Annotated in this window: 98 protein-coding genes and 3 pseudogenes (2 of these 101 only partly in view); 58 read left to right on the forward strand and 43 right to left on the reverse strand. The window is 62.2% G+C overall.

From position 1 onward, the window contains the following. On the forward strand, positions 1-223 hold the final stretch of the coding sequence (gene gmhB, locus BMY30_RS08170; protein WP_089712421.1) for a D-glycero-beta-D-manno-heptose 1,7-bisphosphate 7-phosphatase. 341 nt of this gene lie to the left of the window's left edge; 223 of the gene's 564 nt are visible here — the last part of the coding sequence; its start codon lies off the left edge, out of view; its stop codon occupies positions 221-223. Between the two features lie 127 nt (positions 224-350). Here gmhB and gyrB read toward each other — a convergent pair whose 3' ends face one another. The 4 genes from gyrB to dnaA form a co-directional block, all read right to left on the reverse strand. Then, positions 351-2,771 (reverse strand): DNA topoisomerase (ATP-hydrolyzing) subunit B, encoded by a 2,421-nt coding sequence (gene gyrB, locus BMY30_RS08175; RefSeq protein WP_089712423.1) that lies wholly within the window; start codon positions 2,769-2,771, stop codon positions 351-353. An 11-nt stretch (positions 2,772-2,782) separates the two neighbouring features. Beyond that, the gene (gene recF, locus BMY30_RS08180) at positions 2,783-3,898 is read right to left on the reverse strand and encodes a DNA replication/repair protein RecF (protein WP_089712426.1); all 1,116 of its coding nucleotides are present in this window, start codon (positions 3,896-3,898) and stop codon (positions 2,783-2,785) included. 58 nt (positions 3,899-3,956) lie between these two features. Further along, the gene (gene dnaN, locus BMY30_RS08185) at positions 3,957-5,060 is read right to left on the reverse strand and encodes a DNA polymerase III subunit beta (RefSeq protein WP_089712428.1); all 1,104 of its coding nucleotides are present in this window, start codon (positions 5,058-5,060) and stop codon (positions 3,957-3,959) included. 61 nt (positions 5,061-5,121) lie between these two features. Continuing rightward, entirely contained in the window at positions 5,122-6,588 is a 1,467-nt protein-coding gene (dnaA, locus tag BMY30_RS08190; RefSeq protein ID WP_089712429.1) for a chromosomal replication initiator protein DnaA, read from the reverse strand. 507 nt (positions 6,589-7,095) lie between these two features. Between dnaA and rpmH the strand changes: the two genes are divergently transcribed. The 4 genes from rpmH (at position 7,096) to mnmE (ending at position 11,030) form a co-directional block, all read left to right on the forward strand. Further along, on the forward strand, positions 7,096-7,230 hold the full coding sequence (gene rpmH / locus BMY30_RS08195) for a 50S ribosomal protein L34 (protein ID WP_027960517.1): 135 nt from the start codon (positions 7,096-7,098) through the stop codon (positions 7,228-7,230). Between the two features lie 13 nt (positions 7,231-7,243). After that, complete coding sequence (gene rnpA / locus BMY30_RS08200; protein WP_089712431.1) at positions 7,244-7,660, forward strand: ribonuclease P protein component; 417 nt, start codon at positions 7,244-7,246, stop codon at positions 7,658-7,660. A gap of 201 nt (positions 7,661-7,861) precedes the next feature. Next, complete coding sequence (yidC, locus tag BMY30_RS08205) at positions 7,862-9,559, forward strand: membrane protein insertase YidC (RefSeq protein ID WP_089712434.1); 1,698 nt, start codon at positions 7,862-7,864, stop codon at positions 9,557-9,559. Between the two features lie 100 nt (positions 9,560-9,659). After that, positions 9,660-11,030, forward strand: a complete 1,371-nt coding sequence (gene mnmE, locus BMY30_RS08210; protein ID WP_089712436.1) for a tRNA uridine-5-carboxymethylaminomethyl(34) synthesis GTPase MnmE — start codon at positions 9,660-9,662, stop codon at positions 11,028-11,030. A 25-nt stretch (positions 11,031-11,055) separates the two neighbouring features. Here mnmE and BMY30_RS08215 read toward each other — a convergent pair whose 3' ends face one another. The 4 genes from BMY30_RS08215 to rdgB form a co-directional block, all read right to left on the reverse strand. Continuing rightward, a complete protein-coding gene (locus BMY30_RS08215) occupies positions 11,056-11,904 on the reverse strand; it encodes a 23S rRNA (adenine(2030)-N(6))-methyltransferase RlmJ (protein ID WP_089712437.1) in 849 nt (282 codons plus the stop codon). Positions 11,905-11,992: 88 nt separating this feature from the next. After that, complete coding sequence (locus BMY30_RS08220; protein ID WP_425283429.1) at positions 11,993-12,676, reverse strand: YiaD family glycine zipper/OmpA-like lipoprotein; 684 nt, start codon at positions 12,674-12,676, stop codon at positions 11,993-11,995. Next, positions 12,673-13,905 (reverse strand): radical SAM family heme chaperone HemW, encoded by a 1,233-nt coding sequence (gene hemW, locus BMY30_RS08225; RefSeq protein WP_089712439.1) that lies wholly within the window; start codon positions 13,903-13,905, stop codon positions 12,673-12,675. The genes BMY30_RS08220 and hemW overlap by 4 nt, the downstream gene beginning before the upstream one ends. Continuing rightward, positions 13,902-14,513 (reverse strand): RdgB/HAM1 family non-canonical purine NTP pyrophosphatase, encoded by a 612-nt coding sequence (rdgB, locus tag BMY30_RS08230; protein ID WP_170840098.1) that lies wholly within the window; start codon positions 14,511-14,513, stop codon positions 13,902-13,904. Before rdgB ends, hemW begins: the two co-directional genes overlap by 4 nt. A gap of 403 nt (positions 14,514-14,916) precedes the next feature. Between rdgB and BMY30_RS08235 the strand changes: the two genes are divergently transcribed. Beyond that, entirely contained in the window at positions 14,917-15,618 is a 702-nt protein-coding gene (locus BMY30_RS08235; protein WP_089712441.1) for a LuxR C-terminal-related transcriptional regulator, read from the forward strand. Between the two features lie 6 nt (positions 15,619-15,624). Here BMY30_RS08235 and BMY30_RS08240 read toward each other — a convergent pair whose 3' ends face one another. The 5 genes from BMY30_RS08240 to BMY30_RS08260 form a co-directional block, all read right to left on the reverse strand. Further along, a complete protein-coding gene (locus tag BMY30_RS08240) occupies positions 15,625-16,872 on the reverse strand; it encodes a P-loop nucleotide/nucleoside kinase family protein (protein WP_089712444.1) in 1,248 nt (415 codons plus the stop codon). A gap of 29 nt (positions 16,873-16,901) precedes the next feature. Further along, a complete protein-coding gene (gene hemL, locus BMY30_RS08245; RefSeq protein ID WP_089712446.1) occupies positions 16,902-18,191 on the reverse strand; it encodes a glutamate-1-semialdehyde 2,1-aminomutase in 1,290 nt (429 codons plus the stop codon). A gap of 179 nt (positions 18,192-18,370) precedes the next feature. Continuing rightward, complete coding sequence (gene thiD, locus BMY30_RS08250; RefSeq protein WP_089712448.1) at positions 18,371-19,231, reverse strand: bifunctional hydroxymethylpyrimidine kinase/phosphomethylpyrimidine kinase; 861 nt, start codon at positions 19,229-19,231, stop codon at positions 18,371-18,373. After that, on the reverse strand, positions 19,231-19,662 hold the full coding sequence (gene hemJ, locus BMY30_RS08255; RefSeq protein ID WP_089712450.1) for a protoporphyrinogen oxidase HemJ: 432 nt from the start codon (positions 19,660-19,662) through the stop codon (positions 19,231-19,233). The genes thiD and hemJ overlap by 1 nt, the downstream gene beginning before the upstream one ends. A gap of 9 nt (positions 19,663-19,671) precedes the next feature. Beyond that, entirely contained in the window at positions 19,672-21,444 is a 1,773-nt protein-coding gene (locus BMY30_RS08260; RefSeq protein WP_089712453.1) for a chloride channel protein, read from the reverse strand. Between the two features lie 129 nt (positions 21,445-21,573). Here BMY30_RS08260 and argC point away from each other — a divergent pair, with 129 nt between their 5' ends. The 25 genes and pseudogenes from argC to BMY30_RS08385 all read left to right on the forward strand — a co-directional run bounded on the left by argC (position 21,574) and on the right by BMY30_RS08385 (position 46,918). Next, complete coding sequence (gene argC, locus BMY30_RS08265) at positions 21,574-22,608, forward strand: N-acetyl-gamma-glutamyl-phosphate reductase (RefSeq protein WP_089712455.1); 1,035 nt, start codon at positions 21,574-21,576, stop codon at positions 22,606-22,608. Positions 22,609-22,726: 118 nt separating this feature from the next. Next, complete coding sequence (gene erpA, locus BMY30_RS08270) at positions 22,727-23,080, forward strand: iron-sulfur cluster insertion protein ErpA (protein WP_089712457.1); 354 nt, start codon at positions 22,727-22,729, stop codon at positions 23,078-23,080. 114 nt (positions 23,081-23,194) lie between these two features. Continuing rightward, positions 23,195-23,965 carry a transporter substrate-binding domain-containing protein gene (locus tag BMY30_RS08275; RefSeq protein WP_089712460.1) on the forward strand — a complete coding sequence of 257 codons (771 nt, stop codon included), beginning with the start codon at positions 23,195-23,197 and terminating at the stop codon, positions 23,963-23,965. Between the two features lie 110 nt (positions 23,966-24,075). Then, positions 24,076-24,747: an amino acid ABC transporter permease gene (locus tag BMY30_RS08280; RefSeq protein ID WP_089712461.1), complete on the forward strand. Its 672-nt coding sequence runs from the start codon at positions 24,076-24,078 to the stop codon at positions 24,745-24,747. 12 nt (positions 24,748-24,759) lie between these two features. Then, positions 24,760-25,533 (forward strand): amino acid ABC transporter ATP-binding protein, encoded by a 774-nt coding sequence (locus BMY30_RS08285; RefSeq protein ID WP_089712463.1) that lies wholly within the window; start codon positions 24,760-24,762, stop codon positions 25,531-25,533. Between the two features lie 533 nt (positions 25,534-26,066). Further along, complete coding sequence (gene mnmG, locus BMY30_RS08290) at positions 26,067-27,971, forward strand: tRNA uridine-5-carboxymethylaminomethyl(34) synthesis enzyme MnmG (RefSeq protein WP_089712465.1); 1,905 nt, start codon at positions 26,067-26,069, stop codon at positions 27,969-27,971. Beyond that, positions 27,968-28,624, forward strand: coding sequence for a 16S rRNA (guanine(527)-N(7))-methyltransferase RsmG (gene rsmG / locus BMY30_RS08295; protein WP_089712467.1), 657 nt, complete (start codon positions 27,968-27,970; stop codon positions 28,622-28,624). The genes mnmG and rsmG overlap by 4 nt, the downstream gene beginning before the upstream one ends. 37 nt (positions 28,625-28,661) lie before the next feature. Continuing rightward, positions 28,662-29,432: a ParA family protein gene (locus BMY30_RS08300; RefSeq protein ID WP_089712469.1), complete on the forward strand. Its 771-nt coding sequence runs from the start codon at positions 28,662-28,664 to the stop codon at positions 29,430-29,432. Positions 29,433-29,473: 41 nt separating this feature from the next. Continuing rightward, entirely contained in the window at positions 29,474-30,388 is a 915-nt protein-coding gene (locus tag BMY30_RS08305; protein WP_089712471.1) for a ParB/RepB/Spo0J family partition protein, read from the forward strand. A gap of 180 nt (positions 30,389-30,568) precedes the next feature. Next, positions 30,569-30,952 (forward strand): ATP synthase subunit I, encoded by a 384-nt coding sequence (locus BMY30_RS08310; protein ID WP_089712473.1) that lies wholly within the window; start codon positions 30,569-30,571, stop codon positions 30,950-30,952. 24 nt (positions 30,953-30,976) lie between these two features. Beyond that, a complete protein-coding gene (gene atpB / locus BMY30_RS08315; RefSeq protein ID WP_089712476.1) occupies positions 30,977-31,801 on the forward strand; it encodes a F0F1 ATP synthase subunit A in 825 nt (274 codons plus the stop codon). Between the two features lie 62 nt (positions 31,802-31,863). Beyond that, entirely contained in the window at positions 31,864-32,091 is a 228-nt protein-coding gene (atpE, locus tag BMY30_RS08320; protein WP_089712478.1) for a F0F1 ATP synthase subunit C, read from the forward strand. 75 nt (positions 32,092-32,166) lie between these two features. Then, positions 32,167-32,637: a F0F1 ATP synthase subunit B gene (locus tag BMY30_RS08325; RefSeq protein ID WP_089712481.1), complete on the forward strand. Its 471-nt coding sequence runs from the start codon at positions 32,167-32,169 to the stop codon at positions 32,635-32,637. An 11-nt stretch (positions 32,638-32,648) separates the two neighbouring features. Continuing rightward, positions 32,649-33,185: a F0F1 ATP synthase subunit delta gene (locus BMY30_RS08330; RefSeq protein WP_089712483.1), complete on the forward strand. Its 537-nt coding sequence runs from the start codon at positions 32,649-32,651 to the stop codon at positions 33,183-33,185. A gap of 16 nt (positions 33,186-33,201) precedes the next feature. Further along, entirely contained in the window at positions 33,202-34,746 is a 1,545-nt protein-coding gene (gene atpA, locus BMY30_RS08335; protein ID WP_089712484.1) for a F0F1 ATP synthase subunit alpha, read from the forward strand. Between the two features lie 71 nt (positions 34,747-34,817). Further along, on the forward strand, positions 34,818-35,699 hold the full coding sequence (gene atpG / locus BMY30_RS08340; protein ID WP_089712486.1) for a F0F1 ATP synthase subunit gamma: 882 nt from the start codon (positions 34,818-34,820) through the stop codon (positions 35,697-35,699). Positions 35,700-35,765: 66 nt separating this feature from the next. Continuing rightward, positions 35,766-37,142 carry a F0F1 ATP synthase subunit beta gene (gene atpD, locus BMY30_RS08345; RefSeq protein ID WP_089712488.1) on the forward strand — a complete coding sequence of 459 codons (1,377 nt, stop codon included), beginning with the start codon at positions 35,766-35,768 and terminating at the stop codon, positions 37,140-37,142. A gap of 25 nt (positions 37,143-37,167) precedes the next feature. Continuing rightward, positions 37,168-37,596, forward strand: a complete 429-nt coding sequence (locus BMY30_RS08350) for a F0F1 ATP synthase subunit epsilon (protein ID WP_089712490.1) — start codon at positions 37,168-37,170, stop codon at positions 37,594-37,596. A 123-nt stretch (positions 37,597-37,719) separates the two neighbouring features. After that, complete coding sequence (gene mgtE / locus BMY30_RS08355) at positions 37,720-39,096, forward strand: magnesium transporter (protein ID WP_089712492.1); 1,377 nt, start codon at positions 37,720-37,722, stop codon at positions 39,094-39,096. An 87-nt stretch (positions 39,097-39,183) separates the two neighbouring features. Continuing rightward, the gene (locus BMY30_RS08360; RefSeq protein ID WP_089712494.1) at positions 39,184-39,993 is read left to right on the forward strand and encodes an undecaprenyl-diphosphate phosphatase; all 810 of its coding nucleotides are present in this window, start codon (positions 39,184-39,186) and stop codon (positions 39,991-39,993) included. Then, positions 39,990-41,099, forward strand: coding sequence for an FAD:protein FMN transferase (locus tag BMY30_RS08365; protein WP_089712496.1), 1,110 nt, complete (start codon positions 39,990-39,992; stop codon positions 41,097-41,099). Before BMY30_RS08360 ends, BMY30_RS08365 begins: the two co-directional genes overlap by 4 nt. A 30-nt stretch (positions 41,100-41,129) precedes the next feature. Beyond that, positions 41,130-42,500: a bifunctional UDP-N-acetylglucosamine diphosphorylase/glucosamine-1-phosphate N-acetyltransferase GlmU gene (gene glmU, locus BMY30_RS08370; protein WP_170840100.1), complete on the forward strand. Its 1,371-nt coding sequence runs from the start codon at positions 41,130-41,132 to the stop codon at positions 42,498-42,500. An 11-nt stretch (positions 42,501-42,511) separates the two neighbouring features. Then, a complete protein-coding gene (glmS, locus tag BMY30_RS08375) occupies positions 42,512-44,347 on the forward strand; it encodes a glutamine--fructose-6-phosphate transaminase (isomerizing) (protein ID WP_089712500.1) in 1,836 nt (611 codons plus the stop codon). A 41-nt stretch (positions 44,348-44,388) separates the two neighbouring features. Next, a pseudogene (locus BMY30_RS08380) lies at positions 44,389-45,219 on the forward strand (DUF72 domain-containing protein). Positions 45,220-45,577: 358 nt separating this feature from the next. Continuing rightward, positions 45,578-46,918, forward strand: coding sequence for a sodium-dependent transporter (locus BMY30_RS08385; RefSeq protein WP_089712502.1), 1,341 nt, complete (start codon positions 45,578-45,580; stop codon positions 46,916-46,918). A 78-nt stretch (positions 46,919-46,996) separates the two neighbouring features. On the opposite strand, the gene BMY30_RS08390 is transcribed toward BMY30_RS08385, so the two are convergent. Further along, a complete protein-coding gene (locus tag BMY30_RS08390) occupies positions 46,997-47,212 on the reverse strand; it encodes a PA3496 family putative envelope integrity protein (protein WP_089712504.1) in 216 nt (71 codons plus the stop codon). A gap of 243 nt (positions 47,213-47,455) precedes the next feature. Here BMY30_RS08390 and hexR point away from each other — a divergent pair, with 243 nt between their 5' ends. From hexR to BMY30_RS08410, 4 genes are all read left to right on the forward strand, one after another. Then, positions 47,456-48,319 (forward strand): transcriptional regulator HexR, encoded by an 864-nt coding sequence (gene hexR, locus BMY30_RS08395; RefSeq protein ID WP_089712506.1) that lies wholly within the window; start codon positions 47,456-47,458, stop codon positions 48,317-48,319. A 200-nt stretch (positions 48,320-48,519) separates the two neighbouring features. Beyond that, positions 48,520-50,724 (forward strand): DNA helicase II, encoded by a 2,205-nt coding sequence (gene uvrD, locus BMY30_RS08400; RefSeq protein ID WP_089712508.1) that lies wholly within the window; start codon positions 48,520-48,522, stop codon positions 50,722-50,724. A 142-nt stretch (positions 50,725-50,866) separates the two neighbouring features. Continuing rightward, positions 50,867-51,331 carry a phosphate-starvation-inducible PsiE family protein gene (locus tag BMY30_RS08405; RefSeq protein WP_244516160.1) on the forward strand — a complete coding sequence of 155 codons (465 nt, stop codon included), beginning with the start codon at positions 50,867-50,869 and terminating at the stop codon, positions 51,329-51,331. A gap of 121 nt (positions 51,332-51,452) precedes the next feature. Next, complete coding sequence (locus tag BMY30_RS08410) at positions 51,453-52,553, forward strand: TRAP transporter substrate-binding protein (RefSeq protein WP_089712510.1); 1,101 nt, start codon at positions 51,453-51,455, stop codon at positions 52,551-52,553. Between the two features lie 87 nt (positions 52,554-52,640). On the opposite strand, the gene BMY30_RS08415 is transcribed toward BMY30_RS08410, so the two are convergent. Then, complete coding sequence (locus BMY30_RS08415) at positions 52,641-53,048, reverse strand: acyl-CoA thioesterase (protein WP_089712514.1); 408 nt, start codon at positions 53,046-53,048, stop codon at positions 52,641-52,643. Between the two features lie 139 nt (positions 53,049-53,187). Here BMY30_RS08415 and BMY30_RS08420 point away from each other — a divergent pair, with 139 nt between their 5' ends. From BMY30_RS08420 to cysZ, 6 genes are all read left to right on the forward strand, one after another. Continuing rightward, a complete protein-coding gene (locus tag BMY30_RS08420; RefSeq protein ID WP_089712516.1) occupies positions 53,188-54,132 on the forward strand; it encodes a phosphate ABC transporter substrate-binding protein in 945 nt (314 codons plus the stop codon). Between the two features lie 69 nt (positions 54,133-54,201). Beyond that, on the forward strand, positions 54,202-55,425 hold the full coding sequence (locus BMY30_RS08425) for an ABC transporter permease subunit (RefSeq protein ID WP_089712518.1): 1,224 nt from the start codon (positions 54,202-54,204) through the stop codon (positions 55,423-55,425). Further along, positions 55,422-56,969, forward strand: a complete 1,548-nt coding sequence (gene pstA / locus BMY30_RS08430; protein WP_089712520.1) for a phosphate ABC transporter permease PstA — start codon at positions 55,422-55,424, stop codon at positions 56,967-56,969. Before BMY30_RS08425 ends, pstA begins: the two co-directional genes overlap by 4 nt. A 32-nt stretch (positions 56,970-57,001) precedes the next feature. Beyond that, positions 57,002-57,820, forward strand: a complete 819-nt coding sequence (gene pstB, locus BMY30_RS08435) for a phosphate ABC transporter ATP-binding protein PstB (protein WP_089712522.1) — start codon at positions 57,002-57,004, stop codon at positions 57,818-57,820. Between the two features lie 24 nt (positions 57,821-57,844). Then, complete coding sequence (phoU, locus tag BMY30_RS08440) at positions 57,845-58,573, forward strand: phosphate signaling complex protein PhoU (RefSeq protein ID WP_089712524.1); 729 nt, start codon at positions 57,845-57,847, stop codon at positions 58,571-58,573. Positions 58,574-58,656: 83 nt separating this feature from the next. Continuing rightward, positions 58,657-59,409, forward strand: a complete 753-nt coding sequence (gene cysZ / locus BMY30_RS08445; RefSeq protein ID WP_089712526.1) for a sulfate transporter CysZ — start codon at positions 58,657-58,659, stop codon at positions 59,407-59,409. On the opposite strand, the gene phoR is transcribed toward cysZ, so the two are convergent. From phoR to BMY30_RS08465, 4 genes are all read right to left on the reverse strand, one after another. Beyond that, a complete protein-coding gene (phoR, locus tag BMY30_RS08450) occupies positions 59,397-60,710 on the reverse strand; it encodes a phosphate regulon sensor histidine kinase PhoR (RefSeq protein ID WP_089712529.1) in 1,314 nt (437 codons plus the stop codon). The two genes, cysZ and phoR, sit on opposite strands and share 13 nt — an antisense overlap. A 1-nt stretch (position 60,711) precedes the next feature. Next, positions 60,712-61,401 carry a phosphate regulon transcriptional regulator PhoB gene (phoB, locus tag BMY30_RS08455; RefSeq protein WP_089712531.1) on the reverse strand — a complete coding sequence of 230 codons (690 nt, stop codon included), beginning with the start codon at positions 61,399-61,401 and terminating at the stop codon, positions 60,712-60,714. Positions 61,402-61,488: 87 nt separating this feature from the next. Next, positions 61,489-62,385 (reverse strand): 4-hydroxybenzoate octaprenyltransferase, encoded by an 897-nt coding sequence (ubiA, locus tag BMY30_RS08460; protein ID WP_089712533.1) that lies wholly within the window; start codon positions 62,383-62,385, stop codon positions 61,489-61,491. A 37-nt stretch (positions 62,386-62,422) separates the two neighbouring features. Continuing rightward, positions 62,423-62,899 carry a chorismate--pyruvate lyase family protein gene (locus BMY30_RS08465; protein WP_089712535.1) on the reverse strand — a complete coding sequence of 159 codons (477 nt, stop codon included), beginning with the start codon at positions 62,897-62,899 and terminating at the stop codon, positions 62,423-62,425. A 138-nt stretch (positions 62,900-63,037) separates the two neighbouring features. Here BMY30_RS08465 and BMY30_RS08470 point away from each other — a divergent pair, with 138 nt between their 5' ends. From BMY30_RS08470 to BMY30_RS08480, 3 genes are all read left to right on the forward strand, one after another. Continuing rightward, positions 63,038-64,198, forward strand: a complete 1,161-nt coding sequence (locus BMY30_RS08470; protein ID WP_089712537.1) for an NAD(P)/FAD-dependent oxidoreductase — start codon at positions 63,038-63,040, stop codon at positions 64,196-64,198. 144 nt (positions 64,199-64,342) lie between these two features. Beyond that, the gene (locus tag BMY30_RS08475) at positions 64,343-64,618 is read left to right on the forward strand and encodes an HU family DNA-binding protein (protein WP_089712539.1); all 276 of its coding nucleotides are present in this window, start codon (positions 64,343-64,345) and stop codon (positions 64,616-64,618) included. Positions 64,619-64,651: 33 nt separating this feature from the next. After that, a complete protein-coding gene (locus BMY30_RS08480) occupies positions 64,652-65,008 on the forward strand; it encodes a hypothetical protein (protein WP_089712540.1) in 357 nt (118 codons plus the stop codon). A 110-nt stretch (positions 65,009-65,118) separates the two neighbouring features. On the opposite strand, the gene recG is transcribed toward BMY30_RS08480, so the two are convergent. Further along, positions 65,119-67,200 carry an ATP-dependent DNA helicase RecG gene (gene recG / locus BMY30_RS08485; RefSeq protein WP_089712542.1) on the reverse strand — a complete coding sequence of 694 codons (2,082 nt, stop codon included), beginning with the start codon at positions 67,198-67,200 and terminating at the stop codon, positions 65,119-65,121. Beyond that, positions 67,197-68,117, reverse strand: coding sequence for a hydrogen peroxide-inducible genes activator (locus BMY30_RS08490; RefSeq protein WP_089712543.1), 921 nt, complete (start codon positions 68,115-68,117; stop codon positions 67,197-67,199). Before BMY30_RS08490 ends, recG begins: the two co-directional genes overlap by 4 nt. A gap of 113 nt (positions 68,118-68,230) precedes the next feature. Between BMY30_RS08490 and BMY30_RS08495 the strand changes: the two genes are divergently transcribed. Next, positions 68,231-69,103: an SDR family oxidoreductase gene (locus BMY30_RS08495; RefSeq protein ID WP_089712545.1), complete on the forward strand. Its 873-nt coding sequence runs from the start codon at positions 68,231-68,233 to the stop codon at positions 69,101-69,103. Between the two features lie 17 nt (positions 69,104-69,120). Here the strand turns inward: BMY30_RS08495 and thpR are convergent, their stop codons facing one another. From thpR to gmk, 5 genes are all read right to left on the reverse strand, one after another. Then, positions 69,121-69,630 (reverse strand): RNA 2',3'-cyclic phosphodiesterase, encoded by a 510-nt coding sequence (gene thpR, locus BMY30_RS08500; protein WP_089712546.1) that lies wholly within the window; start codon positions 69,628-69,630, stop codon positions 69,121-69,123. A gap of 177 nt (positions 69,631-69,807) precedes the next feature. Further along, positions 69,808-70,197, reverse strand: a complete 390-nt coding sequence (locus BMY30_RS08505; RefSeq protein WP_089712548.1) for a RidA family protein — start codon at positions 70,195-70,197, stop codon at positions 69,808-69,810. 82 nt (positions 70,198-70,279) lie between these two features. Beyond that, positions 70,280-72,415 (reverse strand): RelA/SpoT family protein, encoded by a 2,136-nt coding sequence (locus BMY30_RS08510; RefSeq protein WP_089712550.1) that lies wholly within the window; start codon positions 72,413-72,415, stop codon positions 70,280-70,282. Between the two features lie 66 nt (positions 72,416-72,481). Beyond that, the gene (gene rpoZ / locus BMY30_RS08515; protein WP_089712552.1) at positions 72,482-72,745 is read right to left on the reverse strand and encodes a DNA-directed RNA polymerase subunit omega; all 264 of its coding nucleotides are present in this window, start codon (positions 72,743-72,745) and stop codon (positions 72,482-72,484) included. Between the two features lie 153 nt (positions 72,746-72,898). Then, on the reverse strand, positions 72,899-73,519 hold the full coding sequence (gene gmk, locus BMY30_RS08520; protein ID WP_089712553.1) for a guanylate kinase: 621 nt from the start codon (positions 73,517-73,519) through the stop codon (positions 72,899-72,901). A 355-nt stretch (positions 73,520-73,874) separates the two neighbouring features. On the opposite strand from gmk, the gene BMY30_RS08525 reads away from it, so the two are divergent. After that, entirely contained in the window at positions 73,875-74,690 is an 816-nt protein-coding gene (locus BMY30_RS08525; protein WP_089712556.1) for an alpha/beta fold hydrolase, read from the forward strand. A gap of 194 nt (positions 74,691-74,884) precedes the next feature. Then, positions 74,885-75,625: a GGDEF domain-containing protein gene (locus BMY30_RS08530; RefSeq protein ID WP_211607285.1), complete on the forward strand. Its 741-nt coding sequence runs from the start codon at positions 74,885-74,887 to the stop codon at positions 75,623-75,625. Between the two features lie 184 nt (positions 75,626-75,809). Here BMY30_RS08530 and BMY30_RS08535 read toward each other — a convergent pair whose 3' ends face one another. From BMY30_RS08535 to BMY30_RS08550, 5 genes are all read right to left on the reverse strand, one after another. Further along, a complete protein-coding gene (locus BMY30_RS08535; protein WP_089712560.1) occupies positions 75,810-77,672 on the reverse strand; it encodes a sensor domain-containing diguanylate cyclase in 1,863 nt (620 codons plus the stop codon). Between the two features lie 317 nt (positions 77,673-77,989). Then, positions 77,990-78,403 carry a phasin family protein gene (locus tag BMY30_RS08540; protein ID WP_089712562.1) on the reverse strand — a complete coding sequence of 138 codons (414 nt, stop codon included), beginning with the start codon at positions 78,401-78,403 and terminating at the stop codon, positions 77,990-77,992. A gap of 360 nt (positions 78,404-78,763) precedes the next feature. Beyond that, on the reverse strand, positions 78,764-79,132 hold the full coding sequence (locus BMY30_RS08545) for a flagellar protein FlaG (protein WP_089712564.1): 369 nt from the start codon (positions 79,130-79,132) through the stop codon (positions 78,764-78,766). 210 nt (positions 79,133-79,342) lie between these two features. Continuing rightward, positions 79,343-79,516, reverse strand: a complete 174-nt coding sequence (locus tag BMY30_RS17840; protein ID WP_170840101.1) for a hypothetical protein — start codon at positions 79,514-79,516, stop codon at positions 79,343-79,345. A gap of 498 nt (positions 79,517-80,014) precedes the next feature. Then, entirely contained in the window at positions 80,015-80,728 is a 714-nt protein-coding gene (locus BMY30_RS08550; RefSeq protein ID WP_089712567.1) for a RepB family protein, read from the reverse strand. 516 nt (positions 80,729-81,244) lie between these two features. Between BMY30_RS08550 and BMY30_RS08555 the strand changes: the two genes are divergently transcribed. The 4 genes and pseudogenes from BMY30_RS08555 to BMY30_RS08575 form a co-directional block, all read left to right on the forward strand. Further along, positions 81,245-81,442: a helix-turn-helix transcriptional regulator gene (locus BMY30_RS08555; protein ID WP_211607287.1), complete on the forward strand. Its 198-nt coding sequence runs from the start codon at positions 81,245-81,247 to the stop codon at positions 81,440-81,442. Between the two features lie 406 nt (positions 81,443-81,848). After that, on the forward strand, positions 81,849-82,418 hold the full coding sequence (locus tag BMY30_RS08560) for an inovirus Gp2 family protein (RefSeq protein ID WP_170840102.1): 570 nt from the start codon (positions 81,849-81,851) through the stop codon (positions 82,416-82,418). Between the two features lie 589 nt (positions 82,419-83,007). Next, on the forward strand, positions 83,008-83,937 hold the full coding sequence (locus BMY30_RS08570; RefSeq protein WP_089712572.1) for a GIY-YIG nuclease family protein: 930 nt from the start codon (positions 83,008-83,010) through the stop codon (positions 83,935-83,937). A gap of 153 nt (positions 83,938-84,090) precedes the next feature. After that, positions 84,091-84,327, forward strand: a pseudogene (locus BMY30_RS08575) (transposase); the annotation flags it as partial. Between the two features lie 60 nt (positions 84,328-84,387). Here BMY30_RS08575 and BMY30_RS08580 read toward each other — a convergent pair. Together BMY30_RS08580 and BMY30_RS18360 are read right to left on the reverse strand one after the other, a co-directional pair. Continuing rightward, the gene (locus tag BMY30_RS08580) at positions 84,388-84,939 is read right to left on the reverse strand and encodes a hypothetical protein (protein ID WP_089712574.1); all 552 of its coding nucleotides are present in this window, start codon (positions 84,937-84,939) and stop codon (positions 84,388-84,390) included. A 61-nt stretch (positions 84,940-85,000) separates the two neighbouring features. Then, positions 85,001-85,422, reverse strand: a pseudogene (locus BMY30_RS18360) (heavy metal-binding domain-containing protein). A gap of 644 nt (positions 85,423-86,066) precedes the next feature. Here BMY30_RS18360 and BMY30_RS17595 point away from each other — a divergent pair. The 4 genes from BMY30_RS17595 (at position 86,067) to BMY30_RS08610 (ending at position 92,771) form a co-directional block, all read left to right on the forward strand. Next, positions 86,067-86,534 (forward strand): hypothetical protein, encoded by a 468-nt coding sequence (locus BMY30_RS17595; RefSeq protein ID WP_139195494.1) that lies wholly within the window; start codon positions 86,067-86,069, stop codon positions 86,532-86,534. 85 nt (positions 86,535-86,619) lie between these two features. After that, positions 86,620-87,798 carry a DUF6361 family protein gene (locus tag BMY30_RS08600; protein ID WP_089712583.1) on the forward strand — a complete coding sequence of 393 codons (1,179 nt, stop codon included), beginning with the start codon at positions 86,620-86,622 and terminating at the stop codon, positions 87,796-87,798. After that, positions 87,788-89,644, forward strand: a complete 1,857-nt coding sequence (locus tag BMY30_RS08605; protein WP_089712585.1) for a phospholipase D family protein — start codon at positions 87,788-87,790, stop codon at positions 89,642-89,644. The genes BMY30_RS08600 and BMY30_RS08605 overlap by 11 nt, the downstream gene beginning before the upstream one ends. Continuing rightward, entirely contained in the window at positions 89,634-92,771 is a 3,138-nt protein-coding gene (locus tag BMY30_RS08610; protein WP_089712586.1) for a helicase-related protein, read from the forward strand. The genes BMY30_RS08605 and BMY30_RS08610 overlap by 11 nt, the downstream gene beginning before the upstream one ends. 384 nt (positions 92,772-93,155) lie before the next feature. Here the strand turns inward: BMY30_RS08610 and BMY30_RS08615 are convergent, their stop codons facing one another. The 10 genes from BMY30_RS08615 to BMY30_RS08660 all read right to left on the reverse strand — a co-directional run bounded on the left by BMY30_RS08615 (position 93,156) and on the right by BMY30_RS08660 (position 105,048). Then, positions 93,156-94,628, reverse strand: a complete 1,473-nt coding sequence (locus BMY30_RS08615) for a class I SAM-dependent DNA methyltransferase (RefSeq protein WP_089712588.1) — start codon at positions 94,626-94,628, stop codon at positions 93,156-93,158. Positions 94,629-94,638: 10 nt separating this feature from the next. After that, positions 94,639-95,418 carry an HNH endonuclease family protein gene (locus BMY30_RS17600; RefSeq protein ID WP_139195495.1) on the reverse strand — a complete coding sequence of 260 codons (780 nt, stop codon included), beginning with the start codon at positions 95,416-95,418 and terminating at the stop codon, positions 94,639-94,641. Next, positions 95,415-97,064 (reverse strand): AAA family ATPase, encoded by a 1,650-nt coding sequence (locus BMY30_RS08625; RefSeq protein ID WP_089712592.1) that lies wholly within the window; start codon positions 97,062-97,064, stop codon positions 95,415-95,417. The genes BMY30_RS17600 and BMY30_RS08625 overlap by 4 nt, the downstream gene beginning before the upstream one ends. After that, positions 97,064-98,845: a restriction endonuclease subunit S gene (locus BMY30_RS08630; RefSeq protein WP_089712594.1), complete on the reverse strand. Its 1,782-nt coding sequence runs from the start codon at positions 98,843-98,845 to the stop codon at positions 97,064-97,066. Before BMY30_RS08630 ends, BMY30_RS08625 begins: the two co-directional genes overlap by 1 nt. After that, a complete protein-coding gene (locus BMY30_RS08635; protein ID WP_089712596.1) occupies positions 98,845-101,595 on the reverse strand; it encodes a type I restriction endonuclease subunit R in 2,751 nt (916 codons plus the stop codon). Before BMY30_RS08635 ends, BMY30_RS08630 begins: the two co-directional genes overlap by 1 nt. 357 nt (positions 101,596-101,952) lie before the next feature. After that, entirely contained in the window at positions 101,953-102,564 is a 612-nt protein-coding gene (locus BMY30_RS08640; RefSeq protein ID WP_089712598.1) for a lambda exonuclease family protein, read from the reverse strand. Positions 102,565-102,641: 77 nt separating this feature from the next. Then, a complete protein-coding gene (locus tag BMY30_RS08645; RefSeq protein WP_089712600.1) occupies positions 102,642-103,379 on the reverse strand; it encodes an ERF family protein in 738 nt (245 codons plus the stop codon). Between the two features lie 10 nt (positions 103,380-103,389). Then, positions 103,390-103,575 carry a hypothetical protein gene (locus BMY30_RS08650; protein ID WP_089712602.1) on the reverse strand — a complete coding sequence of 62 codons (186 nt, stop codon included), beginning with the start codon at positions 103,573-103,575 and terminating at the stop codon, positions 103,390-103,392. A 119-nt stretch (positions 103,576-103,694) separates the two neighbouring features. Further along, positions 103,695-104,663: a DUF932 domain-containing protein gene (locus BMY30_RS08655; RefSeq protein ID WP_089712604.1), complete on the reverse strand. Its 969-nt coding sequence runs from the start codon at positions 104,661-104,663 to the stop codon at positions 103,695-103,697. A gap of 67 nt (positions 104,664-104,730) precedes the next feature. Further along, complete coding sequence (locus tag BMY30_RS08660) at positions 104,731-105,048, reverse strand: hypothetical protein (protein ID WP_089712606.1); 318 nt, start codon at positions 105,046-105,048, stop codon at positions 104,731-104,733. Positions 105,049-105,459: 411 nt separating this feature from the next. Here BMY30_RS08660 and BMY30_RS08665 point away from each other — a divergent pair, with 411 nt between their 5' ends. The 3 genes in view from BMY30_RS08665 to BMY30_RS08675 are tightly spaced (at most 31 nt apart) and all read left to right on the forward strand, a layout consistent with a single transcriptional unit that may run on beyond the window. Then, positions 105,460-106,764, forward strand: a complete 1,305-nt coding sequence (locus tag BMY30_RS08665) for a hypothetical protein (RefSeq protein ID WP_089712608.1) — start codon at positions 105,460-105,462, stop codon at positions 106,762-106,764. 31 nt (positions 106,765-106,795) lie between these two features. After that, positions 106,796-111,529, forward strand: coding sequence for a hypothetical protein (locus BMY30_RS08670; protein WP_089712611.1), 4,734 nt, complete (start codon positions 106,796-106,798; stop codon positions 111,527-111,529). Next, positions 111,522-115,343, forward strand: partial view of a hypothetical protein gene (locus BMY30_RS08675; RefSeq protein ID WP_089712613.1) — the 5' portion only. The gene runs 963 nt beyond the window's last position; 3,822 of the gene's 4,785 nt are visible here — the first part of the coding sequence; its start codon is at positions 111,522-111,524; its stop codon lies beyond the right edge, outside the window. The genes BMY30_RS08670 and BMY30_RS08675 overlap by 8 nt, the downstream gene beginning before the upstream one ends.

The raw sequence follows: 115,343 nt of genomic DNA on the forward strand, positions 1-115,343 counted from the left end.
TCGACAGGGATTGTCCTTGAATAGTCTCGAAGGGAGCTGGCTGGTCGGCGATAGTCTGCGCGACCTGCAGGCAGCCGAGGCCATGCGCTGCCGACCAGTTCTTGTCCGCACCGGCAAGGGTCGTCGGACGGAGCAAAAGGGCGAAGGGCTGGACAGCGCGATGATCTTCGATGACCTGTCAAGCTTCGTGGACTGGCTGCTGGCACAGGAATCCAGCTACTAGCAAGGCACACACCGGCCAGGAAATTATTATACGTAATGCGACAAGGCCAGCCTTCGCGGCTGGCCTTGTCGTCGTTGCCACTCTTCAGGCAGCGTGATGTTTCACGTGGAACATGCGACCGAGCGCATTAGATATCGAGATTTGCCACCAAGGCATAGCGTTCGATGAAATCGCGCCTTGGTTCAACCTCGTCGCCCATCAGGGTATTGAACATCATGTCGGCGGCGACAGCGTCCTCGATGGAGACACGCAGCATACGCCGGGTATCCGGATTCATGGTCGTCTCCCAGAGCTGATCAGGATTCATCTCGCCCAGCCCCTTGTAACGCTGGATGGAAAGGCCACGCTGAGCCTCCGCCATCAGCCACTCCAGGGCATCATAGAAGGTCGAAACGGGCTTGTGTCGCTCGCCACGGGCCACGTAGCTGCCCTCTTCCATCAAGCCATCCAGCGTCTCGCCGAGCTCTGCCATGGCGCGATAGTCGACACTGGTGAAGAACTCGATACCCCACACATAGTCGGTGGTAACACCATGCGCCGTCAGCGACACCGCCGGCAGGTAGACGCCGCGCTCATTCTCCTCCTCGAGACGGAAGGTATAACGCGGCCCACCTTCATAGGAGACCAGCGCGTCCATCTCGGCCTGCAGGTACTCAATCCAGTTCTGCATGGTGACGTGATCGCGCAGGCTCTCCTCGCCGTCGAGCTGCGCTGCATGGACGATCTTGCGCAGCACCACATTGGGATAGACACGCGACAGGCGATCGATACGCTTCATCACGTCACGGTACTGGTTAACAAGGGCTTCTAGTTGGGCACCGGCGATGCCGGGCGCATCTGCGTTGACATGCAGCCGGGCGCCGTCCAGTGCCGTCGTCGTCAGGTAATCGATCATCGCCTGCTCATCCTTGAGGTAGAGCTCCTGCTTGCCGCGCTTGATCTTGTAGAGCGGCGGCTGGGCGATGAAGACATGGCCTCGTTCGATCAGCTGCGACATCTGGCGAAAGAAGAACGTCAGCAACAGGGTGCGGATGTGCGAGCCATCCACATCGGCATCGGTCATGATGATAATCGAGTGATAACGCAGCTTATCGGGATCAAACTCCTCCCGGCCGATACCGCAGCCCAGGGCCGTGATCAGGGTGCCGACCTCGGCCGAAGAGAGCATCTTATCGAAGCGCGCCTTCTCGACGTTAAGGATCTTTCCCTTGAGCGGCAGTATCGCCTGGGTGCGACGATCCCGCCCCTGCTTGGCACTGCCGCCTGCCGAGTCACCCTCGACTAGGAAGAGCTCGGATAGGCTGGGGTCCTTCTCCTGGCAGTCCGCCAGCTTGCCGGGTAGACCCGCGATATCCAGAGCACCCTTGCGACGGGTCATGTCACGCGCCTTGCGAGCCGCCTCACGTGCTCGGGCCGCATCAAGCATCTTGTTGACGATGGCCTTGGCCTCGTTGGGTTTCTCGATCAGGTACTCCGAAAAGAGTCGCCCCATCTCCTGCTCAACCGCGGTCTTCACCTCCGAGGAGACCAGCTTGTCCTTGGTCTGGGCTGAGAATTTCGGATCCGGCACCTTCACGGAGATGATCGCGGTCAGACCCTCACGGGCATCGTCACCGGAGGTGTTGACCTTGGCCTTCTTGAGGAGACCCTCGGCCTCAATATAGTGATTCAGCGAGCGAGTAAGGGCAGCGCGGAAGCCGGCCAGATGAGTACCGCCATCCCGCTGGGGGATATTGTTGGTATAGCAGAAGATGTTCTCGGAGAAGGTATCGTTCCATTGCATGGCCACTTCTACGCCGACCCCATCCTCGCGTTCGGCATTGAAATGAAATACCGGATTAAGCACCGTCTTGTTGGTGTTCAAGTGGTTGACGAAGGCCTTGAGGCCACCATCGTAATGGAACAGTTCCTCTTTTCCGCTACGCTCATCCATAAGGCGGATGGCCACGCCAGAGTTGAGGAAGGAGAGCTCTCTGAGCCGCTTGGCCAGGATATCGTAGTGGAACTCGATATTGTGGAACGTCTCGGTCGAGGGGCGAAAATGCACGCGGGTGCCGCTCTTCTCGGTCTTGCCCACCACCGCCAGCGAGGTCTCAGGAACACCATGATGATAGATCTGCTCGTACACCTGGCCCGCACGCCAGATCGTCAGCTTCAGCTCCTCGGACAGGGCATTGACGACGGATACCCCCACGCCGTGCAGGCCGCCGGATACCTTGTAGGAGTTGTCATCAAACTTCCCGCCAGCATGCAGCACTGTCATGATCACCTCGGCCGCTGACACGCCCTCCCCCTCGTGGATATCGGTCGGAACACCACGACCGTTGTCGGTGACGGTCACCGATTCATCGGGGTGGATGATGACCCGGATCTCGCTGCAGTATCCGGCCAAGGCTTCATCGATGGAGTTGTCCACCAGCTCGAACACCATATGGTGCAGACCCGTACCGTCATCGGTATCTCCGATGTACATGCCCGGCCGCTTGCGTACGGCATCCAGCCCCTTGAGGACCTTGATGCTCGATGAGTCGTAAGCCTGTTCGCTCATTGACTACTCCGTCATGAAGTCTTTCTATCCATTGGCAGCAGCTGTCCCTGCCCCGATTCGGCATGTTTCACGTGGAACATCGCCACTTGGGTATCCGGCTGCCAGAGACCCGCCAGCGCATGGGGATCGACGCTAGTGATGAACACCTGGCAGCGCATGCGCTCCAGCCAGGCACAGAAAATCCTGCGATGCTCGCTATCCAGCTCGGCAGGCAAGTCGTCGATCAGGTAGATACAGGTATGGCCTGTCATTGCCTCGAGCAGACGCCCTTGGGCCAGTTTAAGAGCACTTACCACCAATTTCTGCTGTCCGCGAGAAAGCACTTCCACTGCCGGACGCTTGCCGAGACGGATGCCCAGCTCCGCCCTCTGCGGCCCTTGCTGGGTGAAGCCCATCTGTCGGTCGGTGTCACGCCCGTAGCAAAGAATTTCTGCCAGCTGTCGCTTGCGATCCCAGCCGCGCGAATAGCGTAGTGACAAGCCAGGCAGCGTGATCAGCTCGGCCAGCGTGTCCTCAAATACCGGCAGGAATAGCTCGACCCAATCGCTACGCATCCCATCTAACCGGTCGCCCCAGTGCACCAGTTCCTGTTCCCAGGCATCCAGGGAAGCATCAGATATTCTACCATGCCTGAGAAGGGCATTCCGATGTTTCAGCGCACGCCGGAAACGTTTCCAGACATCGAGAAAATCGTGTTTCACGTGAAACACGCCCCAGTCGAGAAACTCGCGTCGCCCAACCGGCGGGCCCTCCAGAAGACGGAAGGCATCAGGGTTGATCAGCTGCAACGGCAGGGTCTCTACCAGGCGCGAGACACGGTCAAGCCTCTCACCCGACAGGCGCATCTCCAACTCCCCACCCTCGCGATGCCGGCGTATGCCGATGGTCATCGCAGGATTACCGGCCAGGCGGCCATGCAGCGTCATGGCATCAGCATCGTGAGCAATGACATGACCAAGTCGCCGAGCGCGAAAGGAACGGCCCATGCCGAGGACATGAATACCCTCGAGCAGGCTGGTCTTGCCGCTGCCATTGGTGCCGGTGAAGAGATTGATGCGGGGCCCTGGAATAAGGTCCACGGCCTGCAGATTTCGCAGACCATGGAAGGCAAGGCGTTCGAGAGGCATCAGGCAGGATCAACCGCGGTGGTGATGGCACACAGCACAGGCATCACCAGCCGGCGCCTCAGAGGCGCATCGGCATGACGACGTACATGGCGTCGCCACCACCAGGCTCTTCCATCAGTGCACTGCTGTTGGGATCGGCCAGGGTCATCTGCATCCGATCCTCGTCCAGCACACCGAGCACGTCGACGAGATAGCCGACATTAAAGCCAATTTCCATCGCCGGCCCGCTGTACTCGATGGCGACGTTTTCCTCGGCCTCTTCCTGCTCGGGATTGTTGGCCATAACACGCAGATTGCCTTCCTCGAGATTCAAGCGCACGCCACGGTACTTCTCGTTGGAAAGGATGGCTGTGCGGGACAGCACCTGGCGCAGCTCGGCACGGTCAGCAATGAAGACCTTGTCGCCGCCGCGAGGTACTACCCTCTCATAGTCAGGAAACTTGCCGTCGACCAGCTTGGACGTGAAGGTAAAATCACCGGTATGGGCCCGCACATGACTGGCCCCGAGGGTCAGACTCACCGGCTCATCACCGTCATCAAGCAGGCGCACCAGTTCCAGGACTCCCTTTCTCGGCATTATCAACTTCTGGGAAGGCTCCACCTGGATCTCAGCCGGACGCGAGCACACGGCCAGGCGATGGCCGTCGGTAGCCACGGTACGCACCAGGTTGTTACCCAACTCGAGCAGCATGCCATTGAGGTAATAACGGACGTCCTGCTGTGCCATGGCGAAGGAGGTCGAATCAATCAGATGCTTGAGAGTGCCCCGTGGCAGGCTGAACTCCACGTTGCCCTGATCATCCTCTATGTTAGGGAACTCTGCCACAGGCAGGGTCGAGAGGGTGAAGCGCGAACGACCACTGCGCAGTACGGCCCTCCCCTCCTCGAGGGAGAGCTGTATCTCGGACTGATCGGGTAGCGACTTGCAGATATCCATGAGCTTGCGGGCCGGCACGGTCGCCGATCCCTGCTCTTCCACCAGGATGGCGGCGGTACGACCGATCAACTCGACCTCCAGATCGGTGCCGGTGAGAGACACCTGATCCTGATCGACCTGGATCAGCACGTTGGAGAGTACCGGCAGGGTCTGGCGTCGCTCCACCACGCCGGCAACCAGCGTCAGCGGGCGCAGCAGCGCTTCTCGGGAGATGGAAAATTTCATGTCGGCTCCACTACTTGTCCTGGTGGGATTGAGGCCGGCGACCCGACCGCTGGTATTCCGTTCAGCTGGTCAACAACCGCAGCAGATTCTTGTAGTCCTCGCGAATATCCGCGCTTTCCTCCTGCAACGCCTTCACCTTGCGGCAGGCGTGCAGCACCGTGGTGTGATCTCGACCACCGAAGGCATCTCCGATCTCCGGCAGGCTATGATTGGTCAGCTCCTTGGCCAAGGCCATAGCCACCTGCCGAGGCCTGGCCACCGAGCGGGAGCGACGCTTGGAAAGCAGGTCGGAAAGCTTGATCTTGTAGTACTCGGCAACGGTCCGCTGGATGTTATCCACACCGACCTGCTTGTCCTGAAGCGCCAGAAGATCCTTGAGGGACTCGCGGATGAAGTCCTGGGTGATCGTCTTGCCCATGAAGTGGGAGTCGGCGATCACCTTCTTCAGGGCACCTTCCAGCTCACGCACGTTGGAGCGGATCTTCTGGGCAATGAAGAAGGCGGCGTCGTGAGGCAGATCGACATTGGCCTGATCGGCCTTCTTCATCAGGATCGCCACCCGAGTCTCCAGCTCCGGCGGCTCGATGGCCACCGTCAGTCCCCAACCGAAACGCGACTTCAGGCGCTCCTCAACCCCACTAATTTCCTTGGGATATCGATCCGACGTGAGGATCATCTGCTGGCCGCCCTCGAGCAGCGCATTGAAGGTATGGAAGAACTCCTCCTGGGAGCGCTCCTTCCCGGCGAAGAACTGGATATCATCGATCAGCAGGGCATCGACGCTGCGATAGAAGCGCTTGAAATCGTTGATGGCATTGAGCTGAAGTGCCTTTACCATGTCGGCCACAAAGCGCTCGGAATGCAGATAGACCACCCGTGCATTCTCGCGTCGTGTCGCCAAGGCATTACCCACGGCATGCATCAGGTGGGTCTTGCCGAGGCCGACTCCCCCGTAGAGGAACAGCGGATTATAGGCGCCGCCGGGATTTTCGGATACCTGGCGGGAGGCGGCCCTGGCCAGCTGGTTGGACTTGCCCTCAACGAAGGTCTCGAAGGTAAAATTGGGGTTGAGGCCACTATTGTGCTTGAGGCTCCCTTCCACCTGCACCTGGCGCTCGCCGCCGCGTCGCTGACCACCACTCTCCTCGCGCAACTGATCGATCTCGCGCTCGTCACCGACTTCCCCGCGGGAAGAAGGCACTTGAACTGCCGGTGCTGCGGGGGTGCGCGCCGCCGAGACCGGATTACCCAGCTCACGAGGCTGGGGGTTAGGTGCTGCGCGGCGACTGCCGACGGTCAGCACCACCTTTGGTGGCTTGGCGGGCGAAAGCTCGCGCATCAACTCGCTGATTCGCTTGGCATACTTGTCGCTGACCCAGTCACGCACGAAGCGATTCGGCGCAAGCAGGCATAACTGGTTGGACTCCCCTTCCTCCGCTTGCAGCGGGCGGATCCAGGTATTGAACTGCTGGGAGTTCAGTTCGTCCTGCAGGGTATCCAGACATTGTTGCCAGAGAGCCAGTGACACGCGACCTCACCATTGCATTGAAAACGACCGCCCATTGTATCGTTCAGACAACGGGTTATCCACATGCCAGCACCACACGCCGTTCTGTGGAAAACCCCACTGCGACCCGCAAAGACTGTGGAGCTGCTGAGCCCGGAACCTACGGGTCAAGCCTGTTGTGTCAACAGTCGAGGCAGAAGATATTCACAACATCCCCATCTTGTCCACAGTAAAACGAGGCTAGTAGGTGACTGATACCAAAAGCTTATAGTGGATTGTTCACAATACATATCCCCATTAGTGATAACAGGGGTCACATCTCCCGCGATGATCACCAGGAGCGCCGGTAACCGGACACCCTCACCTCTCGCCCTGCCGGCAGCATGGGATCGCAAGGAAGAATTGCACCGCGAGGCTGAAATCACTACAATTTCCGGTCTTGAACCGAATACACCCGGGTCCGCCAGCGGCATCCGGATGCCTCCTAATGATCCAATTGTTCCGAAAACCACGTGGGAATAACGAGTTATGAAACGTACTTTTCAACCCAGCGTCCTCAAGCGCAAGCGCATGCATGGCTTTCGTGCACGCATGGCCACCAAGAACGGTCGTGCCGTACTGGCCCGCCGTCGTGCCAAGGGCCGCAAGCGCCTGAGCGCCTGAACGCGGCCCTCGCGTGCCTAGTCAGGGCTATCCCCGGCAGTTGCGACTGCTGACCGCCGGGGATTATCGGCGTGTCTTCGAAACAGCTGTATTCAAGGTTCACGGCAAGGGGCTGATGGCCCTGGCCTCTCCCAATGGACGAGGCTATCCACGTCTTGGCCTGATCTTCAGCAAGAAGAATGTTCGCAGAGCCGTCGACCGGAACCGCCTCAAGCGCATCGTGCGCGAATCCATCCGGCTTCAGCAGCATCGTCTGCCCTCGGTGGATATCGTGGTGCTGGCAAGACGAGGAGTCCATGAACTGGACAATCCCACCGTGCATCGACAGCTCCACGGAATGTGGCGCCGCCTGGAAAAAGAAGCACGCAGGTCGTCCCCTGGGATGGACTTGCCCAGCCAGGAATCCGGCGACGCGGGCCGCGAACGATGACCGGTACCTCAGCGTGCCAGTGCATCCCGGAGCCTGCATGAGCATCACTGCCATCTTCGCTGCGATCCACCATGCTGACGCTTCGAATGCAGCCAGCCTGCACGCGTTATCCAGCCTGCCCTCGGCAGGCTTTCGTGTATCTCGGGTGTGCGACCTGCGTTGCGCCATCGGAATGTTCACTCCCCATCGGGCAGACCCCTCATGGACGTAAAACGACTTCTCCTCGTGATTCCCCTGGCGGTACTCGCCTACCTGTTGATCGTGCAGTGGAATCAGGACTACGGACAGGTGACCCCTGAGCCGCAAGCTCCCGCCATCTCGAGCAGTGCCTCGGAAGGGGCTAGCCAGGATCCGGCGTCGTCGGGTAGCGACGACCTCTCGGTACCCGCGACCGCAAGTTCGACGGACGACATGACCGGAGATATTCCCGGCGAAGCTGTTTCTCCGTCGGGTAGCCGTGATCTGGTGGCCGTCGTCACCGACGTGCTAGATGTACGCATCGACCCACAAGGCGGGGATATCGTCTATGCGGCGCTGCCCCAACACCGCTTCAGCCTCGATTCCGAACGACCCTATGTGCTGCTGTCCGACAGCGAGAGCCGAAGCTATGTAGCACGCTCCGGCCTTCAGCTCGAAGGACACGAGGGCCGCATCACCTTCACCCCCGAGACGACCGAGTACCGGCTGGGCGCGAACGATGAGCGTCTCGAGGTCGACCTGTCTGCCGAGGTGAATGGCGTCGACGTGATCAAGCGCTTCACCTTCGAGCGTGACAGCTACGCGGTGGACGTGAACTACTTCCTGGCCAACAACACCGAGGAGCCGGTCACGGCCCGCTTCATCGGCCAGCTGGCCCGCGACAACAGCAGTGACCCCTCCAGCGGTCCGGCCCTGGGAATGCAGTCCTTCCTCGGCGCAGCCTACTCCACACCGGAAGATCGCTACCTGAAGGTCGACTTCGAGGAGATCCAGGAAGGCGCCTTCAACAACCGCGATGTCGAGGGTGGCTGGGTCGCCATCATCCAGCACTATTTCACCTCAGCCTGGGTCCCCGCCCAGAACCACCAGAACCTGTTCTACGCCACTACCGATTCCCGTAACCGCAACGTGGCGGCCTTCGCCGGCCCCACCAGCAACGTGACTGCTAACGGCGAAGCTACGCTGGGTGCGACCCTCTACATGGGCCCCAAGATACAGGAGCGCCTCGAAGCCATAGCTCCCCACCTTGAGCTGACTGTGGACTTCGGCTGGCTGTGGTTCATCGCCAACCCGCTCTTCTGGCTGCTGGACCAGATCCACGACCTAATCGGCAACTGGGGCTGGTCCATCGTCCTGCTGACCCTACTGGTGAAACTGGCCCTGTGGCCGCTTTCCGCCAAGGCTTACAAGTCCATGGCCCGCATGCGCAAGCTGGGCCCGGAAATGCAGCGTCTCAAGGAGCAGTTCGGCGACGACCGCCAGAAGATGTCTCAGGAGATGATGAAGTTCTACCAGAAGGAGAAGATCAATCCTCTGGGCGGCTGCCTGCCTATCCTGGTGCAAATGCCGGTGTTCATCGCCCTCTACTGGATGCTGCTGGAATCCGTGGAGCTGCGCCACGCGCCCTTCATGTTCTGGATCCAGGACCTGTCGGTTAAGGATCCCTACTTCATCCTGCCGATCCTGATGGGCGCCTCGATGTTCGTCCAGCAGATGCTCAACCCGACGCCTCCGGACCCCATGCAGGCGAAGATCATGAAGATGCTGCCTATCGTCTTCACCTTCTTCTTCCTGTGGTTCCCAGCCGGCCTGGTCATTTACTGGGTGGTCAACAACTGCATTTCCATCGTTCAGCAGTATGCGATTACCCGCAAGATCGAGGCCGACCCGAGTGTCGGCAAGGGCATGAAGACCAAGTAGCGCGGCGTTTCCGCCACCTTCAGACCCCCGCCACGGCGGGGGTCTGGCGTTTACGGGACCTGACCCAGACAATGTTTCCCTTCCAGCCCAGGAGCCGCCGATGACCGCAAGTTTTCATGATCAGGACACCATCGCCGCCCTGGCAACGCCTCCGGGACGCGGCGGTGTGGGCATCATCCGCGTCTCCGGTCCTGCCTGCGCGACGATCGCCGAGGCCATGACCGGCCGTTGCCCTGCACCGCGATATGCCCACTATGGTCCCTTCCGGGGCGAATCCACGGTGATCGACGAGGGCATCGCGCTGTTCTTTCCCGGCCCGCACTCCTTCACCGGCGAAGACGTGCTGGAACTGCAGGGTCACGGCGGCCCGGTGATCATGGATCTGCTGCTCGAGCGCTGCGTGCAGCTGGGGGCGCGACTCGCCCGTCCCGGAGAGTTCTCGGAGCGAGCCTTTCTCAACGACAAGCTGGATCTGGCCCAGGCCGAGGCCATCGCCGACCTGATCGAGGCCAGTTCCCGGGGGGCGGCAGAGAATGCCCTGCGCTCCCTGCAGGGCGAGTTCTCGAATCGCGTAGCGTCACTGGTCCAGCGGCTGATCGAACTGCGCATCTACGTCGAGGCGGCCATCGATTTTCCAGAGGAGGAAATCGACTTCCTCGCCGATGGTCATGTCGCTACCAGACTGGCCGAGGTCCAGCAGGAACTGGCTGAGGTGCGGGACGCAGCCGGACAGGGGGCCCTGATGCGCGAAGGCATGAGCGTAGTGATCGCCGGGCGTCCCAATGCCGGCAAGTCGAGCCTGCTCAACGCGCTGACCGAACAGGATACCGCCATCGTCACCGACATCGAGGGCACCACCCGAGACGTCCTCCGCGAGCATATCCATCTGGATGGCATGCCCCTGCACGTCATCGACACGGCGGGCCTGCGCGATACCCCGGATGCCGTGGAGAAGATCGGGGTCGCCCGCGCCTGGGAAGAGATCGAGCAGGCCGACCGAGTACTGCTGCTAGTGGATGCCGCCACCACCGAAGCCATCGACCCCATGGCCATCTGGCCCGAATTCGTGGCACGCCTCCGGGATCCCTCGCATTTGACGCTGGTGCGCAACAAGATCGATACCAGCCACGAATCTCCCGGGATCGATGTTGACGCTGCTACTCCGGTGATCCGGCTATCGGCCAAGAGCGGCGCGGGGCTGGAGAGCCTCAAGGAGCACCTCAAGTCGGTAATGGGCTACGCCGCGACCACCGAAGGGCGCTTCTCGGCCCGGCGGCGGCATCTGGAAGCCCTGGATCGGGCACGCCGGGCCCTCGACAGCGGCGAAGCGCAGCTAGCCGGCTACGGGGCCGGTGAGCTGCTTGCCGAGGACCTGCGTGATGCCCAGCAGGCCCTGGGTGAAATCACCGGCGAATTCAGCGCAGATGACCTGCTGGGAGAGATCTTCGGCAGCTTCTGCATCGGCAAGTAGGCAGTCCTCTACTCTACTCCCCTCCCTACTCCCCTACCCACCAGTCACCACGATGACGGCAGGTCGCGCCCAGCAGCGGTGTAACCTGCCGCATGGCGGCTTCCAGCCGCGTATCAAGCCCCCAGGGCGGGTTGATCACCAGCATGCCACTGCCGACCATGCCGCGCTCACCCTCCTTGGGTTCACGCAGCCTCAGCTCGCTGCGCCAGATCTTGCGCAGCCCTCCCTCGCGGAGCCCTTCCAGCAACTCACGGTGACGACCGGCGGGCAACAGGGGATACCACACCAGCACGATGGCATGACGCGCCCGGCGCATGGCCTCGAGTACCGCTTCGGCAACCTCGCCATATTCCGCCTTGCGCTCATAGCTTGGGTCGACCAGCACACAGAGCCGTGGCGTGGCCACCGGCAGGCACTTCACCAAGCCCTTGAGACCGTCACCAAGGATGCGCTGCACATTGTCGGGCAGTTCCTGACGGGCCAGGTAACCATGTTCGCCAGCGTGAAGTTCGAAGAGCATCAACCGATCCCGAGCACGCAACCGATCCGACAGCCACCAGGGCGAGCCAGGATAGTGATCGAGACTACCGTCCCGCTCCTGAACCCGTTCGACAGCGGCCAGCCAGTCACTGAGCAGCGGGTTGTCAGCCAGGCGCTCCCTCGCCTGCCATAGCCGGGCGATACCCTCGCGGTATTCTCCGAGTCTCGCGGTCTCTTCGGCAGACAGCGGGTAGAGGCCACGGCCGGCATGGGTATCTATATACGTAACGGGAGATGTTTTACGTAAGAGATGGTCGATAATCGCAAAAAGCGTCAGATGCTTATGAACGTCGGCGAAATTGCCCGCATGATAGGCATGCTGATAGGAAAGCATGGAAGGAGATCCGTGAGTCGGCAAGACAAAAGGGCCCGCCACTGAAAGCCAGTGGCGGGCCCGGTTGGTACGGCGTCAGTAGATCGGCTTACTGTTGCTGGAAGCGGTCCTGGATGGGCGTCAGGGTGATCTCCACTCGACGGTTCTGGGCCCGGCCCTGCTCGGTATCATTGCTGGCTACCGGCTGGTTCTCGCCATAACCGCGCATGTTCAAGCGGTTCTGCATCACGCCGGACTGGGAAAGGTAGTTACCCACCGCTTGGGCACGACGCTCGGAGAGCCGCTGGTTATAGCTTGCATCGCCGGTACTGTCGGTATGACCACCAATGTTGACCAGGGTGTCGGGATACTGCTGCAGCACCGCGGCCACATCGTTGAGCGCATTACGTGCGTTGGGGGTCAGATCGCTGGAGTCGAAACCGAAGGTCACCTCACTCGGCATGTTGAGCACGATATCGTCACCGCGGCGATCGACTCCGATGCCGGTGCCCTGGGTGCTCTGCCGGAGCTGTTCCTCCTGGCGATCCATGTAGGCACCGATCCCCCCGCCCGCGGCGGCGCCCACGGCTGCACCGATCAGGGCGCGATCACGGCGGCTGGTACTGCCGTCGCCACTGAGGGCACCGGCGGCAGCACCGACGGCGGCGCCAATAGCCGCACCCGTTCCGGTCTGGCTACGCTGGGTCTGGCCGGTATAGGGGTCGGTGGTAGTACAGCCCACCAGCAGCACGGCGGCGGCTAGGGGGGCCATAAAGCGAAATGATTTCATCATGGGTCATTATCTCCTCGGTAGACGAGTTCTTCCTTGCCTGGCCGAAACTCGCTGATCAGGGCCAGCAACTCGTTCAAGAATAGCAGACCTTGGTCAGATGCCTGCAGCCTGCCTGCATCTTCCACAAGAAGTCCTTTTTCGCGGGCCGCGCTCAACCGGGAAAGTATCGCCTGTGACCCGCGTCCGGTATGGGCACTCCAGGTCGACAGTGGCACGCCCTCTATCAGGCGCAGGGCATTCATGGCGAACTCAAGCGGCAGCTCTCGCTCATCGATATCGACGTGACCCGCCACGAAGCCACGCGGATCATTGATGCGGCGAAGATAGGCCTCGGGCAGCCGTGATTTCCAGCGACGCTGGATCTGCAGGCCCTCGGCACCAGGTATGCTGAGCTTACCGTGGGCGCCGGCTCCGATACCCAGATAGTCACCAAACTGCCAGTAATTGATGTTGTGTCGCGAGCCTCCGCCGGGACGCGCGTAGGCGGAAATCTCGTAGCGCTCAAGGCCTGCGGCCTCGAGGCGTTCGTGGCCCAGATCCTGGATGTCCCACAGGACCTCTTCCACAGGTAGCTTGGGAGGAAAGGCGTGGAATTCGGTATTCGGCTCCAGAGTCAGTTGATACCAGGAAATATGCTCCGGGGCGAGGGATAGCGCCTGGTCAATATCAGCCAGCGCCAGCGCCGGCGTTTGTCCGGGAAGTCCATGCATCAGGTCGAGGTTGAGGTTATCGAAGCCCGCCTGGCGCGCCTCCTCGACCGCGGCCACGGCATCATCACCACCATGGATACGCCCCAGCGCCGCCAGCTGTGTGTCCTGGAAGCTCTGCACACCTAGCGACAGCCGGTTGATCCCCGCCGCCCGGTAGCCGGCGAAACGTCCCCGCTCCAAGGTACCGGGATTCGCTTCCAGGGTAATCTCGACTTCCGCTGCCAGCGGAAGTCGGCTCGCCACGGCCGCCAGCAGCCGCTCGTAGAAGCCGGCCGACATCAGGCTCGGGGTACCGCCGCCGATGAAGATGCTCACCAGTTCACGATCCGCGACCAAGGGCAGGTCGGCCTCGAGATCCGCGACCAGAGCCGCGAGGTAGCTAGACTCCGGCAGCTCGGCGCTGCGCCCGACCCCATGGGAGTTGAAGTCACAATAGGGGCACTTGCGCACGCACCAGGGCACGTGAATATAAAGCGACAGCGGCGGCACGCCGGGAGATGAAGGAGAAGGAGTTCTCATCGCTGGCAGTGCCCGGCGTCCATCGCCACCACCAGCGCCTGCAGGGCCCGGCCCCGATGGCTGAGACGGTTCTTCTCCTCGGCGCTGAGCTCGGCGGCACTCGCACCCTGGTCGGGAAGCCAGAACAGCGGGTCATAGCCGAAGCCCCCCTCACCGCGGGGAGCCTGCAGGATCTCGCCTTCCCAGCTGCGTTGCACGATCAAAGGTACCGGGTCCTCGGGATGACGCAACAGCACCAGCACACACCAGTAGCGAGCCCTGCGACCCCCCTCCGGAACCTCGGCCATGGACGCCAGCAGTCGGGTGTTGTTGCGCGCATCACTCTTCGGCTCTCCGGCATAGCGTGCGGAGTAGATGCCGGGTGCCCCGTTCAGAGCATCGACCTCAAGGCCGGAATCATCGGCCAGCGCCGGCAGCCCACTGAGACGACTGGCTTCCCGGGCCTTGAGCAGGGCGTTCTCGACGAAGGTCAGGCCAGTCTCCTCGACGTCGGCCACACCGAAGTCGGATTGAGGACGAACATCGAAACCCAGCGGAGCGAGCAGTTGGTGAAACTCGCGCAGCTTACCGGCATTACCGCTGGCCAGGACCAGCAGGGCTGGGGGCATGGTCGGTTCTCCAGACGAACAATGGATATCCATTTTACGAGCCGAAAGCGGCAGGGGAAACGGCCCGACAAGGAAATGGGAGATGTCATCCATATAGATGGCTTTTTTAATGCTTGATAATGAGATATCGAATCGCACAACTCCGAGCACCAGGCTGAATTTTCTTGGCAGCCGGTCTTCCCAAGCGCACGTCCGAACCCTCTCCTAGCGTCAAGTCCTTGATCGTGCAATTTAATGAGCCAGATAGAAGCAAAAACACATATAAATGGGTTTTTGTTATAACAAAATGTTAGTAACGAAAAATTACATTCTTTACGAGACTAAGATCTAGTGTGGCGTTTGTGCCACAAATTGCTGATTGCCTCATCAGAAATTTAACCGCTCCTTTTGGAGGGATCGAACCATGGAACAGGAGAAGGGCCTGGTGTTGCTGGTTACCGCCAACAACCCTCAATCACAACTCTTCATTGACTATCTCCACCAGCAACTCGATTGCTCGGTCTCGGTCGTCGCGCCGGGAACGGAGTGGAAAGGCAAGGATGCCTCGCCGGCTGTGGCGCTGCTCGACGCTGATCATATCGACGAGGCCACCATGCAGCAATGGCATGTCAGGGGGGCCGAATCCAGTAACATGTCACTAGCTGCCTTCAACCTGCGAGACGAGGAACATGCGGTCGAGACTCTCTCGGCCATGAACCTACAAGGCGTCTTCTACCGCAGTGATTCGCTGGACATGATCTGCAAGGGGCTCACCATCCTGCTGGAAGGCAACCTGTGGATGTCACGCTCATTGATGACGCGAATGATCCAGTTCTTTCGCCGCCAGCAACTCAACTCCTACCGGCCGGTCTGCGGTCTGACCCACCGGGAACTGGAGATAATCGCCATGCTGGGCACGGGGGCCTCGAACATCGAGATCGCCGACCAACTGTTCGTCAGCGAGCACACCGTCAAATCGCATCTTTACAACATCTTCCGCAAGATCAAGGTGCACAACCGTCTCCAGGCGGTGAACTGGGCCCGCCAGAATCTCGGTGCCCCTCCACCGCTGATAGGTCGTCGCCAGCGCACGGAATCCCAACTGAGCTCGCTTCATCCCTCCTGAACGGCCTCAAATCAATCGCACGTGATCCTGGATCAGGCCAGCCAGGGTCTCCGCGGCATTGTCCGCCGTGGTATCGAGGTGCAGCAGGTGAAGCCGTTCTTCGTCAACAAAGGGCTCGATGTCGGCTTGCTGAGACGCCAATATGGCGAGGCTCTGCTCGGGCGGGACGCCATGTCGCCGAGCACGCTTCTCGATGCGCCGGCGCAGGGTATCCTCATCGGCCTCGAAGCTCACCAGCAGCACGGGTAGACCCCGGGCCTCGGCCTGCTGACGCAGGAGATCGCGCTGCTCCCGCTTGAGGAAGGTCCCGTCGACGCAAGTCGGGAATCCCGCCTCCAGCAGCGTGCTGGCACATTCGGCCAGGCGACGGTAAGTGCGCTCGGTGGCCTCTCCGGCAAACATGTCCACAGGCGGTTCTCTCTCGACCGCCTGTGGGTCGATGCCGTAAAGCCGACGCCGTTCCACATCCGAACAGAGGCGAACGGCCCCCAGGCGACCGACCAGAGTCCGGGTAAAGCGGCTCTTGCCGCTACCCGAGACGCCGATCCCAATGATCAGCGGGGGGAAGCGGAACTCGGCATAGGCTTCGGCCAGATCCAGGTAACGGCGGCACTCCCGCATGGTTTCGGCCAGCAGGGCAGGACGCTCTCGATCCTCTCCGGCCGACTGATGGCGCTGCAGGGCACGTCGTGCTCCGGCAAGCGCCTCGACGACGCGGAAGACAGAGAGAAGGCGGGCCAGGCCGTAGTCCCCGGACTGGCGCAAGTAACTATCGAGGGCCTGGCGGGCCAGTCCGGTCTCCCCGTGGGACTCCAAGCCTACCAGCAGGGCAGCCAGGTCGCTGCCCGGGTCGACGATATCATCGATCCCGGGACCCTGGATGTCCCGACCGATAGCGTTAGCCAACAGCACTCGGCCCTGATCGCAGAGCCGACTGTCGGGATGCGCCACGGCCCAGCTGGATGCCAGCAGGTGCCCCCGACGCGCCAGGAAGACCGACGCCAGTCTTTCGAGTTCGTGTTCGAGCCACTGTCGAAGACAGGCCAGACGCTGATGGTCCTCCTTCCCGGAGAGCAACGACTCGATGGCCGCCACTTCCTCGTAGAACCGCTTCTGGAAAGCGACCGGCCCGGCATCCGCGAGGTGAGTATCACCGAGTGTGTGTCGATGGAAGGCCACCAGCCGATCGACCAACTCCTCCAACTGCAGAGATTCCTCGCAGGGGACCGCGTGTTCGGTGAGTTTCTGAATCATCTGGGTCTCCCACTCTGAAGGGTGGCGTCTCAGGCCTGCTGCATCACCCAGAATGCCTTCTCGGCACCATCCAGCGTCAGTTGAATGTCCTCCGGGGCATGGGCACTGGACATGAAGCCGGCCTCGAAGGCAGACGGTGCCAGGTAGACCCCTTGGTCGAGCATCAAGGAGAAGAAGCGACGGAAGGCATCGGCGTCGCAAGCGGTGGTCTGGGCGAAGTTATCGACCCGGCTCTGGCCGGTGAAGAAGACTCCGAACATGCCGCCGGCACGCTGTGTGATCATGTCGATGCCCGCCGCATCGGCCCTCTCCTGGAGACCGTGGCAGAGGGTCTCGACTCGCTGCGCCAGGGCGTCGTGGAAGCCCGGCTGGCGAAGCTTCCCGAGCAGGGCGATGCCGGCCGCCATGGCCAGCGGATTGCCGGAGAGGGTGCCTGCCTGGTAGACGGGGCCCAATGGCGAGATCTGTTCCATGATCTCGCGACGACCACCGAAGGCGCCCACCGGCATGCCACCCCCGACGATCTTGCCTAGGCAGGTGAGGTCCGGCTCAATAGCGTAGTGGGCCTGGGCACCCCCCATCGCCACACGGAAGCCGGTCATCACCTCATCGAAGATCAACACGCTGCCATGCTGGTCGCAGACGCGGCGCAGGGTCTCCAGGAAGCCCGGCTGCGGCGGAATGCAGTTCATGTTGCCGGCTACCGGCTCGACGATGATGCAGGCCACCTCGCTGCCGATCTCCTCGAAACACTGCTCCACGGCATCGGGATCGTTATAGGAGAGGGTCACGGTGTGCTCGGCCATCGAGGCCGGCACGCCGGGGGAGCTGGGTTCGCCGTGGGTCAGGGCGCCCGAGCCGGCCTTGACCAGCAGCGAGTCGGAGTGGCCGTGGTAGTTGCCCTCGAACTTGACGATCTTGTCGCGGCCGGTATAGCCCCGCGCCAGGCGAATCGCCGACATGGTGGCCTCGGTGCCGGAATTGACCATGCGCACCATCTCGATGGTGGGGATCATCTCGCAGATCAGGTCGGCCATGGTGGTCTCGATGGCCGTGGGGGTACCGAAGGAGAGGCCATTATCGAGTCGCTCGCGCACCGCTCCCAGCACCTCGGGGTCGGCATGGCCGGTGATCATGGGCCCCCAGGAGCCGACATAATCGACATAGCGCTTGCCTTCCACATCGAAGAGATAGGCACCCCGGGCACGCTCCATGAACACCGGAGGGCGGTCCATCCCCTTGAAGGCGCGAACCGGCGAGTTGACCCCGCCGGGAATGTGGCGACAGGCCTGCTCGAAGAGCTGTGCGGATGTGGTCATGTCAACCTCTTGCCCTGTAGATACGTGCCCGACCAGGCGGGCTTGTGGATAGTTTCCTGGATAACCTCGTGATAGCCGGTGAAGCGGCGGTGAATATTGTCGAATGACACACCTGCCTGCTCCTCTGCCGGATTCGCCCTATTCTCGTCTGCCGGGGGATCGATGGCCAGCCCGTCCCGTCATCCCCGCGGCGTCGCGACGTCGAGGGCGAGAAAGGAGGGCGCCGCCGGCAACTGCCAGAGACGCCGTGGCAGCCGCTGGTCATGTCCCGGTTGCCAGCCGCGGGCCAGCGCCTGCCAAGTAAAAGCCTGCGCCTGCTCGCAGGCCGTGACCAGTGACTCGCCAGCCGCCAGACGCGCCGCCAGCGCGCTCGCCAGGGTACAGCCGGAGCCGTGGAAGCTACCGGCGAGTCGTGGCCAGGACCACTGCCGGCTGATGTCCGGCGCATGCAGCGTATGTTCCACTCGATCGGCCGGAACCCGTCCCGCTGGGTGGTCGGTGCCGGTGACCAGCAGGGCCTGGCATCCGAGAGACATCAGCCTCACCGCCCGCTCGGTATCATCGGCGAATTCGGTCCCGGCCAGGCGAGCCAACTCCTGCCGGTTGGGCGTCAGAATATCCACGAGCGGCAGCAAGTGGCGACACATGGCATCGATGAGCTCGACTGTGGACAAGTCACTGCCGCCGCCGGCCCTGAGCACAGGATCCAGCACCACCGGCACCCCCGGCCGACGCCGCAGGATATCCACCACCGCATCCAGCACAGTGACATCCGGAACCAGGCCGATCTTGATTGCGGCGATCTCGAACTCATCCAGCGCCGCCGCCATGGCACAGAGGTCATCGGCGGCCACGGGGCTCACCGTGCTCACGTCCCGGCAGTTCTGCACCGTCAGCGCCGTAGGCACGGTCAGCGCCCAGCCTCCGCAGGCGGCCACCGCCTCGCTGTCGGCGACCAGGCCGGCGCCACCGGTGGGGTCGTGGCCGGACAGCACCAGCACCGTCGGCAGATGCGGCGTCAATTCATGGGTATCGTCCATCAGAAGGGCTTCAGCACGGCCAGGAAGACGATCAGCAGCAGGGCGATCACCGGCAACTCATTGAACAAGCGGAAGAACACATGCCCGCGTCGACAGCGAGACTCGGCGAACTGCTTCAGGTAGATCAGGCAAACATGATGGTAGCCCACCAGCAGTGCCACCAGCAGCAGCTTGGCATGTATCCAGCCCTGCGAGAGCCAGGCAGGATTGAGTAGCAGCAGGGCACCACCGAACAGCAACACGGCGATCATCGATGGCGTCATGATCCCGCGATAAAGCTTGCGCTCCATTATCAGGAAATGATCGATGGCCTGCTGTTCTCCCCTGTCTCGCGCCATGGCGTGGTAGACGTACAGGCGCGGCAGATAGAACAGGGCGGCGAACCAGGTCACCATGGCCACCAGGTGCAGGGCCTTCATCCACAGATACATGACGACTCCTCAGCCGTGGGTCGAATCGGAAAATCGGTAATAACGCTCGATGGCATCGCGGGTGATGATACCCGAAATCCGCTTCTGCTTTGGCCGGTGACCGTGCTCCACGTAGAGGGCATCCAGCGCCTTGTCGTTGAGCCGCTCGAAAGCCTCGGAGAGCGTTGCCTGCAGGTGGATCGGTGCCATGTCCAGGCGCTGGCCGGGGATCTCCAGCAGATCCAGCAAGGCGCTGTCGTTCTCCGAGTCCGGCTGGTCGTGCTCCAGCAGCCAGCGGGCCAGGTCGGCGGCCTTGAGCGCCAGGGTCGGCTTGTCGTCCGTGGAACGCACTATCAACACCCAGACCGGATTGGCGTCGAGGAGAGCACTAGCCTGATCACGGGTCACCTTGCGCGAGGTGCGCACCAGATTGCGCTCCATCACCGCAGGCACCGAGACCCTGGACAGCGCCTGCATCAGTGGCTGCTGCAGCGGGTGCGGTCCCTGACGCGTCTGAGTGAGAAAGAACCCCTGACTACGACTCAACTGCCGCGCCGTGAGACTGGCCACCACCACCGCCAGCATGCCCGGCATGATGATGCCGGGCGTGTGGGTGAGCTCTAGCAGGGCCATCAGGGCCGCCAGCGGAGCCTGCAGAACAGCTCCCATCATCGCTGCCATGCCCAGCAGGGCGTAGACCTCGGGTGCGGAGGCCCCTGCCGGCAACAAGGCCTGACCTGCCAGGCCGCACAGGGCACCGGCCGCCCCGCCGACCACCAGGATGGGACCGATGATGCTGACCGGGATGCCGCATGCCACGGTGAAAGCCGTAAGCAGCAGCTTGCCGATCGCCACGGCCAGCAGCACATCCACCGCGGCAGACCCGCCCAGCGCCAGTTGCAAGGTGTCATAGCCCATCCCCTGCACCTCGGGGTACCACCAGGCCACACCTGCCACCGCCAGCGCCGCCAGGCCGAAGCGCAATACCATGGGCAGCCGCTGAAGCCGCTGGTGACCCCGCGCAACGCGCAGGAACAGTGCCGCCAGCAGGCCGACCAGCAAGGCACTGGCCAGGATCCAGGGAATATCCAACAAAGACTTCAGGTGCAGGTCGGGGATGCCGATGGCGGGTTCAGCACCATAGACCAACTGGGCCACCACCGCGCCCATGGAGGAGGCCAGGATGACCGGCATGAAGCCGATGATGGTGTACTCCATCATCACCACTTCCATGGCGAAGATCACCCCGGCGATGGGCGTATTGAACGAGGCCGAGATCCCCGCCGCCGTTCCGCAGGCCACCAGCACCCTGAGGCTGTTATGGGGAAGGCGCAGGTATTGCCCCAGGCCGGTCGAGGCCGCCGCTCCCAGGTGGATGGCCGGCCCCTCGCGGCCGGCGGAAAGGCCGCCGATCACCGCCACCACGCCAACCCACCACTGGGTCAGCCAGTTACGTAACGGAAAGCGTCCCTGATGATAGGTCAGACGGTCGATGACATGGACCACACCGATACGCCGTCCCTCGGGTGGCTGGCGAAATAGCCACAGGCCGATCAGGGCCGCCGCGATCAGAGGCATCAGCACACGCAGAACCGGTGGCAGGGCCTCGAAGGCCTCGGGATCACCATCGGGAAACAGCAGCAGGCCGCCCAATGATAGCAACAGGCGAAACACCACCATTAACCCGCCCGTCACCAGGCCCGAGAGCACACCCAGGACGCAGAGCTGGGGCAAGGCATCGACATTGGCCAGCTTGCGTCGGAATCCATCCAGGCTGAAGTCGGGTAGCGGGAGACGCGGCACGGCAACGTTCCTGTTCGACCTTGCAGAGGAAGACCCACCAGGCTGGGCCTGGGTAGGTCGCATCTCTCTTGTGTATCATATCCAGAGACGCTGGTCCCAGCGTCACTTCATCAACCTCAGGAGACCATCGTGATCAAGGTCGGAATCGTCGGCGGCACCGGTTACACCGGCGTCGAACTGCTCAGACTACTGGCCCGTCATCCGGAAGTGGCAGTAGACGCCATCACCTCGCGCTCCGAGGCCGGCATGGCCGTCAGCGAGCTCTATCCCAACCTGCGCGGACACTACGACGACCTGGCCTTCAGCGCGCCCGATGCCGAGCGACTGGCACGCTGCGATGCCGTCTTCTTCGCCACTCCTCACGGCGTGGCCCATGCCTTGGCCGGCGAGTTGCTCGACAAGGGCACCCGGGTCATCGACCTCTCGGCCGACTTCAGGCTGCGCGACAGCGAGGAATGGTCCCACTGGTACGGCCAGCCCCACGGGGCCACCGAGCTGCTCGACGAGGCGGTCTACGGCCTGCCCGAGATCAACCGCGAGCGCATCCGCCAGGCACGCCTGGTCGCTGTGCCAGGATGCTACCCCACCGCCGTGCAACTCGGCCTGCTGCCGTTGCTGGAGGCGGGCATGATCGATGCCGAGCATATCATCGCCGACTGCAAATCCGGCGTCACCGGTGCTGGCCGCGGTGCCAAGGTGCCCTCGCTGCTGGCCGAGGCCAGCGAGTCCATGAAGGCCTATGGTGCCTCGGGCCACCGCCACCTGCCGGAAATTCGCCAGGGGCTGACCGATGCTGCCGGACGCCCGGTGGGTCTGACCTTCGTGCCCCACCTGACACCGATGATTCGCGGTATCCACGCTACCCTCTACGGCCGACTGACCGCCGAGCCCGGCGACCTCCAGTCCCACTTCGAACAGCGCTTTGCCGACGAACCCTTCGTCGACGTGATGCCGGCGGGGAGTCACCCCGAGACACGCAGCGTGAAGGGGGCCAACGTCTGCCGCCTAGCGGTCCACCGTCCCGGAGACGGCGACACCGTGGTGATCCTCTCGGTGATTGACAACCTGGTCAAGGGCGCCTCGGGTCAGGCCGTGCACAACCTCAACCTGATGTTCGGCTTCAACGAGCTGGCCGGCCTCGACGCGCCGGCCATCATGCCCTGATGAAGTCAAAAGGCATCGGGGGATAACCCGTGATTAGTGCCACAAAGTTGACTGTTTTACTGGGGATTGTGGATAATCACCCTTTGCAGGACATTCATCGATCCAGGGGAGGTCACCCATGAGTGGTGCCGAATCCTTCGCTCCCACCCCCTTGATGCTCTCGAACGGGGCCCGAGCCCGTCTCGCGGCACTCATCGAGGAACAGGGCAACCCCCGGCTCAAGCTGAGGGTCTACGTTACCGGTGGAGGCTGCTCGGGCTTCCAGTACGGCTTCGACTTCGCCGATGAAACCGCTGACGACGATACTCTCGTCGAGTTCGGCCAGGTGGCCCTGGTGGTCGACCCGCTCTCCTACCAGTACCTCGTCGGCTCCACGGTCGACTATGAGGAGGGGTTGGCCGGTGCCCGCTTCCTGGTGCAGAACCCTAACGCCACTACTACCTGTGGCTGCGGAGCCTCCTTCATGGTCTGATCGCCAGCGTTGGCTCAGCGGCGACAGCATATCAATCCCTTGACTTGACGCTTCCCCGGGAACTCGCCATGGTTTAAGGCGTACTTCGCCATACATTCTTCCATGGGGAATCATATGAAACGTCAACTGAAGATCGCCTCTCTAGCTGCCAGCATCGCTTTCGGGCTGGGGCTTTCCGGTGCGGCCAGCGCCGATGACCACGTCCTCGAGGTCGTCACCGACCCGAGTTTCGTGCCCTTCGAGATGATGGACCAGGAGACCGGCGAGATGGTCGGCTTCGACATGGACATCATCAGCGAAGTCGCAGAGCGCGCCGGTTTCGAATACAACCTGCGCACCATGGACTTCAACGGCATCATCCCCGCCGTTCAGACCGGCAATGCCGATGTTGCCATCGCCGGGATCACAATCACCGAGGAACGTGCCGAGGTCGTCGACTTCTCCGATCCCTACTACGACAGTGGCCTGCGAATCCTGGTGAGTGCCAACGATGACAGCGTCCAGGAGATCGAAGACCTCGAAGGCAAGAAGATCGGCACCAAGGTCGGCTCCACCAGCTACGATTTCCTTCAGGAGAACCTCGGCGACGAGGCCGACATCACTCCCTATCCGGGTTCCAGTGACATGTACATGGCCCTGCTCGGTGGCAGCGTCGACGCGGTATTCTATGATGCCCCCAACGTCGGCTACTTCGCCCAGAGCCGCGGCGAAGGCCGGGTCAAGGTCGTAGGGGATCTCTACGAAGGCCAGCAGTACGGCATCGTCTTCGTCGAGGGCAGCGAGTGGGTCGAGCCAGTCAATGAAGCTCTTGCCGAGATGAGGGAAGACGGCACCTACGACGAGATCTACGAGAAGTGGTTCGGCGAGGCGCCCAGCGACGAGTGAAGTACTTAGCCTCCTGATGTCGGGGTCGGGTCGAGTACCCGGCCCCGTTGCGTTACAAGCCCGGCACGCTTCCCCTTGTCGTCACTCTTGCGTCTTGACGGAGAAATCTTGTGGACGTCACCTTCCAATTCGACTGGCAGGCGGCCTTTGCCTCCATTCCCTTCCTGCTCGAGGGTATTCCCTACACGCTGCTGATCTCCTTCGGAGGCCTGGCCATCGGCTTTCTGATCGGCATCCTGTTCGGCCTGCTGAGAATCAGCCCCTTCGCCTGGCTGCGCATCCCGGCCGTGGCCTACATCGAGATCTTCCGAGGCACTCCGGTACTGGTTCAGGTACTGTTCATCTTCTACGGTCTGCCCCAGTTGCTGGGTGGACCGATCAATGCCCTAGTGGCCGGCATCGCCGCCATCGCCGTCAATTCCGGCGCCTACATCTCGGAAATCGTGCGCGGCGGCGTGCAGTCCATCGAGCGTGGTCAGCGCGAGGCCGGCCTGTCTCTGGGCCTTTCGCGTCGCCAGACCTTTCGCTACATCATCTGGCCACAGGCCTTGCGACGGATGATTCCGGCACTGGGCAACCAGGGCATCATCAGCATCAAGGACACTTCGCTGTTCTCGGTGATTGGCGTCGGTGAGCTGGTCCGCCAAGGCCAAGTCTATATCGCCACCACCTTCAACGCCCTGGAGGTCTATCTGATGGTCGCCCTGCTCTACCTGGCGATCACCCTTAGCCTCTCGTTTGCGCTGCGACAGCTGGAGCGCAGAGGCCTGGTCGGACAATAAGGAAAGCGCGACATGAACCAAGACAAGTCTCCTTCCGCCGCCGACCCCATCGTGTGCCTGGAGAAGGTCAACAAGTTCTTCGGCGACCTGCACGTGCTGAAGGACATCGACCTGAAGGTCTCGCCCGGGGAAGTGGTAGTGATCGTCGGTGCCAGTGGCTCAGGCAAGTCGACGTTGATCCGCTGCATCAATGGCCTCGAGGAGTTCCAGCAGGGCCATATCGAGGTCGATGGCAACGAGTTGCTGCCCCACGGCAAGGCCGGCCAGGCACTGCAGAAGATCCGCACCGAGGTCGGCATGGTCTTCCAGCAGTTCAACCTATTCCCGCACCTGAGTGTGCTCGACAACGTAAGCCTGGCACCAATGAAGGTGCGGGGCTGGAGTCGTGCGGATGCCATCGAGACGGCCGAACGCCTGCTCGAGCGAGTGGGCATCAGCGACCAGGCCGCCAAGCATCCTGGACAGCTCTCCGGCGGTCAGCAGCAGCGTGTGGCCCTGGCTCGAGCACTCGCCATGGAGCCGCGCCTGATGCTGTTCGATGAGCCGACCTCGGCACTCGATCCCGAGATGATAGGGGAAGTCCTCGATGCCATGCGCGAGCTGGCACGAGAGGGCATGACGATGATGATCGTGACCCATGAAATGGGCTTCGCCCGGGAGGTCGCCGACCGGGTGATCTTCATACACCAGGGCGAGATCGCCGAAGAGGGCCCGCCCGAAGAGGTCCTGGATCGCCCCCGCAACAAGCCGACCCAGCAGTTCCTGTCGAGAGTCCTCAAGCACTGATCCGACGCCCTTCCCACCGCCCTTCACAGGCCCTGTCGTTATCGACAGGGCCATTTTTTTGCCTGTGGACAAAAAACCTGGGGAACCGGATCGAATCGGCCTGCAGTGCCCGTCATGTGGGGCAATGGGCGAATCATGTCGGGTTGTTCACAGTCGCGGTGACAAGCCAGGTAGGCAACGGTGGACAAGCGGTGTCTCAGTCGTGCTGTGGACAAGCGGGCTTTCCATCCACAGGCTCCCGACACCCCATCCGCAGGCAGTTAGCCTCATGTCCCACGAGGCATCAACACGGCAATACCTTGAAAACATTGAGTTTAAACCACTTACCCACGGAAAATGTCCACACCAGTAGTTACTACCACAACAGAACTTCTTTTATATATTCTATTTTATTGTTTAGGAGTGGTGAGTTAGGCGATGGTGCAGGAAATCCCGTGTGGAAAACCCTGACGATTACCCACAGGAGGTTTATACTGGCCCGCTGATTTCCACTCCTGACTGCAACATCGGCGCAGTGCGCCAAGAGGTGACCCTTGGAGTATCCCGACCGCTTTGACGTCATCGTCATCGGCGGCGGCCATGCCGGAACCGAAGCCGCCCTGGCCTCGGCCCGCATGGGCTGCCGGACCCTGCTGCTGACCCACAACATCGAGACTCTCGGCCAGATGTCATGCAATCCCGCTATCGGCGGGATCGGCAAGAGTCACCTGGTCAAGGAGATTGATGCCCTGGGTGGTGCCATGGGACTGGCCACCGACCTAGGCGGCATCCAGTTTCGCGTTCTCAATGCCCGCAAGGGGCCGGCAGTACGCGCCACCCGGGCCCAGGCCGACCGAGTACGCTACAAGGCGGCAATTCGTGGCATGCTGGAGTCCCAGGCCAACCTGACGCTCTTCCAGCAGGCGGCTGGCGATCTGATCGTCGAGGGGGACACCGTGCGTGGCGTGGTCACCGAGACCGGCATCCGCTTCCTGGCCGAAAGCGTGGTGTTGTGCACCGGAACCTTCCTCGGCGGGGTGATCCATATCGGCCTCGACACCAGCCGTGGCGGGCGTGCAGGCGATCCGCCCTCCAATGCCCTGGCCGAGCGGCTACGGGCACTGCCGTTCAGGGTCGACCGCCTGAAGACGGGAACGCCGCCACGGCTGGATGCCAAGAGCGTCAATTTCTCGCGTCTCGAGGAGCAGCCCGGCGACAACCCGACGCCGGTGATGTCCTACCTCGGCAATCGCGGGATGCACCCTCGGCAGGTGAGCTGCCATATCGCGCATACCAATGAGCGTACCCACGAGATCATCCTCGCCAACCTGGATCGTTCGCCGATGTACTCGGGGGTGATCGAGGGGGTCGGGCCACGCTACTGCCCGTCCATCGAGGACAAGGTGCATCGCTTCGCCGACAAGGCGAGCCACCAGGTGTTCATCGAGCCTGAAGGGCTCGATACCCATGAGTTGTACCCCAACGGGATTTCCACCTCGCTGCCCTTCGACGTGCAGCTTCAGGTGGTTCGTTCCATCCCGGGGCTTGAGAACACCCATATCACCCGGCCGGGCTACGCCATCGAGTACGACTTCTTCGATCCCCGTGACCTGCGGCACTCGCTGGAAACCAAGTTCATCCACAACCTGTATTTCGCCGGCCAGATCAACGGCACCACCGGCTACGAGGAGGCGGGCGCCCAAGGACTGCTGGCCGGCCTCAACGCCGCTCGGCGGGCCCGTGGGCTGCAGCCCTGGTCACCGCGACGCGACGAGGCCTACCTGGGCGTTCTGGTCGATGACCTGATCACTCTGGGAACCAAGGAGCCCTACCGGATGTTCACCTCGCGGGCCGAATACCGGCTGCTGCTGCGCGAAGACAACGCCGACATGCGGCTTACCGAGACCGGTCGTGAACTGGGACTCGTGGACGATACCCGTTGGTCGGCCTTTGCGGCCAAGCGCGAGGCGGTGGAGCGTGAGAGCGCACGGCTCCGGGCCAGCTGGGTGCAGCCGGGTACCCTTGCGGCCGCCCGAGTCGAAGCCAGGACCGGCACGCCGTTGACTCATGAATACAGCCTGATGGACCTGTTGCGTCGCCCGGAGCTCGCCTATGGCGACCTCGCCGACCTGCCCGGCATCGAGGGACAGGCGGTCGATGACGAAGCGGTGGCCGATCAGGTACAGATCCAAGCCAAGTACCAGGGCTACATCGAGCGACAGCAGAACGAGATCGACAAGCTCAAGCGTCACGAGGCCACGCCGCTACCGGCCAATATCGACTACCGGCGCGTCGAGGGGCTGTCCAACGAGATCCGCCAGAAGCTCGAGGAGTCACGCCCCGAGACCCTGGCCCAGGCAGGGCGCATCTCCGGCGTAACACCGGCAGCGGTCTCGATCCTGTTGATCCACCTCAAGAAACGACGGTTGCTCGACGAAGACCGGGCAGCCAGCGCGTGACCCCAGTAGACAATATTGTCGAGGCGCGCCTCGATGGCGGGCTGGTGGCGCTGGGCATCGCCGTTGATGACGAACAGCGTCGGCTGCTGCTGGCGTTGGTGGGGCTGTTGCACAAGTGGAATCGCGCCTATAACCTCACCGCGGTACGCACGCCGGAGAAGATGGTGACCCGTCACCTCCTCGACAGTGCCGCGGTGCTGCCCTTCGTACGGGGGCCAGAGCTGCTCGACGTGGGCTCGGGACCGGGCCTACCGGGACTGGTGCTGGCGATCCTCGAGCCGACGCTCTCGGTCACGCTGCTCGACAGCAACGGCAAGAAGGTGCGCTTCCAGCGCCAGGCCGTGATGGAACTGGGCCTTGGCAACGTCACCCCGGTACAGGCCAGAGTCGAAACCTTCGACCCCCTCGCCGGGGGCTATGCCCAGGTGATTTCGCGAGCTTTCTCGAGCCTGGGTGATTTCATTTCGCTGACCGCGAGCCTGGTGGCCCCCGGTGGTGAATGGCTGGCCATGAAGGGCCCCGCCGTGGATGATGAACTGGCTGAACTTCCCGAGGACATCGCCGTGGCGGCACGACACGATCTCGCGGTGCCCTACCAGGACGGCAGCCGACATCTCGTGGTCCTTCGCCGCCGGGATGTGACCCAGGCCTGACCCAGAGGCGTCTGTTTCCCAAGCAAGGGAGTTGCCCGTGACCAAGATCATAGCCTTGACCAACCAGAAGGGCGGGGTGGGCAAGACCACCACCGCCGTCAACCTCGCCGCTAGCCTGGCTGCCCTGGATCGCCGTGTGCTGCTGGTCGACCTTGATCCCCAGGGACATGCCACCATGGGCAGCGGCGCCGACAAGCATGATCTGGATGCTAGCGTGCTGGATGTGGTGCTGGGCGAAAAGAGACCCACCGAAGTGATCATCGACTGCCCGCAGGCGGGCTATGCACTGCTCCCCGGCAACGGTGACCTGACCGCCGCCGAGGTGGAACTGCTCGACCGCCGCGAGGGACGTGAGCGTTGCCTGGTCAAGGCCCTGGAGGAGGTGGCCGGCGAATATGACGTGGTGCTGATAGACTGCCCTCCGTCACTGAACATGCTCACCGTCAATGCCCTGACCGCCGCTGACGGCGTGCTGATCCCGCTGCAGTGCGAGTTCTACGCCCTGGAGGGGCTCTCTGCGTTGCTCGACACCGTGGAGCAGATCAAGGACAGCGTGAATCCCCAGATCGAGATCTACGGGATCCTGCGCACCATGTTCGACGCCCGCAACAGCCTTACCCGCGATGTCAGCAAGCAGCTGCGCGACTACTTTGGCGATGCACTGCTGAAGACAACCATTCCGCGCAATGTGCGGGTCGCCGAGGCGCCTAGCCATGGGCTGCCGGTGACCCAGTATGCCCGCTTCTCGCGCGGCAGCCAGGCCCACCGGGTGCTGGCCAAGGAACTGATCCGGCGCCTGTCGCTGTGAGCCGGCCGCCGAATACTGCTGGTAGTGATGAGGGAATGTCGATGACGCGTAAACGCGCCTTGGGACGCGGCCTGGATGCCCTGATCGGTGCCAATGCCCGCCGTCGTGAAAGCCTTGACCTCCCCGAGGTTGATACGACCGAGGCCACACCGGCCGCGGTACCTTCGGAGAGCCCTGCCGAGGATCGCCTCGAGCGTTTGCCGCTGGGACAGCTCACCCGCGGCAAGTACCAGCCGCGTCGTGACATCCAGCCCGAGGCCCTCGAGGAACTGGCCGACTCGATTCGCGCCCAGGGCGTGATGCAGCCGATCGTGGTCCGACCCGTCGGCGAGGCGCGCTACGAGATCATCGCCGGCGAGCGTCGCTGGCGCGCCGCCCAGCTCGCCGAGCTCGATGTGATTCCCGCGGTGATCCGCGAGGTCAGCGACGAGGTGGCGCTGGCATTGGCGCTGATCGAGAACATCCAGCGCGAGGACCTCAACCCCGTCGAGGAGGCGATGGCCCTCAAGCGCCTCCTCGAGGAGTTCGCCCTGACCCAGCAGCAGGTAGCCGATGCCGTGGGCCGCTCTCGTGCCCAGGTGGCAAACCTGCTGCGGCTGCTGACGCTGGACCCCGAGGTACAGACCCTGCTTGAGCGCGGTGACCTGGACATGGGCCACGCCCGGGCGCTGCTGGCGCTTTCCGGGGCGCGTCAGCGCAAGGCCGCCCATGAGGTGGTCAACAAGGATCTCACGGTTCGCGATACCGAGGCGCTGGTCAAGCGGCTGGCCAGCGGTGAGCCCGCCAAGCCGCGCCGCGAGGCGCCGTCTGCGGACGTGGCCGGCCTGGAGACGCGGCTCGCCGAAGTGCTAGGCGCTCCGGTGAAGATCCAGCATGGTCGTGGGGGCAAGGGACGGGTGACCATCCGCTATGCCAGCCTCGATGAGCTCGACGGTATCCTGGAGCATATCCGGTGAGGCTATCGATCGTCGGCCACCGTCTGTGCTGTCAAGCATCCGTCCCCCTTTGGTCGAAGACGTATCCTATATCGCTGGAATCGCCGTCACTTTGGTTGAAGGGGCATGGGCGGTTCCCTATAATCCGCCGTTGTTTGCCTGTGGACTTAGGCTTGATGCAAGGGGCATGGCGAGTGACGCATGGCTAGCCTTTCGGCGATGCGAAGTCGTCCGAATTATCGCCGATTGCTGCAGGCGCAGGCGGGAGTGGTTATCGTCGTCACCCTTCTCGGCTTAGGGGTAGGCGGGCAGAAGGTAGCCATGTCGGCAGCAACGGGAGGGCTGGTTTGTCTGCTTCCCAATTTGTTTTTCGTCTGGCGATTAGGCTTACTGGGGAACCGCCGACAGGCAAGTCGCTTCGTGTCCAGCTTCTATCGGGCCGAAGCCGGTAAGCTCGGTTTGACGGTGGCATTGTTCGCCTTGGTATTCGTGTCAGTGCCCCCCTCAAACCTGGCTTTTTTCTTTGGCGCATACGTGGCGGTCCACTTCATGCACTGGCTGGCTCCCTGGCTATTGCGTGGATGACCGACCCCAACGAGAGGCAGATCCATGGCTGGCAACAACCCCTCGCCGACCGAGTATATTCAGCACCACCTGCAGAATCTGACCTTCGGCTATCACCCCGAGAACGGCTGGTCGATGGCGCACTCCGCCGCCGATGCCCAGGAAATGGGCTTCTGGGCTCTGCACCTGGACACCATGGGCTGGTCCATCGCCATGGGCGCCCTCTTCATCTGGTTGTTCCGCAAGGCCGGCAAGGTAGCGACCACCGGGGTGCCGGGTACCCTGCAAAATATCGTCGAGATGGTCTTCGAGTTCGTCGAGAACACCGTCCACGGCGCCTTCCATGGCCGTAACCCTGTCATTGCCCCGTTGGCGTTGACGCTGTTCGTCTGGATCTTCCTGATGAACCTGCTCAAGCTGATCCCGGTGGACTACGTGCCCGAGATCTTTGCGCGTCTCGGCGTCGAATACATGAAAATGGTGCCTACCACCGATCCCAACGCTACGCTGGGTATGGCGTTTGGCGTCTTCCTGCTGATCATCTACTACAACCTCAAGGTCAAGGGCGCCGGCGGCTTCGCCAAGGAACTCTCGCTCACGCCGTTCAACCACTGGTCGCTGATCCCCTTCAACCTGGTTCTCGAGATCATCGGCCTGCTCGTCAAGCCGCTGGGTCTCGGCTTGCGTCTCTTCGGCAACATGTTTGCCGGCGAAGTGATCTTCATCCTCATTGCCCTGCTGCCGTTCTGGGTGATGTGGACGTTGAACGTACCCTGGGCGATCTTCCATATCCTGGTCATCAGCCTCCAGGCCTTCATCTTCACCGTGCTGTCCGTCGTCTACTTGAGCCAGGCGCACGAACATCACTGAAACGCGCAACACTTGATCAACCCATCACTTGAACCTCAACTCGAGAAACTAGGAGTATCACCATGGAATTCGTCTACCTTGCTGCCTCCCTCATGATCGGTCTGGGCGCCCTGGGCACCGGTATCGGCTTCGCCATCCTCGGCGGAAAGCTGCTGGAATCCACCGCACGCCAGCCGGAACTGGGTGACCAGCTGCAGACCAAGACCTTCCTGATGGCCGGCCTGCTGGACGCCGTGCCGATGATTGGTGTAGGTATCGCGATGTACCTGATCTTCGTTGTCGCCGGTTAACATGCTGCATACCGGGCGCCCTGCGCTCGGTTTGCCTGTTTCCGGTCGCCACGAACCAGTCAGAGGTACATCCCTGTGAATATCAACATGACGCTTATCGGGCAGACGATCGCCTTCGCGATCTTTGTCTGGTTCTGCATTAAGTTTGTGTGGCCGCCGATCAGCAACGCGCTCCATGAACGGCAGCGCAAGATCGCCGATGGCCTCGATGCGGCCAGTCGGGCTTACCGTGACCTCGAGCTCGCCCAGGAGAAGGCTGATGCCACCCTGCGCGAGAGCAAGGAGCAGGCTTCCCAGATCCTCGAGCAGGCCAACAAGCGCTCCTCGCAGATGATCGAGGAGGCTCGCGAGCAGGCCCGCGCAGAAGGTGAGCGCATCGTGGCTTCCGCACGCGCCGAGATCGACCAGGAAGTCCAGCGTGCCAAGGATGACCTGCGCGCCCAGGTGTCGCATCTGGCGGTCACCGGGGCCGAGCGGGTTCTTGAAGCCTCCGTCGACGAGAAGGCACATCGCAAGCTGCTCGACAAGCTTGCGGCCGAACTGTGAGGAGGTGACCCATGGCGGAACTGTCTACCGTCGCACGACCCTATGCCAAGGCAGCGTTCGACTATGCCCAAGACCAGCAGGCACTGGATGCCTGGTCCGACTGGCTGGTCACGCTGGGTCGCGTCGTCGCCGTGCGTGACGTCGAGAAGCTTCTGACTCATCCGGGCCTGGCCGCCGAGCGCAAGGTGGCCCTGCTGCTGGAGCTGGCGGAAGTCGACATCGACGAGGCGTCGCGTCGTTTCCTAGAAACCTTGGGCGAGAAGGGCCGCCTGCCGGCTCTGCCGGCCATCGCCGAACAGTTCGAGCGGCTGCGCGCCGAGGTCGAGAAGCGCGTCGATGTTACCGTGGTCTCGGCCTACCCGCTCGACGACGATCAGCAGGACAAGCTCGCCGGTGCGCTCAAGAAGCGCCTGAATCGCGAAATCTCCATTACCACTCAGGTGGACTCCGCGCTTCTCGGTGGCGTCATCCTGCGTACCGGCGACACCGTCATCGACGGGTCGGTACGCGGTCGACTGACACGCCTCTCCGAAGCCCTTACCGCTTGAGTCTGAGGGACATGGCATGCAGCAACTGAATCCTTCCGAGATCAGCGACATCATCAAACAGCGTATCGAGAAGCTGGATGTCGCATCCGAAGCCCGCAATCAGGGCACCATCGTCAGCGTTTCCGACGGTATCGTGAAAGTTCACGGTCTCGAAGACGCGATGTTCGGTGAAATGATCGAGTTCCCCGGCAGCATCTTCGGCATGGTGCTCAACCTCGAGCGCGACTCCGTGGGCGCCGTGGTGCTGGGCGACTACCTGCAACTCGAAGAGGGCATGACCGCCCAGTGTACCGGCCGCATCCTCGAGGTGCCGGTGGGCCCCGAGCTGATCGGCCGCGTGGTCGATGCCTTGGGCAACCCCATCGATGGCAAGGGCGACATCAACGCCAAGTTGACCGATGCGGTGGAAAAGGTCGCCCCCGGCGTCATCACTCGCCAGTCGGTCGACCAGCCGGTGCAGACCGGTCTCAAGTCCATCGATGCCATGGTGCCGATCGGCCGCGGCCAGCGTGAGCTGATCATCGGTGATCGCCAGATCGGCAAGTCGGCCATCGCCATCGATGCCATCATCAACCAGAAAGGCAAGGGCATCACCTGCGTCTATGTGGCCATCGGCCAGAAGCAGTCGACCATTGCCAATGTGGTACGCAAGCTCGATGAGCATGGCGCGATGGAGCACACCATCGTGGTCGCCGCCGGCGCCGCCGACCCGGCGCCGATGCAGTTCCTCGCGGCCTATTCTGGCTGCACCATGGGCGAGTACTTCCGCGACCGTGGTGAAGACGCGCTGATCGTCTACGATGACCTCTCCAAGCAGGCCGTGGCCTATCGCCAGGTCTCCCTGCTGCTGCGCCGCCCGCCGGGCCGCGAAGCCTATCCGGGTGACGTCTTCTACCTCCACTCTCGTCTGCTCGAGCGTGCCGCTCGCGTGAACGCCGACTACGTCGAGAAGCTCACCAATGGCGAGGTGAAGGGCAAGACCGGCTCGTTGACGGCCCTGCCGATCATCGAGACCCAGGGCGGTGACGTCTCGGCCTTCGTGCCGACCAACGTGATCTCCATCACCGATGGTCAGATCTTCCTCGAGACCGATCTGTTCAACTCGGGTATCCGCCCGGCGATCAACGCCGGCCTCTCGGTGTCCCGTGTGGGTGGTTCGGCCCAGACCAAGATCATAAAGAAGCTCGGCGGTAGCGTTCGCCTGGCCCTGGCCCAGTATCGCGAGCTGGCGGCCTTCGCCCAGTTCGCCTCCGATCTGGACGAGGCCACCCGCAAGCAGCTGGAGCATGGTCAGCGCGTCACCGAGCTGATGAAGCAGAACCAGTATTCGCCGATGTCCGTGGCCGAGATGGCCCTCTCCCTGTATGCCGCCAACGAGGGCTACCTGGATGAGGTTGAGGTCAACAAGGTGCTGGACTTCGAGCGTGCCCTGCGTGATTTCATGAAGGCCGAATACGCCGAGCTGCTCGACAAGATCAACGAGACCGGCGACTACAGCAGCGAGATCCAGGAAGGGCTGAAAGAGGGTCTCGACAAGTTCAAGGCCACTCAGAGCTGGTAATCCCGTTGGCCCGTCCCGCTTGCGAGGCGGGCCCTGGAGCTTTCTGAGTGCCACGAACGGAGTAGATCGCTATGGCAGCTGCAAAAGAGATACGCACCCAGATCGGGAGCATCAAGAACACGCAGAAGATCACCAGCGCCATGGAAATGGTCGCGGCGTCGAAGATGCGCAAGGCCCAGGACCTGATGAAGGCCAGCCAGCCGTACGCGCGTCAGATCCGCAACGTGGTCTCGCATGTCGCCGATGCCAACCCGGAGTACCGTCATCCTTGGATGGTCGAGCGCGACGCCAAGCGGGTCGGCTATATCGTGGTATCCACCGACCGTGGCCTGTGTGGCGGTTTGAACGTGAACATGTTCAAGGCCGTGATCACGGACGCCAAGGCGTGGCGTGAGCACGGGGCCGAGCTCGACTTCTGTGCCCTGGGCAGCAAGGCCGGCAGCTTCTTCAAGAGCTACGGGGGCAATCTCGTCGCGGCGAAGAGCGGCCTGGGCGAGTCACCCGAGGTCGAGGACCTGATCGGCAGCGTGAAGGTCATGCTGGATGCCTATGACGAGGGTCAGCTGGACCGCCTATATGTGGTGTACAACGAATTCGTCAACACCATGACCCAGAAGCCGGTGGTCCGTCAGCTGTTGCCTCTGTCGCCCGACATGGGTGCGGAATCGCACGACGAAGAAGACAAGCGTCCCGGTAGCTGGGACTACCTGTATGAGCCGGATGCCAAGGCGCTGCTGGATAGCCTGTTGGTGCGTTTCATCGAATCGCAGGTCTATCAGGCGGTGGTCGAAAACGGGGCCTGCGAACAGGCCGCGCGGATGATCGCCATGAAGAGTGCCACCGACAACGCCGGCAATCTGATCGACGACCTGGAGATGGTCTACAACAAGGCCCGTCAGGCGGCCATTACCCAGGAAATCTCCGAGATCGTCGGTGGTGCCGCCGCCGTATAGCGCCAGGGGAGGCCATGGCCCTCCCGGCATGCAGGTTTCATTTTCAGGTATTTGAGAGGAACCAAGATGAGCGGACGTATCGTACAAATCATCGGCGCGGTGATTGACGTAGAGTTTCCGCGGGACGATGTTCCCAAGGTCTACGACGCGCTGAAGGTCTCGGATGTCGAGACCATTCTCGAGACCCAGCAGCAGCTGGGTGATGGCGTGGTGCGTACCATCGCCATGGGCTCTACCGAAGGGCTCAAGCGTGGCATGGAGGTTACCAACACCGGTGCAGCCATTTCCGTGCCGGTGGGCAAGGCGACTCTGGGCCGGATCATGAACGTGCTCGGTGAGCCCATTGATGAGGTGGGAGATATCGGTGAAGAAGAACGCATGCCGATCCACCGCAAGGCCCCGGGCTATGCCGACCAGGCGGTTTCTAACGAGCTGCTCGAGACCGGTATCAAGGTAATCGACCTGGTCTGCCCGTTCGCCAAGGGCGGCAAGGTCGGCTTGTTCGGTGGTGCCGGCGTGGGCAAGACCGTCAACATGATGGAGCTGATCCGCAACATCGCCACCGAGCACAGTGGCTACTCGGTGTTCGCGGGTGTCGGCGAGCGTACCCGTGAGGGTAACGACTTCTACCATGAGATGACCGAGTCCAACGTCATCGACAAGGTGTCGCTGGTCTACGGCCAGATGAACGAGCCGCCCGGCAACCGTCTGCGCGTGGCCCTGACCGGCCTGACCATCGCCGAGAAGTTCCGCGATGAAGGCCGCGATGTGCTGCTGTTCATCGACAATATCTACCGCTATACCCTGGCCGGTACCGAGGTTTCTGCCCTGCTGGGTCGGATGCCTTCCGCGGTGGGTTACCAGCCGACCCTGGCCGAGGAGATGGGTGTCCTCCAGGAGCGTATCACCTCCACCAAGACCGGCTCGATCACCTCCGTGCAGGCCGTCTACGTGCCCGCAGACGACCTGACCGACCCGTCACCGGCAACCACCTTTTCGCACCTGGACGCCACCGTGGTACTGGCGCGTTCGATTGCCGAGCTGGGTATCTATCCGGCCATCGATCCGCTGGACTCCACCTCGCGTCAGCTGGATCCGCTGGTCGTGGGCGAGGAGCACTACAACACCGCTCGCGGTGTGCAGAATGTGCTGCAGCGCTACAAGGAGCTCAAGGACATCATCGCCATCCTGGGCATGGACGAGCTGTCCGACGAGGACAAGCTGGCCGTGTACCGGGCGCGCAAGATCCAGCGCTTCCTGTCGCAGCCGTTCTTCGTCGCCGAGGTGTTCACGGGGTCGTCCGGCAAGTACGTGTCCCTGAAGGACACCATCCGCGGCTTCCAGGGCATTCTCGACGGTGAGTACGACGAGCTGCCGGAGCAGGCCTTCTATATGGTCGGCACCATCGACGAGGCCGTCGAGAAAGCCAACCAGATGAAGTAATCCCGTCTACCTGGGAGACGTCGTCATGACGAAAAGCTTCAAGTGCGAGATCGTCAGTGCCGAGGAGGGGATCTTCTCCGGCCAGATCGAGCGCATCATCGCCACCGGTCGCATGGGCGAGCTGGGGATTCTACCCGGCCACGCACCGCTGCTGACCGAGCTCAAGCCGGGTCCGGTGCGCGTGCTTCATGATGGCGGCCAGGAGGAGAACTACTACGTCTCGGGAGGCTTCCTGGAAGTCCAGCCTGACGTGGTGACCATCCTGGCCGACGCGGCCACCCGCGCTCATGACCTCGATGAGGCAGCGGCCGAAGAGGCACGTCAGCATGCGCTGAAGAACCTCAACGACAAGTCCGCCGAGCTGGACTATACCCGTGCCTCGGCCGAACTGGCCGAAGCCGTGGCCCAGCTTCGCACGATTCAGCAACTGCGCAAGAAGGCCGGCAAGGGCTGATCCAGCCTCGTGCCGTCGACAACGCCCCTCGAACCCAGCGTCCGGGGGGCGTTGTCGTTTCTGCCGGTGCCTGACCCTTCCTTCCCTTCCGGCTGATGACACGGCGCTCACAGGAGGATAGCCATGTCTCTCGACAATACCCTGCAGCCCTACCGGGTAGCGCTCTTGACTGCCCTGGAGGAGCAGGACGCCGAGGGGCTCGGTGTCCTGCTGCGTGAGCTGCGTTCGGCGGACATCGGTGAGCTCGTCGAGGATGCCCTGCAAGAGGACGAAGAGGGCCTGCCGGTAGCCCTGGCGCTGCTCGACAGCCTGCCCCTCGAGCGTCGTGCCAATGTGCTGGGCTACCTGCCCGGCGAGGAGCAGCGGGCGGTCGCCGAAGCGATGGAGGACAAGGCCCTGCTCCTGCTGCTCGAGGAGATGGGCTCCGACGAGCGGACTGACCTGTTCAAGGTGCTCGACGAGGATCGTCGCGAGGCGCTGCTGCGTCGCATGGCCCACCGCGAGCGAGAGGAACTCAAGCGGCTGGCCAGCTACGAAGAGGGCACCGCTGGAGCGATCATGACTGCGGACTATGTGGCCATCCCCACGGGGATGACCGTCTCCCGCGCCCTGATGCGGGTGCGACAGACGGCCCCTGATGCCGAGACGGTTTACCAGCTCTATATCATTGACCCGGAGGGACGCCTGGCCGGCACCCTGTCGCTGCGCCAGCTGATGGTGGCGCGCCCCGGGGCCCTGATCGACGACCTGATGATCAAGGACGTGATTAGCGCCAGCGTCGACGAGGCCCAGGAGGAGGTGGCCCGCACCGTTGCTCGTTACGACCTGCTGGCCCTGCCGGTGGTCGACGTCGACGGGCGGCTGGTGGGCATTGTCACCCATGACGATGCCATGGACGTGGTCGAGTCCGAGGCCACCGAGGATATCCACAAGGGGATGTCCATCGGTGCACTGGAGGATGGGGTCAGTCGGGTGCCGCTGTGGAGCCTCTATCGCAAGCGCGTCACCTGGCTGGTGCTGCTGGTGTTCGGCAACCTCTTCTCCGGGGCCGGTATCGCCTACTTCGAGGAGACCATCGCTGCCCAGGTGGCGCTGGTGTTCTTCCTGCCTCTGCTTATCGGCAGCGGTGGCAACGCCGGGGCCCAGGCTGCAACCCTGATGGTGCGCGGCATGGCCACCGGCGACGTAGGGGTCAAGGACTGGGGCAGGATGCTTGGGCGCGAGCTGCTGGTGGCGGGTTCGCTGGGGCTGACCATGGCGCTGGCCGTGGCACCCATTGGGGTGATACGCGGCGGCGAAGAGGTGGCGATGGTGGTGGCGGTGAGCATGATCTGTATCGTGCTGTTTGGCAGCCTGCTGGGCATGTGCCTGCCCTTCGTGCTGGATCGACTGGGCTGGGACCCGGCCACCGCCTCGGCGCCGCTGGTGACCACCGTGATCGATGCCTCGGGGGTGGTGATCTACTTCGGCTTCGCCACCATCATGCTGTCGGGGATGTGAACCGCTGACGGCGGACAGCCGGGCCGGGGATGTGTATCCTCTGTTTCCGCCTCGGCGCCGGCGCCTTCCACCCACACGGACCGTTTCATGGACTGGCTACAGATCTTCGTCCTCTCAATCGTGCAGGGGTTAACCGAGTTCCTGCCGATCTCCAGCTCTGCCCACCTGATCCTGGTGCCGGTCTTCACCGACTGGGATGACCAGGGCCTGGTCTTCGACGTCGCCCTGCATATCGGCAGCCTGAGCGCGGTGGTGCTCTACTTCCGTCATGAGCTGGTCGGCATGACCGCCAGCTGGTGCCGCAGTGTGGCGGGAAAGGGCTGTGACGAGGATGCGCGATTGGCATGGTGGGTGATCCTGGCCACCATCCCGGTGGGGCTCGCGGGCCTGGCCTTCCAGGATGCCATCGAGGGGATCATGCGCTCGCCGCTGGTCATTGCCGGCGGCCTTATCGTCTTCGGCCTGCTGCTCGCCTACGCCGACTGGCGCCGCCGCGGGACGCGCAACGAGTATCACCTGAGCTGGCAGGATGCCCTCTGGATCGGTCTGGCCCAGGCCCTGGCATTGATCCCCGGGACCTCGCGTTCCGGCATCACCATGACCGCGGGGCTGCTGTTGGGATTGAACCGGGAGGGGGCGGCACGCTTCTCCTTCCTGTTGTCGATCCCGGTGATCGTGCTGGCCGGTGGCCTCGAGATCGTTGGACTCGTCGGCACCGCCGGACCGGTGGACTGGGGTGCCCTGGTGGCCGGAGCGCTGTTCTCGGGTATCAGCGCCTATCTTTGCATCCACTTCTTCCTGGTTTTCATCAAGCGCATCGGCATGCAGCCTTTCGTGGTCTACCGCCTGGTGCTGGGTATTGCCCTGATCTGGTTATTCGGAGGTTCTCCGTCATGATAGCTCGGCGCTTCCTCTGGCTGCTCCTGCTGATCATCCTGCTGGCGGGCTGTTCCGAACGCGACCGGCCGCTGGAACCGCCGGTGACCTTTGAGGGAGAGACCTTCGGTACCTTCTATCAGGTGGTCATTGCCGATCCCCTGACCCGCCGGGAGGCCGACAAGCTCGAGTCGGGTATCCTCGCCGAGCTGGAGTCGGTGGACGCCGCCATGTCCACCTGGCGAGAGGATTCCGAGCTCATGGCCTTCAACGAGGCGCCGCTTGGTGAGTGGCAGCCGCTTTCCGATGCGCTGATCGAGGTACTGGCCATCGGCCAGTCGGTGGCCGAGGCCAGTGATGGCGCCTTCGACATGACTATCGGCGGCCTGGTCAATCTGTGGAGCTTCGGTCCCGAGGCGCGCCCCCGGGAGATGCCAAACGAGGCCACCCTGGTCGCACGATTGGCCGAGATCGGCCCCGACAGCCTGGAGGTCGACGAGCAGGCACGCCAGGCTCGTCGCCTGCGCAATGTCTTCGTCGATCTCTCCGCCGTGGCCAAGGGACATGCCACCGACCGGGTGGCAGCCTACCTGACCCAGCAGGAACTCGACCACTACCTGGTCAACCTGGGTGGTGAGGTCAAGGTGGCCGGCCATCGCGACGCGGAGTCGGCGCCCTGGCGTATCGGCATCGAAGTGCCCCACGAGGGTCGCCAACAGGCCCAGCATGTGCTGCCTCTGGAGGATATCTCGGTTGCCACCTCCGGTGACTACCGCAACTATTTCGAACACGACGGCCAGCGCTATTCCCACACCCTGGACCCACGCACCGGGCACCCAATCGATCATCGCCTGGCCTCGGTGACCGTCATCCACCCCTCTGACGCCTGGGCCGATGCCTGGGCCACCGCCCTGCTCGTATTGGGCGAGGAGGAGGGGATGGTGCTGGCCCGCCAGAGGGAACTCGCGGTGCTGATGCTGGTACGCCAGGGGGAGGGCTGGACGAGCCTCGCCAGTCCGTCTTTCGTGGAATACTTCGGCCCCGATGCCGCCGAGGAGCTTGGCGTGACCCTGGTCGATCAACCGCTATCCGGCATGGCGGTGGAGGCGGAACGACCCCTAGAATAGGCGGGATGAGATGAACCCGGACAAGGAGTCATGATGACGCTCGACGTGGTGATACTGGCAGCGGGGCAGGGAACCCGCATGCGCTCGACCCGGCCCAAGGTGTTGCACCAACTGGCCGGTAAGCCGATGGTGCGTCACGTGATCGACACCACCAGGGGGCTCGAGGCCGAGCGCACCCATGTGGTGGTCGGCCACGGGGCCGAGCAGGTGCGCGAGGCGCTGGCCGATTGCCGAGTGCGCTTCGCCCTGCAGGCTGAGCAGAAAGGCACCGGTCATGCCGTGGCCCAGACCCTGGAGTCGCTCGGCGAGGGCAGGGTGCTGGTGCTTTATGGCGACGTGCCGCTGATCCGCCGCGAGACGCTGGTCGAGTTGCTGGCCCACGTCGATGAGCAACACCTGGGCCTGCTCACCGTGACCCTGGAGGACCCCGCGGGCTACGGGCGTATCCTGCGCAATGCGGCGGGCGAGGTGGTGGCCATCGTCGAGCACAAGGATGCCTCCGAGACCGAGCGGGCCGTACATGAATGCAATACCGGCATCATGGCCATGACGGCCGCCCAGCTGCGGCGCTGGCTGCCGCGTCTCTCTGCCGACAATGCCCAGGGCGAGTACTACCTGACCGATATCATCGCCATGGCCGCCGCCGAGGGTGTGAAGGTTGCCACCGCCCAGCCGGCGCGACCGCTGGAGGTCGAGGGCGTCAACAACCGGGCCCAGATGGCCCGCCTTGAGCGCGCCCATCAGCACGATATCGCCGAGCGACTGATGGAGCAGGGGGTGGCCCTGCTCGATCCGTCGCGCCTCGATGTGCGTGGCCGCCTGACCTGCGGCCATGACGTGGAAATTGATGTGGGCTGTGTCTTCGAGGGTGAGGTGGAACTGGGTGAGGGAGTGCGCATCGGACCCCACTGCGTGATCCGCGAGAGTCATGTCGGTGCCGAGAGCGTGATCGAATCCCATAGCGTCCTCGATGGAGCCGTTGTGGCTGGGCACAATCGTATCGGCCCCTTTGCCCGCCTGCGGCCTGGCTCGCGGCTGGCGGTGGGCGCAAGGGTCGGAAACTTCGTCGAGACCAAGAACGTCGAGGTGGGCGAGGGCAGCAAGATCAACCATCTGAGCTATGTGGGTGATGCCCGTCTGGGGCGCGACGTCAACGTCGGCGCCGGGACCATCACCTGCAACTACGATGGCGTCAACAAGCATCGTAGCGAGATTGGCGACGGTGCCTTCATCGGCTCCAACACGGCCCTGGTGGCGCCGGTCAGTGTGGGCAAGGGCGCCACCGTGGGCGCCGGATCGACCATCAGCAAGGATGTCGCCGACAACGCCCTGGCCGTCTCCCGGGGTCGCCAGATCAGCAAGGCCGACTGGCCGCGGCCGACCAAGCGTCAGCAACCCTGAGGAGAGTTCTTATGTGTGGAATCGTCGGTGCCGTTGCCGAGCGCAACGTTCAGGGCATCCTGCTGGAGGGACTGAAGCGCCTGGAGTATCGCGGCTATGACTCCGCCGGGATGGCGGTTCTCACTTCGGAGGGACGCCTGCAGCGGCGTCGTGCCTTGGGCAAGGTGGCGGCCCTGGAGGAGCGCCTTATGGATGAGCCGCTGCCGGGGCACAGCGGGATCGCCCATACCCGCTGGGCGACCCACGGCCGTCCCAGCGAGCTGAATGCCCATCCGCACCAGTCAGGCGAGCGTCTGGCGGTGGTGCACAACGGCATCATCGAGAATCATGAGTCCCTGCGGCGTGAGCTCGAAGCCGAGGGCTACGCCTTCACCTCCGAAACCGACACCGAGGTCATCGCTCACCTGCTGGAGCGGGAGAGCCGCCGGGCCGGTGACCTGCTCACCGCCGTGCGGCGCGTTCTTGACCAGCTGAACGGGGCCTACGCACTTGGGGTGATCCATGCCGATGAGCCCGGCGTTGTCATCGGGGCTCGCAAGGGCAGTCCCCTGGTGGTGGGGGTGGGCATCGACGAGGCCTTCCTGGCCTCCGACTCCCTGGCCCTGCTGCAGGTCACCGACCGCTTCATCTACCTGCAGGAGGGCGACGCGGTGCGCCTATCTGCCGGCGGTCGCATCGAGGTGTTCGATGACGAGGGCACTGCGGTGGAGCGCGCGGTCCAGACCTTCGAGCATGGCGACGGGGCGGCCAGCAAGGGTGACTATCGCCACTTCATGCTCAAGGAGATCCACGAGCAGCCGGCGGTGATCGCCGCCGCCCTGGAGGGTCGCCTGGGCGAACGCTCGGCGCTGGTGGAGAGCTTCGGCCCCGAGGCCGAGACGCTCTTTCGGCAGGTCAGACAGATCCATATCGTCGCCTGCGGCACCAGCTACCATGCAGGCATGGTGGCTCGCTACTGGCTGGAGCGCTATGCGGGGGTGCCGGTGCAGGTGGAGGTCGCCTCGGAGTATCGCTATCGCCAGGTGGTGGTGCCCGAGGGGACCCTCTTCGTGACCCTCTCGCAGTCCGGTGAGACCGCCGATACCCTGGCGGCCCTGCGCTTTGCCCGGGAGCGTGGCTATCTCGCCAGCCTGGCGATCTGCAACGTGCCGGGGAGCTCGCTGGTGCGCGAGTCCGACCTCACCCTGATGACCCAGGCCGGGCCCGAGATCGGCGTGGCCTCCACCAAGGCCTTCACTACCCAGCTCACCGCCCTGATGCTGCTGACCCTGGCACTGGGCAAGGTGAAGGGGCTCGGCGAGGGGGTCCAGTCCGACCTGGTGTCGGCGCTGCGCTGCCTACCCGACCTGGTGGCACGAGTGCTCAAGCTGGACCCGGCGATCGAACGGCTCTCCACTGCCTTCGCCGAGAAGCACCATGCGCTCTTCCTGGGGCGCGGCGCTCACTTCCCCATCGCCCTTGAGGGTGCGCTCAAGCTCAAGGAGATCTCCTACATCCACGCCGAGGCCTATCCGGCGGGCGAGCTCAAGCACGGCCCCCTGGCACTGGTCGACAGCGAGATGCCGGTCATCTCCGTGGCGCCCAACGACGAGTTGCTCGACAAGCTCAAGTCCAACCTTCAGGAGGTGAGAGCCCGCGGTGGCGAGCTCTTCGTCTTTGCCGACGAGGATGTCGGCCTGCAGGAGGCCGAGGGGATACGAGTGATTCATCTGCCCCATGTGCACGAGGCGCTGGCACCGATCCTCTATACCCTTCCGTTGCAGTTGCTCAGCTACCACGTGGCGGTGCTCAAGGGAACTGACGTGGACCAGCCGCGCAACCTGGCCAAGTCCGTCACCGTGGAGTGAAGTCGCACTACGCCTCGTCGTGCCTAAACCTTGGCCTGCCCATGTGGGCCAATCCCGACTGGCGCGGCGGCCTCTATCCGCCCCATGGCGGCAGCGAGGGCTGGCTTGCGGACTATGCCCGCGTATTCTCGAGCGTGGAGGGAAACACCACCTTATACAGCGGTGCACCGCGGAGCGAGACCGTGGCGGCCTAGGCCCGCCAGGTACCGTCTGGCTTCCGTTTCTGCTTCAAGCTGCCGGCGCACCTGACCCACGAGCGGCGTCTCGCTGGCATCGAGGCGGATCTCGATGCCTTTCTCGAGTCACTCTCTCCGCTGCATGATCGGCTTGGTCCGATGATGGTACAGCTGCCAAGGGATTTCGGTCCTGACGAGCTGCCCCGGCTGGCCAATCTGCTGGCGCGCTGGCCGGCAGGGATTCCCTGTGCGGTGGAGGTGCGCCACAGGGAATTCTTCCACAAGGGGAGGGCCGAGAAGGCCCTCAACCGAATGTTGATAACTTACGGCGTGAACCGCGTGATGCTTGACGTGCGCGCGCTCTTCGCCACCTCGGCCGGTGCCCACTCGGGGCTCCAGGATGCCCAGTCCGAAAAGCCGAGAGTCCCATTACACGTGCTTTCCACGGGAGACTGCCCGGTAGTGCGCTTTATCGGCCATGTCGATCATGAGATCAACGACCGCTGTTTCACCCCTTGGATCGAACGTCTTATCTTGTGGATAAATCAGGGGAAAACCCCTTACCTGACGGTGCATACGCCGGACAACCGCGAGGCACCGGAACTGGCGCGCCGCCTTTATTACCGGCTTTGCAAACACGGTTCACTCCCTCCCCTCGAGGCCTTCGCCGGCGAGCGCCAGGTGAGGCTTTTCTGAGAGAACTCCAGATCTCGCGCTACGCCCAAAGTCGGGGGGAGAATCTTCCCTCCATGGCTGGCCATCAAGCGTTTGATCGGATAGTTTTACGGGTCGGCGTGCCAATACCTATGGATATTGACTGGATCCTGCGCATAAGTTGCGTGGATCTTGCGAGTATCGGGCACCCGGGCATCTTCCGTTCCTTGCCGCATTGGCCCGGATCGCGCGAGATGCGACGCGGCAGCGATCCTGCCTGGATCCTGTCATGCTCTGGACGGCGTCGTGTGAACCATGGCGCCCTGGACGTGGCAATGACAAGCACAAGCCGTCTTCGCGCCAGATCGGCCGTTGGCGACACGTACTCTCAGGGTGAAACATGTCGAAACTTTCCCACGCACAGTGGTCATCGAAGATGGCCTTCATCCTGGCTGCTACCGGTTCGGCGGTGGGGCTAGGCAATATCTGGCGCTTTTCCTACATGGTGGGTGACAGCGGAGGCGCGGCCTTCGTGCTCATCTACCTGGCCTGCGTGGCTCTGGTGGGCCTGCCGATCCTGGTGGCGGAATGGCTTATCGGCCGCCGTGGCCAGGAGAACCCGATCAATTCCATGGTCGACCTGGCCCGCAAGAATGGCCGACTGCCCGCCTGGGCGCTGGTCGGGGCCAGCGGTGTGCTGGCCGCCTTCCTGATTCTCTCTTTCTACAGCGTTATCGGTGGCTGGTCGCTCTCCTATACCCTCGGCTCGGTGACCGGGGCCTTCACCGGCCAGGATGCCGACGGTGTCAGCGCGATCTTCACCGGCCTGCTGGGCAACCCGGTGGCGCTGACCCTATGGCATACCGCCTTCATGGCCCTGGTCATCTGGATCGTGGCGCGTGGTGTCACCAAGGGCCTGGAGGGGGCTGTGCGCACCTTGATGCCGGCACTGGTGGTGCTGATGCTGGTGCTGGTGGGCTACGGCATGACGACCGGCCATTTCGGCGAGGCGCTGGCCTTCATGTTCAGCCCCGACTGGGGCGCGGTCACCGGTGAGGTCGTGCTGGCGGCCATGGGCCAAGCCTTCTTCACCCTGTCGCTGGGTATGGGCATCATGATGGCTTACGGCTCCTATCTGGGCGAGGACGTCAACCTGATCGGTACAGCCCGGACGGTGATCATCCTGGATACCGCCATCGCCCTGCTGGCGGGCCTGGCCATCTTCCCCATCGTCTTCGCCAATGGCCTGAGCCCGGGCGAGGGGCCCGGCCTGATCTTCGTTACCTTGCCGCTGGCCTTCGGCAACATGACCGGTGGCATGATCCTTGGCCTGATGTTCTTCCTACTGTTGACCTTCGCGGCGCTGACGTCGGCGATCTCGTTGCTGGAGCCGGTGGTTGAGCTGATGGAGGAGCGCACTCCGCTCTCGCGCATGGCGGCCACCCTGGTCGGCGGCGTTGCGGTCTGGGTGCTGGGCATCGCGGCGCTGATGTCGTTCAACGTCTGGGACGGCTTCCTGATCCTGGGCCTGAACGTCTTCGATCTGCTGGATACCTTTACCAGCAAGTTCCTGCTGCCGTTGACCGGCCTGGGGGCTATCCTCTTCGTGGCCTGGCGGCTTGATCGCGATAGTGTGGCGACCGAGCTGAACCTCTCCGGCGGCCAGGCGACGCTGTGGTTACTGGTGTCGCGTTTCGTGGCGCCGGCCGGCGTGATCCTGGTCTTCGTCTCGAGCCTCTGAGACGGGAGCGCCGGACGGTCCAGTGCGAAACGCCTTCGACGAGCCCCGCCCCGGCGGGGCTCGTTGCGTGATGCGGCATCAGTGCATCTCGTCTTCCACCAGTTCCTCGTCGGGAAGCGGGGCGATGTCCCGGGTCAGTCGCTTGAATTCGTTATGAAGTTCGATACCGCGCCGGGCGCGCAGGTTGCGCTGGGCGGCTGTGCGTGAACGCTGCTCGTGTTCGACGACTTCCATGCTCATGAAGATGTCGAGAAGCTCACTCTTGAGGGAGGATAACCGTTCGACATTGCGCATGATCGACTCTCCTATTTCGCGACACTGCACTTTTTACTATACCCCACTTGACAGAATGATGACGGTGCATGCTGAAAATGCACAACGCTGCGCCAACGATCGCCGAATGACATGGCGACCGGCGGTGTGTGGCGCCGAAGTGCGCATCGGCCATCGGCTTGGGGCATACTGTGAGCATGAATCCGCCAATCTTTCCGCCGTCACGCCCTCGTGGCGGGATGGCCAGTTTGCAAGGAGTCCCGCGTGAGCCGCGCCCTGTTCGATGAGATGAGACGTCGCATGGAGCACTTCCGCCGCTCCGAGCAGAAGGTTGCGCGGTTCGTGCTGCGCCAGCCCGAGGAAGTGATCCACATGCGCATCGTCGACCTGGCGACCGAGGCCAAGGTCAGCGAGCCCACCGTGGTGCGCTTCTGCCGCGCCCTGGGATGCAATGGCTTCCAGGATTTCAAGCTCCAGTTGGCACAGATGCTGGCCTCGGGCAGCCAGTTTGCCCAATTCTCGATGAATGACAGCGACTCGGTGGCGGAATTCTCCCAGAGCATCTTCGATTCCACCGTGGGTACCTTGCTCTCGGTGCGCGATCGTCTCGACAACGAGGCCCTGAGCCAGGCTATCAATGCGTTGGCCATGGCCAACCGGGTGGAATTCTACGGCTTCGGTGCCTCCGGGGCCGTGGCCTCTGATGCCCAGCACAAGTTCTTCCGCCTGCAGATATCCACCGCGGCGTACACCGATCCGCACATGCAGAACATGTCGGCGGTAACCCTGAAGGAGGGCGACGTGGTCGTGGCGATCTCCCAGACCGGCCGCACCCGGGCGCTGGTCGCTAGCGTGCGCCTGGCCCGGGAGGCCGGTGCCACGGTGATCGGCCTCTGTCCCAGCGGCTCGCCCCTGGCCGAGGAGGTCACCCTGCCGCTGTATATCGATGTCCACGAGGACACCGAGATCTATACCCCGATGAGCTCGCGTATCGCCCACCTGGTGCTGGTCGACGTGCTGGCGGTGGGTGTGGCCAAGACCCGTGGCCCGAAACTCGCCGAGCAGCTTCGCGAAGTGAAGAAGAGCCTCAACCCACTGCGCTTCCCGGAACAGGAAGGCAGGCCTTAGAACTGAAAAGCCCCAATGAGAGGGGCGCCGGGGATAGGCCGACGGGGAGGTCCGAGGATCAGGGATGGCCGAGGTAGCATCCAGGGAGGGATTCATAGCGTCTCCCCATAGGCCTATCACCGGATTAGCCTCGAGCGGCACTGCATCTCCGGTCCTGTGCTAAGCTGAGCGCCCATTTTCCGAGCAGCGATGCCTTCCCCATGGATGACGTCACGGCGATTCTCGACCACATGAACCCGGCCCAGCGCGAGGCGGTCAGTGCGCCTCAAGGCAACATGCTGGTGCTGGCCGGGGCCGGGTCCGGCAAGACCCGGGTGCTGGTGCATCGTATCGCCTGGCTGATGCAGGCCGAGGGGCTCTCGCCCTATGCAGTGCTCGGCGTGACCTTCACCAACAAGGCGGCCCGCGAGATGCGCACCCGCCTGGAGGCCTTGCTGGGCATCTCCCTGCGCAATGTCTGGGTGGGGACCTTCCACTCCATCGCCCATCGCCTGCTACGTACACACTGGCAGGACGCCCGTCTGCCCCAGCATTTCCAGATCATCGACAGTGACGACCAGCTAAGGCTGGTCAAGCGTCTGCTCAAGGACCACCGCATCGATGATGAGCGCTTCCCGCCGCGTCAGGTGCAGTCGTTCATCTCCGGTTGCAAGGAGGAGGGGCTGCGCCCCCACCAGGTCGATGCCCATGGCGATGCCTACCTGGCCCAGATGGTCGAACTCTACGAACGTTACCAGCTGACCTGCGAGCGTGGTGGCCTGGTGGATTTCGGCGAGTTGCTGCTGCGCAGCCTGGAGCTTTTGCGGGACAACCCGGCGCTGCTGGCCCACTATCAGGAGCGCTTCGGCCATGTGCTGGTCGACGAATTCCAGGATACCAATACATTGCAGTACGCCTGGCTCAAGCTGCTCACCGGCATGAAGACCCCGATGACCGTGGTGGGTGACGATGACCAGTCGATCTACGGCTGGCGCGGTGCGCGTATCGAGAATATCCGGCGCTTCGAACAGGAATTTCCGGCGACCAGGACCGTGCGACTGGAGCAGAACTACCGTTCCACCAGCGCCATCCTCGACGCCGCCAATGCCCTGATCCGCCACAACGCCGGGCGGATGGGCAAGGAGCTGTGGACAGAAGGTGCCAGGGGCGAGCCGATCTCCGTCTATTCCGGCTTCAATGATCTGGACGAGGCACGCTTCATCGTCGACACCATCCGCGAGAAGGTCGAGGAAGGCATAAACCGACGCGAGATCGCCATCCTCTACCGCTCCAACGCCCAGTCCCGAGTGCTGGAGGAGACCTTGATCCGCCAGGGCGTGCCCTACCGCATCTACGGTGGGCAGCGCTTCTACGAGCGCCTGGAGATCAAGAATGCCCTGGCCTACCTGCGCCTGTTGCTCAACCGTGACGACGACGCCTCCCTGGAGCGGGTGATCAACGTCCCGGCCCGGGGCATCGGCACCCGCACCGTGGAAGTGCTGCGTACCCGCGCCCGGCAGACCGAGGTCTCGCTCTGGCAAGCGCTGCACGATGGCCTGCTGGATGCCTCGCTCAAGGGGCGGGCCGCCACGGCGGTGCGGGCCTTCGCCGACCTGATCGAGCGACTCGACAACGACACCGCCGGCCTGGCGCTCCACGAGATCATCGACCACGTCATCGAGACCTCCGGACTGATCGAGCATCACCGCAGTGAGAAGGGTGAGAAGGGGCAGGCCCGGGTCGAGAACCTCGAAGAACTGGTCACCGCCGCCAAGGCTTTCACCCAAGGCGAGGCTTTTGAGCCCCCCGAGGCCGGTGAGGGGGCGGTGGCCTTGGAGGGTTTCCTCTCCGAGGCCGCGCTGAATGCCGGCGACCACGAGGCCGAGGAGTTCGAGGACTGCGTGCAGCTGATGACCCTGCACTCGGCCAAGGGCCTGGAGTTCCCGGTGGTATTCATCGCCGGGGTCGAGGAGGGCCTGTTCCCGCACAAGATGTCCATGGAGGAGCCGGGCCGCCTGGAGGAGGAGCGGCGGCTCTGCTACGTGGGCCTGACCCGCGCCATGCGCAAGCTCTACCTGACTCATGCCGAGCTGCGACGCCTGCATGGCAAGGAGACCTTCCAGCGCGCCTCGCGCTTCCTGCGCGAGCTGCCCGAGGAGACCCTCGAGGAGGTGCGACTGCGCGGCCAGATTTCCCGGCCCGTGACTGCCCGCCCGGCCGTGGGGCTATCACGCCAGACCTCGGTTGACGGAGGCGGCGAGCTACCCTCGCTCTCGCTGGGCCAGCGAGTCAGCCATCCGGTGTTCGGCGAGGGGGTGATCCTCAACGCCGAGGGGGAGGGCGAGCGTGCCCGGGTCCAGGTCAGCTTCGAGGGCGAGGGCGACAAGTGGCTGGTATTGGGGTTCGCCAAGCTCAAGCCGCTATGACCCCAGCCAATCGGTTTCCGCTACCCTCATCCTCAGGCCCTCTTGTTCAGCGTTGGCAAGGAAGGCGTTACTCTAGTTCGAAGTAAAAGAGTTCGAAGGTAAATAGTTCGAAGAAAAAATAGAGCGAAGAACAATGCGATCCATGCTGAAACGATGGTTCCCGGAAGTCACGGCCCAGTGGTCATCCCTGAGCGGCTACCAGCGCTTCGAGCGACTGGTCTCGCTGATTCTGACGGTTGCCATCAGCGGTGTGGTCCTGGTAGCGCTGTATTATCTGATCGGTCACGTGGTGCAGTTATTGTTCGTGAATACCCGAGATCCCTTCGACTATCGGGTATTCCAGGCGGTCTTCGACATGATCCTCACGGTCCTCATCGCCATGGAATTCAACAACTCCATCGTGCGGACCATGAAGCATGATGGTGGCTTCATCCAGGTCGAGATCGTGGTGCTGATTGCCGTCATGGCGCTGGTCCGGAAATTCATGGTGATGGACCTGGAGACCATCGATCCCTGGAAGATACTGGCGCTTTCTGCCGGCGTGCTCTCCCTGGGGCTCTGCTACTGGCTGGTGCGTCAGGGCAACCGGCGTGGACCGGAGCGATGATCCCTTCACTCGTCACTGGATCGCTTGCCGGCAAATTCGGCCTTGACGCATACTCATGAGTGGATACGACTCGAGTCAGCAAGAGTTGCAGATATAACAAACATCATGGAGTCACCCTCGCATGCAACGTCGCCTCTTTCTCAAGAACAGCCTCAAGACCCTGGGCGCGGGTGCCGCCGCCGGCGCTGCCGCCCCCTTCATCTCCACGGCCAGTGCCCAGGAGACCATCACCTGGGACATGGTGACCTCCTGGCCCAAGAACTTCCCGGCGCTGGGCACCGGGGCCAACGATTTCGCCGCGCGCATCGAGCGCCTCTCGGGTGGCCGCATGAAGATCCGGGTGCACGGTGCGGGTGAGCTGGTGCCCGCCATGGAGGTGTTCGACGCGGTGGCCGAGGGTACCGCCGAGATGGGCCACTCTGCCTCCTACTACTGGCGTGGCAAGACCCTGGCCTCCCAGTTCTTCACCGCCGTGCCCTTCGGCATGACCACCACCGAGACCAACGCCTGGCTTTACAATGGCGGTGGCCAGGAGCTGTGGGACGAATTGTACGCCAAGCACAACCTCAAGCCCTTCCCGGTAGGCAATACCGGCACCCAGATGGCCGGCTGGTTCAAGAAGGAGATCAACTCGCTGGAGGACATGCAGGGCCTCAAGCTGCGTCTGCCGGGCCTGGCCGGCGAGGCCATGAACGGCATCGGCGTGACCACCGTGAACACCCCGGGGTCCGAGATCTTCACCTCCCTGCAGACCGGCGTGCTGGATGCTGCCGACTGGGTCGGCCCCTACAACGACCTGGCCTTCGGCCTGCACCAGGTAGCCAAGTACTACTATACCTCGGCCTGGAACGAGCCCAGCGCCACCCTCGAGGGTACGGTCAACCTGGATGCCTGGAACGCCTTGCCCGACGAGCTCAAGGCGGTGGTCAGCGAAGCGGCCATGGCCTCCAACCTGGCGATGATCAGCGAGTTTGCGGTGCGCAACGCCGAGGCGCTCGATACTCTGGTCAACGAGCACGGCGTGGAGCTGCGCACCTTCCCGGATGAGGTACTGGAAGCGCTCTACGCGTCCTCCCAGGAGGTGCTCGAGAAGCAGGTGGAAACCGACGAGGAGTCACGAAAGGTCTATGACTCCTACACCGCCTTCCAGCAGAAGGTGCGGCGCTTCACCGACGTGGGCGAATTCGCCTACCTCAAGACCCGGGAGAAGGTCAGCGGCTGAGGTCCGGTATCCCTCGCGACCTTGCCATGGGCGCCCTTGCGGCGCCCATTCTCGCTCTGGGGATGGCGATATTGCGCTATGACGGCGTCAGCCACCCTGGCGGACGGCACGAATCCGCCCGTTGTCGTCCAGGGCAACCATCACGAAGCGGGCCTCGGTAACCTTGTGCAACTCGTTTGCATCGCGTTCTTGGGGGGCACGGACCCATACTTCCACGTCGATCTTGATCGAGCTGTGGCCGATCTCGCTGACCCCGGTGAAGATGTTGACCATCGAGCCCACCCGCACCGGGCAGAGGAAGTCCATGGCCTCGATGGCCACGGTGGCCGTGCGGCCTCGGGCCTCGCGGCCGGCGGCCACTTCGGCGGCCTGGTCCATCCGGGCGATCAGCCAGCCGCCGGGAATGTCGCCGTGCAGGTTGGTATCCTGACGGCTGGCCAGCAATCTTAGCGTCAAGTGACCCTGGGGGGCGGGGATGTCATCGATGTCTGTCATGGAAGCCTGAGTGATTCGGGTTGTTGTTGTACGGGGTCGATCAGCTCGCCATGGTATATGGCGAGGCCACCGGTTCACCACCATTGCAACAAGATGTCCTGTTGCCCACCCTGCTCATCCCTTCATCGAGGAAGCCGTCATGTCTGCCGTCCTGCGTCGCTGCCTGGCTCCCTGGCTACTGCTGGTTGGGCTAGTTTCCCCCCAGGCCCAGGCCGAAGAGATCGCCGGAACGCTGGGTGCGATGGGATCCGACACCATGGCAGGGCTGATGCTGCGATGGGGAGAAGCGCTGACCCGCCAGCATCCCGGCATCCGCTTGCAACTGCAGGCCAGTGGGTCAGCCAGTGCGCCGCCGGCCCTGGTGGCCGGCACCACCCGGCTGGGGCCCATGTCGAGGCCCATGAACGAAGCGGAGCGACGGGCCTTCGTCGAGCGCCACGGCTACCCGCCGCGGGAGCTGGCGGTAGCCCGGGACGCCCTGGTGGTCGTGGTCCATCGTCACAACCCCCTCGAGAGCCTGGGGCGTCGTGAGTTGGATGCCATCTTTTCCGACTCTCGGCGCTGCGGGGCGCACGAGGACATCCAGCGCTGGCAACAGCTGGGGCTCGACAGGCCCGAGGGTCGCATTCGCCTGCATGGCCGCAATGCGGCATCCGGCACCCATGGGCTGTTCCGACGGATCGCGCTGTGTGACGGCTACTTCCGTCCCGAGGTCAACGAGCACCCTGGGTCTGCTGCGGTAGTGGCGGCAGTAGCTGAAGACCTGCGGGCCATCGGCTATGCCGGGCTCAACCACCTGACCCCGGGCGTGAAGGCCCTGGCCCGCCGCGATACCGAGGGGACGCGCCACTTCCCCGACCCCGAAGCGGTGCAGCGCGGCGACTATGTGCTGTCCCGCGACCTCCATCTCTATCTCAACCTGCCCCCTGGCGAGCCCCTGCCAGTTGCTGAGCGTGCCTTCCTCGACCTGGTGCTGTCGCCGGACGGGCAGGCGATCGTCGAGGAGCTGGGTTTCGTGGCCCTTCCCGAGAGCAGGCGGCAGCATCAGCGCCGCGATCTGGGATTGGACGAGGACGGCGGCTGATGCTGTCATCTCCCTGTCATTACACTGTCGTACGATTCCGTTAGCCCCTCGTTTCGCGCAGGCCCGGTCATGCCCGACTCCTCCCCCCCGCTTTCCGTTCGACGCCGCCTGCGTCAGGGGCGCGATCGCCTGGCCACCGTTCTGGTCACCGCGGGCGGCATCGGGGTGATCGTCGCGCTGCTTGCCATCGGCGTCTTCCTGGCGGTCGAGGTGGTGCCGCTATTCTGGTCCAGTGGGGCGACGCAAACGATCAGCCAGGAGGCCCTCTGGCTGCCCCTGGAGGTCGCAGATGACGCGGTTGGCTATCGCTGGGATCCCACCGCCAGCCTGGCGGCAGACGAGGTGGCACGGGTCAGCCTGGTGCCCCTGGCCTGGGGCACCCTGGAGGCGGCTGCCTGGGCCCTGCTGATCGCCGTGCCCCTGGCCCTGGGTGCAGCCGCTCATTCGGCCTTGTTCATGTCGCCGCGCCTGCGCAGCCACCTGAAGCCGACGCTGGAGCTGATGGAGGCGTTGCCCGGCGTGGTGATCGGCTTCGTGGCCGGACTGGTGCTCGCCCCTTGGGTGGAGCGCCACCTGGCCGATGTCCTGGCCATGCTGGTGCTGCTGGTGCCCGGGCTGCTGCTCGCCGGTGGCCTCTGGTCGTGCCTGTCCCCGCGTCTGCAGCAGGCGATGCCGCTGGGCTGGGCGGGCCTGTGGCTGCTGCCCTGGCTGCTGCTGGTGCTGGCCACCGCGCAGGCCATCTCTCCCTGGCTCGAGGCCTGGGCGTTTGGTGGTGACCTGCGCCACTGGCTGGAGGTGCGCCTGGGGCTAGACATCGCCGTGCGCAACGCCATGATCGTCGGCATGGCCATGGGGTTTGCGGTGATGCCCAGCGTCTACGCGCTGGCAGAGGATGCCCTCTCGGGTGTACCGCGAAGCCTTGCGGAGGGCGCCCAGGCACTGGGGGCGACCCGCTGGCAGACCCTGTGGCGGGTGGTGCTGCCGGCAGCGTCCCCCGGCATCTTCTCGGCGGTGATGATCGGCGCCGGGCGGGCGGTGGGCGAGACCATGATCGTGCTGATGGCCAGCGGCAATGCGGCCCTGATGACCTGGAATCCCCTGGACGGACTGCGCTCCCTGGCGGCCACCATTGCCATTGAACTGCCTGAGGCAGGTCCCGGTGGCATGCACTATCGTCTGCTGCTGCTGGCGGCCTTGCTGCTGTTCGTCTTCACCTTCCTGGTCAACACCCTGGCCGAGCTGGTGCGGACCCGGCTGCGGCGTCGCTACCGTCGCCTGGGGGGCGGGGCATGAGGCCGGATTCCGGGTCCCGGAGGCGCTTGTTCCGCGGCGAAGGCCCCGGCGCCTGGCTGGCGGCGGGCAGCGTGGCGCTCTCGCTGCTGGCACTGTTGGCGTTGCTGGCGTTGCTGGCGATTCGCGGCCTGGGGCACTTCTGGCCCGCTGACGTGGCCCTGGTGGTGTTCGAGGATGGCCGACAGCTCGCCGGCGAGCGGGTTCGGGAGGTCCCGCTGCCGGCGGGGATGGGGCGTGAACGGCTCTACCGGACCGGCAACCGGGACCTGGACGGTGCTCGCTGGGACTGGGTGGCGGTATCAGCCATCGCCGCGGTCAGCCATCCATCCGACCTGGTGGTACTGGAGCGCCGCCGCTGGGGGGAGGCGATCGGCCGGCTCACGGCGCTGGAAAGCGAGACGGGAGAGCGGATCGAGGGCGAGGCTGCCTGGGCGGCCCTCGAGACCCGCCTGGCCGAGCTGGCAACGCTGCGCCAGGCCCGCGATACCCTGCGCGACGAGGTCATCCTGCCGCGGGTCAGAGCCCTTGAGGAGGGGGACGACGCAGATCGCGAGCTGGCCATGGCCAATGCCCGGCTGCGCGAGCTGCAGGCGACCATGGAAGGCGGCCAACTGACTCTGGAGACCGCCGACGGGGAGCGACTGGTGGTGCCGCTGGAGCAGGTATTGCGGGCGCGGCGTCCCAACGCCATGTCGTCGCTCGACAAGCTCGTCGCCTGGGGAGAGGGTGTCTGGCGCTTCCTCTCGGAAGGCCCGCGGGCGGCCAATACCGCCGGCGGCGTGTGGCCGGCGATCTTCGGCACCGTGCTGATGGTGATGCTGATGTCGATTCTGGTGACCCCTTTCGGGGTCCTGGCGGCCATCTACCTCAACGAGGTGGCCCACCAGGGGCGGCTGACCCGACTGGTGCGGATCGCCGTGCGCAACCTCGCCGGGGTGCCCTCCATCGTCTACGGCGTCTTCGGCCTGGGGGTGTTCGTCTACGGCATCGGCGGCACCCTGGATGAGTGGTTCTTCGATGACCGACTGCCATCCCCCACCTTCGGCACCGGCGGCCTGCTGTGGGCCTCCCTGACCCTGGCTTTGCTGACCCTGCCGGTGGTGATCGTGGCCACCGAGGAAGGGTTGGCGAGGATCCCTGACCAGCAGCGCGAGGGTGCCCTGGCCCTGGGCGCCACCCGGCTGGAGATGCTCACCCGGGTAGTGTTGCCCATGGCCACGCCGGCCATGCTTACCGGGGTGATCCTGGCCGTGGCGCGCGCCGCCGGCGAGGTGGCACCGTTGATGCTGGTGGGCGTGGCCAAGCTGGCCCCCCAGGTGCCGGTGGACGGTGACTTCCCCTTCCTGCATCTTGACAGCAAGTTCATGCATCTCGGTTACCACATCTTCGATGCGGCCTTGCACGGTGGCGATGTCCAGGCGTCGATGCCACTGGTCTATGCCACGGCGCTGCTGCTGGTGCTGGTGATACTGGTGCTTAACCTGACTGCAATATTTCTGCGTCATCATCTCAGTACGCGTCACGGAGCGCTCAGCCGTCGATGAGCCCCGTAATGTTGCGCCACCCGGGAGCCTCGATGCCATTCGTCCAGGAGCTGCGCCCGTCGCCCGACCCGGCGGCGGTCATCGATTTTCCTCCCGAGGCCAGCAGCCTGGCCATCCGGGAACTGAGTCTCGCCTACGGGGACAAGACGGCACTGCGCAACTTGTCGCTGCGTATCCCGCGCCACCGGGTGACGGCCTTCATCGGGCCCTCCGGCTGCGGCAAGTCGACCCTGCTGCGGGTACTCAATCGTCTCCATGATCTCAATGACGAGGTGATGCGTAAGGGTGAGGTGCTGCTCGAGGGCGAGGACATCCATGCCACCGGCGTGGCGGTGGCGGAACTGCGTCGGCGAGTGGGGATGGTCTTCCAGGCGCCGAACCCTTTCCCCATGTCGATCCACGACAACGTGGCCTTCGGCCTGCGCCTGCAGGGGGGGCTGAGCAAGCGCAAGCGCGATGACATCATCGAGTGGGCGCTGCGCTCGGCGGCGCTATGGGATGAGGTGAAGGATCGGCTGCGCGCCTCGGCCTGGTCGCTCTCCGGGGGGCAGCAGCAGCGCCTGGTTATCGCTCGCACCCTGGCCGTGGGTCCCGAGGTGCTGCTGCTCGACGAACCGGCCTCGGCGCTCGATCCCATCTCTACGCTGAAGATCGAGGAGCTGATCCGTAACCTGAAGTCGCATCTGACCCTGGTGTTGGTCACCCACAACATGCAGCAGGCGGCGCGGGTCTCGGACTATACCGCCTTCCTGCAGGACGGCGAACTGGTGGAATATGGCCCCACCGACACCCTGTTCACCAACCCGCGCCTGCGGCGTACCGAGAACTACATCACCGGGCGCATGGCCTGACGGCCTGCCCCAAGGAGAGGTCCCATGGACATTACCAGCGATATCCACAGCCAGCATATCTCGCGGCAGTTTAACCAGGAGCTCGACGAGCTCAAGACCCACCTGATGGCCATGGGCGGCCTGGTCGAGAAGCAGGTCCAGGACGCCGTCGGCGCCCTGCTCGACAGCGACTCTGCCCTGGCCGAGCGGGTGGTTGCCAACGACCGTGCGGTCAACGACATGCAGATCAAGATCGACGAGGAGTGCACCCAGGTGCTGGCGCGCCGTCAGCCCACCGCCTCCGACCTGCGCCTGGTCCTGGCGGTGATTCGTGCCGCCTCCGATCTGGAGCGGATCGGCGACGAGGCGAGCAAGATCGCCCGCAACGCCATCGAGCTGATCGAGGCCGACAACGGCAACCGCGGCTTCGTCGAGGTACGCATGCTCAGCGAGCATGTGCGGCGCATGGTGCGCGATGCCCTGACCTCCTTTGCCCGCCTCGATACCGAGCTGGCGCTCAAGCTGGTCCATGAGGATGATGAGGTCGACAATGAATATCGCAGCGCCATGCGCTCGCTGATGACCTTCATGATGGAGGATGCCCGCTCGATCTCGTCGATCCTCAGTGTGATGTGGATCCTGCGTGCCCTCGAGCGCATCGGTGATCACGCCAACAACCTCGCCGAATACGTGGTTTATCTGGTCAAGGGCCTCGATATCCGCCATACCGACCCCGAGGACCTCGACAAGGACATCCTCGAGGGAAAGGGTTGACCGCACCCCGCGATTGACCGTCAATGTCGCAGGCCGCCGCCCCGTCGGGCGGCGGCCTGCTGTGTGACAGGAGGATGTGACGGATGCTCGATGCCTTTACGGCGCTGACCCGCGGGACCCGGCTGGTCTATTCCCGCGGCCTGCGTCGCTACGTGTTTCTGCCGATAGTCGCCAACCTGCTGGTCTACGCTGCCATGCTCTGGTACGTGCTGGGCCACTTCGGCGGCTGGCTGGACGGTTGGATGGCCATGGTTCCCGGCTGGCTGGACTGGCTCTCCTGGCTCATCTGGCCACTCTTCGTGCTCAGCCTGGTGCTGATCGTCTTCTTCACATTCACCCTGGTGACCCACCTTGTCGCCGCGCCCTTCTACGGCTTTCTGGCTGCCCGGGTGGAGGTGGAAGCGACCGGACGGCCGCCGCTGGACGACCGGGGCCTGGCGAAAACTGCTGTGGATGCCCTGGGACGTGAACTGGTCAAGCTGGGTTACATCCTGCCGCGCATGGCCCTGCTTCTCGTTATCAGCTGGATCCCGGTGCTCAACCTGGTGGCGCCGCTGCTATGGGCGGCCTTCTCGGCCTGGATCATGGCGATCACCTACCTCGACTACCCCATGGACAACAACAAGGTCAGCTTCCAGGACATGCGTCGCCGGCTGAAGGCCCGCTGGTGGCCCACGCTCAGCTATGGCGGCTGGGTGACCCTGATTACCTGGCTGCCATTGGCCAATCTCTTCCTGCTGCCCGGTGCCGTAGCCGCCGCGGTCCTGATGTGGGAGCGCCATTACCGCGGCATCGAGACCGACAAGGCACTCGGCGGACCGCCTCAGGCGCGCTGAGCGTTGTCGGTCGTGTCGCGCAGACGCTCGGCGGGGAACAGGCAGCGGAAGGTGGCACCGCGGCCGGGGCGGGAGTCGATCGCCAGGCGGGCATCGTGGCGCAGTAGCACGTGCTTGACGATGGCCAGGCCCAGGCCGGTGCCGCCGGTGGCGGTGCTGCGGCCCTTGTCGACCCGGTAGAAGCGTTCGGTGAGGCGCGGCAGATGAACCGGGTCGATGCCTTCGCCATCGTCCTCCACCTCCAGGCTGGCGCCCTCGCCGTGAGGGCGCCAGCGCAGCACGATATGGCGCCGATCCCCGGCATAGCGCACGGCATTGAAGGCCAGGTTGGAGAGCGCACTGCGGATCTCCTGTTCGCTGCCGATCAGCGCGCGTGACTCCTCGACCTCTACCCTGATCGACTGGCGCCCGTCGGAGAGCGCCTTGGCGTCGTTCTGTACGGCCTCGAGCAGCTCGCCCATTGCCATCGGGGCATCATCGCGCCCGCCCTGGTCGATCTCCAGCCGTGACAGCAACAGCAGGTCGTTGACCAGGTTCTGCATCCGGTCGGTCTGGGCCTTCATCTGCGACAGGCCCCGGCCCATCCGCGGTGGCAACTGGCCGGCCATCTCCGTATAGGTCTCCAGGTAGCCGGCCAGTACGGTCAGCGGGGTCCTCAGCTCGTGGGAAACGTTGGCCACGAAGTCGCGGCGCATCTGCTCCAGGCGGTGCAGCCGGGTGATGTCCCGGGCCATCACCAGGCGTTCGTCGTCGCCATAGAGGGTGATCTGGAACTGCAGGATCAGCGACTCGTCGATGGGCGAGGGCAGGGTCAGTGGCTCACGATAGTCGCGGCCATGGAAGTAGTCGACGAAGCGCGGGTCACGCAGCAGGTTGGTGATGTGCTGGCCGCGGTCGAGTTGGGGCTTGAAACCGAGCATCCGTTCGGCAGCGCTGTTCCACCACTCCAGGTCGCCGTGGCGGTCGAGCATCACCACACTGTCGCGCATCGCCTCGGAGGACTCCTGGATGCGCTGCAGCGTGGCCCGTAGCCGCTGCTGGGTCAGCTGCTGGCTCTTCTGGTAGCGGTAGAGGCGGTCGAAAAGCTCGCCCCACAGGCCGCTGGCGGCGGGAGGCTCCTCCTGGGGGCGTAGCGTGAGCCACTGGTAGAGGGCATGCAGCTGGCGCAGATGGAAGACCAGGCAGAGCAGCAGGCCGGCGGCGATGCCGACCATAAGGGCGGAAAAGGGCCAGCCGACCAGCCCCCCGGCGCCGGCCAGAATAGCCAGGCGCCAGAACTCGCGTCGCCAGAGTCGCCCCACGTCAGCCCTTGGCGGAGAACCGGTAGCCGGTGCCACGCACGGTCTGGATCAGCTGGTGATGGGGCTCGCCCAGCGCCTTGCGCAGGCGGCGGATATGCACATCCACGGTACGCTCCTCGACATAGACATTGCCGCCCCACACATGATCGAGCAGCTGCCCGCGAGTATAGGCGCGTTCCTGGTGAGTCATGAAGAACTGCAGCAGACGGTACTCGGTGGGGCCCATCTCCAGCGAACGGCCATCGATGCTGACCCGGTGGCTGACCGGGTCGAGCAGCAGCCCGGCGACCTCCACCGGGTCCTCGACGCCCCGCGGCGTGGTACGGCGCAGCACCGCCTTGAGGCGTGCTACCAGCTCCCTTGGCGAGAAGGGCTTGGTGATGTAGTCGTCGGCGCCCGCCTCGAGCCCCTGAATCTTGTTGTCCTCCTCGCCCTTGGCGGTGAGCATGATGATCGGCAGCTCGGCGGTGGCCTCCTCACGCTTCAGGCGACGTGCCAGCTCGAGGCCGCTGGTCCCGGGCATCATCCAGTCGAGCAACACCAGATCGGGCTGGTGGTCGACCACCATGGCGTGGGCGTCCTGGGCATTGTCGGCCTCGAGCACGCGATAGTCGGCCATCTCCAGCGCCACCGCGATCATCTCGCGGATCGGCGCCTCATCATCGACGATCAGTACGGTCTTGGCGGTCATCCCGGAGCCTCGTGGTCAATGACGGATCGATGACGATGACAGCACGTCATGATGACAATAGCGTGACAGCTCCGGCCTGTCGCTCGCTCAGCCACCGTTCACCGTCGGCCACAGGGAGAGCGCGATCCCGGCGAAGACTAGCAGGCCCGACCAGTGATTATTGATAAAGGCCTGGAAGCAGCGGTCGCGTTCGCGCTCGCGGATCAGGAACTGCTGGTGCACGAAGGTCGCCGCCATGGCGGCCAGCCCCAGCCAGAAGAAGCCCCCCAGCGCGAGAAGCCATCCGGCCCAGGCCAGCAGCCCCAGGGTCAGGCCCTGTAACAGGCCGATCATCAGCCGATCGGCGTGGCCGAACAGCACGGCGGTGGACTTGATGCCGATCTTCAGGTCGTCGTCACGGTCGACCATGGCGTACTCGGTGTCGTAGGCGACCGTCCAGGCCACGTTGGCGGCGAACAGCAGCCAGGCGACCGGTGGCAGCGCCCCCAGCACGGCGCCGAAGGCCATGGGAATCGCCCAGGAGAAGGCTGCACCGAGGAAGGCCTGGGGCAGATGGGTGTAGCGCTTCATGAAGGGGTAGACGAAGGCCAGGATCACCCCCACCACCGAGAGCATCACCGTGAAGAGATTGGTGAACCAGACCAGCACGAAGGCGGCCATCACCAGCATCAGGAACAATGCCTGGGCCTCTCCTTCGCTGATCCGGCCGGTGGCCAGGGGGCGGTTTTTCGTGCGCTTGACGTGGCCGTCAAAGTGGCGGTCGGCGTAGTCGTTGACCACGCACCCTGCGGCGCGCATCAGATAGACTCCGGCGACGAAGATCAGCAGCACCTTGCGGCCGGGGATCCCCTCAGCGGCGACCCACAGGGCCCAGAGGGTGGGCCACATCAGCAGCCAGGTACCGATGGGGCGGTCGAGACGGGTCAGGTGCAGGAAGTCGGGCACCCGGGCCAGGCCCTTGGGGTGCATCAGGGATCGGTCCATCTCGTCCTCATGATATCCAGTTTGGCTGCACGAGAGCCTAGCGCGAAGGCAGCCTGAGGTCACTCGCCATGCCATCGAGGAAGAACTCCTGGACCAGCACAGCGAAGCGCCGGTGGCGGAACAGCGAGCGGCGCGCCCAGGGACCCGACGCGGTGTGGAAAGGGGCCGGGTCAGCGGTGACCTCAAGGGGGCCGCGCTCCAGGTCCGGCTGACGGAACAGCCAGCTGCCCAGCGAGCGCTCGCCTAAGCGATCGAGCCGCTGACCGTGCAGTCCCTCCAGGGGCACCACCGAGCGAGCCACCACCCAAGGGCGCTCGTCCAGGCACAGCGCTACCTCGCGCAGCCAGGCATGGCGGGCAAGCGGCAGACCCAGGGCCAGTGCCTCGTCGCGACGCGGCCGCCCGAGGCGTTGGTCCAGCAGGCGAACCCGGAAAGCCTGCTGGCCGCCAGCGCTGGCCAGCCGGGAGGTGAGGGAGTCGCGGGAGGCAATCCATTGCCACCAGGCAGCGCTCATGGCTGGTCGTGCCGCCGCCAGGGGGCGCCAGCGGGGGTCGCTTGCCGGGCCGTTGCTCACCGTCACTCTCCGCGTCGACTTCGAGGGCGGCTAGTGTACCATGCTGCCCCATTACCCTTACCCCGATCGATGAGGCCTATGAGTGCACCCCTGACCATCATCGGCTCCGGCATGGCAGGCCTCGGCCTGCTGCGTAAGCTGCGTGCCCTGGATCCGGCACGACCGGTAACGCTGATCACCGGCGACAGTGGCGATGACTACTCTAAGCCACTGCTCACCACCGGATTTGCCAAGCGCCTCCCGCCCCGGCGACTGGCGGCGCGCTCGGCTCTGGAGGTCGCCGACGACCTCGGTGCCGTGGTGCGCACCCACACCCGGGTGGAGGCCATCGACCCGGTAGGGCGAACCCTGACCCTCGGCACCGAGACACTGCCCTGGAGCGAGCTGGTGTTGGCCACCGGTGCCGCGCCGGTGCGGCCCTTCCGTGTGCCCGACGCGGTAGCCGACCGGGTGTTCAGCATCAATGACCTGGATGATTATCGCGCCTTTCACGCGGCCCTGGAGACGCTGGGCCGGCCGGCGCGCGTGGTGATCATCGGCATCGGCCTGGTGGGCTGCGAGTTCGCCAACGACCTCGCCGCCGGCGGCCACGCCGTCGAGCTGGTGGCCCCGGAATCCACCCCTCTGCCGCGCCTGGTGCCGGAACCGCTGGGCCGTGCCCTGGGCGAGACCTTCCGGGAGGCAGGCATGGTGCTGCATACCGGACGCCAGCTGTTGGACTTGAGGGCCGACGGCGCCTCTGTCGGCCTGGAACTGGACGATGGAACCTCGCTGTCGGCCGACCTGGTACTGGTGGCCACGGGGCTGCGGCCACGCACCACCCTGGCCGACTCGGCCGGGATCGCGGTCAGCGAAGCGGGCATCCACACCGACCGATACCTGGCGACCTCGGCACCGGGCATCCATGCCCTGGGCGATGCGGCCTGTGTCGAGGGCGTCAATGCCATGTACGTGCAGCCGCTGCTGGCCAGTGCCAAGGCCCTGGCCCGGACCCTGACCGGCACCCCTACCGCGGTGACCTATGGCCCTTGGCCGGTGCTGGTCAAGACGCCTCTGTTGCCGGTGGTGGCCCTCCCGCCGGTTCATCCTCCGGCACGCTGGCGCCTCGAGGGAGAGGGCAGTGACCTGACCGCCCTGGCCGAGGCGGCGGACGGACGTTTGATCGGATTTGCGTTGACAGGACACTGCGTCCGTCGGAAAGTCGAACTGGCGCGAGCCGCGCCGCCGTTGCTAGGCTAGTCTCGTCAACGACGGGGCCTGCCACGGACAGCGAGCCGGGATCGAGCGAGTCGGCGTGCGCGTGATGCACTGACAGGTCATGTGCCATAACAACATTGCCGGTGGTGATCGCCGGCATGATGATGTCAATTTCAGGAGGGCTGTATGCGCAAGCCAGAACTCGCCGCGGCGATTGCCGAGCGTGCCGATCTTTCCAAGGACAAGGCGAGCCAGGTGCTCAACGTCATCCTCGACGAGATCACCGGTAGCGTTTCCCAGGGTCAGGACGTCACTCTGATCGGCTTCGGTACCTTCAGCGTGCGGGAGCGAGCCGCACGCACCGGCAAGAACCCTCAGACCGGTCAGCCGCTGACCATTCCGGCCAGCAAGACCGTCGCCTTCAAGGCGGGCAAGGGCCTCAAGGACGCCGTCGCGAAGTAAGGCATTGCGGTATTGACTGGTGGTGGAGCCGATATGAAGCTGCGACTGATGCTGTGGCTGCTCGGGCTGATGCTCAAGCGTGCCCTGCGCCGCAAGGCGCGGTTCCGCGAACTACTCGGCGAGATGCGTGGCCTCGACTGGGGCATTGCCACCGAAGACCTCTCCATCGCCCGTCATTACCGCATGTCGCCCCTCGGCATCCTTACCGGCTCGGGCCTGCCGGTGGACCTCGACCTGGAGCTGCGCTTCGAGGATCAGGCCACGGCCATCAAGGTCCTCAAGAAACCCACCCAGCAGGCCTTTCTCGACGGCATGATGGCAGGCACCGTTCGCCTGGTCGGTGACTCCGGCGACCTGCAGAAGTTGCAGCGGCTTCTCAAGCACCTGTAAGCACCGAGCTGAAAGCGCCGAGCGCCAAGGAAACCCCTGACCGTTTACTCCCTACCCTGATCCTCTGCTTGGCCGCTTGGCCGCTTGGCCGCTTGGCCGCTTGGCCGCTGTCATACCTGCCCATAGCGTCCTGCTTGCTCTCCCAGCCAGCGGCGGATCAGCGGGCGGCTGGCTTGGGGATGCTCGTCGATCAGCGCCTCGGCCAGGGGCGCGATGCGATCCAGTAGGTCGGCGTCGCGCTCCAGGTCGGCGATCTTCATCTGCGCGAGTCCCGTCTGACGGGTCCCCAGGACCTCCCCGGGGCCACGGATCTCCAGGTCCTTCTCGGCGATGCGAAAGCCGTCGGTGGTCTCGCGCATCACCGCCAGGCGCTCCCGGGAGTGTGCCGACAGAGGCGGATGATAGAGCAGCACGCAGAAGCTCTCGATGGCGCCGCGTCCCACCCGGCCGCGCAGCTGATGGAGCTGGGAGAGGCCCAGGCGCTCCGGGTTCTCGATGATCATCAGGCTGGCATTGGGCACGTCGACACCCACCTCGATCACCGTGGTGGCCACCAGCAAGTCCAGCTCACCGGCCTTGAAGTCCGCCATCACTGTAGCCTTCTCGCTGGCCTTCATACGCCCGTGGACCAGGCCGATGGTCAACTCCGGCAGGGTCTCGACGAGTTCGTCGCGGGTCGCCTCGGCGGCCTGGCACTGCAGCGCCTCGGACTCCTCGATCAGGGTGCAGACCCAGTACGCCTGGCGTCCCTCGGCGCAGGCATGGCGGATGCGTGCCATCACCTCGGGGCGCCGCTCGTCGGGCATCACTACCGTCTTCACCGGGGTTCGGCCCGGCGGCAACTCGTCGATCACTGAGACGTCCAGATCGGCATAGGCGCTCATCGCCAGGGTGCGCGGGATCGGGGTGGCGGTCATCACCAGCTGGTGGGGCGTCAGGCCGCCGGCCTCGCCCTTTTCGCGCAGCGCCAGGCGCTGGTGGACGCCGAAGCGGTGCTGCTCGTCGATGATCGCCAGGCCCAGGCGCTGGAAGTGCACGTCGCCCTGGAAGAGCGCGTGGGTCCCCACCACCATGCGCGCCCGGCCGTCCTGGATGGCCGCCTTGGTGTCCAGGCGCGCCTTGCCCTTGAGCTTGCCGGACAGCCAGGCCACCTCGATGCCCAATGGCTCGAACCAGGCGCTGAAGGTCCGGTAGTGCTGCTCGGCGAGGATCTCGGTGGGGGCCATCATCGCCGCCTGGCAGTCGGCGGCGATGGCCGAGAGCGCTGCCATGGCTGCGACCACCGTCTTGCCCGAGCCCACGTCGCCCTGTACCAGGCGCAGCATGGGCACCTGACGCGCCAGGTCGGCAGCGATCTCGTCGAGCACCCGGCGCTGGGCGCCGGTCAGCGAGAAGGGAAGCTGGGTCAGGAAGCGGGCCTGCAGGCTGCGCCCACCCGGCAGGGTCGGGGCTCCGTCCTCTTGGATGCGCTGGCGCACCTCCTGCAGACTCAGCCGGTGGGCGAGCAGCTCCTCCAAGGCCAGGCGGCGCCGTGCCGGGTGCCGGCCGGCCGCCAGCTGCTCCGCGTCGGCCTCCGGTGGCGGCCGGTGCAGGGTATCCAGGCAGTGGTGAAGTTCGGGCAGGTCGAAGCGCTGGCGCAGGGATGTGGGGATGCCGTCGGGAAGGGCGTCCGGTGCGGCATCCAGACGCGCCAGGGCCTGGTCGATCAGTGCCCGAAATCGGGTCTGGTGGAGGCCCTCGGTCGCCGGGTAGATGGGCGTCAGGTGGTCTTCCACCGGCGCCTCACCGCTGGCCAGCAGACGGTACTCCGGGTGATAGAGCTCCAGGCCGGTGGCGCCGGCACGGGCCTCGCCGAAGGCGCGCACCCGCACCCCGGGCTGGAACTGTTGCTGCTGCGCTGGAGAGAAGTGGAAGAAGCGCAGGCTGAGGATCCCCGATCCGTCGCGCAGGCGAACCAGCAGGCTGCGTCGCCGGCCGCTCACCACCTCACCGGCCACCACCTCGCCCTCCACCACGGCCTCATGGCCGGCGCGCAGGGTGGCGATGGGGGTGATGCGGGTGCGATCCTGATAGCGCAGCGGCAGGTGGAACAGCAGGTCGCTGACGCGCTCGATGCCCAGCCGGGCCAGCTTGAGCGCCAGCGCCTCGCCGACGCCCTTGAGCTCCGTGACGGGCGCGTCGAGCTCGCTCATGTCGGTTCAAGCTCTGCCTGGCGGCAGCGCGCGATGGCGTCGGTGACGGCATCGATGGCCCGGGGCCGCGGGAAGCTGGCGCGCCAGGCGATAGCCACGGTCCGTGAGGGTGCCGGAGCGGTGAAGGGACGGCTGATCAACATACCGCTCTCGTAATGGCCGGTGCCGATCGCCGAGTGGGGCAACACGGTGATGCCGAGCCTGGAGGCCACCATGTGGCGGATGGTCTCCAGCGAGCCGCCTTCGGCGGTGAGGGTATTGCTTGGGCTATTGAGCTGGTGGGTTATTGCCGGACAGGCTTCGAGGATCTGGTCGCGGAAGCAGTGCCCCTCGCCGAGTAGCAGCAGGCGCTCCTCCAGCAGGTCCTCCTTGTCGATGCTCCCCCGGGAGGCCCAGCGGTGGTCGGCCGGCAGCAGCACCTCGAAGGCCTCCTCGTAGAGTGGCTTGGTAACCACGTCGGTCTCGGTAAAGGGCAGCGCGATGATGATGGCGTCCAGCTCACCGCTGCGCAGCTTGCGGCGCAGGTTGCCGGTGAAACCCTCCTCGATGTAGAGCGGCATCTGCGGGGCACGCCGGGAGAGTTCCGGGATCAGGTGGGGGAAAAGGTAGGGGCCGATGGTATAGATGGCGCCGATGCGCAGCGGGCTCGCCAGCTGGTCGCGGCCGGCTGTAGCGAGTTCCTTGATGACGCTGCTCTGCTCCAGTACGCGCTGGGCCTGCTCGACGACCCTCTCGCCCAGCGGGGTGACCTGTACCGTGGATTTCGAGCGTTCGAACAGTGCCACGCCGAGCTCTTCCTCAAGCTTCTTGACGGCCACCGACAGGGTCGGCTGGGAGACGAAGCAGCGCTCCGCCGCGCGCCCGAAATGGCGCTCCTGGGCCAGTGTCACGATGTAGCGGAGTTCTGTTAGAGTCATGGTGGTGCCGGCAGGCTACCTCTTCCGAAACGGGTGAAGGTCCCAGTGATCTCGCCTTATACATAGGGACAGATAATGCCAATAGGGACTTTTTATCAGGGGGAGGGGAAAAGGTGAAGACGACGACACTGATTCTGGGTTGTGGCGACATCGGCATGGCACTGGGGCGCGAGCTGCACGAGGCGGGGCACCGAGTGATCGGGGCAAGACGCAACCCGCGCGCGCTGGAAGGCAGCGGGCTGGAGGCTGTCGCGGTCGACTTGAATGACCCGGCCACCCTGGTCGGACTGCCGGATGCCGATACCCTGGTCTACGTGGTCAGCGCCGATCGCTTCGACGAGGCGGCCTATCGCGCCGCCTATCTCGATGGGCTGACCGCCGTGCTGGGCGAGTTCGCTGGCCGTGATGCGGTGCCTGGAAGGGTGTTCTTCGTTTCCTCGACCAGCGTCTACGCCCAACGCGATGGCGAGGTGGTCGACGAGACCAGCCCCACCGAGCCCGCGGGTTTCTCGGGCCTGTTGATGCGCGAAGCCGAGCAGGTGCTGATTGACCACGACCTGGCGGGGACCGTGGTGCGCTTTTCGGGGATCTATGGCCCCGGCCGCGACCGCCTGATCCACCAGGTCAGCGAGGGACGCATCGCCCCGTCGAGTCCCGTCATGTACTCCAACCGCATCCACCGCGACGACTGCGCCGGGGTGCTGGCTCATCTGATTGGCCGGCAACTGTCCGGGGAACCCCTCGAGTCACTCTACCTCGCCAGCGACTGCGAACCGGCACCCCTCAACGAGGTGATGGCCTGGCTGGCGACACAGCTCAAGGTCGAGGCTACCGAAACCATCCAGTCACCGCTGCGCCGCCGCGCCAGCAAGCGCTGCGACAACACCCGGCTGATCGAGAGCGGCTATCGCTTCCGCTATCCCAGCTTCCGCGAGGGCTATGCCCAGGTATTGAAGGAAGGGTGCTTCCTGCCCGAAAAGGCCTGATCGCCGGAAAGCCCTGATCAGGTTCCCGTCGAACGAGCGAGGGTCTCGTAGTGGGCCCCGTCATTCTCGGTGAAGGAGCGCACCAGCGAGAGTTGCCGATAGGGCCAGGCCATGTCGATCGTGGGCAGGTCTTGCGTCTCCAGTCGGCGGGCGCGTCGCAGCAGGGTGACGTGGGGCACGAAATGCCCCGGCCTGTCATTGAAACCGAACGAAGCCAGCCCATCCCACAGTGATGCCTGGAGCCGTTCCAACGCCGGCGACTGGCCGCCGACCCAGACGATGCCGGGGCGACGGAAGGTTCCCCAGGCGTCGACCCGCCACTCGCCATGTGATATCGCCATGGCACCAACCCACTGGACCAGCTCGGCCGCCCGCGCGTCGGCCACCTCGCCGAGGAAGGCCAGCGTCAGGTGCAGGCTCTCGTCGGGCATGCGACGCCCGCCGCAGCGTGCCTGGGCGAGTTCGGCCAGTTCCCCCAGCCGCTGACGCAGCGTCTCGGGTGGTTCCAGCGCCAGAAATAAACGCAAAAAGCTCATCCTGAAATTTAGAAAAGGATGGAGTCGCGTCACGAGCGAAGAGAGGCTGGTCGCCGCCGGAGCGCAGCTCCCGGAGTGTAGCCTGCTACATGAGGAGACGACCGGGCCGGCGCACCGGCACCGCCGGCGGCCAGGATCTCGAGCGCAGTAGCGAATCCGCCTTTTCTTCTAGTCGCCGATGACCATAATCCCCTCTGCCTCGAACTGCGCCCCCTTGGGCAGCGCCTTGACGCCCACGGCGGCACGCGCCGGATAGGGCTTCTCGAAGAACTCCTCCATCACCTTGTTGACCACGGCGAAGTTCTCCAGCTCGACCAGATAGAGGTTCAACTTGACCACGTCCTGCAGGGTACCGGCGGCCTCCTCGCAGACGGTCCTGAGGTTGGTGAAGACCTGGCGTGCCTGGGCCTCGAAGTCGTCGGAGGCGAGTTCCATGGTAGCCGGGTCCAGGGGGATCTGACCGGAAAGGTAGATGGTGTTGCCGGCCTTGATGGCCTGGGAGTAAGGACCGATAGCGGCGGGTGCCTGGTCGGTATTGATCACGGCCTTGTTGCTCATGGTGATTCTCCTTGGGGTCCAGCGTTTCGAAATGGAAAAGCAGCCCGCCGGCCGCCTGCGGCGGCGAGCGGGCGGAATGGGCTCAGTTGCCGAGGCGGGTGATGCGACCTACATGGGCGAGATTGCGCAGGCGCTTGATGATGCGGGCCAGGTGTACACGGTCGCGTACCGAGAGGATAAGGTTGACGATCGACAGTCGCGCGTCGCGCTCCTCGATGCCGATGTGCTCGATATTGGCGTCGGCGTCGGTGACCAGGGCGGCGAGCTCTGCCACCAGTCCGCGGCGACTCTCCACCTCCAGACGCAGAGCGGCGGGAAAGTCCTCGTCGATATCGTCGGACCACTCCAGGGCGAACAGCTTGTCCGGGTCGTTCTTGAGTTCGGCGAGATTTCGGCATTCCGTGCGGTGCACCACGATACCCTTGCCCACCGACAGATGGCCTACCACCGGATCACCGGGCAGTGGGTGGCAGCAGCGGGCGAACTTGATCACCATGCCCTCGGCACCACTGATCACGATCGGTCCCTGGGCGCGCGGCTGATGGACCGAGGGCTCACCCGTCTCGCCTTGCTGCAGGTCGACCAGCCGTCGGGCCACCACATGGGCGAGCCGGGTTCCCAGTCCGATGGATTCCAGCAGGCTTTCCTCCTCCTTCAGCGAATACTCCTTGAGCAGGCTATCGAGCAGGCCCTCCGGCAGTTCCTCCAGGCTGGTCTCGAACGGGGCCAGGGCCTTGTTGAGCAGGCGTCGGCCGAGCTGCACCGCCTCGGTGTGCTGCTGGTGCTTCAATGCGTGGCGGATGGCTGAACGAGCCTTGGCGGTGATCACGAAGTTGAGCCAGGCCAGGTTGGGCCTGGCCCCCGGGGCGGTAATGATCTCCAGCGTCTGTCCACTCTCGAGGCGGGTGGAGAGCGGGGCCAGGTGGCGGTCGATGCGACAGGCGATGCAGTTGTTGCCGATGTCGGTATGCACGCTGTAGGCGAAGTCGATCACCGTGGCGCCCTGGGGCAGCTCCATGATGTCGCCCTTGGGCGTGAACACGTAGATATCGTCGGGGAAGAGGTCGTTCTTTAGGTGCTCGATGAACTCCAGTGAATCCCCGGCGTTGCGCTGCATCTCCAGCAGGCCCTTGACCCATGCCCGGGCCCGGGCATGGCTGCCCTGAGCGATGGGGTGATCGGTCTGGCCGGCCTTGTAGAGCCAGTGGGCGGCGATGCCGTTGTTTGCGAGCGCCTCCATCTCGCGGGTGCGGATCTGTACCTCGATGGGCATGCCGCCACGGCCGAAGAGAGTGGTGTGCAGGCTCTGGTAACCATTGGCCTTGGGGATGGCGATGTAGTCCTTGAAGCGACCCGGTACCGGCTTGTAGAGGTTATGCACCACGCCAAGGATGCGGTAGCAGCTGTCGACGTCATCGGTGAGGATGCGAAAGCCGAACACGTCCATGATCTCGGCGAAGGACTTCCGCTGGTCGCGCATCTTGCGGTAGATCGACAGCAGGTGCTTCTGGCGGCCGATCACCGTGCCAGGCAGACCTTCGTCATCGAGGCTCTGCTGCAGGCTTGTCTGCAACTGGCGGATCGTCGAGCGGCGATGGCCCCGGGCGCTGGAAACGGCACGCTTGATGCGCTCCGCGCGCATCGGGTAGAGCGCCTGGAAGGAGAGGTCCTCGAGTTCGACGCGAATGGTATTGATGCCCAGCCGGCTGGCGATTCGGGCGTAGATCTCCAGGGTCTCGCGGGCGATGCGGCGCTTCTTCTCGGGGCGCAGTGGGCCCAGGGTGCGCATGTTGTGCAGACGGTCGGCGAGCTTGACGATGATCACCCGGATGTCGCGCGACATCGCCAGCACCATCTTCTGGAAGTTCTCCGCCTGGGCGACCGCCTTGTCCTCGAAGGTGATCTGGGTCAGCTTGGAAACGCCGTCGACCAGCTCGGCGACGGGCTTGCCGAACTGCTCGCCCAGGGCCGCCTTGGAGACACCGGTATCCTCGATCACGTCATGCAGCATGGCGGCCATCAGGCTCTGATGGTCCATGTGCATGTTGGCCAGGATGTTGGCTACCGCCAGGGGGTGCGTGACATAGGGCTCGCCGGAACGGCGACGCTGGCCATCGTGGGCCTGCTCGGCATAGTAGAAGGCGCGCTTGACCTGTTGGATCTCGTCCTGGGGAAGGTAGCCGCCGAGTCGGTCGGCCAGGTCATCGATGGTGAACATGCGGCGCGCCCTGAATGCTGCGTGATGGCCCTGAAGGAAAGCGCTCCTGCGCCGGAAGGGGCAGGATCACTCCTCGACGTGGCTGCCCGGCTCGAATTCAGTCCGCACGCGCACCGGCGCCGCCTCGACGGGCTCGTCGAGCACGCTGGCGTCGACCAGTCCATCGGCGATCTCACGCAGGGCCATTACGGTGGGCTTGTCGTTCTCCCAGGGCAAGAGGGCGTCGCGGGAGCCGCGGGCCAGCTGGCGAGCACGGTGAGTGGAGATCATTACCAGCTTGAAGCGGTTTTCGACGTTTTCCAGACAATCTTCGACGGTGACACGTGCCATGGATGCCTTCCTGAATAATGCTGACGGGCAAAACCCCGGCCGACGTGGGAACGCCCCGGGAATTCCACCAATGGGTAGACCTGATAGATTACTCGACGCCCGCTTCCTGTGACAAGCGCCGCGGCAGGGTCCGGACAAGCGCCGTGGCCGGAGTCAAGATCCAGACAATAGCGCCGTGAGCAGCGGGGCATGGTGTTCGCTCACCCGCTCGCGGGTCAGGCGACGGGCGATGACCAGCGATTGCAGCTCGCGCAGCGCGGTAGTGAAGTCGTCGTTGATCACCAGGTAATCGTACTCGTCATGATGGAACATCTCGTCCACAGCGTCGCGCATGCGCCGGGCGATTACCGCGTGCTCGTCGGTGCCGCGGCTGGCGAGCCGGTGCTCAAGCTCTTCCCGAGAGGGGGGCAGGATGAACACCGAGACCGCATCCGGCAGCTGCTGGCGAACCTGTCGGGCACCCTGCCAGTCGATCTCGAGGATCACGTCCTGGCCGGCGGCGAGCATCGCCTCCACGGCGTGGCGCGAAGTGCCATAATAGTTGTCGAAGACCCGGGCATATTCGAAGAAGTCCCCGTGCTCGATCATCGCCTCGAAGGTGGGTACGTCCACGAAGTGGTAGTTGACGCCGTCCACCTCGCCCTCGCGGCGCTCCCGGGTGGTGTGAGAGACCGATACCTGGATGCCGTCGAGACTCTCGACCAGCTCGCGCACCAGGCTGGTCTTGCCGGCGCCAGAAGGGGCGGAAACGATGAAGAGCGTACCTTGGGGCATGGCATGGATCCCTGTTTTCAACGACGGTTTCGACAACAGTGCTTACCGGTTGCGTAAAGGCTTGGCGGCTGTAGAAAGGCGGCAAGTATTGCACAGATAGCAGGGGGGCTGAATGGCTGGCAGAAGGTGAATGCAAGGAGCTGGCTTGAGATCATCTCGCGGCGTCTGCGAGAAGGTGTTCTACTGGTGTTTCATGACTGGGCGTCTTGTCATGGAGGATGCACGGCCTGCCGAGGCTGGCTATTCCCCACCCGCCAATCTGGTCCTCTGCTGCCTGGCTAGCTACTGTGACGCGCGGTATCGTCAGGGCAATCATTAGAAGAAGCGCGAATTCAACATAAGGAAAGACTTATAAATGGGGCGGCAAAGCATACTCCGGCGCAACAACGTGACCTTAACGGGAAGCGGCTCGAAAACGCTGATGCTGCTTCACGGTTTCGGCTGCGATCAGAACATGTGGCGATTTCTCGTTCCTGCCCTTGGTGATGATTACCGGCTGGTGCTCCTGGACTACGTCGGCATGGGGAAATCCGATCTTTCGGCCTTCGACCCTGAGCGCTACGACTCCCTGGAAGGGTATGCACAGGATATCCTGGACGTCACCGAGGCGCTTGAGCTTGATGAAGTGACGCTGATCGGTCACTCGGTGAGCGGTATCATTTCCCTGCTGGCCGCGATCCAGGCCCCCGAGCGGTTCTCCCGGTTGATCATGCTGTCGCCCTCTCCCTGTTTCCTGAATATGCCACCCGATTATTACGGTGGATTCGAATATCAGGATTTAAAGGATCTTATCGACTTGATGGACAAGAACTACATTGGCTGGGCGAGTACGCTTGCCCCGCTTGTCATGGGCACTTCCAACGACGATGTCCAGGTGAAAGAGCTGACAGAAAGCTTCTGTTCGACCGACCCTCTCGTGGCCAAGACCTTTGCCAAGGCAACCTTCTTTTCAGACTATCGGCATATTCTGCCCAGAGCACGTCATCCAGTGATGCTCCTGCAGAGCAGCAAGGACACGCTGGCCGCTCCCCATGTCGGCAGATACATGCATGACAGGCTACCGGATAGCGAACTTCGCATCATCGATGCAGAAGGCCACTGCCCGCACATGTCGCATCCACAGGCCGTGCTGGCGAACCTTCAGGAGTGGCTGCCCGAGAAGGCATCCTGATGAAAGAGCCCTCTCTGGACCTCTTCCCCTGCGGATGCATGATCACCCCGGGTATGGGCGAGGCAGGCAGTCTTACCATCATCTCCGCCAACCGCTATTTCGAGGAGGTTCTGGGCATTCCCCTTCAAGGCTTGCTTCATCAGCCGTTGGTAACGCTGTTGACCCGCGCCTCGGGGATCTTCTTCGATAGCTTCATGCTGCCGATGCTGCTCCATGAGGGACGCTGCGACGAGATCCTTCTCGATATTCGCACGCCATCCGGGGAAAGGGTCCCCGTCATTGTCAACACCGTTCTGGAAGCCTCCGGAGAACAGCTGATCTACTGGAGCCTGTTCAAGGCAACCCAGCGCAACAGGCTCGATCAGGAGCTCATCAGTACCAGAAGCCGGCTGGAAGAGAAATCCGCCATGCTGGAGGAACTCACCCGCCGGGATGAACTGACGGGCCTGCTCAACCGCCGGGAGCTCAGGCGGCGGGCCGATCTGATCCTGGCACAGTCAAGGCGAACCGATGTCTCGGTTGCCGTGCTGATGCTGGATATCGATCACTTCAAGGAGATCAATGACACTCGGGGACATGCCGAAGGTGATCGAATACTGGAGGCGCTGGGCTGCCTGTTCCGTGGACAAGGGCGGGAAGCCGACATCATCGCACGCGTGGGTGGCGAGGAGTTTGTCTTCATGGCAAGCGGGCTGAACGAGCAAGAGGCTGTTCAGGCAGCCCAGCGGCTGCATGAGCTCGCAGGTCAGGTGCCAATGGCCGGCGATCCCTTGACGATCAGCATCGGCATCAGCCTGAGCTCGGGCGATTCAGGCCTTACCTACCAGGAACTGTTCAAGAGGGCCGACATGGCACTCTACGAAGCCAAGTCCGAGGGGCGTAACCGAACCCTGGTGTATAACTCAAACACGCGGAAATTCGATACATCCTCGTGACGCTATCTCGGGAATGATCTTGCCCAGCATTGGTGGACACCGACCTAAGCGATCAGCTGGGCTTAGAAGGCCTCCGGGCTGGCCGTTCCAGCGTGCCCGTCAGGGCGAGGCCTCGGAGAATGCCGTACTGCGCATCCTGGAAGAAACCCCCACGGCTCAAGAGACCTGATGAAGACTGAGATACTCACCCGGTCACCACGCGATCTCGTCCCAACGCCTTGGCCTCGTAGAGGCGCTGGTCACCGACACGCATGAGCGAATCTATGTCCTTACCGTCCTGGCCCATCTGGGCGCAGCCCACGCTGACGGTGATCTTCAGCACCTTGTCGTTCAGTTTGATCTCCAGGTCATGAAGGGCCGAACGAATGCGCTCGGCGATCTCGCCCGCCTGCTGATTGTCGGCATCCGGCAGCAAGACCTGGAATTCCTCGCCCCCCACCCGGGCCAGCAGGTCGCTGGGCCTCAGGTTCTGTTGCATTGTCGAGGCCACCTGCTTGAGCACCTGGTCACCGACCTGGTGTCCATGGACGTCGTTGACCGTCTTGAAGTGATCGAGATCCAGGCACAGGAGTGACAGGGGCGTGCCGTTACGCTGAGCCCGGGCGAGTTCTCGCCTGGCCTGTCTCATCAACTGGCGTCGATTGGCCGCGCCGGTGAGCCAGTCAGTGGCGGCCTGCTGGGTCAGTCGGGCATTGGCCTCCTGCAGGGCTTGCGTTCGTTCGGCCACGCGGTGTTCCAGTTCTTCTTCCGCGCGCTTGAGTTCCGTCAGGTCGTGCTGCACGCCCACGAAGTGGGTAACCCGACCATGGGAATCGCTCACCGGGGCCAGACTCAGCTCGATCCACAGCGGCTGGCCGTCGCGGCGGTAGTTGCGTACCAGGGTCCGTACCGGCTGCTGGCGGCGCAGGGCATCACGAACCTCCCTTACGCCTTCCTGGTGATCATCGCCGTGCTGCAGGAAGCGGCAATTCCGGCCAATGGCCTCGTCACGCGAGTACCCGAACAGGGTTTCGAAGGTGTCGTTGACCCAGATGATGGGATCGTCGTGGCGCCGCGCATCGGTGATGATGACCGCGTCGTTGATGGACTCCATCGTGCGCTCGAACAGGCGCAGCCGCATGCGCTGGGTCCCGATCTCGTCCAGCAGCAGGCCGACGCCAATTCCCACGGTCGCCGTGACCGCGAGAAATTGCTGCAGGGCGAGGATGGTGCCTTCCGGATCCTCGTCCTGCAGCGGCCAGGACTCATGCACGGTCCAGGCGATAGCGGTGGCGGCCACCAGCGCCACCAGCGCCACCGCGCCGAGCACGCCAAAGCGCGCCGCTGCCCACAGCACCGGCAGCAGCAATAACACCAGTGACAGCGGGTGACCGGGCTCCTCCGCCGCAGCCGTGGCCATGAGCACCATGCCCATAACGCCCAGCAGCAGTAGCAGCGCACCCGCTTCGAGCAGACGCCTGCGGGTCCAGGCCTGAAACATTTCGCTATACTGGCGTGTGACGATGACCAGGAGCGGCGTCAGCAGCACAAGCCCCAGGGCATCGCCGAACCACCACAACTGCCAATGGGCAAGATACTCGCTCCCCTCTCCGGCCAGCCCGCAATACACTCCCGCGCCGAATAGCGCGGCGATCCCGGCCGCCAGCAAGGGGCCGAACAGCAGGAAGTAGCCGCCACGGGCGAGGCTGTCAAAATCGAAACGGGGACCGGTTAACCAGCGGATCAGCGAGGCCGCGAGGAAGGCTTCGAACAGGTTGATCAGGCCGAAGGATACTGCCGCCCACGGCGGAAAGACGGGGATGTCCGCGATGATCTCCGCGACCATCACCGCCGGGATGATCCACGCCCAACGCCGCACGGGCAGCAGCAGCAGTGCCGCCAGCGCCACGGCATTGGGGGGCCAGATGATGGCATTGCCGTCGGGCGAGATGGTCTGGGTCACGCCCAGCCAGGCCCCGACGAAATAGCCAAGCCCCACGACGGCCATGATGGCCAGGCCGATCAGCCATTCCGGTCGTTGTGTTTGCGGCTTCGAGTGCGTGGGCATGGGTTTCCTGCTGGGGTGCCCGACCTATGCCGACACCTTGGGGATCTTGACATCCAGGCCTCTACAAGCGCCGCGTCTAAATAAGTAGTCTGCATGCATTTTTTGGGGCCAGCAATTCCTGAAAGGACTGGGTTGAGATCGGACTCCAAAAATGCCGGGCAACATCAGCCTGATCGATACGTGCTCCTCTACCTCTACCCCTGAGGCATGACAAATGCCTTCCTGTTGCCGACAGCCGCCCATACAAAAGGCCGCTGATCATCGATCGGCGGCCTTCAGTGTTACCTCAAACCGGCACTAGCCGGCCGGAAGGCGTATCAGGAAGCCTTGGCAGCCTTGGGGGCCGCTTCCTTGACAGCCTTGGTAGCAGTCTCGGTGCTTTCCTTGATGCCTTCCTGGGCCTTCTGGACATTCTCTTCGGTCAGCTTCTGGCTTTCCGCGGCGAACTCCTGCTGCAGGGAGACGACTTTCTCGGTGTCTGTCTTCAGGCGCTCGGTGAGTTCCTGAGCGACCTTCTGCTGGCCTTCCATGTAGCTTTTCAGGCCTTCGGCATCCTTGACTTCCATCAGGCTGCGCAGCTGCGACAGGTTGGTGTCGGTGTAGGCCTTGGCGGCGTCGAGCTGAGCGTTGACCAGCTTCTCGGTGAAGTCGACAGACAGGGCAGCGTAGGCACGCGCCGGGCCGAACATCATGCTCTCGAATTGCTTGGTGTCAAAGTTGAAGTTGCTCATCTGAAGAACCTCCGGGTTCTGAACGAACGGGAGATCCCCGCTCTGATGTTGTTCACACTAACAGGAATATTTGTGCAGTGCAACATGGATTCCGGTAGTAGCCTTCCGGCGCTGACAGGGGGAGCAGGTCGACGGCCTTGATGGCGGGGTCACACGCTATCAGCCAGTGCTTGGCCACGAGGCCCTGCTGATGGGGCCCTAGGCATCGAGCGTGAAGAGCGGCTGGAGCGCCTGGTGCATACCTGCTCCCGGGTACGCCATGTCACCTGAACACCTGACGCAGACGGTACTCGTCGTCGATGATTCACCGGACATTTACCGGCTCGTAGGGGCGCGCCTGGCTTCCGACGGGGGGTGTGATCACGCTTCGAGCCGGATCAGCAGCCCCTGTAGCTCTTCCATGCGCTCGGAAATCTTCAGTACCTCCTCTGCCGGGATCTGTCGGATCACCTCTCCGTTGTCGCGATCCACGATGCGCGTGATGAGTCGCGACGTCTCTTCACTCAACTCGAATTCCAGGCCATAAGGGCGTAACACCTCATTGATGCGCCGCGTCGGTTCGACCAGAGCGTCTTTGCTGATAGGCTCCGCCCCACTCGCCCCTTGGGCCACCACTCCGCCCGGTGGAGGCAGGTTGCCCAACATGCTCTCCAGCCGCTGGTGGGCGGTCAGAGAGGAAAACGGTGAGGCCTGAGGAGACGAAGTGGCATCGGTAAGGGGAGAGGTCATAGCCAGTTACCTTTCTTGTTCGGTGATGTCGGCGTCATGACGCCGCGGTATGTCTTGGCGTTATCCCTTTACTATCGGCCGTGTCTGGTTCTGGCTTTAATACTGGCGCCTCACCTCGGACCGATCGAGCTGAAGCTAGGGGATTCGCTGGCCGAGTCGGGATAGACGATCGGCCATGCCTATTTCCCGACGGATGCCACCATATTGTTACTATCCGCCATGGAAGATGGTGATTCGACAGAGACTGCCGTCGTCGGTGCCGAGGGTGTCGTTGGCATTGCGCTTTTCATGGGCCGCGGAACCATGCCGAGATGTGCCATCGTGCAGAGCGCCGGCAGCGCCTACCGCCTCAAGGGGCCACTGGTAAAGACCGAGTTCGATCATCCAGGACCCTTCACTTGGCTTATAATCGATGAAAAACAGTGCATTATGGGTTGTGGTAGATAGGCGTAGACATCACTCGATGTTCTGGATCTTAAAATGGTATTTCAATATTTTCCATTTCAAAATCAGTGGCTTGAATGGTTTGTTGGTGACAAAAACATGGCAGTACTCCCCAATGTACTCCCCGATAGGCAGCGGCTACATGCCACAGCCAGGTCAGTCAGGGCGCTGCCCGGGGAGGAGGACTGGAAGCCTTCTACCCTGAATCCAAGCAATAAGCGCCACACCCGTGGCTATCGGCGGCTGCGTCGCCGCCTCTGCCAAGGCCAAGACTGTCGAGCCTGAACGTCATGGCGACACTCAGCATGTCACCCGAGCGTCAGGTCCGATAGCTGCGTTCGGTTCCTGACCAGCCCCCTGATGCCCTCTCTTAGTTAAACAACACGCTGTAAGCATGTCGAGGGTGCAGGTCTTTTCCTTTCGATTTCCAGCGCCCTTTTATTTCCCCTTGTGAATTAATTGCTGCGTATTTAACTTTGTTACTACGTCCAATGGGAATGTCTTTGGAGTCCAGGATTGGACTCTTTTTAAGGCCTTGTTTATGGTTTCGCTTTCAGACATAAACCTCTCTTCTTTAAATTCTTTAGTCCCGATGTGTTCGTGAATTGAAGAGTGATTAGCCTTAAAGGCATCCATTTCGTATTGGATCATTTTTTTCAAATTTTCCTCCAGTAGATATAAGAGGATATTGGTGTACATTTCAATTTCAAAAACTTTACGTTTGTGAGCTCCCCTCGTTATTTCGAGTCTTTGGGAAAACACATCTTTCTGCCTTTTTATTTCATTTCTCAGTTCTTCATTCCTTTGGGTTTCGTCGTCTATAAGTTCTTCTAGTGTCTCGCTTTGAGTCTTCCCTTTTTTCTTTGATAGGTTGTTTAGTTTCTTCTTTTTTTCATTGCTTATTATCAAGCTGAATTCGGTCTTTCCATGTCTCTTTTTTCTCAGTTTTCTCTGCCTCCAAGCAGCCTTCATGGATCTTACGGCTAGGATATAGGCAGGGTTGTTAAAAGAGCCTTGGTCAAGTGTTATTAGATAGTTGTAGGGGTCGGGTGGATTGGAGTTGTACGAGACGTTTTTATCATGGAGGTAATTAGTAGCCCACAAAAGTTGCTCAATATCATTTGGTTTTAACCATTTATAAAGTTCGGTCATTTTCCCTTTCCTTGTTATTAAGATTAAATAAAAATTAACTCATAATGAAAGCGGTTACGACGACCCATCACGACGCAGTGAAACATTGATGCATCACAACGTGTCGTCACAACGTAACGCGACGACGAAAATTAGGCAAGGGAAAGACCCTAGATCTGGGCTTACCTCGGCGATCAGTGAGGCAAAATTGAAAGATCATCAACCTTTCCAAGGTACTATAGAACCATCACACCTTGGCAGGTGCCTGTCCAGAGGCTGTGCTGCCTCAGCGTACCTACCGCTTTTGGCTGGCTGAGAGGCTGTAAGGACTTTCCCCCACAAAACTTTGTATCGCTTTGACTGGGAAGCGAATGTCGCACGGTAGTGAGGAGGCACTGGGAGAGTTTAAATGTCTGATAAGGAGGATTGCTATTATCGATGGGGTTTGGATGAGTGGGTAAGATGGTGAAAAGTTTAGGGGTTAAATTAAAAAATACTCGGCAGCTTCATCTCATGAAGGACAAACAGGAGTTCGTCATGAGCATGAAACTGATTCGCATCAAAGACGTCATGGACCGCACCGGCCTTGCAAAGTCCACGGTCTACAAATATATCAGTAAGGGGTGGCTCCCGAAGCCACTCAAGCCAGGAGGTAGGATGTCGGCTTGGGTGGAGGAAGAAATTGACGCCTATATACAAGAGCTTATACAAAAGCGAGATATGGATCAAGAGTGAGGTGAAAGAGCGATAGCTTGATGATGTAATTCAAGAGCAAGTTTCTACCTTGCGCCACCCATGCCCATCAGAGCCCACCTGCATTGCTGGTATCTGAACCAGCTTTCCTGACCCTTGTTTAATTATTATTACGCTAATAAAGCAAGAGGGGAGGGGCCTCCAGCCCCGTACCTACCAGAGCAAGGAAAGAAGAGGAGAACACCCTACCGATAGGCCAATGGATCCAGCGTACAGCTGGAGGATTCATCGTGCCTGAAACAAACGTCCATGGCTTGACGGCCATGGACTATTCCCCATGTCCCTATAGGAGTTACTCATGTCACCGAGAAACCCATTCAACCCTAACCTGCATCTTCACTTTGACCCCTCATTCAACGGTATGTCCATCCAAGCGGAGTTTTCACCAATGGTGACCGAATACCTCGAGGCTCTCCACGTGACCCTCAAGAATGCGCTGCGTGACTATCCCCGAGTGCTGGCCTTCCGGGTCGACCCTGTCATCCCCACAGCGATCAGCGACACGATGACGGTGGAGGACCATCGGAACCTGATCCCGAAATTCAATTCTTCCCTCAAGTCCATCATCCAAAACGACCTAGAGCGGAGGCGTCGGAGCGGCTGGGTGCCTGGCACCAAGGTGCGCTACGTCTGGTGCCGTGAGATCGGCACCAATGGCAAGCCGCACTATCACTTCTTTCTGATCCTCAACCGCGATGCCTACCACCTGCCTGGCAGGGTGGGCTCTCCCAACGAGAACCTCTTCAACAGGATCTCCCGGGCCTGGTACAGCGCGCTGGGGGTGGAGTGGAACCCCCAGGAGCCCTGGATTCATGTTCCCCAGAACCCGGTGTACTGGATTGACCGGGGTGATCCGCAGAGCTTCCAGGAAGCGTTCTATCGAGCATCGTACCTGTGCAAGGCCGAGACGAAGCAATACGGGCTCGGACTGCGGGCGTTCGGATCAAGCCGTAATTGATGAGAGTGAGCTCCCAAAGAAATGACCGGGGGCTCAGAAGACGCACCAGCAGTGCTACACAGCGCTGCTGCTGCTTACCGACGAGGACGGTATTTATGCAATGCAAATGCGGAAGTGAGACGAAACTGAATGAAGCGGTGAAGGGCAAGCTGAATGCGAGGTTGGTATTCCAGGAATGCAAGGGGTGTGGCCGTGTGTCGAATGGCGAATTATTTGTTAGGGAGATAAAAGTCGCCCAGGACGGCGGGTCTCAGGCGACGGCTCGGAAGCTGTTTGCCATCCTAGATGCGGAACAAGCTGAGATCCTGCATGCCTTTCCTGGAGAGCCCCAGGTGCCCTCTACCCACGTTAGAGCCAAAAACGAAGTAGTGCGGACTGAGGCTGCGGGGTCGGGGCCAGCCGAAGCCGAGCGACCGTCCTTGGTGGCAGTCATGAACCTAAGGTCAACGATTCTGCTGGCAATAGTAAAACATGCACATTAGCCGGTACTCTTGGGTCAGCACCTTTCCATCATGTAGCGACCGCGGAGCGCTGAGCAAGGAGCTGACGGCTGATAAGGGCCTAGCGAGGCCACCCAAACGGAGGCGGTATGACACAGGGACGCAGTATTCGGCTCTTTCTGGTGGACGGCACGCCCAACGGGCTGCTTACTGCCGAGATCATGAATTGGACAGGCCATGTGCTCACCGGACCGCGCAGCAAGCTTAGCGAGCTGGTGCAGCGCCCGGAGTGCGGTCGCACAGGGATCTATTTCCTGGTCGGCCCGGACCCCGAGAACAGCCTGCGCCCGCTGGTCTATATCGGCGAGAGCGACGATGTGGCAACGCGACTCAAGCAGCACAACCGCCCCGAGGAGAAGGGCGGTAAGGACTTCTGGGAGAAGGTCTGCCTGGTCACCAGCAAGGACCAGAACCTGACCAAGGCCCACGTGAAGTACCTTGAAAGCCTGCTGATCCAGAATGCCGGCGAGGTGGGCCGCTGCAAGCTGATTAACGGCACCGCTCACGACTACATCGGCCTGCCCGAGTCCGACCGCGCTGACATGGCCTTCTTCATGGAGCAAGTTCGCACCGTACTTCCGGTACTCGGTCTCGACTTCCTGCGTGAAACTTCCCGCCCCTCCAGGGAGACTGAAGCGGCCGCGGCTTCTGAACCCGAGGCATCCCTTCGTTTCTACTTAGAAGTGCCTCGTCACGGCCTCCGCGCCACCGGCCAGGAGATCGATGGCGAGTTCTACGTCTTCAAGGGCTCTCTGGCCCGGGGGAGTTGGGTCGGCACCGAGCGCGGCTACCAGGGCCTTTACAACCAGCTCTGCGAGGACGGGGTGCTGGTGGAAAGCGATGGAACGCGAGTCTTCAACGAGGACCAGAGCTTCAGTAGCCCCAGCGCCGCCGCTGCGGTGGTCTCTGGTCGCAGCGCCAATGGGCGCATTGCCTGGAAAGTTGAGGGCAGCGGCCAGACCTATGGTGAGTGGCAGGATCAGCAGGTGAGCGCGGCTGCAGATGCCGCCCCTGAATAGCAACAGAGAAACCACATGGACGTTGACCACATCCAGACATTGCTTGAACCCGGGATATTCATGAGGGCGGCCTAAAAACGAAGATAGCGGATGGTATTCTCTTTTTAAATCAGTGCGTTACGTAAAGAATCTGATTCAAGAGGACCATCCGCTATGGGTGAAACTGTATCCACCATGACGCCCTCCTTCAATGGCTCTGTCCGCGTCGAGATGAGCGGCCAGCGCACCACCAGCGATAGCGGTGCCTTGCTGCTGCGTGAAGCCTTCGACCGCAGCGGTACCATCGCCGCGCTTGAAGACCATCTGGTCGATCCACACGATCCACAGCGTGTCCGTCACTCGCCGGCCAGCCAACTTCGCACCGTGGTGCTGCAGCGGGCCATGGGCTGGCCTGGCAGCGAAGGCGTGTTAACAAGTAAGTCGGTGCTGAAGGTTAGACAGTATCTGAAATCACTCAGCGGGATTACCGGACTGGATCGATAAGCCATTGATCCAATGGTCTCTGCCGATGATGCGCTCATGGATGAACATGTAGCGTGCCGCCTTGCTGGTCAAGACGGTAAGGCAGTCGCTCACATAACTCTCTGAAGCCTTGAGGTAGCCTTGCCATGGATCTACCTTCCTGTTACGCCATAGCGGAGTGATACCTTGGGGGCACTCGAAGATAGGAACATGCGCACCACGGTAGGTCCGATATTGCGGTTTGCCGTACTCCCCCTTTTTCTGAAAATCGCGCCCTGTCTCGCTGAAGCCTTCTGGCGTCGGATCAGACGACAGCGTGATCACGAACTTCTCACCCGCGCGCTCCTCAGGATCGAAGCACTTCCCGCTGATTTCCAGCCAGTTACGGGCTTCGAATACCCGATCATCCGGTCTGACCCGCAGGAGATTCGCCCTCAGGTTGGTGTTGACGCCCATCTCAACACGAAAGTCATATCCTGTCAGCCACATCGAGAGGAAGGCATAGTCCTCGCGAGGTTTGCGATGTGTTGTGTAGGGCATGAAAACCTCCTCAAAGCTTGGATGTAGGCCTTGGGATGAACGGTATTCGGCATAGGGATGCTCAGCCCTTGGTGACCTTGATCGCGGTACCGCTGCCCATCGGGAACAGCATCGACGTGCCACCTCCGGAGATCTCACTGTAGTAGAGATCATTTTCGATCACCGCGCGGGTCCCTATCTCTGCGGCTTTACGCCGCAATTCGTTCAGGCATGCCACCCGTTCGTCACGCAGTGGTCCTGGGAATTCTTGTTGCGGTGGCCGAAGAAGTCACGGAAGTCGGCGAACTTGTCCTTAAGAAAGTTCATCCCAAACACGTACTCAGTGGAGACGATGTCGATGTGCTCGGTGATGCGATAGCCTTCGAGGTGCGAGGAGGTAGTGAGGATCAAGCAATATGACATGCAGGAGACACCTTCTGATGTTGCGGATAAAGCGGTTCCGCGGCCCCCGCCCCTAAGCCGGCGCTTGCCGAATGACTCCATGGGAGGAAGCGAAGGAGTCCATATACCCTACCTCAATCCACAACCCACAACCCACAACCCACAACCTCGGCCTGGAACCCTGGCTCAAGCAGCCCAAAGACCGCATCACGGTGCCGGACAACGCCAAGTCCGCCTGCATGCATGAGATCGCCCTGGGCATAGTGGATGTCATCCCCGAGGTTTTGTTCTTTCGCCGAGATGGTGTCCTGGAAGAGACTAGTACAATCCAAGCATCGTTGAGGCATGCTTGGTGGACCACGTGACCTACGACGTGGAAAACTGGCGGCTTGTGCGCACGTATCCAGCCGAAGGGCTCACGCGCGAACTCAGCTATGACTATCTTAAGCTCGATCATTCGCAACCTGGTCCAGAGAGCGAGAGTTGCTCCCCCACCTGAATCTGTAGAGTAGATAGCCAGCCTCACCAACAACTTGGCAACGCATGGGCGAGCGAAAGAGTGGTTGACTAATGCATGATCGAGTTTGTTCCTGTTGTTATATTTTCTTATACCCATCATCCCCCCGGAGGTGCTATTGGACGGAGAACAGCATTACCGAGATTCTCTGCTAGATTCTGAGGAATTTCAGTGGCACCATGAGACGGTATTGGCTCGTCTACAAAATGCCACTCTACAGGAAGAACATATGAAGATAAAAAACCCCGTGGAAGCATTTTTAATATCACTCATGCAAAATTGGGTTAACAACGCCCCAGAAGATGGGCGAAAAGGAGTTTATGAAGGAGACAAAAAAGTTAACTCTCAAATGGCTAGAGCGGCCTATATTCTAAAGATCATCGGTGTTGCTGAAGAAGATAAAATATTTAACAAGCTTGCCATTCACTGCCGACGAAATGATGGAAATTCATATATATCAAAAACATCCAACTGGATGGAAAAGCCTTTAGATCTAGGCGGTGGCTGGTTTTTCGAGGGAGGGACAAGCCTATCTCAAAAGCAAAACATTCTACGTCATTTGAATAAGATTGGGTATTCATCTGTATTCGTTAGCTGTGTAGAAGAATTTGTTGCTGGCCGATCAGTAGTAGATTTTTTTCCTACTGAAAAAGAAGCTGATGAAATATTGAGAAAAATCCAAAATAGTGAGACCTGAGGCTCTCGAAAACCAACAGTATACTGCTGGATTAGCGACACAGATGAATGTCGAAAACAAGTGATAAAAAGATCTTAAGGGGATTATGTCTTCGTTAGCTTGGATTGACTTCGATGAGGCAGAGCGACAGCGTGCGCAACGGATCATAGCACTGTTCCAGGAGCGCGAAAGCCGTGATGAACTGGGTCTTGGCAGTATCCGTGACTCTATTGCGGACCACCTTTTTCCTGGCACCAGCACGATCCAGACACGGCTGCGCTATATGCTGTTCGTTCCCTGGCTATACCAATCCTTGGAGCAGCGGAGACGCGCACCACACCAGCTGAAGGAAGAGGCAAGGACGCTTGAGATTCGCCTGGTGGAGGCACTGAAAACCGGCGGCGAAAAAAAAGGTATCATCGGGCGCGAAGCCGGGGTGAAGCTACAACGACTGCCCAGCTCTGTTTACTGGGCTGGCCTAAACGCCTGGGGGATCCGCCTATTTCACGGTTCGATTGACAGCTATTTCGCTGCCCTTCAGCGCCGCCGACTCGATCATACGCCGGACGAATCTGAGACAAGCGCAGAGAGGTATAGTAACCAAAAATTTTGGACAAAGGGGCTGCCCCCATGCCCTGCCAAGCTGCTGGACAGTACCACCTTCCGCCTGACCAAAGACGAAGCCGGGTTCATAATTGATCGACTTGTATCGCAGCAACCCAGTTCGCTTCTGACACACTTGGCTCAACACCGGGTTGACGCTGAATGCGACTACATCTGGGAGCACCCTCAGCGCCATGACTTTCCCGCCAAGGCCCAACACTTGGTCCAGCAAGCAGACAGATTCTCCGCCGTCTTGCACGGCGCCTCATTGTTGTACAACCTCCAGCTCAGCGAGCGGCGCGAGCACGACGACTGGGTAAGATCCTATCAACAAAGAATCGAAGCCTGGGCTGATGGCATCGACCTTAAGGCCATCCAAAACTGGTCACTCGACGACTTTTGGAAGACGGTAGAACACCCTGCCCACAACATCCGCCCGGCCACAAGACGGTTCGTGGCGCAATGGCTTGAACAAGTGGCTTCGGGAGTCGAGAGAATCAGTGCTTCATATTCCGCCCGGTCGCTGGTGAAAAAACGTGAAAGCCAACTGAAATCGAGCCAGTCGCGATTTACCAATCGTGCCGTGTTGGACCGCTGGACCGGCGCCTCGGGCGCGGAACGGCTGTCCTTCCGATGGTCGCAGGCAAAATCACATCTAAGGGACTTGGCCCATGCCAGGTAAGCAGAGCCTCAACCCTGAGCAACGGGTGCTGTACGGAGAGAGCCTTCAGCCGCCGCCCGGCTACACTTTCGATGCTGCGGTAGCGACAACCTTCTCGCTCGACTTCGAAACTGCCCTCGCCGCTCCAGTCAGCCTGGCGCTTTTCGCGGCTGAAACCCGCGATGAAATCCTACGGCATCCACTGGCCTTGCTCGAAGGTGCCGAGCGAATTGCCGGGCGACTCGCCATATTTACCGACGCTGGAAGGATACTAACGAGCGGTGCCCCACACTCACGCCTGTGCAGTCTACTGGAGCGTACCATCATCGAAGTCGCCGCCCCGCGGGGCGGAGCCTTCCATCCGAAAATGTGGGCACTACGGTTCACACCGACCCAACCCAACGAGCCATCTCTCCTACGCTTGCTGGTCCTATCGCGCAATCTCACCTGTGACCGCTCGTGGGATATCGCCTTGACCCTTGATGGGACGATCTTGCGACGCCCTCAACGTGGAAACCGTCCCCTCTCTGAGTTCATACGCCGACTGCCTGACTCGGCTTGTGCCGCTGTCGGCGAGGACACACGCGCCCTCACCAAGCAACTGAGTGAGGATATCCGCCGTGCGGACTGGACACTCCCCGAGCCCTTCGAAAGCGTCTCATTTGCCGTCAACGGCCTAGGCGGCAAGCCTTGGCAGCCCGACCATTGCGCGCGCCTAGGCATTATCTCGCCGTTCTGCGACGATGCGGCCTTGGATCTGCTGGCCACCCTTCCCCATCGGGAACCACCTAGGCTGATCAGCCGCAGCGACGAACTTTCCGCGCTGTCGCCGAATACACTGACGCGGTTTGCGCAGGCAGACGTGCTCGATGAGATGGCCACCACGGAAGACGGTGAAGAAGTGGAAGCCGAAACACTGCAAGGGCTACATGCCAAGGCATTCATTGCCGAATCCGGCTGGGATACATCGATCACGGTAGGCTCTGGCAACGCGACACGTCCCGCCCTGCTGTCAGGACACAATGTGGAGCTATTCGCCACGCTGACCGGCAGACGCTCACGCGTAGGCAGCGTGGAGCAGATCATGGGCCCCGACGGGTTCGGCCGGTTGACCCGCGAGTTTAAGTCGGGCGAACTCGCCGTCCCCGACCCGGAGCGGCGGGCCGCCGAATCGCGCCTTGAGGAAGCGCGGCGCAGTCTCTGCCGCAGCGGACTCAAACTACACTGTCAACCCGCCGAAACTGATGACACCGATGGCTCCCTTTGGTCGGTGCGCCTAACCCCTACCGAACCGCTTTCCCTGGCAGGCATGTCCGCTGTAGCCGTTTGGCCCATCACCCGCGGCGATGGACACAGCCGTGAGGCCCTAGACGCCCTGTGCGCCGGGCAGCCGCTGGACCTGGGGGCAATGCCGCTGATCGATCTGACCCGGTTCATGGCCTTCCGGCTTTCGGATTCGGCGACCGACGCGTCGGTCCTTTTCAGCACCAGCCTCGTCCTCGAGGGCCTGCCGGCCGAGCGACACGGCGCCATCCTGCGCTGGGTCATCGACAGCAAGGAGTCCTTCCTACGCTACTTGCGGCTGCTGCTTGCTGAATTGGGCGATCCCTTTGGCGCAGCACTCGCCGCCCAGACCGATGATGGCGCTGGGGGCTGGCGCGCAGCGGCCGATGACACGCCACTGCTAGAAGAAATGGTCCGCGCCCTGTGTCGCGGAGGTGAGCAGCTGCAGGCCATCGAGCGGCTGATTTCCCGGCTGGAGTCTACGGATGCCGACGGTCCGGACCCAATTCCACCCGACTTCCGCACCTTGTGGGAGACCTTCCGCGTTGTGCTGCAGACCCAGGAAAGCGTCGATGTCAGCTGAGCCATTTCGCGCAGCGCCCGCCCTGGCGCCGCTGAAAACCTTCCAACGGCGGACCGTCGACTACGTTTTCGAAAGGCTTCACGGCGCGTCTGACCCGGCGCGACATTTCCTGGTGGCTGACGAAGTGGGCCTGGGAAAGACCATGGTCGCGCGCGGAGTCATCGCTCGCACGATCGAGCACTTGTGGGACAGGGTAAAGCGGATCGACATTCTCTACATTTGCTCTAACCAGGCTATCGCGGCGCAGAACATCAACCGGTTGAACGTCCTCGGTCGCCAGGAACTCGCGCTGCCGACGCGTATGACGCTGGTGCCGCTGCAGATGCGCAACGGCGGCGGGCTCGAAGCAAACAAGGTCAACTTCATCAGCCTCACCCCGGGCACCACCTTTGACCTACGCTCGACAACAGGCGTGGTCCAGGAGAGGGCACTCCTGTTCCACCTGCTGGAACCGCTCGTCCCACGTCGGCGAGGCCTGCTCAATCTGCTGCAGGTCACCGCGGGGGTGGATGGCTGGAACCGGGAGGTAGAAAACCTAACGCTTGAGGGCATCGATTCCCACATCCTCGACCGCTTCCGCCGCGAGGTACAGGCTGACCCAACGCTCCTCGAGGAGCTGAAGTGCCTGTGTGAACGATTCCCCCGCCGGCGCCGACACTACCCTGCCGAATTGACCCAGCCGCGAAACAGCTTGGTGGCGCGTCTGCGAGCCAAGCTTTCCCATGCCTGCGTCGACGCGCTCCAGCCCGATCTCATCATCATGGACGAGTTCCAACGGTTCCGAGAGCTTCTGCACGGAAAGAACGATGCCGCTCTTCTGGCTCGAGAGCTGTTCGACTACACCGACCGAGACGGCAACGCGGCTCGCACCCTGCTGCTCTCGGCCACCCCCTACCGAATGCTCACCCTCGCCGATGACGACCCGGAAGAAGGCGATCACTACCAAGACTTCATCGAAACCCTCGGCTTCCTGTTCGGCCGTAACCGAGGGAGCCAGATGGCTACTGAGCTGGACGAAGAAATGCGTGCCTTCAGGCAGTTTCTCCATGCGCTGCCTGACTCCTACGCCACCGCTGTCGAGGCGCGCGGCCGCGTCGAGAGAAAACTTCGCCAAGTCATCGCACGCACCGAGCGGGTCAAAAGCACCCAGCAGCGCGACTCAATGGTGACAGAGCCCAAGCTTGACGTCGTGGTAGAACCGGCCGACCTGCAACAGGCCGCCGCCGCGTCCGAGGTCGCTCGAGCCCTCGGCGCACCCGAGATCATCGAATACTGGAAGTCGGCGCCTTACCTGCTCAACTTCATGCGCGATTACAGTCTCAAGCGCCTGCTGCGAGAAGCGATCGACTCCCCATCCACCGCACTTCGCGTCGCCCTAAAGAAGGTGGAGCCTGCGCTGCTGAACCGTCGAGCGCTCAATACGTATCGTCGACTCGAGCCGGCAAACGGCCGTATGCGGGCGCTAATGCGTGACATGTTCGATCAGCGGCTCGAAGCTCATCTGTGGATTCCACCCGCTCTGCCTTACTACGGCCCCAAGCAGGCCGAGCGGCCGACCAAGGCTCTGGTCTTCTCGGCGTGGCAGATGGTCCCCGATGCCATTGCCGCACTGCTTTCGTATGAGGCCGAGCGACGCATGAACGCGGGCGAGGATGGTCGGCGCTACTTTGACCGCCACAGGCGCAGGCCGTTGCGGTTTAGCAAAGATCAGGGTCGTCTCACCGGTCTGCGTACCCTGATGCTCGTGTACCCAGCGACGGAACTGGCACGGATCACCGATCCACTTGCAGTTTTTGCAGAAAACCAGGAGATCCTGTCGTTGGAGTCCATGCGGACCACACTTGCAAAACAGCTAAGGAGCGATCTAGCACCGCTGCAGACACCGGCACATAAGGATGACGATGAGCGTGATATCAACTGGGCAGTGCCGGCCCTGATTGATCGGCTGAGCGGCTCGCATGCCCCGGTGTGGATGACCGGTGCGACGGGCTTGTCGGAGTTGGCCGCCGAGGATGCTTTCAGTGAGCACGTTGATGAGCTCAATACGGTATCCACTCAGGTCAACCTCGGACTACTGTCGGACGAGCTTATTGACCTACTTGTGGACGTAGCCCTTGGCAGCCCCGCCATCTGCGGGCTACGAGCGCTGCATCGGATCGCGCCTGATCTGGACTGGGATGACTCGGCCCTCCTGGAAGCAGCATCGCGGATCGGCTGGGGCTTTCGCACGCTGCTCAACCAGCGCGACGCCGTGGCCCTCCTACGCCGAGGTGCCGACGATCGGTACTGGCACCGGGTACTCACCTACTGTGCCGAACACAACCTGCAGGCGGTCCTGGACGAGTACGCGCACTATCTCGTTGATGCTGAGGGGCTGGCTGCACATCCGTCAGCCGAGCGTGTTATTGGCGTGGCGAATGCGATGGTCAGCGCACTGTCCATTCGCCCTTCCCAGATTGACGTAGACCACCTGCAGCGCACAGCCGAGGGCTACAAGCTCGACAAGTTCCAAATGCGTGGACGCTTTGCGATGCGCTTAGCAGACTACCGCGACGAGGAAGGGGTGGTCGCTCGGGTCGGGGGCGTACGCGACGCCTTCAACTCGCCGTTTCGGCCCTTCGTGCTGGCCACGACCTCAGTCGGCCAGGAAGGCCTAGACTTCCATCCGTACTGCTATCGCGTCTATCACTGGAACCTCCCGGGCAATCCGGTGGACCTGGAGCAGCGCGAGGGACGGGTTCACAGGTTCAAGGGTCATGCCGTACGCCTGAACCTGGCATGGCGTCAGGGTAATGCGATTCGCCGGCGCGGGTGCATGCCGGATGACCCCTGGGAGGTCATGTTCGACCAGGCGCGCGCTGAATCGGATACAGATACTGGCCTGGTGCCTTACTGGGTCTACGAAGGTCCGGTAAAGGTCGAGCGGCGCGTACCTATGCTGCCCTTCAGCCGGGAGGTGACTCGGCTGGGCTGGCTCAAGCGCAGCCTGACTGTCTACCGGCTGGCATTTGGTCAGCCCCGGCAGGATGACCTCCTCGAGTATCTGCAGCAGCTCATGGACACCGATATCCCACATGAAGCATTGGAGGACCTACAAATCCAGCTGGAGCCGAGAATGGACACGTAGCGATGAGGACGGGGGGTGACAGAATGCCTATTAGGAGAACGCCGATCACCTTTCTCGGCTGATCCGAGTGCGGTTACCAAGGAGCGAAGGAAGGGCACTGTACAGATACTTTGCGATCGCACTACTGATCTCACCAAGCTCGGTGCATAATTCACTGATTTTATTTGGTATAACCAGCATTCATCCAACGCGCGACCAAGAGATCATGAGTGCAACCAAGCCATTTTGGGGGACGCGCCTTCAGTGCGAACGCTTGAAGTGACCCCCTCCAGAGCTGCACTAGCAATAGTGCAGCCTGGAGTACTTATGAAAAGATAAAATTGGTTCTAAGCAACTTCTTTAACAACTCAATCAGATAGACGAAGCCTATACTATTTAACAATCTTAATCTATACTCACAGCTTCAAAGCTTGAAAGTGCCGAGCGAAGATTTTCCATTATTTCTTCTGCCAACACCTCCGGCTCTGGAAGGTTTTCTAGGTCAGACATCGCCGCATCTCGAAGCCAGAAGATATCTAAGCTCGCTTTGTCGCGTGCGAGGAGTTCTTCACGGTCAAAGGCCCGCCACCGTCCATCGGGCGCATCTTCACTCCATGTAGCCACGCGCTCATGGCGATTACTTGGGTTATAGCAAGTAACAAAGTCCTCAAGATGAGAATAAGTTAGAGGCTTTTGCTTCAAGGTGTGGTGCACGTTGGTGCGATAATCGTAGTACCACACTTTAGAAGTTTGCGGTTCGGGGCTAGCAGCCCGGTTGTCGAAGAAAATGACATTGGCCTTGACCCCCTGGGCGTAAAAAATGCCGGTTGGCAGACGCAAGATGGTATGAAGGTCAGTATTCTGCAAAAGCTTGCGTCGAATTGTTTCGCCTGCTCCGCCTTCGAACAGCACGTTGTCGGGCACAACTACTGCCGCCTTGCCTGTCGACTTCAACATCGTCCTGATGTGCTGAACAAAGTTGAGCTGTTTGTTCGAGGTAGTGGCCCAGAAATCTTGGCGGTTGTAGGTAAGGTCTTCCGATTCCTGCTCCCCTTCCGCATTGGTAAAGCTCATCGAACTCTTCTTGCCGAAGGGCGGATTCGCCAGAACATAGTCAAAAGTCTCGGAAGGTGGCGAGATGAGCGCATCGGCTGGCGACACCAATGTGTCGCCAGTTATTTCGCCGATTCCGTGCAAAAACATGTTCATCAGGCAGAGGCGACGTGTTCCGGCGACGATTTCGTTGCCGAAAAAAGTCCCATGCTTCAGAAAAGTCTTCTGGTCCTTGTCAAGGGCATAGTTGTCCGGGTCTGTCAGAAAATCATGAGTGGCAAGGAAGAACCCCCCGGTCCCACAGGCTGGATCGGCAATGGTCTTGCCAGGCTCGGGACGGACGCATTCGACCATCGCGCGTATCAAAGCACGTGGGGTAAAATACTGGCCTGCGCCCGACTTCGTATCCTCGGCGTTTCGCTCCAGCAGGCCCTCGTAAATGTCTCCCTTTACGTCGGCACCCAGCATTACCCACTTCGTACCGTCCACCATGTCGATCAAGCGAGATAGCTTGGCCGGGTCAGTGATCTTGTTCTGCGCCTTGGTAAAGATCTGGCCAAGCATACCTTTCTGCTCACCAAGCTTGCGTAGAAGCGTGACGTAATGCACCTCAAGCTCCGCCCCACGCCGGTTTGTCAGGCTAGCCCAGTCGAATCCTGCAGGCACCCCTACATCGCGGTTGTAAGGGGGGTTAGCGTATTCGTCCGCCATCTTGAGGAAGATAAGGTAGGTCAGTTGCTCAAGATAGTCGCCGTAGCCGACCCCGTCGTCGCGAAGCGTGGTGCAGAAACTCCAGACCTTGGAGACAATTGGTGACGTGTTCATTTTTTGAGTCCTACGCCGTTCTCAAAACAGCTTCGATCAGTGGATTTTCGCGATGCCAATTTAGAACTCTCCTTGCGAACACAGAATAGGTTGCTTGTGGTTGAATTGCCCTATGAAGATCTGAGATGGCCTCATCGAGTCGTGTCTTTGCGTCTGGATTTCCTGCAGCGTAGCTTTCATGGGCGCTGGATGCGGCCTGCACTTTCTCTTCCAAGATAATCGCGTGCCTTCTTCGTTCTTCGACGAACGCCGTGTGGTTCAGGTGGTACGCAAGTATCGAAACCTTACCACGTTCGCACCGCTCATCTCCCTCGTCGGTGTATGCTGGCACCGCTTGGCCATCCGAAGTAAAGTCGATTTCCAACGGATCACCTGCATTGCATGGATCAATAAGCTTTGGCCGCTCGTGGCACTCCTCCGCAGCACACGTCGCTCTTGGGGCATCATCGAATAAAGGAAATTGATTTCCCTTACCTCCAGTTACTTTCGTCTCTTTATCCTTTCGAAGACTGTTACAGAACGTACAAGCGAACCGAAAGTTCCAAAAATTAAAAGCGGACCAGGGATAAATTGATTTGGGCCTAAAGTGGTCCACAGCTCCGTCGGAACGGATGTCTTTGGATTCACAGTAGAAGCATTTTTGGTGTGAGGCCGCTTTGAGGTGCTCTTTGCAGTCTCGCCAAACGATTGAGTGATCTTCGATTCTATCTGGCCCGTCAGAAAGAGCGGCAGTTGCGCGCTTGTCGAAGTCTTCGGGTCTACCAACAAATGCAAGATCAATGAATCTCATTCTTCTGCGCTTCCCGATGATCTGGTCAAAGCAGTCTCCACGAGCTTACGAGCTTCCTTTGGGTCTAAGCTTTTTGTACTTTGACCTGCGTCTGCAGCACCTAATGCAGTGCGCTCTGCACGCGCGCGCAGATATTCTGTGTAGACCGGATCGCGCATTTGGTAGTGAAAGCCAAATTCTTCAAGCTTAGTCGTAGCTTTTTCAAGCTCATCTTTTTCAGACTCTGTCAGTTGGTCTTTGGCAGAAAGTGTTCGCTGAATTTCCAGCAATTTTTGGGTGGTAGTGTCTACAGCAGCGTTAAGGTCAAACATCTCACTCGTTATCACACCGGAGTATCCCATCCCCATTGGATCCATGCTTGGCTCCTCCGCAGAAATACAGAGCGTTTCATCGTCGCGTCTTAAGATCTGCACTTGCTCTTTGAGAAGCTCCGCAACAGCGATCGGGTTGTGCGTCGCTAGAAGGACATGGCTGGACTGAGTATTGTCTTTTTCGTCCTTTAGAAAATCTCGAATATGCTGGATGTACTCGACGCTCCAACGTGGGTTGAGATGGGTATCAGGCTCGTCGAGCAAGAAAAGACTTTCCTCGGCGGAGGTGAATTGCAGCAGTCCCAGAACCGTGAGAAGTTGTTGTTCCCCCTCGCTCAATTCGCGGAAAGTCACCGATCCATCATTTTTCTTAAGTTTTACTCTGATTCGCACTTCGTCGATCAAATCGGACACATGCGTACTTTCCAGATCGCGGAAAAATTCGGCCGACGTCTTTCCTTTCGCCAGTTCTCGCAGGGCATCAATGTCCTTGGCGTAAAGATACAGGTACTCAAGAGTCCTGGACCGCCGAACATCATACGTTTCTCGACGCTTGATGCGGATCGGGGCGAGCGAAATTTCATAAAGCTTGGCGAGGAAATCGCGAACGATCCCTTTCGAATTCCAGAATCTGCTATCTCCGCCTGTCGCGTTCTTGCTGTACCAGTACGGCTGCTTTAGAACGAAAAGAACGGATTCTATACCACCTTCTTCAAGACCCAACTGTTTTTGAAGGAATGCGTTGGTCCGCTCTTTGTTGTTCACGAGGAACGACAGGAGCACGAAGTTGCTATGCACCGGCTCAGCAAAGAACATGCGCTTCAGGCCAGGATCCTTATTCTTGATCAGCTTGTCGTCGTAATTCTTGAGGTAAGCGCGAAAGACCTCCCTCATCCGATCGCTTTCGCCAGAGTAGTAGCCGAACAGGAAGCGCGGCAAATGCTCCGAGTCTTCGCCGACGAGCTTTGTTCTGCTGATCGATGCTCCTTCGAGATCATCGAAAGACGCGCCAACCGGATAGGGCTCGGGATGCTTATCTTTACTGACGGTCTTTGCTTGGTAGGCTTCCTTTCGTTCGGGGTCAGCGTCGATGTAGACCCACCGATCATGGATTTCGTAGGCGATGCGATACTTGATCGACGGTACGTTTTTCTTTCCGTGCCTGTCCGCCCCCATTAGCAGATCGCGGAAGATCTCGGTCAGGGCTTCAAGCACATTGGACTTACCGGTACCGTTCCGGCCAATAAGCACGGTGATCAAGTGGTCCTGGGAGAAATCAATCGTCAGGTCCCTAAGGTTCTTGTACTCGTCTACCCAAAGCCAATCGATGCGCATCAGCTTACCTCGGCCGTCGCAAGGCGCAACCAATCTTCGTCATCGCGCCTTTCGACTTCGATGACACCGTCTTCGACAAAGTTCTTCAGCTGGCGGTAGAACGCCTCGACGTCGTCTGAAGTCGAGCCATCTCCGATCCCCAATTCCTGCGCCGCCTTCGCGGCCGAGATCCAGTCTTTCTGCTTTTCGAGCACTTCGATCAGGTCGGTCAATGTCGGCCTCCTTACCTCAGACTTGCGGGTTGGCGCGGATTTACGGCCGCGTTTGGCAGCTTGGTCCCTTTCGGCCTTCTCGGTCTTGATCCGCTCCAGAAGGGCCGAGGCGGGTTCGTCCTCGGGGTCCTGGGAGACGAGCTGGCCCGAGAAGGCTTTTTTCAGGATGGATTGGCGCAGGGCGTCGGCGCGGGTGAGGGCGGCGTCGATCTCGGCGTCCAGCGCGTCGGCGGCTTCGAGCCGGACGTCGAGAAGACGGGTGATTTCGGCTTGTTCGGCGGGAGAGCAGATCGGGACGGGGAGCGCCTTCAACACTGTTTTGTTGATTGAGGCTAGGTTTGTAGTCTGCTTGCCGCCCGCTTCGAAGTAATCGCGGCCATAGCTGTTGCCCCACTGCGAGACGAATACGGACCACCCCTTGTCGTGACGAAATGGCGTAGCGCGGAACACATGGTTCTGAGTGATGCAAATTTCGATCTGATCTTCCCAAATCCAACCACGGCCCAGTTTGTCGCGGTCGCCACCTTCGTTAAATAGGATGTCCCAGGTGCGCAGACTGAGCGCAGACAGTTGTGACTTTTCGACCGGCATCGTCTTGATCTCGGCAAGGTCCAAATGACCGCGCTGGACATTGGCGACGCGAAGGTAAGGGGTCTCGACGGGGTCCTCGAGTTTGCGCGCTTTGCTAACCGACATTCCTGACCCAATATGCGCGATGTCATTCAAGCGGACGTAAACCCAACAACTTGGCATCTTCGGCAGCACGGCGCGCTCTGCTTCAGTCAATGCGCCACTGGGTTTGTATGTCTCGGGTTTCCGTGGCTTTGGCCCTTTCGAGCCGTCGCTTTTCCACGTGGCCACAGCATCTTGCCAGCGCTGAAATTCGCACTCGTGCCATGCGTCTCGGTCTTTCTCAAGGCGGGCGAGGAGGGTTTTGGGGTCTTCCAGCTTGTCGGCATTCTGCGTGCGCCAGTCCGCGGTGAGGCGGCCTTCGAACGCGGATTTCAGCAGGGACTGGCCGTAGAGGCCGAGGGATTTTTTTGCCGCTTGCAGACTTTCGATGCCCTTATCTATCTCATCGAAGAGCACCTCTACCCGCTCTACTATGCGACGCTGTTCGTTGAGGGGAGGCAAGGGAAATAAACAGCGTTTTAAGAAGCCAAAATGTCTTGAATAGCCTCGATTAGGAAGCTTTATAGCAAAGTACAGGTGATAGAAAAACCTTGGAAACAGGCCATTAGCCACCTTTAAAACCTTCACTCCGTCAGCTCCTGGAGCAAAATCTTTCTTCACGAACTTTAAGCACCTCGTATGATCACCAAAAAGCAGCAGTGGTTCTTCAACCTCTATTATTTTTGTCTCATCGTTAGTGAAGCCGCTATAAAAAGACGCTCCTTGATCAATCACAGGCCAATTACCTTCAGACAAATATTCTTTCTGAGGTATTTTCTTGCCAGCCGTTGAAATGATTTCGAAAATCTCGTCAAAACTAGCATATAGCCAGTATTTTGGAATATCAGGCGAAACAGGCGTCCATTCGTCCGTAGCAGTAGGCTTTGCGTGATTCATTATGCCGATAACGCCTTATTAATTTCAGTCATCATATCGTCCATACCATCGCCAAAGAGGGCGTACATTTGCCCCAGACCGCCTCGGCAGTCAAAAGGGGCCATATCGAGATCGTCGCGCTCGATGGTAAAGGAGGTGGCGAGATGGTCGCGAATCATGCGCAGCCATTCCATCTGTTCCTCGGTGAATTTCTCGCCCGCTCCGGAATGACGGTTAAGCACCCAGTTCTGAAAGTTGCGCCGCACGCGCTCGGAATGGCGGGTGAGCGTTGCATCTAGCCCTGTTACCCGGCGGATCAGCGCCACGAGGGCTGTCAGATCGCTAGCGGGGTTGTTGCCCTTGTAGTCGTCCAGATACGCATAGGCGCGCCAGACGTTGAGCGGAGCGAGGCGCGGGCGATCCTCGGTCAGTTTCTTCAGCACTTCCTTGACCATGGCGTAGGTGACCTCGGACCGACGGGCGGGGGTGTTAAAGTATATTGACAGCGCCTCGATCTCGTCGCGGTTTTCGGTCAGGTACTCCTCGAATTCCCGCGCGATCTGCTTGGCGTTTTCGGCCACGTCGCCCGCCCACTCGGCGCGCAGAAGCGTGTCGAGGTTGTCATGGTCGATGGTCTGTTCGTTGTCGCGCCGGATCGTCTCCATCAGATTGATGAGCGGGCCGGTGAAGACGTTGGCGGCTTGTTTGATGCGTTCCTCGCGCGCAGCCTGCATAGCGGCATCATCCGGCTCGGGGTGGCCCGCGGCCTTGGCGTCGGCCTCCACTTTATCGGGGTCTATGGCATCGAAGAGGTCGCGCACGATGGCTGTGAGAGGCTTACCCGCCTCAGTCGCGATCTTCTCTTGGTCCTCGGCGCCGAGCTTATTGTCAAGCCGTGCGAGGCGAGCGGCGAGAGAACTGACGGACTCCTCCGACCGGTCCCCCATCATCAACCCCATGGCGAGATCTTTGAATGGAATCGATGGCTTGGTGTCTAGCGGTTGGCTAGCCGTCTTCAGCGATTTGGTCACGCCGACCGCGTCGACGATGACATAATGGGTTTTGGCCTGGGCCGAGGGAGAGACCTTTTTCAGGTCATCGTGTTTCAGAACACGGGTGCCACGGCCCTTCATTTGCTCGAAGTAGGTCTTCGACTTCACGTCGCGCATGAAGATCAGGCATTCGAGTGCTTTGACGTCGGTACCGGTGGCAATCATGTCCACGGTGACGGCGATGCGCGGGTAGTAGTCGTTGCGGAAGGCCGACAGCGAGGATTTCGGATTCTTCGCGCCGTTGGTGATCTTGCGGCAAAAATCGTTGCCTTCGCCGAACTCTTGCCGGACGGTTTGGATGATGTCGTCGGCGTGGCTATCGGTCTTAGCGAAGATCAGCGTTTTCGGCAATTCTTTCCGACCGGGGAAGATCTCCGTCCACTTGTCACGAAAGGCGCGGATTACCGTGCGAATCTGGTCGGGGTTCACGACGGAGCGGTCGAGCTGGGTCGCGGCATAGGCCTGTTCCTCGTCCTGTGTCTCCCAGCGGCGGGCGCGGGTTTCACGCTCACGCTTCTCGACCAGTTGCTCCGCCTTCAGCGTCTCACCTCCCCAGCTGATCTCGGTCTCAATCAGGTAGATTTCATTGCCGACGTTGACCTTGTCGGCGACGGCCTTCTCATGGGTGTACTCGCTAACGACGTTCTTTTGGAAGAACCCATAGGTGCGGTTGTCGGGCGTGGCGGTCAGGCCGACCAAGTAGGCGTCGAAATATTCGATGACCTGGCGCCAGAGGTTGTAGATGGAGCGGTGGCATTCATCGATGACCACCACGTCAAAGTATTCTGGCGGCAGCTTGGAATTGTAGACGACCGGCAGTGGTTCCTTGCGGCGCCATTTCTGCTCGGCCGGATTTTCGTCTTCTGCGCCTTCTTTCAGTTCTTCGCCCTTTAGCGTGGCGTACATGCGCTGGATCGTTGAGATGACGACCTGGCTGTCGTTCGCGATTGAGGGTGAGGTCAGCCGCTGGACGTTGTAGAGTTCGGTGAACTTGCGGTTGTCGTCGTTCGGGATAAAGGCCATGAACTCCTGTTCGGCCTGCTCGCCGAGATTCTTTGTGTCGACGAGGAACAGGATGCGGCGCGCGCCCGCGTGTTTGATCAACCGGTATACTTGTGTGATCGCGGTGAAGGTCTTGCCCGACCCGGTCGCCATCTGGACTAGGGCGCGTGGTTTGTCTGTCTTGAGTGAGGCTTCGAGGTTCGTTATCGCCTTGATCTGACAGTCGCGCAGGCCATCCGGGTTAAGATCCGGCAGGGCCGCGATGCCCGTGCGCAGGCTCTTAGGGGCCTGTGCCCAGGATTTCAGGGTTTCTGGTCGGTGAAAGGTGAAGACCTCGCGCGAGCGCGGATTCGGATCGCGGGCGTTGGTGAAGCGGGTGACTTGGCCTGTGCTCTCGTAGAGGAACGGGAGCGGTTCGGCGTTGGTGACCCATTTCAACTTGGCGTTGGCGTAACCCTCGGATTGTTCTTCGACGGAGGTCAGGCGGACTCCCCAATTGTCAGGCTTGGCTTCAACCACACCGACCGCTTGCCTGTCGGCGAATAGGACGTAGTCGGCGGGCCCGATATCTGTCTGGTACTCGCGGACGGCTACGCCAAGGCCGACATTGAAATCGAGCGCGTCCTTGTCCTGAACATGCCAACCGGACGCCCGTAGGCGTTCATCGATCCGGTCCCGGGCGACCTGCTCTGGTGTTTGGTTGACGTCACATGACATTCACTAAAGCCTTAAATTCAATAAGCTTTTTAATGATAGCGACCGGCTCCTGAAGACACAATTGTCTATCGGGTGAGATTAGCTGTGACAGCGTCACCTCGAAGCGCTGCGCCCCTCATGCCGTGGCTCCCGAAGGCTCCACCCTATGGGAGATCAGCCCCTCAGACTCCGCCCGGGCTAACTACTCAAAACTGCAATCTATGCAAAAAAAAAAAGCAGCGATCCCTGTGAGCCAAAAATGTCTTTGCCTAAGCCGCCCCGACAGGAGCGGTATTGGCTTATGCTACGAATAGCTGACTCGCAAACCACCCTAGCAAAAGCTGATGGCTGACTCGTAAGTCTAAAGTAATACTTTTTCTAGGCTATAGCGATGACCGACATGCGGCGTTCCATTTCCTCGTAGAACGCGTCGACCCGCTCGGCGATGGTGCGGATCAGCGCTTCATCCCGGTAGGCCCGCTTCACGAACAGCGGCATGCCGGGCCAGTAGCTGACGAAGTCGATCCATTCCCGCTCGCTGACCCACAGGCCACCCTGGCACTGGGCCACGTGCTCCTGGGGTAGCGCTCCCTCGAGCAGCAGCTCAATCTGGTACTTGGGCAGCTTGGTCTTGATCTCGGCCAGGCCACAGCTATCTACCAGGCAGTCCGGTGAGTAGCCCACCCCGTGGTTGAGGATGATGCCAACCTGCTCCAGGCGGGGCAAGCCAGTGGCCTCGTGATAGAGCTCGCGGGCCACGGGCTCCAGCTCATGCCCCCGCTGGGTGTGGGCATTGCCTTGGAAGGCATCGGAGGGCTCACCGGTGATGCGCTCACCGATCAGCTGGTGCATGTAGCTCAGTGCGCCGGCACCGAAGCCGGCCGGCCCCTTGCCCTTGACCAACAGGGTCTTCAGCTCGGACATGGTGATGATGCCCAGGCGTGCGGCATGCCACTCGGGCGTGCCCTGTTCCAGTGTCAGGATCTGCATGACGATCTCCTTTTCGATGACACGGCATAGGCAGCGAGGGGCTGCCCCCTCGCTGGCCGGTCAGTGACGTTGATGGATCAGTGGTGTTGACGATCGGGCCTGGCGCGCTTCTGCAGGGAGGCCCGGAGCTTGTCGAAATCACTGCGCGGTACCCGCTCGGCCTCGCCGTACTTGCCGACGAACCATTCCTGGGTGGCAGGGGGACAGACAGCGATCAGTTGCCTGAGCTGCCCTGCCTGGAAGGACGTGACGAGTTTCACCGGGGCGGACGCCTGGCCGTTGTCGTCCTGGCCGCGGGTGGTGATGTTGAGCAGGGCGCAGAGTACATAGCGCTTGCCGTAGCTGGTCGAGGAACCGAAGGCCTGGACGGCATTCTTGCTGCCGCTGGTATCCGCCGGCAGCAGCATGCTGGTCTCCTCGCGGTGGCCGTCCTGGTGCATCAGCACCCCGGTGACCTGGATGCCGCGCTCCTGGGTCTGGATCCGGAAGCTCACCGCGAAGCCGTGCTTCTGCATGATCGGACGCACGGTGTCGACGATGTCCTCCAGCGTGGCGTAGGCGCCGTTGTTGCCCTGGCCGCGCTCGGCAATGCTCGGTAGTTCGGTCTGCATGGCTGCCATGGCGGCGCTGTAGGCCATCAGCGCCTGGCGATCGAGCACGCGCTCCTGCATCTGTAAGAGACGCTCCATCTTGTCGATGTCGACCTCGGGATTGAGGGCGGCGCGCTCGATCACCTTGATGATTGACGTGCTCTCCTGAAGGGGCTGGGTGACGGGTGTCTTGCCGTTGGCGTCGGGGGGGATGGGAGTGGCCATGGGGATCTCCTTACTGGTAGCGGTTGATGACGTCCTGGAGCTGGTCGGTAGGGACCGGCTCCAGCGACACGACCACGCGGTAGAGATGGCCCTTGGCCAGCACGTGGGTCTGGGCTTGGTGCTCCCTGGCCTCCAGCAGCTGACGGGTCAGCTGGGTCAGGGCGCGGCAGATCTCAAAGGTCATGGGCGGTTGCATCGGCACCTCCAGAAACGCAAACGCCCGGCCGTGGTGGGCCGGGCGCTATGCCGTGGTGTGGGAACGGGGATGAAGATGGTGAAAAGAGGAGCGAGCCGTGACGCAAGGCTCCCTGAGGATCAGCTGACCAATGCCATGGCGGACGTCAGGGCCTTGTCCTTGAGGCTGGCCCCCTGGCCGAACCAGGCAGAGTCCATGCGATAGTCGTTGCTGCGTGCGCGCTTGTCGTGGTCCACGTACTCGGTGATGGCGTTGAGCAGGCCCCAGGCGGTGCCTTGCGCGGTGCACAGTCGGGCGCCACGCCCCTCGCCATGGAACAGCTTCTGCACGCGGTTGAGCGCACGAACGTTGGGCAGCTTGGAGGGATCGTCCAGCGGCGCCTCGGCGTTGCAGATCACCGACTGAAAGTAGGTCTTGATCTCCTCCTGGCTGACCTTGCGCTCGGCCAGGGCCTTCATGCGGTACATGAAGTCGTCCCATTGCGAGACCGAGATGCCCAGCTGCTGCTTGACGCGCTGGGGATTGAACTCGGTGCTGTGCGGTACCTTCACGCCCTGGGCCATGCCGTCCACGGCGATGGTCAGGGTGTTGTTGCACACCACCCGTACCGAGGTGGGCGTGGCCACCGTCGCCAGCGAGCCATCACAGGAGGTCGCCAGCAGCAGGTAGGCGTTGACCTGGTCCTGGCCCTTCAGGGCGGTACCCAGGCCGCTGCGGGCCAGTGCCCAGAACTTGCGCCCGCCCTTCAGCACCCCGGCGGTTTCCAGCTCATAGCCCGCGTACTCGGTCAAGTCCCGGTAGAACTCCAGGACCTCCTCGGGCTGCACCACCTTGTAGCGCTGCGAGACCACCGACAGTGGCGTCCGAGTGTCGGAGCGGTAGAGCACCTTCTGTTCCGGGAAGGAGTGGATGCTGCCTAGGTGCCCCGCACCATCGTCGATGAAACGCACCGGAGACGCCTCGATGTGCCAGTTCATGCCGGCCTGCTGCCGCCAGACCTCCAGCGGTTGATGACGCGACAACTGCTGCCCCAGGCCATGCCAGGGGGTGTCGCCGACGTAGGCCATCTGTTCGAGTTGATGTGCCATGAGAAACCTCCAGGACGAAAAAAACCGGCAGGTCGCCGGCAGTGAGGGAGAAAGTGAGGTGATGGGATCAGTCCAGTACCCGAAAGGCGTGGCCACACCCCAGGCAGAGCCAGGGTGAGCCTTCGCCGGGAGGAAACAGGTGTTGGACCATCTGGTGGCCGGCGGCGGCCCCGGCGATACCGCTAGAGGCGGCGGCCATCACGGCAACGGCAACACGGCTGAGGGGGAAGTGCGCTGAGGAAGCCGGTAACCGACCAGGCGAGTAGAGCGCTGCATAGGCGCCCTTGAGGGAGCCGGCCAACGCGCCGGTAGCCGTCCCCAACTTGCGGACGGTCTCGAGATTGATCACGCGCTGCGAGACACAGCGCGAGCAGGGTGGGGGCATGTCATGTCTCCTGTGCCTGCGGAAGAAGCCTGGGAAGGACTGGGCTCACTGGAGTGATATAGGTCTCAATTCTTTTGCACTTGAACACTGAGGCCGCCGACTCTGTTTACGGATAACCCGCTCAAATTGTAAAGCGAAAGCTAATTTAAAACACTCTGGAATGACTGCTTGCTCTCAGCTTGATATTAAGTGGAAGGAAAAATAAAGCTAAGCTAAGTTTTAATCTCGAGTCTTTGATATTTCCGGATCGTGTTATTTCTTTAAACCTTGGTGGCGACTGGCGGTCATCAGTGGTGGTGCCCCTTAAGGCAGTGTCTTCCATCTACTTTGCTAGAAGAAGATCTAATCCAAACGGTTGGTATTAGTAAGAAATATGCAATTATTAGAGCACAGAGCGGGGAGAGGCCGGCCTTGAATTATCAGTATTTTACGAGCCTCGCGCTTGCAATGGTCGGCCTACTTGCGGGCTGCTCGCATTCGGTGCAGCTTGAACGCTTGGCGCCGCTCGAGTCCGGGGACGGCGGCATGCCCTTCCGCATGGTGGTGTTTGAAGCGGACGGCCGGCTACGCGATGCCCACCCCTTGGCGCCGCAGGACCTGATTGCCATCACGTCCACGGTGCCTGGGGGGCGAATGTCCGTCCTTGGTGCTACCGCTTTCGGAGATGAGGCGCTCATTGAGCAACATTCGAGCGCCCAACTGCCGGTGTGGGTGCTCAAGCAGTTCGAGTCGATGACGCTGGAGGTGCCGGCGAACGCGATTGGCGGACGAGCCGATATCAAGGTGTGCTTCACGCCCGAACTCACAGGCTGCGCTGCGACTGTCGACCTTGCCGGCCCGGCGGGCAAGGCTGAACGTGCCATCGCGGCTGCTGGCCCGCTCCGAGTTAGGATCGTTGGTCGCGAGGCCGCACGAGCGCAACCCGGTAGTAAGGTGATGATTGAGCGTAAGCTCCAGCATGACCTGCGAAAGCGTGCGGAACTCAGGGAAGACACCAAGTGGCTCCTCAATTCGGTGTCGAGCGCGCCTGCCGAGGTTAGATCCGACGGAACACTTCCTGTGCCCACAATCGCACCGACGAGCGTGCTCATTGCCGGCCGCGATCGTGTCGCGGGCGACGACAATCCCGACATTGAGGCTGCCCTGTTTCGCGCGATGGCCGGTGCTCTGGACACTGCTGGGCACGCTGTGCACGCTTGGCACCCCGGTCGCAGCTATGGCGAGCAGCCGACATTGTGGCGGCTCGCGCGCTGTCTGAGCGCCGTAGAATGGCGGGTGGACACCGAGCCGCTGCCCGGCGAGCGTGACTGGTGCGAGGCCCACGGCATCGACGAGCGCTTTCATCCTAAGTCGGATCTTGCCATCTGGCAGCGCTTCACGCTGACGCCCGGACCGCGAACCTGGACGTTGGTAGATGCCCGCGGGCGTTCGCACTCGGTGCCCTATCTTTTCGGGCGATCGGTCGAGGACGCTGTGCGCCACGTGTACGCGCGACGGACCGGCCATCCGCCGGGACGCCATCCCTCCTACAAGGACTGCACCCCTTACTTAGTGGTGATCCCCAGGGAGGGCGCCGGCCCCAAGGGCGGATCTGATCCATTTTTTGGTCAGTGGCCGCCGGCTGAACGCGCGCCGCGCCTCGATGGGGTTGCGTTGCTCCCAGACGACGTGGTCCACGTGAGCTGTGTTGAGCCGCGCCCCTTGCCCAAACCTTAGGTTTTCTCCAGGCTCGCAAAGGAGCGCAGCTATGGCCGATAATCCTCCGCGGGTGGAACTGCAGGGACTCGCGGGCGTTGCGTCTCTCATCGGCGCCGACAACGACAGCGCGGTCGAACCGTCCGGCACGACGCACGTCCTCGTAGGCTACTTCAGTTTGCGTATCGACGCGCTCGGCAAGCGCTTCGACTCCAAACCGGTATTATTCGGGCCGAGCGGCACGGTGGGTCGCGTCGTGTCGGGAGGCGAGAGCTGGCGGCTAGGCGAGCTAAGACGTCAGGCGTTCACGTTCTCGCCGCAAATCGAACTCGCTGGTTCGCCGCGCTGCCCCCGCCTAGTCGCGTCGCGGTTGCTCCTCGTGCAGCTCGCAGGCGATGGGCTCCCGCCGCTCCTGTCGGTTGAGGACCTAGCGCTCTCGCTCGTCCCGACGGCGCAGCCTGGCGCAGCGCGGACTGTGCGGTTCCCGACAGCGGCCGGTGTGGACGAGCACGCGCTGCTTCGCCTCGCCCACCCGGCGATCCGCCGCTCCAGAGGGTACTACCTGCGTCCGGATGCCAACGGCACTATTGGCATCCATGTCGGCGGCGCCGACGGCGGGATGGTGATGGATCATGCCGGCGTGGTCGACCTGACCGCGACCGACGGCTGTCAGCTGGTGTTCCGGCTGCGCGATCGCGTGGGCGCAGACGACGGCTGTCTCGCTTTCGAGCCGCGGGCGACCGGAGCGCTCTCTATAGGCGTGCAGCATGCCGCAGGCCTCACGCTAGATCCCGACTCGTCATTTGCCGGTACCTTTGCCAACCTAGACCGCGCGGTCGCCCGAGGGGGATTCTTGTCCACCGATGCCTTCCACGCTCCTGAGATATCGGTTGCGCGGGTCGGCAGTGATGGGGCCGGGGCGGGAACCATGCTCTTCGGCCGCCGTGAGTGCTTCGCCTTCGAACTTGAGATACCCGAGGAAGGGCCGTTCGACCCAGCTGGCCACATCGCCGAAATCCGCTACGAAGACCCGTCGCTGACAGCGGGTGGGGCCGCACAGCAGCGCGACCTTCGCGACCGCTTTTACGGGCTCCTGATAAAGGGTCTGGCTAGCGTGCGCGGGCGGCAGGAGATTCTCGACGCCTCGCTCGCCACGGTGCGCCTGACCGCTGGCGAGGGCGGGTTCTTGTTCGAGTTTGAGGCTGGTGGTCAAGTGCACCGCCGCGGGCAGTGCACCCATTCGCTCTTGGTACCGAAGACCGACACCCGTCAGGGCGGCTCGCGCCGCCTGGGTATCCCGCTGGGCGTGCTCGACCTCGAAACCGCCGACATCTCCGCCGGTCTCAGCCCGGAAACGCCGAGCCCCATACGTTACCGCAGCGCCGACACTTCGCTGGTGCTTAACAATCCGGTGCTGAGCGGACCCCCTCTGGGCCTTAGTGCGGGCGAAGACGCGAGGGCGGTACCGGGACATGCGGTGGCTGCGCTGAACCTCCATGGCCAACGCGCCAGCGAGTTTCGCCGCTGGCAGCTGGAACGCCGCGAAGGTGACACAGATCTCATTTTAATTGCCGACGAGGCTGGCGTGCGTGTCAAGGATCCGAAGTGGTCAGAAAGCTTTGTCTCGAGACCCGACACCTTCGCGTTGCTCGAACGGCCTGGTACTAAGATCGCCATCGATCAAACGGTAGATATCCCGCCGGTCGGGCTCGCACGCGCCACGGGCACAGCGGGCGTTGAGGTCGAGTATACCGTGGTGTCGGAAACAGAGGACCTAACAACCGGCGAGAAACTGCTCGCCTACTCTGCGCTTATAGCCGGGCTTTCGCTCTATGCTTTCCGCAAGCCACTCATGAAAGCGTCTGAGGCGTATCTGCCGGACGACGATCTCAAGATCAAGTACACCAAGCTGGGCGATGATGCGTTCAGGAAGTACGCCAAGAAAAATGGACTAAACGACGTGCTAGTGACCTTCTTCGCCCCTTCTGCCGGCGACCCGGCCGAAGCGCAGCTAGAACGCTTCATCGACGACAACACGCCCGACGGACCGGAAGTGAAGCTGCTCAAGTGGCCGCTTGCGATGGGCCTATCGATGGTCATGTTCGACGAGCGGGATGGCGCGCACCGGCGCTACCTTTTTGAGCTCAGCCGCGCTCGCGACCCGGCGGCGAAGCCGGGCTTAGCGTTCGACCTGAGCGCGGTAAGCGCGGTAGAGCCTGGCTACCTCGGCTGGACCAACGGTGATTGGAGGAGCATGGGCGAGCGTGACCCAATGCTTTGGCCTCGGCTTGCGGATACGGCGAGTGGACGCAGCGATCCAAGCGATGCGCAGTGGGTCGGTGTGATGATGCGCGACATCCCAGTCGAGTTCGTCACCGACCCGCAGGTCGATGACTTTATCACTAAGCATCCGAACGGCGCGCTGGCACGGCTCTACAAGGCTATCAACTCGGCACTCATGCTGCGCTACGGCTGGAAAGATTCGAGCGGAGCAACGTGGTACGTGACGCTCGCGAATGCGGTCGGCTACGACTTCACGCCCAAGGGTTGGGAGTCGTTTATGCGCTTCGAACTCGATAACCTCGTGCTCACGGGGGCTAGCGGCAAAACGGCTGGAGGCAGCGGCGAGCTCACCTGCACACTCGAGAGGATAAGAAACGACGAAGATCTTCCGCTGGCCGTGCGAGGGCGGTTCGGCATTGACGTTACCAATACTGATCCCATAGGCATGTTTGAGCTCGCGGTGGAGAACGCGGACCTCTTAGAAACGAACTCAGTGCCGGGTTTCGAGAAGGTTCGTGTGAAGGGACTCACGAGCGACCTGAAGCGAATCGCGGTTACCCTCGAACTGCACGCGTCGGCTGGGCTTGGTGCGGCGCTCCCCGTCTTCAGCACCGAGCACCCGGTACTCGCTTCCTTGGTAATGAACCTCTCTGGGCCGCCCGACCAGCGTATCCAGATTTCCATCCCGACAGATCGCGAAACCAACCTGTTCGGTAAATTCCCATTCACGCTTCAAGGGGTTTATCTCGAACTCGGTGAGGCGCGCAACCGGTTTCTGGTGCGCGGCTGCATAAACCTCGGCGTTGTCGGTTTCGAGAGCATCGGCGCCGATCTCGTGGCACTGCAGACGGACTCGGGGTGGGAGTTCGATGTCTACGTGAATGAGATTGATGCAAACTTTGCGATTGGCGACTTCAAGATCCAGGGGCTACTGTCTTGGGCACCGGACCATGTCCCTATGGAGAAGCTCAGGGACCCGTGTGGCTTCCATGAGCCGCTGCCCGGCAATGCACTCACCGAGGTTGGTGAGAAACGCAACTTCTGGGGGATCCTCGGCTTTCGCTCCGGGAAGCTAATGGGCGACAACCATCTCTTATTGAAGATCGGCACTCGCGGCGAATTAACCTATTGGATCGGTGCAGCAGTGTTAGATCGCACGATCCCACTCGGCAGCGCCGAGCTTCAGAGGCCGGCCCTGTTGGTGGCGCGCAATGCCGATTTCGGTGGAAACCTGCGGAAAATGCTCGTCAATCCGTTCTCTTGCATCGCCAACGCGGTGCGCCCACCCGCTGGCACGCTGGAGGAGAAACGGGCATGGCTCGCCCAGTGGAAGCCATCGGCCGACATTGGCACATTGATCGCCGGCTCCGGCTACTTCCACATGGACGAGCGCATCGCCGCCTCGCCCGCGGATGAAGACGCGCCTGCTGCGCCCAAGTACCTGACCTCAATCCTGGTAACCGACTCGGGGCTTTTTCGGGTCGACGGACAGGCAAAGTTCCTGTATTCGGCAATCATCGGCTTCACCGCCGCCATAAACACGCGCGACCAACACATACTGGTCGGTTTTCGCACGCCCAAGCTTGGCGGACCGGATCCGAAACAGCCCAAGTACCTCGTTTACCCAGGCCAGCTCTACATGGGAATTGGCTACGGGACGGAGCCGTCCTTCCTGCTCAGCATCGGCTGGCCCGATCTCGCCCGGGGCTCCGACATTGAGCGCGACTGGAGCAAGGCGACGAAGGTGTACGTCGCCGATATGTTCCCGATCAACACGTTTTGGGGCGGCTATCGAGCGTTGGTGGAAAAGGTAACGGTCGGTGGGCATGGGCGCTGGCATATCCGGTTTGGATACGCTCTTCGCGCCGGCTGGACGCGGTCGTATGAATTTAGCGGCGCCAACATCGCCCGGGCGTCGGCCGAGCTCGGGGTCGCGCTCGGTGGGGTCATCGAGTTCGAGATCAACTGGAACGAGCTGACGGAAGCCCGGGCTGGACTATCGGATAGACTTCCAGTGCTCGAGTCCCTCGATCGCAACGTCAGTCGCTTAATGCGCGCGAGCCTTGCGGAAGCGGATCAGCTATTAGTAGAGACGGTTGAACAATCGATCGAGCTGATGAGAGGTGCGCTGAGCGCGGAGTCGTACGACGTTGTGATGAGCGCGGCGGTTTACGGTGATGCTTGGGGCCAGGGTTCGGCCGAGTTTCTTGGCGTGACGCTCGCCACGATCAACATCGCGCTCAGACTGCGGATCCACTTCTGCGGCAGCCTCCGTCGCGGCGTGACCCGAGCTCACGGCCGAGGTGAGATTGAACTGAAGGTGACCGTCATGTGCATCGACTATTACGGTTACGCCGGGTTCGACTTGTGGCTTGTACGCGGGGCGTGTCTGGGTCCGCTGCAATCGGGTCCACTGATGACGTCTGGGCCGACTCTGCTGGAATCGCTGCTCGAGCGCCTTGAGCGCGGGACCGCCGCTGAAGGAGAGTGCGCCGATGAGTGACAGGACCAAACTGCATTCGATGGCGGTGCTACGCCGCGAGGCGGATGGCCACTATGCGCTGGTCGTACGCTGGTTGCTTGGCAACACCGATGAGGCTCTGCCGCTTGACGATGACCGCTTCCGCGTACGTTGCCGGTTGTCGGGCTCGGACCGCTACCTGCGCCCAGATGGCAAGTTCGGTGCCCCGGGAGAGGAGCACGTCATCGAGAGCGGCCCGCGCAACTTTTTCATGCTCGATCCGCCGCGCGTGGCGGAGGTCATCGGCACGTCGCCCGACGGGAGCCCGCGCTATTGGGCACGCGCGCAGGTTCCGGGAGGACCAGTCGTCCCAGCCCACGCGGCCGGCGGCTCGCTGCGCTACGGCGAGCGTCTCGAGTACAGCCATCCCCTGGGCATGATTCACCTGCTGCAGGAGTCGACCCCGTCGCGTCAGGCTTGGCGACTCGCGAACACGGTCGCGCCGGCGATGCGCCAGCGCCTCGACGGCATCCGGAGCATGAACAATGGCCTGCGCGCGCTCGGTGATGATATCGAACTGGCCGCCGAACGCTCCGCCCGGCGACTGGGACAGTTCCTAGTGAGGCAGCGCCTGCGTCCGCTCGACTTGCCCCTCCACCTGAGCCGCGCGCACGTGCGCCTGATCGCCGGGGTGCGACTTGGGCAGTTGCGCGTCCCGGCTGCGTTTGAGATGCCCGGAATCTTCCGCCTGAATGATGCGTCCCGGACTGCGGAAGAGCTCGCCGAGGACGTCGCGCACGGTGCGCTGGTTTCGAGCGCGCTCGACGACGAGACGCTCATCGAGCGCCTCGACGCAGAGAGCAACGGCCGATCGCAGGCGCGGCAGCACCTGCGGCTGCGTGCACTGCAGGGGGGCACGCTCATCGATTTCTGGTGCAACCCGGATGCACCGGTCGCGGCCTGCGACGACGGTGCCCGCGGAGCGGTCTACCCGGCATCGGAGGTCATGGGTACCGGCGTGACCGTCGGGCGGTTCTCCGCGGAAACCGTCGACGGTTGGATTCATTACGGCGACACCATTGAGGTAAGCGTTGAGCATTCCCCAGGCCCTGGGAATGATCGCGCCGATCGCCCGCTCGTGGACGGCAAGGTCGAGACGCCTGGCAATATCCTCGAGGTCGACCCGCGGCCCGCGCGCTGGGAGACGGGGGAAGCGCCACCGCTGCGAGCGGCGTTGGAGCTGAAACGCGCCGTAAGGAAAGGCTCATCGTTGCCACCGCCAGCGCCGAAAGGCGCTCAGATCAACTACGACCTCGCGCAGTCAAATGCCGGTGACGTCGGCACACCCGGCCGCCCCGCTGAACCTTCGGTGGCCTATCAGACGGGGGAGGGCAAGCTACAGATCCTGATCAACCCGCCAGCTCAACCGAGAGGAGCCAGGAGCGTCTTCTCCTACAATGTCTACGGCATCTGGGAAGGCGCGCCCGGGATGCAGCACTACTTTGACAACCCTGATGCGGATCCGCCACTCGATACACTCAAGCCCTGGCGCATAACGCGCCGTTACTCGTTCGCACGCGACCTCGCACCCTCGTTTCCCGGAAGCAGGGAAGTGGCACACCCAGCGGTGGCGCGAGCGCTCGCCGATCCGCCTTGGTCCCCTGTCTTCGAGGCACCCACGCGCACCATCGATCCGAGCGAGGCCCCCGATGTGGATGTCGGCGCACAGGAAGGCTCCCGGCCTTTGCCACCGGCTGGACGCGAAGGGATGACCACATGGTCGCTCGATCTCCGCAAGGGTATGCGTAGTCCGATCCGAGTACCGGCCGATGTGGTACGCGGCTGGGACCCGTTTGGCGCGCTCGCCGACGATTGGACGCCAGAACATGATCGCGACGGCAATCATCTAACCGACCGTCCCCAGCGCTACCGGTTTTGGGTGACGTCGGTGGATGCGTTCGAACAGGAGAGCGCTCCTGTGGCGGTGCTGGCCAACGACGCGCAGGCCGGCGAATTCGCCTCCAATCTGTTCAGTCCGCGCTGGCGGGCGCCACTGCTCGGCCCGCCGCTTGCGGTAAGCGAGGATGGGGACGACGTTTTCTCCGTGACGTTTGACGAGGAGTCGATGAGCCTCGAAACTCGCTGGCAGACGCCGTACCGCAACAACCTCGCCGAGCACGACGGAGCAATAGCGGTGCGGGTCGATAAGGACATACTGCGCGCCCACGTCGTGGTGTTTCGTCGGCGCATCCTCGACCGCGCGCCGCCGGAACCGGAGAGGGCCGACCTGATGAGCCAGCACGGCGGCGTGTTCTCGTTGCCGCAGTGGACGCACCAACTCCAGGAGATGCGCGAACGTGGCTTCGTGGAATTCCATCGCGTGGCCGATATCGGTCCCCCCACGTCGGGCGAGAGCTGGAACCACGACTTCCCACTCGAGTGGGGTGACCGCGGGTTCGAATACGCAGTTGCCGTCGGCTTCTCGATCGCCAGCGACCGCGCGCCATTCTGGTTCCAGAACGTTGTGCCGAGCGAGACGAGTGAAGGCCGCCGCGCCGTCCTATACATCCCGGACGGCGACGTCTTCAAAGAGTCCTTGCAGAGGATTGCCGACACTCCGCGGGTCTCTGACGTTGCAGTCACCGATCCTATTCGCGTGGTCAATGACGCTGAGCCGCGGGGTGTCACGGCGATCGACGCCGACCTACCGCTGATCGCGGCTAGCCCGGTGCTGCCACCGGGGCGGGTGCGCCGCGACCACGTTTTGCTGCGACTGCTGGCACACGATTTCGCGCGAAACGGCTTGCCGTTGCGGCCCGAGCCCTGGGCAGGCACCGATCGCGCCCTCACCGTCGGCCAGCAGGTGATGTGCGAGAGTGCGATGCGCCGGGCGCTCGACCGTTGTGGCACCCGGCCCGACGTGATCTACACGGACCGCTACGCTGTATTGCGTCAGATGCTTGCAGAGGAACTGGATGCGCGCCCGGCGGAGCGTGTCCTACGCCAGCACTCGACGGTTGGGTTCCGCGGCGTGAAGACGCTGCGATGGCGGTACCGCCCGTTCGCGCTCCATGCGCCTAATTCGGACACGGAGGCCGAGGCGGTACTCACGCGTATCTACGCTGTGCGCTCGCCGATTGAGACGGCCGACGCGGCTGGCTACGCCACTTTCGACGTGCGCGGTGAGCTGATCGCTGAGACGCCACCGCGCTACCGGCTTCAAGGCCCTGTTGATGACGGCAGGGAGCGCTTTCTCGCGATCGCAGAGCATGGCCAGCCGACACTTGTGCGCTTGGCGGCGAGTGACGATACGACACCCGTGTTTGCGCTTCTAGCGGAGGTTGATTCACCCGAGAGCGCACAGCCGATACTGACGCTGCGTGCGCTCAACGACGCGAGCCTGCCCTCCGCCGCGCGCCTTATTGGCTTCGCGGGCCAGCCGCGTGTGGACGTGCCGATTACGGACTTTGAGGCGGAGTCGTCATACGAGTTGGACGTACCCGTGGGTGGCGGTTATCCAGAATTCTTCTGCTGGTGGATGGTATCGGTGTCGGCCCACGGCCGTGAAGCCCGCGCTGCACGGCGTGATGCGGTCCCCCTAGCTGCGGCTATGACTGTGGAGCCAGCCCCACCCGTGGCGGTGGTCGCCGGGCCGCCGGTGCGGCGTGTTGGCGACGAGCTCAACCCCGAGACGGAAGCGCACCGCCGGTTCCTGCCTGAGACGATCGACACGGTGTCGAAGGCGCGCAACAATCCGCGACTGGTCTTCTCGTGGATCGATCCTCGCGAGTCGGTTGGCGCCCGCCTCGTAGTACTTCGGCAGCGCAAGCGCGTGAGCGAGGATGAGACTCCTCGG

The organism is Halomonas daqiaonensis (assembly GCF_900109725.1).
Lineage (GTDB): Bacteria > Pseudomonadota > Gammaproteobacteria > Pseudomonadales > Halomonadaceae > Halomonas > Halomonas daqiaonensis.

Coding starts and splice junctions, on each gene's coding strand:
- BMY30_RS08385 (WP_089712502.1), top strand. CDS start 45,578: ATGTCGAAACTTTCCCACGCACAGTGGTCATCGAAGATGGCCTTCATC.
- BMY30_RS08540 (WP_089712562.1), bottom strand. CDS start 78,403: ATGAGCAACTTCAACTTTGACACCAAGCAATTCGAGAGCATGATGTTC.
- BMY30_RS08405 (WP_244516160.1), top strand. CDS start 50,867: ATGCTGAAACGATGGTTCCCGGAAGTCACGGCCCAGTGGTCATCCCTG.
- hemL (WP_089712446.1), bottom strand. CDS start 18,191: ATGACCACATCCGCACAGCTCTTCGAGCAGGCCTGTCGCCACATTCCC.
- BMY30_RS08600 (WP_089712583.1), top strand. CDS start 86,620: ATGTCTTCGTTAGCTTGGATTGACTTCGATGAGGCAGAGCGACAGCGT.
- BMY30_RS08670 (WP_089712611.1), top strand. CDS start 106,796: ATGGCCGATAATCCTCCGCGGGTGGAACTGCAGGGACTCGCGGGCGTT.
- glmU (WP_170840100.1), top strand. CDS start 41,130: ATGATGACGCTCGACGTGGTGATACTGGCAGCGGGGCAGGGAACCCGC.
- BMY30_RS08470 (WP_089712537.1), top strand. CDS start 63,038: ATGAGTGCACCCCTGACCATCATCGGCTCCGGCATGGCAGGCCTCGGC.
- BMY30_RS08635 (WP_089712596.1), bottom strand. CDS start 101,595: ATGTCATGTGACGTCAACCAAACACCAGAGCAGGTCGCCCGGGACCGG.
- BMY30_RS08535 (WP_089712560.1), bottom strand. CDS start 77,672: ATGCCCACGCACTCGAAGCCGCAAACACAACGACCGGAATGGCTGATC.
- BMY30_RS08420 (WP_089712516.1), top strand. CDS start 53,188: ATGTCTGCCGTCCTGCGTCGCTGCCTGGCTCCCTGGCTACTGCTGGTT.
- gmk (WP_089712553.1), bottom strand. CDS start 73,519: ATGCCCCAAGGTACGCTCTTCATCGTTTCCGCCCCTTCTGGCGCCGGC.
- BMY30_RS08545 (WP_089712564.1), bottom strand. CDS start 79,132: ATGACCTCTCCCCTTACCGATGCCACTTCGTCTCCTCAGGCCTCACCG.
- thiD (WP_089712448.1), bottom strand. CDS start 19,231: ATGGACGATACCCATGAATTGACGCCGCATCTGCCGACGGTGCTGGTG.
- BMY30_RS08410 (WP_089712510.1), top strand. CDS start 51,453: ATGCAACGTCGCCTCTTTCTCAAGAACAGCCTCAAGACCCTGGGCGCG.
- BMY30_RS08650 (WP_089712602.1), bottom strand. CDS start 103,575: ATGCAACCGCCCATGACCTTTGAGATCTGCCGCGCCCTGACCCAGCTG.
- BMY30_RS08550 (WP_089712567.1), bottom strand. CDS start 80,728: ATGACCGAACTTTATAAATGGTTAAAACCAAATGATATTGAGCAACTT.
- BMY30_RS08220 (WP_425283429.1), bottom strand. CDS start 12,676: ATGATGAAATCATTTCGCTTTATGGCCCCCCTAGCCGCCGCCGTGCTG.
- BMY30_RS08630 (WP_089712594.1), bottom strand. CDS start 98,845: ATGAATCACGCAAAGCCTACTGCTACGGACGAATGGACGCCTGTTTCG.
- atpD (WP_089712488.1), top strand. CDS start 35,766: ATGAGCGGACGTATCGTACAAATCATCGGCGCGGTGATTGACGTAGAG.
- BMY30_RS08655 (WP_089712604.1), bottom strand. CDS start 104,663: ATGGCACATCAACTCGAACAGATGGCCTACGTCGGCGACACCCCCTGG.
- phoU (WP_089712524.1), top strand. CDS start 57,845: ATGGACATTACCAGCGATATCCACAGCCAGCATATCTCGCGGCAGTTT.
- atpE (WP_089712478.1), top strand. CDS start 31,864: ATGGAATTCGTCTACCTTGCTGCCTCCCTCATGATCGGTCTGGGCGCC.
- BMY30_RS08240 (WP_089712444.1), bottom strand. CDS start 16,872: ATGATTCAGAAACTCACCGAACACGCGGTCCCCTGCGAGGAATCTCTG.
- pstB (WP_089712522.1), top strand. CDS start 57,002: ATGCCATTCGTCCAGGAGCTGCGCCCGTCGCCCGACCCGGCGGCGGTC.
- rpmH (WP_027960517.1), top strand. CDS start 7,096: ATGAAACGTACTTTTCAACCCAGCGTCCTCAAGCGCAAGCGCATGCAT.
- BMY30_RS08480 (WP_089712540.1), top strand. CDS start 64,652: ATGAAGCTGCGACTGATGCTGTGGCTGCTCGGGCTGATGCTCAAGCGT.
- ubiA (WP_089712533.1), bottom strand. CDS start 62,385: ATGGACCGATCCCTGATGCACCCCAAGGGCCTGGCCCGGGTGCCCGAC.
- BMY30_RS08570 (WP_089712572.1), top strand. CDS start 83,008: ATGACACAGGGACGCAGTATTCGGCTCTTTCTGGTGGACGGCACGCCC.
- mgtE (WP_089712492.1), top strand. CDS start 37,720: ATGTCTCTCGACAATACCCTGCAGCCCTACCGGGTAGCGCTCTTGACT.
- BMY30_RS17600 (WP_139195495.1), bottom strand. CDS start 95,418: ATGAGATTCATTGATCTTGCATTTGTTGGTAGACCCGAAGACTTCGAC.
- BMY30_RS08490 (WP_089712543.1), bottom strand. CDS start 68,117: ATGACTCTAACAGAACTCCGCTACATCGTGACACTGGCCCAGGAGCGC.
- BMY30_RS08285 (WP_089712463.1), top strand. CDS start 24,760: ATGAACCAAGACAAGTCTCCTTCCGCCGCCGACCCCATCGTGTGCCTG.
- BMY30_RS17595 (WP_139195494.1), top strand. CDS start 86,067: ATGAAGATAAAAAACCCCGTGGAAGCATTTTTAATATCACTCATGCAA.
- cysZ (WP_089712526.1), top strand. CDS start 58,657: ATGCTCGATGCCTTTACGGCGCTGACCCGCGGGACCCGGCTGGTCTAT.
- atpG (WP_089712486.1), top strand. CDS start 34,818: ATGGCAGCTGCAAAAGAGATACGCACCCAGATCGGGAGCATCAAGAAC.
- mnmE (WP_089712436.1), top strand. CDS start 9,660: ATGACCGCAAGTTTTCATGATCAGGACACCATCGCCGCCCTGGCAACG.
- recF (WP_089712426.1), bottom strand. CDS start 3,898: ATGCCTCTCGAACGCCTTGCCTTCCATGGTCTGCGAAATCTGCAGGCC.
- uvrD (WP_089712508.1), top strand. CDS start 48,520: ATGGATGACGTCACGGCGATTCTCGACCACATGAACCCGGCCCAGCGC.
- BMY30_RS08615 (WP_089712588.1), bottom strand. CDS start 94,628: ATGAACACGTCACCAATTGTCTCCAAGGTCTGGAGTTTCTGCACCACG.
- pstA (WP_089712520.1), top strand. CDS start 55,422: ATGAGGCCGGATTCCGGGTCCCGGAGGCGCTTGTTCCGCGGCGAAGGC.
- yidC (WP_089712434.1), top strand. CDS start 7,862: ATGGACGTAAAACGACTTCTCCTCGTGATTCCCCTGGCGGTACTCGCC.
- BMY30_RS08475 (WP_089712539.1), top strand. CDS start 64,343: ATGCGCAAGCCAGAACTCGCCGCGGCGATTGCCGAGCGTGCCGATCTT.
- BMY30_RS08605 (WP_089712585.1), top strand. CDS start 87,788: ATGCCAGGTAAGCAGAGCCTCAACCCTGAGCAACGGGTGCTGTACGGA.
- hemJ (WP_089712450.1), bottom strand. CDS start 19,662: ATGTATCTGTGGATGAAGGCCCTGCACCTGGTGGCCATGGTGACCTGG.
- erpA (WP_089712457.1), top strand. CDS start 22,727: ATGAGTGGTGCCGAATCCTTCGCTCCCACCCCCTTGATGCTCTCGAAC.
- BMY30_RS08390 (WP_089712504.1), bottom strand. CDS start 47,212: ATGCGCAATGTCGAACGGTTATCCTCCCTCAAGAGTGAGCTTCTCGAC.
- recG (WP_089712542.1), bottom strand. CDS start 67,200: ATGAGCGAGCTCGACGCGCCCGTCACGGAGCTCAAGGGCGTCGGCGAG.
- BMY30_RS08640 (WP_089712598.1), bottom strand. CDS start 102,564: ATGCAGATCCTGACACTGGAACAGGGCACGCCCGAGTGGCATGCCGCA.
- BMY30_RS08610 (WP_089712586.1), top strand. CDS start 89,634: ATGTCAGCTGAGCCATTTCGCGCAGCGCCCGCCCTGGCGCCGCTGAAA.
- atpA (WP_089712484.1), top strand. CDS start 33,202: ATGCAGCAACTGAATCCTTCCGAGATCAGCGACATCATCAAACAGCGT.
- BMY30_RS08235 (WP_089712441.1), top strand. CDS start 14,917: ATGGAACAGGAGAAGGGCCTGGTGTTGCTGGTTACCGCCAACAACCCT.
- BMY30_RS08660 (WP_089712606.1), bottom strand. CDS start 105,048: ATGCCCCCACCCTGCTCGCGCTGTGTCTCGCAGCGCGTGATCAATCTC.
- BMY30_RS08465 (WP_089712535.1), bottom strand. CDS start 62,899: ATGAGCGCTGCCTGGTGGCAATGGATTGCCTCCCGCGACTCCCTCACC.
- BMY30_RS08525 (WP_089712556.1), top strand. CDS start 73,875: ATGGGGCGGCAAAGCATACTCCGGCGCAACAACGTGACCTTAACGGGA.
- BMY30_RS08555 (WP_211607287.1), top strand. CDS start 81,245: ATGAGCATGAAACTGATTCGCATCAAAGACGTCATGGACCGCACCGGC.
- BMY30_RS08505 (WP_089712548.1), bottom strand. CDS start 70,197: ATGAGCAACAAGGCCGTGATCAATACCGACCAGGCACCCGCCGCTATC.
- gyrB (WP_089712423.1), bottom strand. CDS start 2,771: ATGAGCGAACAGGCTTACGACTCATCGAGCATCAAGGTCCTCAAGGGG.
- BMY30_RS08580 (WP_089712574.1), bottom strand. CDS start 84,939: ATGCCCTACACAACACATCGCAAACCTCGCGAGGACTATGCCTTCCTC.
- BMY30_RS08625 (WP_089712592.1), bottom strand. CDS start 97,064: ATGCGCATCGATTGGCTTTGGGTAGACGAGTACAAGAACCTTAGGGAC.
- BMY30_RS08215 (WP_089712437.1), bottom strand. CDS start 11,904: ATGCTTTCCTATCAGCATGCCTATCATGCGGGCAATTTCGCCGACGTT.
- phoB (WP_089712531.1), bottom strand. CDS start 61,401: ATGACCGCCAAGACCGTACTGATCGTCGATGATGAGGCGCCGATCCGC.
- rdgB (WP_170840098.1), bottom strand. CDS start 14,513: ATGCCCCCAGCCCTGCTGGTCCTGGCCAGCGGTAATGCCGGTAAGCTG.
- BMY30_RS08330 (WP_089712483.1), top strand. CDS start 32,649: ATGGCGGAACTGTCTACCGTCGCACGACCCTATGCCAAGGCAGCGTTC.
- BMY30_RS08350 (WP_089712490.1), top strand. CDS start 37,168: ATGACGAAAAGCTTCAAGTGCGAGATCGTCAGTGCCGAGGAGGGGATC.
- hemW (WP_089712439.1), bottom strand. CDS start 13,905: ATGAGAACTCCTTCTCCTTCATCTCCCGGCGTGCCGCCGCTGTCGCTT.
- atpB (WP_089712476.1), top strand. CDS start 30,977: ATGGCTGGCAACAACCCCTCGCCGACCGAGTATATTCAGCACCACCTG.
- BMY30_RS08275 (WP_089712460.1), top strand. CDS start 23,195: ATGAAACGTCAACTGAAGATCGCCTCTCTAGCTGCCAGCATCGCTTTC.
- BMY30_RS08510 (WP_089712550.1), bottom strand. CDS start 72,415: ATGTTCACCATCGATGACCTGGCCGACCGACTCGGCGGCTACCTTCCC.
- BMY30_RS08305 (WP_089712471.1), top strand. CDS start 29,474: ATGACGCGTAAACGCGCCTTGGGACGCGGCCTGGATGCCCTGATCGGT.
- BMY30_RS08310 (WP_089712473.1), top strand. CDS start 30,569: ATGGCTAGCCTTTCGGCGATGCGAAGTCGTCCGAATTATCGCCGATTG.
- BMY30_RS17840 (WP_170840101.1), bottom strand. CDS start 79,516: ATGATCGAACTCGGTCTTTACCAGTGGCCCCTTGAGGCGGTAGGCGCT.
- BMY30_RS08365 (WP_089712496.1), top strand. CDS start 39,990: ATGATAGCTCGGCGCTTCCTCTGGCTGCTCCTGCTGATCATCCTGCTG.
- BMY30_RS08425 (WP_089712518.1), top strand. CDS start 54,202: ATGCCCGACTCCTCCCCCCCGCTTTCCGTTCGACGCCGCCTGCGTCAG.
- BMY30_RS08530 (WP_211607285.1), top strand. CDS start 74,885: ATGCTGCCGATGCTGCTCCATGAGGGACGCTGCGACGAGATCCTTCTC.
- BMY30_RS08415 (WP_089712514.1), bottom strand. CDS start 53,048: ATGACAGACATCGATGACATCCCCGCCCCCCAGGGTCACTTGACGCTA.
- dnaN (WP_089712428.1), bottom strand. CDS start 5,060: ATGAAATTTTCCATCTCCCGAGAAGCGCTGCTGCGCCCGCTGACGCTG.
- BMY30_RS08560 (WP_170840102.1), top strand. CDS start 81,849: ATGGTGACCGAATACCTCGAGGCTCTCCACGTGACCCTCAAGAATGCG.
- glmS (WP_089712500.1), top strand. CDS start 42,512: ATGTGTGGAATCGTCGGTGCCGTTGCCGAGCGCAACGTTCAGGGCATC.
- BMY30_RS08360 (WP_089712494.1), top strand. CDS start 39,184: ATGGACTGGCTACAGATCTTCGTCCTCTCAATCGTGCAGGGGTTAACC.
- rpoZ (WP_089712552.1), bottom strand. CDS start 72,745: ATGGCACGTGTCACCGTCGAAGATTGTCTGGAAAACGTCGAAAACCGC.
- BMY30_RS08645 (WP_089712600.1), bottom strand. CDS start 103,379: ATGGCCACTCCCATCCCCCCCGACGCCAACGGCAAGACACCCGTCACC.